We start from the raw sequence: 98,733 nt of genomic DNA on the forward strand, positions 1-98,733 counted from the left end.
CGCGCGGCCAGGAGCGCCTGCGCGAGGCCGCCAAGCTGGGCTTCAAGCTGGCCATGATCCCCAAGGCCAACGCGCCCAAGCAGCCGATCGAGGGCATGACCATCATCGCCGTCGAGCGCATCGACGACGCCTTCAACAAGCTGCGCGAATACCAGTGAGGCGAAGCTAGAATCCGCGCCGGCAATGCGCTGCGCGTCAAAGCGCATTGCGCTGTAGAATAATAGACTATGCAGATTGCGGCGACACGCCGCGCCGAATTCTTTTATGTTGCTACCGTATCGGATTGAGAATTGTTAGTGGATCACAGATCAGCTGCGCGCAAGATCATGCGCTCGAAGGCCGTCGTAGTGATGGATGGCGCGCCGCCGGCGCAAGGGCGTACCCTGGACATCGGCGCCAGCGGCATGTCGATCACCTTCGACAGCAAGTTGGCGGTGGGCCAGATGGGCCAGGTGATGTTCGAGCTCTTCCTCGATGGCAAGGCGCAGATCATGACTTGCCGTTCGAAAGTCAGTTATTGCATCTTCAGCGGCGACCATTTCAAGATCGGCTACCAGTTCATGAACCTGGACCAGCCGACCTTGGCATCGATCACCAAGTTCCTGCGCTGAGTCCGTAGCGGGTGCCGACGGCGCGGGGCAGGGCGGCAAATCGCCCTCTGTTCGGGGTTTTAAAATTTCGGCAATCGTGGATAATAGGCAACTTGAAGAGCCGAGGCCGGCGCCCGCGCCGACTCCCTGTCACGCCCGGCTCGTGACGACACCGCGCCGCCGCGATCCGGCCGCGCCACCGAACTGGACGCGCACACCATGGTTACTACCTCCGCCCTCTCCGCCGGCAACTACGGCAGCACCGCCGCCACCTCCGATGTCTACGCCCGCGTCGAGCGGACCATGGCCTCGCAAAACAGTGGCGTCGCCAAACTCAACACCACGCTGACGCGCGACCAGGCCAAGTTGTCCGGCCTGGGCCAGCTGCAAAGCGCGCTGGCGAGCTTCAAGAACATCGCCGCCGGCCTGGCCGGCAACGGCCTGAGCACCAGCGCCTCGAGCAGCACCAAGGGCGTGCTGACGGCCAGCGCGAGCGGCAGCGCCAAAGCCGCCAGCTACGCCGTCGACGTCAAGCAACTGGCGCAGGGCCAGTTGTTGACCAGCGACATGCTGGTCAACAGCGCCGGCAAGATCGGCACCGGCGCCCCGGCCACCGTCAAGATCGAGTTCGGCAACGCCGACGAGAAGAGCTTCACCCCGGTCGGCGCCGGCAAGAGCATCACCATCGACAGCAAGAACAACACCCTCGACGGCATCGCCGCCGCCTTCCGCGAGGCCGGTGTCGACGCCAAGGTGGTCAAGAGTGGCAATGGTTTCGCCTTGTCGATCGCCGGCCAGAGCGGCGCCGAGCACAGCATGCGCATCAGCGTCAGCGGCGACGCCGCCGTCAAGGACCTGCTGGCCTACAATCCGGCCGGCAGCAAGAACATGAAGGAGGGCGCCGCCGCCCAGGACGCGCTGTTGACCGTCAACGGCAAGGAGGTCAAGAGCGCCAGCAACACGCTGGACAAGGCCATCGACGGCGTCTCGCTGACCCTGGCCGCGAAGGGCAAGACCGACGTGGTGATCGCCCAGGACCCGGCGCAGATCGGCAAGAACGTGCGCGCCTTCGTCACCGCCTATAACGAATTGAACGACAAGCTGCAGGCGCTGCAGAAGGGCGAGCTGAAGTCCGACCGGGCGCTGAGCCAGGCCAGCGGCCAGCTGTCGCAGCTGCTCAAGACGGGCGGCAACGGCGTCTCGGTGGCGGCGCTGGCCAACGCCGGCGTCTCGCTGGAGGCCAACGGCAGCCTCAAGCTGGACGAGAAGAAGCTCACCAGCGCGCTGGCGGCCGACGCCGGCACGGTGGGCAAGCTGTTCAGCAACGACGGCAAGGGCATCGCCGACCAGCTGGCCAGCAAGATCACCGCGCTGACCGGCAACGACAGCACCATCCGCAAGGAGGCCTTGTCGATCGGCAAGGAGATCACCAGCCTGAACGGCAAGAAGGCGCAGATGACCAAGGCGCTGACGGCGCAGGCCAACGCGCTGGTGGCGCTGTACACCCAGCAGGCGCAGACCGGCGCGGCCGGCGGCAGCGGCAAGCCGACCTCGCTGTTCGACATGCTGGCCTGATTCGGTTTTACCCCGCGCCCGCCGGCAAGCGCGCGGCTCTGCTTGCGCCACGCGCTTGCCAAGCTGGCTACAATGTCCGATCATCACGCCTTGTGTAGAATTTCCATTCTTCGGGAGGCGGGACCATGGCGGACAAGCGTAACAACAAGCGGGTGGCGGTACATCTGGCGGCGGCGGCCGCGTTGGCCGTTGCGGCGGCCCTGACGGCGGGCACGGCAGCGGCCCAGGCGCAGGAGGAGAAGGTCCTCAACATCTACAACTGGTCGGACTACATCGCCGACGACACGGTCAAGAACTTCGAAAAAGAAACGGGCATCAAGGTCCGTTATGATCTGTTCGACAACAACGAGATCCTCAACTCCAAGCTGGTCGCCGGCAAGTCCGGCTACGACGTCGTGGTGCCGACGGCGCCGTGGGCGCGCCTGCAGATCGACGCCAAGCTGCTGCGCAAGCTCGACAAGTCCAAGCTGAGCAACCTGGCCAACCTCGACCCGACCATCCAGGCCAAGCTGGCCAAGATCGACCCGAACAACGACTACCTGGTCGATTGGCTGTGGGGCTACACCACGGTCGGCATCAACGTCGCCAAGGTCAAGGCCGCGCTGGGCGAGCTGCCGATGCCGGACAACGCCTGGGACCTGATCTTCAATCCGAAATACGTCGCCAAGCTGAAGTCCTGCGGCGTCTCCTTCCTCGACTCGCCGTCCGAGGTGCTGCCGGCCGCGCTGATGTACCTGGGCAAGCCGGCCTACTCGAAGAGCGCCGCCGACTACACCGAGGCGGGCAAGCTGCTGCAGAGCGTGCGGCCCTACATCACACTGTTCAGCTCGTCGGGCTACATCAACGACATGGCCAACGGCGCCGTCTGCGTGGCGATGGGCTGGTCGGGCGACATCAACATCGCCCGCCAGCGCGCCATCGACGCCAAGAACGGCAACGTGATCGAGGTGCTGCTGCCGAAGACGGCCGCCGCGCTGATGTTCGACACCATGGCCATCCCGGCCGACGCGCCGCACCCGAACAACGCCCACCTGTGGATCAACTACATCCTGCGGCCCGAGGTGCACGCCAGCCTGACCAACAAGGTGTTCTACGCCAACCCGAACAAGGCCGGCGTCAAGTTCGTGCGCAAGGACATCGCCGAGAACAAGAAGGTGTTCCTGTCCGACGCCGACAAGCAGCGCATGGCCGCGCCGGAGGCGGTGCCGGCCGACGTGCGCCGTTCGATCACCCGCATCTACACCAAGTTCAAGACCGGCGTGTAAGACGGCGCGGCTCGGCGTGCAAGCTGCGGCCAGGGCTTGTTATAAAAACAAAAAGGCGGCAGCGCCGGCATCCGAAGGGATGCCGCCACTGCCGCCCTGGCTTCCAGGCGAAGCCGATGGCTATTCGTGATAGCGGTCGACGAGTTTGGTTTTACTCCCACGCAGCTCTTCGACGAGCTCGTAAATGACCAGCGCGATCATGCCGCCGAAAATGCCGATGGTGAGCAGGGTGAACATATTGATATCAGTCGCCTTACGGCGGCCGCTCCCTAGAGTTGGTACATTTTCACTCTAGCAGATGGTTACCGCTTTGCAAGCTCAACTCTGTTGAGGCAACGCTATTTGAACGCTACTTGACCACCAGGTCGGCCGACATCACCGCCTTGAGATACAGGCTGCGCGGGTCGCCCGGCTCGCGCTGGGCGAACCACCAGGCGCTGGCCTTGCGGATGTCCCAGTCCATTTCCTCGCCCGTCATCAACAGCGCCGCCACCTGGCCCAGCGTGGGTTGGTGGCCGATCACCAGCACCGATTCCTTGGCGCCCGGCCAGTTGGCGGCGCGCAGCACGTCCTCCGGGTCGGCGCCCGGCGCCAGGTCGGCGTGGATCTTGAACTTGCGGCCCAGCGGCTCGGCCGTCTGCAGGGTGCGCAGCGCCGGGCTGACCAGCACCTTGCAGCTGTCGGGCAGTTGCGAGGCCAGCCACTGGCCCATGCGCCGCGCCTGCTTATGGCCTTTGACGGTCAAGGCGCGCTCCAAGTCGGTTTCGCCGGCGGCCGCGTCCTCGGCCTCGGCGTGACGCCACAAGATGAGATCCATGCTTTTCTCCTGTTATCGAATTCAACGCAGCAAAAGATGATCCGGTGGATGGCGCGGCGCTATACTAGTCGCCGGCCTCGTTGCTGGGCGTGCCCAGCGCTTGCATCAGGTAGTGCTGAGCGCTGAAGGCGGGCAGCTTGGCGCGCGGCTTGCGCCGCAGGTAATGGCCGTCCGCTTCCAGTTCCCAGGAGTTGCTGTTGTCTTTCAAGTACGGGTTCAGGCCCTCGGCGATGACGCGCCGTTTCAGCGTGCGGTCCAGCACCGGGAAGGCCACCTCGATGCGGCGGAACAGGTTGCGGCTCATCCAGTCGGCGCTGGCCAGCATGACGTCGTGCGCCAGGTCGTTGCGGAAATAATAAATCCGGCTGTGCTCGAGGAAGCGGCCGATGATCGAGCGCACCCGGATGTTGTCGGACAGGCCGGGCACGCCGGGCCGCAGGGTGCAGGCGCCGCGCACGATCAGGTCGATCTTGACGCCGTCCTTCGACGCCGCGTACAGCGCGCGGATCACCGACTCGTCGACCAGTGCATTTATTTTAACAATAATCCGCCCCGGCCGGCCGGCGCGGGCGATGCGCGCCTCGTTGCGGATCGCCTTGATGATCTCGTTCTGCAGCGCGAACGGCGCCAGCCACAGGTGCTCGAGCTTGTGCGGCTTGGTCAGGCTGGTCAGGTGGATGAACACCTCGTTGACCTCGATCGCCAGGCCGGGGTGGCAGGTCAGCAGGCCGAAGTCGGTGTACAGCTTGGTGGTGGTCGGGTGGTAGTTGCCGGTGCCGAGGTGGGCGTAGAAGCGCAGCTCGCCTTCCTCGCGGCGGATCACCAGGGCCAGCTTGGCGTGCGTCTTCAAGCCGACCACGCCGTACACCACCTGGGCGCCGGCCTGTTCCAGCCGGTCGGCCCAGTTGATGTTGGCCTCCTCGTCGAAGCGCGCCTTGAGCTCGACGATGACGGTGACCTCCTTGCCCTGGCGCGCCGCCGTGATCAAGGAGTCCATCAGGTCCGAGTTCATGCCGGTGCGGTAGATGGTCTGCTTGATCGCCACCACCGCCGGGTCGTGCGCGGCGCTGCGGATGAAGTCGATCACCGTTTGGAACGACTGGTAGGGGTGGTGCAGCAGGATGTCCTGCTTCTTCAGCGCGCTGAAGATGTCCTGGTTCGGGTTCTTCGGCGCGAAGCCGGGGAAGAAGGGCTCGAAGCGCAGGCTGGGCTGGTTGACGTGGTCGATCAGCTCGGTCAGGCGCACCAGGTTGACCGGGCCGTTGACGGCGTACAGCCGGCTCTGGTCGAGGCCGAACTGGTCGAGCAGGAACTGCGACAGCTCCGGCGGGCAGTTCTTGGCCACCTCCAGCCGCACCGAGGTGCCGAACTGGCGGCCCTGCAACTCGCCCTTGAGGGCCTGGCGCAGGTTCTTGACCTCGTCCTCGTCGACCCACAGGTCGCTGTCGCGGGTGACGCGGAACTGCGAATAGGCGAGCACCTCGCGGCCGGCGAACAGGTCCGATATATGCGCGTGGATGATCGACGACAGCAGGCAGAACGAGACGCCGCCGCTTTTCGACAGGTGGTCGGGCAGGCGGATCACCCGCGGCAGCACGCGCGGCGCCTTGACGATGGCGATCGCCGTGCCGCGGCCGAAGGCGTCCTTGCCGGACAGCGCGACGATGAAGTTCAGACTCTTGTTGACCACCTGCGGGAAGGGGTGGGCCGGGTCGAGGCCGATCGGCGTCAGCAGCGGACGCACCTCGCGCTCGAAGTATTCCTTGACCCAGGCGCGCTGCGCCTCGTTGCGTTCGTTGTGGCGCACCAAGTGCACGCCCTTGGCCTGCAATTGCGGCAGCACTTCCTGGTTGAGGATCTCGTACTGGTGCGCGACCAGGTCGTGGCACTCGTTGCTGATGCGGCTCAGGGTGGCCACCAGGGCGGGGTGCTCGGAGAGGGCGCCGTCGACGCTGGCGGCGGCCAGCAGGCTGGCCACGCGCACCTCGAAGAATTCGTCGAGGTTGCTGCTGGCGATGCACAGGTAGCGCAGGCGCTCGAGCAGCGGGATGGCCTTGTCCTCGGCTTGCGCCAGCACGCGCCGGTTGAACATCAGCTGGGACAGTTCGCGGTCGAGAAAAATGCTGTTTTTGGTCACGTCCACACGCAGATCAGGCTTCATGGTGTATTTAATCACTTTAACAGATAGCTAATTCTAGCCTGAATACACAATACATATTGATAACTTCATAGTGTAGATGTCAAATATGACGAGTTCGTGACATAGTCTGTCATAAATGTCGGAAAAGTGGGTTCAATTGTGACAAACGCAGAGTGAAAAGCGGCGCAAAATACTCTTTTCGACATAATTTCAGCATGTCATAAACCTGTCATATTTGGCCGGTAGACTGCGCAGCATCCCAACCCCGGATAATCAAATCAAAAGGACTTGATATGCGTATGAAACAGTTGTTCTCTTCCCTGGTAGTTGGCGCCGCCGCAGTGATGGCATTCTCGTCCGCTTCCGCCGCCGACATGACCGGCGCTGGCGCTACCTTCCCATACCCGATCTACGCCAAATGGGCGGAGTCGTACAAAGCGGCAACCGGCAACGGCCTGAACTATCAGTCCGTCGGCTCCGGCGCCGGCATCAAACAAATCAAAGCCAAGACCGTCGATTTCGGCGCCTCGGACATGCCGCTCAAAGCGGAAGACCTGGACTCCGAAGGCCTGATGCAGTTCCCGGCCATCATGGGCGGCGTGGTCACCGTGGTCAACCTGGACGGCATCACCCCGGGCCAGCTGAAGCTGACCGGCCCGGTCATCGCCGACATCTACCTGGGCAAGATCACCCACTGGAACGCGCCTGAGATCGCCGCCCTGAACGCCGGCGCCAAGCTGCCCGCCACCGAAATCACCGTGGTGCACCGCGCCGACGGTTCGGGCACCTCCTTCCTGTTCACCGACTTCCTGTCGAAAACCAGCCCCGACTTCAAAACCAAGGTTGGCGCCGGCACCGCCGTCAAGTGGGTGGTGGGCGTGGGCGGCAAGGGCAACGAGGGCGTCGCCGCCAACGTGCAGCGCATCAAGGGTTCGATCGGCTACGTCGAGTGGGCCTACGCCAAGAAGAACAAGATGCTGCACACCCAGCTGAAAAACAAGGACGGCAACTTCCTGCAGCCTGACGACGACTTCTTCAAAGCCGCCGCCGCCAGCGCCGAGTGGACCAAGACCCCAGGCTTCGGCGTGGTGCTGACCGACCAGGCCGGCAAGAACTCCTGGCCGATCACCGGCGTGTCCTTCATCCTGATGCACAAAGCTCAGGCTGACGCCGCCAAAGGCAAAGAAGTGCTGAAGTTCTTCGACTGGGCCTTCAAGAACGGTGGCACCTCCGCCGTCGAACTGGACTACGTGCCGCTGCCGGCTTCGGTCGTCAAGCTGGTGCAGGACTCCTGGAAAGCCAACCTGAAAGACAGCTCGGGCAAGGCCATCTACTAATCCGGATCTCCCCTTCGGCCCGGCCCCGGCCGGCCGAGGGGGTTAGCCTGCTCTTCTCGCCCGGGAGGAGCAGGCTAGCCGACATCCACGAGACAACATAATATGAGCGCAGACATCACTTCCCCGCCGTTTTCCCTGTCCGAGTCCACCATGAGCGAAGCCGAGCACGCCGTCATGCACAACACCATGCGCAAGCAGCGTATCCAGGACTTCATCTTCCACAAGGTGACGATGAGCTTCGCGCTGTCGGTGCTGCTGGTGCTGATCGGCATCATCGCGCTGCTGGTCAAGGGCGCCTGGCCGGCCTTCCACGAGTTCGGCCCGGCCTTCATCACCACCGTCGAATGGGACCCGGTCAACGACAAGTATGGCGCGCTGATCGCCATCGTCGGCACCCTGACCACCTCCGGCATCGCCCTGTTGATCGCCTTCCCGGTCAGCTTCGGCATCGCCCTGTTCCTCACCGAGATCTGCCCGACCTGGCTGCGCCGCCCGATGGGCACCGCCGTCGAGCTGCTGGCCGGCGTGCCGTCCATCATCTACGGCATGTGGGGCCTGTTCGTCTTCGCGCCGCTGTTCGCCGACCACGTCCAGCCGCTGCTGAAGAACAGCATCGGCCACCTGCCCGTCGTCGGCCAGCTGTTCAACGGCCCGACCATGGGCATCGGCATCCTCACCGCCGGCCTGATCCTGGCGGTGATGATCATCCCCTTCATCTCCTCGGTGATGCGCGACGTGTTCGAGATCGTGCCGGCCGTGCTGAAGGAATCGGCCTACGGCCTCGGTTGCACCAAGTGGGAGGTGGTGCGCAAGATCGTGCTGCCCTACACCAAGACCGGCGTGGTCGGCGGTGTCATGCTGGGCCTCGGCCGCGCCCTCGGCGAGACGATGGCGGTGACTTTCGTCATCGGCAACGCCAACAAGCTGTCGTGGTCGCTGTTCGCCGCCGGCAACAGCATCGCCTCCACCCTGGCCAACGAGTTCGCCGAGGCCGAGTCGACGCTGCACGTGTCCTCGCTGTTCGCGCTGGCGCTGATCCTGTTCGTCATCACCTTTATCGTTTTATCGGCCGCCAAGATCATGCTGGCCGGCATGTCCCGCAAGGAAGGCGTCAAATAATGAGCCAAGCTAACGTTAGCGCAGTCGATGCGCAGTCCCAGACCAGCGCGCAGTTCAACCCGCAGCTGAACCCGGTCTACCGCAAGCGCCTGTTCGTCCACCGCGTCGGCATCGCGCTGTCGGTGGCGGCCATGTCGCTCGGCCTGATCTTCCTGGTGTGGATTCTCGCCACCCTGCTGTTCAAGGGCTTCGGCGCGCTCAGCGTGGCGATGTTCACGCAGACCACGCCGGCCCCCGGCAGCGAGGGCGGCGGTCTGCTCAACGCCATCGTCGGCAGCCTGATGCTGGTCGGCCTGGCCACCGCCATCAGCACGCCGATCGGCATCCTGTCGGGCATCTACCTGGCCGAGTACGGCGAAGAGAACAAGATCGCCCACCTGACCCGCTTCGTCACCGACATCATGCTGTCGGCGCCGTCGATCGTCATCGGCCTGTTCGTCTACGCCATCTACGTCGCCAACGTCAAGCACTTCTCCGGCTACGCCGGCACGTTGGCGCTGGCCCTGATCGCCGTGCCGGTGGTGGTGCGCACCACCGACAACATGTTGCGCCTGGTGCCCAACAGCCTGCTCGAAGCCGCCTTCGCCCTCGGCGCGCCGCGCTGGAAGGTGGCCCTGATGGTGCGCCTGCGCGCCGTCAAGGCCGGCGTGGTGACCGGCGTGCTGCTGGCGCTGGCGCGCATCTCCGGCGAAACCGCGCCGCTGCTGTTCACCGCGCTCAACAACCAGTTCTTCAGCGCCGACATGAACCGGCCGCTGGCCAACCTGCCGGTGGTGATCTACCAGTACGCCATGAGCCCCTACGACAACTGGCGCGAGCTGGCCTGGGGCGGCGCGCTGTTGGTGACCTTTAGTGTGCTGGTGCTGAACATCCTGTCGCGCACCCTGTTCAGCCAAAAAATCCCGAATTGAACGATACTGAACGACTCTGATAAAGCGATCAATAATGAATACGCAACTGACCCCTGAGAACACCGCCGCCATGACCGCCAAGCGCAAGACCATCGAAATTTCGGGTTTGAACTTCTTCTACGGCAAAACCCAGAGCCTGACCAACGTCAACCTGGACATCCACGAGAAGCAGGTGACGGCCTTCATCGGCCCCTCCGGCTGCGGCAAGTCGACCCTGCTGCGCACCCTCAACCGCATGTACGACCTGTACCCCGGCCAGCGCGCCGAGGGCCAGATCATCTACCGCGGCCGCAACATCCTCGAACCGGGCCAGGACGTCAACATGCTGCGCGCCAAGGTCGGCATGGTGTTCCAGAAGCCGACCCCGTTCCCGATGTCGGTCTACGACAACATCGCCTTCGGCGTGCGCCTGTACGAGGACCTGTCGAAGGGCGAGATGGACGAGCGCGTCGAATGGGCGCTGAAGAAGGCCGCGCTGTGGGGCGAGGTCAAGGACAAGCTGAGCAAGAGCGGCCTGAGCCTGTCGGGCGGCCAGCAGCAGCGCCTGTGCATCGCCCGCGGCGTCGCCGTCAAGCCCGACGTGCTGCTGCTCGACGAGCCGACCTCGGCGCTGGACCCGATCTCGACCTCCAAGGTGGAGGAGCTGATCAGCGAACTCAAGCAGGACTACACCATCGCCATCGTCACCCACAACATGCAGCAGGCCGCCCGTTGCTCCGACTACACCGCCTATATGTACCTGGGCGAGCTGGTCGAGTTCGGCGAGACCGACCAGATCTTCATGAATCCGGCGCGCAAGGAAACCCAGGACTACATCACCGGCCGTTTCGGCTAAGCCGGCACCCCCCAAGTCGGGCCCGGTCTTTTACAATATAGAACGCATCGAAACGGAGAGACAGCATGTTAGGCGAGCATTCATCCAAGCAGTACGACAACGAATTAGAAGCAATCCGCTCCAAGGTGTTGCTGATGGGCGGCATCGTCGAGACCCAGTTCCTCGACGCCATGACCTGCTTCCGCATCGGCAACCCCGAGCGCGCCGACCGCGTCATGCGCGAGGACGACGCCGTCAACCAGCTCGAAGTGTCGCTGGACGATGCCTGCAGCCACCTGATCGTGCGCCGCCAGCCGGCCGCCAACGACCTGCGCACCATCATGGCGACCATCAAGGTGATCACCGACCTCGAGCGCATCGGCGACGAGGCCACCAAGATCGCCCGCGTCGCCAAGAGCCTGCACGGCCGTGGCACCGTCACCGTCAACCACTACGAGATGGTGCGCGGCATCGCCAACAGCGCCAGCGACATGCTGCACGACGCGCTCGACGCCTTCGCCCGCAACGACGGCAGCCAGGCATTGCAACTGATCGCCCAGGACGCCGTGATCGACCACGAGTTCCGTTCCATCATGCGCAACCTGATCACCTTCATGATGGAAGATCCGCGTACCATCTCGGCCGCGCTGGACACCCTGTGGGTGGCCAAGGCGATCGAGCGCATCGGCGACCACGCCAAGAACATCGCCGAGTATGTGATCTATGTGGTCGAGGGCAAGGACATCCGCCACACCAAGACCGCGCCCCTGCCGGACGAGCTTTCGAAATAAGAGTTATGGCATCTGACAAAACCACGGTATTGATTGTTGAGGACGAACCGGCGATCGTCGAGCTGGTCACCTTTTCGCTGCGCGAGGCCGGCTGGAACTGCTGTGCCGTCGCCAGCGTGGCGGAGGCCTGGGAGTTCATCCAGACCCGCACGCCGCAGCTGATTTTGCTCGACTGGATGCTGCCCGACCAGACCGGTTTGCGCCTGCTGGCGCGCATCCGCGCCGACCGCCAGTTCGGCACCATCCCGGTCATCATGTTGACCGCCAAGAGCATGGAGGAGGACAAGCTGGCCGGCCTCAACAGTGGCGCCGACGACTACGTCACCAAGCCGTTCTCGCCGCGCGAGCTGCTGGCCCGCGCCAAGGCGCTGCTGCGCCGCAAGAGCCCGGAGCACGCCCAGTCCACCATGCGCGCCGGCAACGTCATGCTCGACCCGGTCAGCTGCACGGTGTCGATGGACCAGCAAAAGATCGACATCGGCCACGCCGAGTACAAGCTGCTCAAGTTCCTGCTGGCCCACCCGGAGCGGGTGTTTTCGCGCAGCCAGCTGCTCGACAAGGTGTGGGGCGACCATGTGGTGATCGAGGAGCGCACCGTCGACGTCCACGTGCTGCGCCTGCGCAAGGCCTTGAAGGAGGCCGAGCACCTGATCAAGACGGTGCGCAGCGTCGGCTACATGTTGTCGGAAAAATAGGCGACAATCACCGCTTCGCCCACCACCGCCTCAATTCTTGCGACACTCTCCTCTATGAATCCTAAACTGCTGTTCTGGGTGCCCGCCGCGCTGCGCATGGGCATTATTCTGGCCGGCGTGGGTGTGCTCGGTTTCCTCTTCGGCGCCATGCCGGCGCTGATCGTCGCCTGCATCGCCATGGCCCTGCTGGTGTTCGTCCAGCTCGGCTATTTGTACCAGCTCAGCGACTGGCTCGACCATCCGCACAGCGCCAAGCTGCCCGACGGCTGGGGCGCCTGGACCAACATCTTCTCGCGCCTGTACCGCCTGCGCCGCGACGACGAGAAGAACCAGGCCGAGCTGACCGAGTGGCTGGCCCGCTTCCGCCAGGCCATGCATCTGTTGCCCGACGGCGTGGTCATCATGGACGACGTGCTGTTCCTCGAATGGTGCAACCCGGCCGCCGAGCAGCACCTGGGCCTGACCCACGAGCGCGACAAGGGCATGCGCGTGACCAACCTGGTGCGCAGCCCGGACTTCATGGACTACATCATCCTCGGCCGCTACGAGCAGCCGTTGACGCTCAGCTTCCGCGAGCGCAAGCTGATCGTCCACATCATCCCCTTCGAGAACCGGCGGCAGATTTTGGTGACGCACGACGCCACCGAGACCGAGCGCACCGAGATGATGCGGCGCGACTTCATCGCCAACGCCTCGCACGAGCTGCGCACGCCGCTGACGGTGATCGTCGGCTTCCTCGAGATCGCCGCCTCCGAACAGCTCGACCAGGCCACCCGCATGGCCCACCTGAAGCTGATGACGGAGCAGGGCCACCGCATGCAACATTTGATCGAGGACATGCTGACCTTGTCGCGGCTGGAGTCGGTCGACTACCCGATGCGGCCCGAGCGGGTCGACGTGCTCAAGTTGATGGGCCAGATCCAGCGCGACGCCCGCGCCCTGTCGGCCGGCAAGCACGAGATCAGCATGGACGTCGACGGCCCCGACGTGATGGGCAGTTACGACGAGCTCTACAGCGCCTTCGGCAACCTGGCCTCCAACGCGGTGCGCTACACGCCGGCCGGCGGCACCATCCACCTGGAGTGGAAGGAGGGGCCGTCCTGGGCCAAGTTCAGCGTGGTCGACACCGGCATCGGCATCAGCCCCGAGCACATTTCGCGGCTGACCGAGCGCTTCTACCGCGTCGACAAGAGCCGCTCGCGCGAAACCCAGGGCACCGGCCTGGGCCTGGCCATCGTCAAGCACGTGCTGCTGCGCCACGGCGCCACGCTGCAGATCAAGTCGGAGGCGGGCAAGGGCAGCAGCTTCGTGGTGTGCATGCCGAAGGCGGCCATCGCGCCGCGCCAGCCCGAGTTGCTGCTGAACTGAGGCGGCATCGCCCGGCCGCGCCACATGGAAGGGTCAGACCCTAGGGTCTGACCCTGGGGTGCTGTCGTTGGGCTTGTGCCGCACGGCTGGCGCCTGGATGCCGCATTAAAAATGCCTTAAACCACGCCGCCGGGCCGGCCCCGGCGGTGGCGGGTGCATCAATTACGTTACAATCTGCTGCGCCAATCACAGCAGACCAGAACACCACATGCATCCAAGACGTACCGCCCTCATCGCTCTCGCCGCCCTGGCGCTGAGCGCCTGCAAGACCGTGCCCACCGCGCCCGAGGCGCCGGCCCAGGCCGCCCCCGTGGCCCCGCGCAAGATCAAGATCGGCCTGGCGCTGGGCGGCGGCGCGGCGCGCGGCTTCGCCCACATCGGCGTCATCAAGGCGCTCGAATCGCAGGGCATCTACCCGGACATCGTGGTCGGCACCAGCGCCGGCAGCGTGGTCGGCGCCCTCTACGCCGCCGGCAACACCGGCTTCCAGCTGCAAAAGATCGCCTTCGACATGGACGAGGCCGCCATTTCCGACTGGGCGCTGCCGCTGTTCGGAAAAAGCTCCGGCGTGCTCAAGGGCGAGGCCCTGCAAAGCTATGTCAACAAGACGGTCAACAACGCGCCGATGGAGAAGCTCAAGCTGCCCTTCGGCGCCGTGGCCTCCGACCTGAAGAGCGGCCAGCCGATCCTTTTCCAGCGCGGCAACACCGGCATGGCCGTGCGCGCCTCGTCGGCCGTGCCGGGCGTGTTCCAGCCGGTGGTCATCGGCGGCCACAGCTATGTCGACGGCGGCCTGGTGGCGCCGGTGCCGGTGCGCTTCGCGCGCGACATGGGGGCCGACTTCGTCATCGCCGTCAACATCTCGACCCAGGCCGACGTGCAGGCCACGGTCAGCTCGCTCGACGTCATCATGCAGACCTTCAGCATCATGGGCCAGCGCATCAACCAGTTCGAGCTGAAGGACGCCGACGTGGTGATCCTGCCGGCGCTGGGCAAGATGGCCGGCAACGACTTCAACGGCCGCAACCAGGCCATTTTGGCCGGCGAGCAGGCCGCCTTCGCGGTGATGCCGCAACTCAAGGCCCGGCTGGAAGCCAAGCGCAAGCCATAATCTTGGCGCCGGCGCAACAAACTATCGCAGCAAAAGTCGTACAATTCGGCTTCATTTTTGAGGGAAACAACATGCAAACCAAACCAGTATTGACGCTAGCAGACGTCAAAAAGATCGCCGCCGCCGCCGAAGCCGAAGCCGTGGCCAACAATTGGGCGGTGGTGATCGCCATCGTCGACGACGGCGGCCATCTGCTGTGGCTGCAACGCCAGGACGGCGCCGCGCCGCTGTCGGCCCACATCGCCCCGGCCAAGGCCAAGACCGCCGCGCTGGGTCGTCGCGAGTCGCGCATCTATGAAGAAATGATCAACGGCGGCCGCGTTTCCTTCCTCAGCGCGCCGGAGATCGAAGGCATGCTCGAAGGCGGCGTGCCCATCGTCGTCGACGGCCACTATGTCGGCGCGGTCGGCGTGTCCGGCGTCAAATCGGCGGAAGACGCGCAGATCGCCAAGGCCGGCATCGCCGCCCTGAACTAAATTCCAGTAGGGCAGGGCGGCCGCCGCGCCCTTTGTCCAATTGGCAAAAAATGCCGCCCCAGCTCGCTGGGCGGCATTTTTTATGTGCCGCTGCTCATTGCCAAACAGGGGGGAATTGGTTATAATTCAAAGGTTTAGCCAATCACACACATACCGTAGCGACTACCACACATCCCTTCATTCATATGACCTGCAAACCCTGGGCACAACGGCTCGGGGTCCATGGCGGTCGGTCTGACGTGGCGCAGCTACGGTAACTTTATCAGGAGTTGCCCTTGCCGCCATTTTTTTCTGGCCCTTCCGTCCCAGCCATCCTCGCGCTCGCTGACGGAACCATTTTCAAAGGTTTTTCCATCGGTGCCGCCGGCCATACGACCGGCGAGGTGGTGTTCAACACCTCCATGACCGGTTACCAGGAAATCCTTACCGACCCGAGCTATTGCCGCCAGATCGTCACGCTGACGTATCCGCACATCGGCAACACCGGCATCAACGCCGAGGACGTCGAGTCCTCCAAGGTCCACGCCGCCGGCCTGATCATCCGTGATCTGCCGCTGATGGCCTCGAATTTCCGCTCCACCCAGTCGCTGGCCGACTACCTGAAGGCCGAGAACATCGTCGCCATCGCCGGTATCGACACCCGCAAGCTGACCCGCATCCTGCGTGAAAAAGGTGCGCAGGGCGGCGCCATCCTGGTCGGCACCCAGGGCAACGAGCCGTCCACCGCGCAAGCGCTGGAACTGGCCCGCTCCTTCCCCGGCCTGGCCGGCATGGACCTGGCCAAGGTGGTCTCGACCAAGACCGCCTACGAGTGGACCGAGTCGGAGTGGGCGCTGGGCGAAGGCTACGGCAAGCAAGTTGAGCCTAAATTCCACGTGGTCGCCTTCGACTTCGGCGTCAAGCGCAACATCCTGCGCATGCTGGCCCAGCGCGGCTGCAAAGTGACGGTGCTGCCGGCCCAGTCGTCGGCCGCCGACGCGCTGGCGCTGAACCCGGACGGTGTCTTCCTGTCGAACGGCCCCGGCGACCCGGAACCGTGCGACTACGCCATCGCGGCGACCAAGGAGTTGATCGAGAAGGGTATTCCCGTCTTCGGCATCTGCCTGGGTCACCAGATCATGGCGCTGGCCTCCGGCGCGAAGACCTTGAAAATGAAGTTCGGCCACCACGGCGCCAACCACCCGGTGCAGGACCTGGACAGCAAGAAAGTGATGATCACCTCGCAGAACCACGGTTTCGCCGTGGACGCCGCGACCCTGCCGGCCAACTGCCGCGTCACCCACAGCTCGTTGTTCGACGGTTCCCTGCAGGGCTTCGCCCGCACCGACAAACCGGCGTTCTGCTTCCAGGGCCACCCTGAAGCCTCGCCGGGCCCGACTGACGTCGCTTACCTGTTTGACCGCTTCATCGGCCTGATGGAAGCTACGGAGAAGAAATAAGATGCCAAAACGTACAGACCTTAAAAGTATTTTGATTATTGGTGCTGGCCCGATCATTATCGGCCAGGCCTGCGAGTTCGACTATTCCGGCGCCCAAGCCTGCAAAGCCCTGCGCGAAGAGGGTTACAAAGTCATCCTGGTCAACAGCAACCCTGCGACCATCATGACCGACCCGGAAATGGCCGACGTCACCTACATCGAGCCGATCACCTGGCAGGTGGTGGAACGCATCATCGCCAAGGAACGCCCTGACGCGATCCTGCCGACCATGGGCGGCCAGACCGCGCTGAACTGCGCGCTCGACCTGTTCAACAACGGCGTGCTGGAAAAGTACAAGGTCGAACTGATCGGCGCTTCCCCGGAAGCGATCGACAAGGCCGAGGACCGCTCCAAGTTCAAGGACGCGATGACCAAGATCGGCCTGGGTTCGGCCAAGTCGGGCGTCGCGCACACCATGGACGAGTCGTGGGCGGTGCAACGCACGCTGGGCTTCCCGGTCATCATCCGTCCTTCGTTCACCATGGGTGGCACCGGCGGCGGTATCGCCTACAACGAGGAAGAGTTCGAGACCATCTGCAAACGCGGCCTGGAAGCCTCGCCGACCTCGGAACTGCTGATCGAAGAATCGCTGATCGGCTGGAAAGAGTACGAGATGGAAGTGGTGCGCGACAAGGCGGACAACTGCATCATCATCTGCTCGATCGAAAACCTGGATCCGATGGGCGTGCACACCGGCGACTCGATCACCGTGGCGCCGGCGCAAACGCTGACCGACAAGGAATACCAGATCATGCGCAACGCCTCGCTGGCGGTGCTGCGTGAGATCGGCGTCGACACCGGCGGCTCCAACGTGCAGTTCTCCATCAACCCGGAAGACGGCCGCATGATCGTCATCGAGATGAACCCGCGCGTGTCGCGTTCCTCGGCGCTGGCCTCGAAGGCCACCGGCTTCCCGATCGCTAAAGTCGCGGCCAAGCTGGCCGTCGGCTTCACGCTCGACGAGCTGCGCAACGAGATCACCGGCGGCGCGACCCCGGCCTCGTTCGAACCGTCGATCGACTACGTGGTCACCAAGATCCCCCGTTTCACGTTCGAAAAATTCCCTACCGCCGACCACCATCTGACCACCCAGATGAAATCGGTGGGCGAGGTGATGGCGATCGGCCGCACCTTCCAAGAATCGTTCCAGAAGGCCCTGCGCGGCCTGGAAGTCGGCGTCGACGGCCTGAACGAAAAAACCAAGGACCGCGAGAAGATCGAAGAGGAACTGGGCGAGCCAGGTCCCGAGCGCATCTGGTACGTGGGCGACGCCTTCGCCCAGGGCTTCACGCTGGAAGAAGTGCACCAGCTGACCCATATCGACCCTTGGTTCCTGGTGCAGATCAAAGAGATCGTCGACCTGGAACTGTGGCTCGACACGCAGAAGCTGGAGCAGCTGGACAAGACCACGCTGTACAAGCTCAAGCAAAAAGGCTTCTCGGACCGCCGTCTGGGCTTCCTGCTGCAGACCACCGACACCGCCGTGCGCCTGCAACGCCACGCCATGAACATCCGTCCGGTCTACAAGCGCGTCGACACCTGCGCCGCCGAGTTCTCGACCGACACGGCCTACATGTACTCGACCTACGACGAGGAATGCGAGTCGAATCCTAGCGACAAGAAAAAGATCATGGTGCTGGGCGGTGGCCCGAACCGTATCGGCCAGGGTATCGAGTTCGACTACTGCTGCGTCCACGCCGCCCTGGCGATGCGCGAAGACGGCTACGAGACCATCATGGTCAACTGCAACCCGGAGACCGTGTCGACCGACTACGACACCTCGGACCGCCTGTACTTCGAATCGCTGACCCTGGAAGACGTGCTGGAAATCGTCGCCATCGAAAAACCGGTCGGCGTCATCGTCCAGTACGGCGGCCAGACCCCCTTGAAGCTGGCGCTGGACCTGGAAGCCAACGGCGTGCCGATCATCGGCACCTCGCCGGACATGATCGACGCCGCCGAAGACCGCGAACGCTTCCAGCAACTGCTGCACAAGCTGAACCTGCGCCAGCCGCCCAACCGCACCGCCCGCACCGAAGAGGACGCGCTGCGTCTGGCGCAGGAGATCGGTTATCCGCTGGTGGTGCGTCCGTCCTACGTGCTGGGCGGCCGGGCGATGGAAATCGTCCACGAGCAACGCGACCTGGAGCGCTACATGCGCGAAGCGGTCAAGGTCTCGCACGACTCGCCGGTGCTGCTGGACCGCTTCCTGAACGACGCCATCGAGTGCGACGTCGACTGCATCTCCGACGGCGAAACCACCTTCATCGGCGGCGTCATGGAGCACATCGAACAAGCCGGCGTCCACTCGGGCGACTCGGCCTGCTCGCTGCCGCCGTACTCGCTGTCGCAGGAGACCATCGACGAGCTGAAGCGCCAAACCGCGCTGATGGCCAAGGGCCTGAACGTGGTCGGCCTGATGAACGTGCAGTTCGCCATCCAGAAGCAAGAAGTCGACGGCGTGTTGAAGGATGTCGTCTTCGTGCTGGAAGTCAACCCGCGCGCCTCGCGCACCGTGCCTTTCGTCTCCAAGGCCACCGGTCTGCAACTGGCCAAGATCGCCGCCCGCTGCATGGTCGGCCAGACCCTGGCCTCGCAGGGCATCACCACCGAAGTGGTGCCGCCTTACTTCAGCGTCAAGGAAGCGGTGTTCCCGTTCGTCAAGTTCCCCGGCGTCGACACCATCCTCGGCCCCGAGATGAAGTCGACCGGCGAAGTGATGGGCGTCGGCACCACCTTCGGCGAAGCCTTCGTCAAGTCGCAGCTGGGCGCCGGCGTCAAGCTGCCGAAGTCGGGCAAGGTCTTCCTCAGCGTCAAGGCGTCGGACAAGCCGCGCGCCGTGCAGGTGGCGCGCGACCTGGTGCAGGCCGGCTTCACGCTGGTGGCGACCAAGGGCACCGCCGCGGTGATCTCCGCCGCCGGCATCCCGGTCACCCCGGTCAACAAGATGGTCGAAGGCCGTCCGCACGTGGTCGACATGATCAAAAACCATGAAATCGTGCTGGTCATCAACACCGTGGAAGAGAAACGCAGCGCCATCACCGACTCGCGGGCCATCCGCACCTCGTCGCTGGCGGCCCGCGTGACCACCTACACGACCATCGCCGGCGCCGAAGCGGCGGTCGAGGGCATCCGTCATTTGGACGAGTTGCGTGTGTATGATTTACAAGGTCTGCATAAAACCTTACACTAAGCTTCTTTGCAGTACCCCTTAACCACAGAGCCCGCGCTGTAGGATGGCGCGGCCTCTGTGGTTTTCCATTGTAACAACACAGTAAATAGCAGATAAAACATGACTTCAGTCCCACTTACCATGTTCGGCGCGGCGCTCTTGAAAGAAGAGCTGCATCAGTTGAAGACCAAAGAGCGTCGCATTGTCATTGACGCGATTGCTGAAGCGCGTTCGCATGGCGACCTGTCCGAGAACGCCGAGTACGACGCCGCCAAGGAGCGCCAAGCCTTCGTCGAAGGCCGCATCGCCGAGCTGGAAGGTAAGCTGAGCGCCGCCCAGATCATCGATCCGACCACCCTGGACGCCGAAGGCCGCGTGGTGTTCGCCGCCACCGTCGACCTGGAAGACCTGGACTCGGGCGCCAAGGTGACCTACCAGATCGTCGGTCTGGACGAGGCCGACCTGAAGCTGAGCAAGGTGTCGGTGACCTCGCCGATCGCCCGCGCGCTGATCGGCAAGTCGGCCGGCGACGTGGTCGAGGTGCAGGCGCCGTCCGGCCCGCGCGAATACGAGATTTTGGAAGTGCGCTACATCTGATGCTGCTCGCCCGCGCCCGGCTGCTGGTGGCCACCCTGTGGGCCGGCAGCCTGTGGACGGTCGGCTATCTGGCCGCGCCCACGCTGTTCGCCACCCTGAGCGACCGCGTGCTGGCCGGCACGATCGCCGCCAGCCTGTTCCGCATCGAGGCGATGCTGTCGCTGGCCTGCGGCGCGGCGCTGTTGCTGCTGTTGTGGCTGGGGAAAGATTTCTCGGTCGCGCGGCAACGCACCCTGTTGCTGGTCATCGTCGCGATGCTGGCCTGCACCGTGGCCTCGCACTTCGGCCTGCAACCGCTGATGGCGGAGTTGCGCGCGGCGGCGGGGCCGGCCGGGGTGATGGAGTCGGCCGCGAAGAGCCGCTTCGGCATGCTGCACGGCATTTCCAGCAGCATCTTCCTGGTGCAGAGCCTGCTGGCCGGCTGGTTAGTTATTAAGCAACAATAATCGTCCAGACGTAAAAAAGGGCCGGATCCGAAGATCCGGCCCCTACATGGCGATTCCTGGCGACACCGCGTGGTGTCGCCAAAAAACAACCGGCGCGGGCTTACTTGCTGCCCAGTGCGCTTTTCTTGGCCGAGGTCTGACGCGGCTTGGCACGGCGGATGTTGCCGCCGGCGGTGACCCGCTCGTTACCCTTGATCATGACCTTGGTCACCGATGGCCGCTTGGTGCCGCTCGGGCTAGGCTTGACGATGGTGACTTCGCGCATACCCTTGCCGGAGCGGGTCTTGCTCTCTTTCACCACTTCTTTTTTCGGACGGTACAGAACCAGCAGTTTGCCAATATGTTGTACCGGTGCTGCATCCAGTTGCGTGCAAATCGTGTCGTACATCGCGACGCGTGCCTCGCGGTCGTCGCCAAACACGCGGACTTTGATCAGTCCGTGCGAGTCGAGACCGAGGTCGATTTCCTTGATGACGGCAGGTGTCAAGCCCGCTTCGCCAATGATGACGATAGGCTTCAGCGCGTGTGCTTCAGCGCGCAAGGCGCTGCGCTCAACGGGTGTAAGTTTTAGCATAATAATTTTTAGTGTTTCCCTTAAAAGCAGTATTCTACGCGAATGGCAAAGAACAAATTAAACAAAAACTGGTTACACGACCACATTAACGATCCTTACGTGAAGTTGGCGCAGAAAGAGGGCTACCGCGCCCGGGCTGCGTTCAAGCTGAAGGAAATCGATGAGGACGAGAAACTGATCAAACCGGGCCAGGTCATCGTCGACCTCGGTTGCACCCCCGGCAGCTGGGGCCAGTACGCCCGTCGCAAGATGGCCGGCAAGGAGGGCGGCGGCATCAACGGCACCCTGATCGGCCTGGACATGCTGCCGATGGAGCCGATCGCCGACTTCCACTTCATCCAGGGCGACTTCCGCGAGGCGCGCATCCTGCGCCAATTGGAGGTGGTGCTGGCCGGCCGCAAGGTCGACGTGGTGCTGTCGGACATGGCGCCCAACCTGTCGGGCATCGCCACGGCCGATTCGGCGCGCATGGAGCACCTGATCGACCTGGCCGTCGAGTTTTCCCAGTTGCACCTGAAACCCTCGGGCGCGCTGCTGGTGAAATGCTTCAACGGCATGGGCTACAGCCAGATCGTGGAGAAGTTCCGCGCCGAGTTCAAGATCGTCGTGCAGAAAAAGCCGAAGGCGAGCCGGGACAAATCGTCGGAAATCTTCCTGCTCGGCCGTGGTCTCAAGCATCCGATTGAAAATAAGGCGCAAAATAGCCCGGCGGAAGACGATTCCGCCCTTGATATCTAGGGCAACAGCCGCACATCCATGCAGGGGAGGGCGGTTGGCCGCCATCTTGCTTCGCGCAAGATGGATAAAACGGCAAAATACCGCCTTTTCCGCTGCGCGCCGTGCTAATTTTGGCCGCGCGCAAGGGTGGGCTTCTGGCACCGCCTGCTTATTGCGAGTAAAATCGGGTTTCTAGCTATCGGTACAAGATGCGCCCCCGCATCCAAGGAGTTTTCGTGAATAACATGTTTTCCAAATCTGCCATTTGGGTAGTTGTTGCCCTGCTTTTATTCATGCTGTTCAAGCAATTTGACAGCCATGGCATCGCGGGTGGCACCAAGGCCATCGCTTATTCCGACTTGTTGGATGAGGTCAAAGCCAAGCGCGTCAAAGAAGTGCTGATCGAGGGCGGCAACATCACCGCCACCCGCATCGACGACACCAAGGTGCGCACCACCGCCACCTTCCTCGACCGCGGCCTGATCGGCGACCTGCGCGACAGCGGCGTGCGTTTCGACGTCAAACCGCCGGAAGAGCCATCGTTCCTGCAGCAAGTCTTCGTCTCCTGGTTCCCGATGCTGTTGCTGATCGGCGTGTGGATCTTCTTCATGCGTCAGATGCAGGGCGGCGGCAAGGGCGGCGCGTTCTCCTTCGGCAAGTCGAAGGCGCGCATGATGGACGAGAGCAACAACACCGTCACCTTCGCCGACGTCGCCGGTTGCGACGAGGCCAAGGAAGAAGTCAACGAAGTGGTCGACTTCCTCAAAGACCCCACCAAATTCCAAAAGCTGGGCGGCCGTATTCCGCGCGGCGTGCTGATGGTCGGCCCACCGGGCACCGGTAAGACCCTGCTGGCGCGCGCCATCGCCGGCGAAGCCAAGGTGCCGTTCTTCTCGATCTCCGGTTCCGACTTCGTCGAGATGTTCGTCGGCGTCGGCGCCTCCCGCGTGCGCGACATGTTCGAGAACGCCAAGAAGCATTCGCCTTGCATCATCTTCATCGACGAGATCGACGCCGTCGGCCGCCACCGTGGCGCCGGCATGGGCGGCGGCAACGACGAACGCGAACAGACCTTGAACCAGTTGCTGGTCGAGATGGACGGCTTCGAGGCCAACTCCGGCGTCATCGTCGTCGCCGCCACCAACCGCGCCGACGTGCTCGACAAGGCGCTGCTGCGTCCGGGCCGCTTCGACCGCCAGGTCTCCGTCGGCCTGCCGGACATCCGCGGCCGCGAACAGATCCTCAACGTGCACATGCGCAAAGTGCCGATCGGCACCGACGTCAAGGCCGACATCTTGGCCCGCGGCACCCCCGGCTTCTCCGGCGCCGACCTGGCCAACCTGGTCAACGAGGCCGCCCTGTTCGCCGCCCGCCGCAGCAAGCGCCTGGTCGACATGATCGACTTCGAGGACGCCAAGGACAAGATCTTCATGGGTCCCGAGCGCAAGTCGATGATCATCCGCGAGGAAGAGCGCCGCAACACCGCCTACCACGAGTCCGGCCACGCCGTCGTCGCCAAGCTGTTGCCGAAGGCCGATCCGGTGCACAAGGTCACCATCATGCCGCGCGGCTGGGCCTTGGGCCTGACCTGGCAGTTGCCGGAGCACGACAACCTGTCCGGCTACAAGGACAAGATGCTCGAAGAGATCTCCATCCTGTTCGGCGGCCGCATCGCCGAGGAAATCTTCGTCGGCCAGATGTCGACCGGCGCCTCGAACGACTTCTCGCGCGCCACCAAGCTGGCCCGCTCGATGGTGACCCGCTTCGGCATGTCCGACAGCATGGGCGTGATGGTCTACGAGGACAGCCAGAACGACGGCTTCTTCGGCGGCGCCTCGAAAACCATCTCCGAGGCGACCCAGCAAAAGGTCGACGCCGAGATCCGCAACATCCTCGACACCCAGTACGCGCTGTCGCGCAAACTGCTCGAAGAGAACCGCGACAAGGTCGAAATGATGACCAAGGCGCTGATGGAGTGGGAAACCATCGATGCCGACCAGATCAACGACATCATGGCCGGCCAGGAGCCGCGTCCGCCCAAGGCCGGTGTGGTGATCCGCAAGCATCCCAGCGACGGCGGCCCGGGCGTGACGCCCAGCGTGACGGCCCCGGCCTGATCGTTCCGCCCGCATGGCGCAGTCAAGGGCGAGGAGAGATCCTCGCCCTTTTTCATTGGGCGCCGGCTTTTCATTTCCACGTATCAAGTTACGTTCTTTTAAATCACCTTCAATGCCAGCACAATTCCAGTTCGGCCGCTTCAATTTCCCGCTGCAAGGCGAGGGCGCCCGCGCCCGCGTCATGGGCATCCTCAACGTCACACCCGACTCCTTCTCCGACGGCGGTCGCCACGGCGAGCTCGAGTTCGCCATTTCCCACGCCGAGCAGATGCTGCTCGAGGGCGCCGACATCATCGACGTCGGCGGCGAGTCGAGCCGGCCCGGCGCGCCGCCGGTGGCGCTGGACGAGGAGCTGCGCCGCGTCATGCCGGTGTTGTACGCGCTGCGCGACTGCGGCAAGCCGATCTCGCTCGACACCTACAAGCCGCAGCTGATGCGCGAGGCGGTCATCGCCGGCGTCGACATGATCAACGACATCAACGCCTTCCGCGCGCCCGGCGCGATCGAGGCGGTGCGCGACAGCGACTGCGCGCTGTGCATCATGCACATGCAGAGCGCGCCGCAGACCATGCAGCTGCAGCCGGCCTACGCCGACGTGGTGGCCGAGGTGCTGGCCTTCCTGCGCCAGCGCGTCGAGGCGTTGACGGCGGCCGGCATCGAGCGGCGCCGCCTGTGCGTCGATCCGGGTTTTGGTTTTGGCAAGACCGTGGAGCATAATTACGCTTTGCTCAAGGCCGGCCGGCAACTTGTCGACGAGCTCGGCCTGCCGCTGCTGGCCGGCCTGTCGCGCAAGTCGATGATAGGCGCGGTGACCGGCAAGCCGGTCGAGCAGCGCCTGGCCGGCAGCTTGGCTGGCGCCCTCGCTGCGGTAGCGCATGGCGCCTCCATCGTGCGGGTGCATGATGTAGCCGAGACGGTCGACGCGCTCAAGGTCTGGCGCGCGGCCCACTAATTTTTGTACAGCAGTTCATTTCAGTCACTTCTCTAGAGAGTTTAAACATGGCACGTAAATATTTTGGTACCGATGGTGTGCGCGGCCTGGTCGGCGTGGCGCCGATCACGCCCGACTTCGTGATGCGTTTGGGCTACGCCGCCGGCAAGGTGCTGGCCAAGGTGCGCGCCGGCGCGGCGCGCCCGACGGTGCTGATCGGCAAGGACACGCGCATCTCCGGCTACATGTTGGAGGCGGCGCTGGAGGCCGGCTTCTCCGCCGCCGGCGTCGACGTGATGCTGGCCGGCCCGATGCCGACCCCGGCCATCGCCTACCTGACGCGGGCGCTGCGCCTGTCGGCCGGCGTGGTGATCTCGGCCTCGCACAACCCCTTCCAGGACAACGGCATCAAGTTCTTCTCCGACCAGGGCACCAAGCTGCCCGACGCCGTCGAGCTGGAGATCGAGGCGGCGCTGGACCAGCCGATGGACTGCGTGCCGTCGGAGAAACTGGGCCGCGCCAAGCGCCTGGACGACGCCCAAGGCCGCTACATCGAGTTCTGCAAGAGCAGCTTCCCCAACGAGCTCGACCTGCGCGGCCTGAAGATCGTGGTCGACTGCGCCCACGGCGCCGCCTACAACATCGCGCCGCACGTGTTCCATGAGCTGGGCGCCGAGGTCATCGCCATCGGCAACAAGCCGGACGGCTTCAACATCAACGCCGGCTTCGGCGCCACCGCGCCGGCCGCCATGTCGGCCGCCGTGCTGGCCCACGGCGCCGACCTCGGCATCGCCCTCGACGGCGACGCCGACCGCCTGATCATGTGCGACGCCAACGGCCGCCTGTACAACGGCGACGAGCTGCTGTACGTGATGGTGATGGACCGCCTGGCCACCGGCCCGGTGCCCGGCGCCGTCGGCACCCTGATGACCAACATGGCGCTGGAAGTGGCCTTCAAGGAGCGCAACATCGGCTTCGCCCGCGCCAAGGTGGGCGACCGCTACGTGCTCGAGGTGATGCAGGAACGCGGCTGGATCCTCGGCGGCGAGGGCTCCGGCCACCTGCTGTGCCTGGACAAGCACACCACCGGCGACGGCATTGTCTCGTCGCTGCAGGTGTTGTCGGCGCTCAAGCGCAGCGGCAAGTCGCTCGAGCAGTGCGCCGCCGAGCTGGTGCTGTTCCCGCAGACCTTGATCAATGTGCGCGTCGCGCCCGGTTTCGACTGGACCAAAAACGCCGCCATGGTCAGCGAGAAGGAGCTGGTCGAGCGCGAGCTGGGCGACAGCGGCCGCGTGCTGATCCGCGCCTCCGGCACCGAGCCCTTGATCCGCGTGATGGTCGAGGCGCGCAACGCCGCCGACGCCGAATCGATGGCGCGCCGCATCGCCGACAAGGTGGAAACCCAGCTGGCCGCGTAATATTTAGTACATTTGTAGTGGGATCCTTGACGAAAGTCGCTACGGCGGCTATGATGTTGTCTTCGGAGTGTGGCGCAGCCCGGTAGCGCACCTGGTTTGGGACCAGGGGGTCCAAGGTTCGAATCCTTGTACTCCGACCAAGAACTTTTAAAACGGGTTGTCTCTGACAGCCCGTTTTTCATTTCCGCAGCACATTCGTGCCGCGACATTTTCTCACTGCCCGTAGCTCAGTTGGATAGAGCATCAGCCTTCTAAGCTGAGGGCCACAGGTTCGATTCCTGTCGGGCAGGCCAATAAAATCAAGGACTTGGGCGTAGCGCCGGGTCCTTTTTTCTTGCCTGTCAATTTCATGTGTATAGCGACCTAGCAAGCGTGCCATAGCGGCCATATGCGAAGGCCCCAAGTTTTCATCCGCAAACAAAAAATCTCAATTTCAGCATCAGGCGGTGCGCCGTATCACAGCGAGGTATCGCAAATTGCGATATGCTTGAATCATGCGAGTTATTTCAAATAAGGCGCTGGTCGATTTTTCGATAGCTCATCCGCCCGCTCATGCGCCGATGCAAGCATGGAGGAAGATCCTCGAATCTCGTCCCTTTGCAAACTTTGCCGATATCAAGCGCGTGTTCAACGCCACGGACAAGGCCGGGGACAACTACATTTTCAATATTGGTGGCAATAAGTATCGGATCGTCGCCGGGATCAGCTTTCAGTATCAGCGCCTTTACATCCGGTATGTTTTTACCCATGAGGAGTACAACAAATGGAAACCCTAGTGGACCGAGACCTGGTTGCGGAGATCACTTCGCGTTATCAAGCCCTGTCGTCACTTGTTCCATTGCATACCATTCGCAACGAGGAAGACTACAAAGGTGCCGTGCTCGCGTTGAACCAACTGCTGGATGCCGGAGCGGCGAATGACGGGCATCCGCTTGCCGACTTGGTTAATGCGCTGGGTAATCTCGTCAGCGATTATGACGAGCGGCACTATCCGCTTGAGCAAGTGACACCAGTTGCGATGATCTGTTTCTTGATGGAACAACATCAGCTCTCTCAGTCCGATTTACCTGAAATCGGTGCTCAGAGCGTGGTTTCTGAGGTGCTGAATGGCAAACGGGAGCTGAACGTTCGGCAGATTAAAAGGTTGTCGGAGCGTTTCAATGTACCGGCAGGCGTCTTCCTGTAGCGTAGGTTTGGTCGGCGACTAAGCTCATCAGGAGCATTTATGGCCACGGTTAGCATTCATGAGGCCAAGACCAGCTTTCCCAAATTGGTCGACGCCGCCGCCAAAGGCGAGGAAATCATCATCGCCAAAGCTGGCAAGCCAGCCGCGCGTCTGGTGTCGCTGGAGACGCTACCGGCGGTACGTCACTTCGGCGCACTGAAGGGCAAGATACGGATCGCCGACGATTTCGATGCCCCCTTGCCGGACGAGCTCCTGCGGGCGTTTGAGGGCAGTTAATCAAGGTGACGCTAAAAACGCTTCCACCATCTCCGCCGTGATGACGCCCGAGCGCGCCTTGCTGTCGCCGCGTCCGTTGAACCAATAACTGCGCGGCATTTCGCCGTGCCAGCCCTTGTCCACCGCGTAGCGCAGCCGTTCCGCCGGCTCGGCGCCGTAGGCCCAGGCGTTTTTGCTCAGGCCCAGTTGGGCCAGGCGCTTTTTCATCATGCCGGCCAGCGCCGGGTCGCTCAGCGAGTCGGTGCCCAGCGTGACCACGTTCAACTGGCGCTGCTTGCGCTTGATCGCCGACAGGGTGCGCAGGCTGGCCTGGCAAAATTCGCAGTCCAGCGACCACACCACCAGCACGAAAGGCCGCCCCTGTTGGCTGGCCAGCACTGTGGGCAGACTGTCCGAGGTGAATTCCCGCACGGCCTGGGCGGCGCAGGTCTGGCTCAGGGCCAGCAGCAGGCCGGCGAGCAGGGCAAGGAGGCGCTTCATGGCAGGGTTCCGGTGGCTGAGGTGGCGGGGATGGCAGGCAGGATGCGCACGCCCTCGTCTTGCGTGCGCCACAGCAGGAAGGCGCCGGCCGGCGTCGCCAGCAAGTGGGGCTGGTCGGAATTGCCCCGGCTGCTAGCCAGCACGCCGCTGGTCCAGTTGAGGCCGTTGTCGGTGGAGCGGCGGCCCCAGATGGCGGTGGCCTTGCCGTCGAACTGCTTCCACACCAGCGTGATCGTTTTGCCGTCGACCAGCACGTCGGCATGTTCGGCCTGGGCGCTGCCGAGCTGCTGGACCTGGCCCAGCTTGCCGTCGGCGTCGGCGACGCCGTAGAACACGCCGCCGGCCTCGCCGCGCACGCCGAACCAGGTTTGGTGGCGCTTGCCGTCGGCGCCGAAGGCCAGCGCCGGGCCGTGGTGCGGGCAGGCGTCGATATGCCAGTCGTCGAAGCTGGCGCGTTGCAGGGGCGGCGGGGCGCCGTCCGGCGTCAATTCGCGCAGCGCGTGGTCGCGCACGTTGGGCTCGAACACATGGCGCCACATGGCCACGGCCTTGCCTTGCGGCGTCAGCGCCATGGCGATGCGGCAGCATTCGCAGGAATGGTCGGCCGCCTTGTAGTCGCCCTTGAAGCTGGCGCCGGCGTCGTCGGAGACGGCGTAGTAGATCGCCGCGCCGCGATAGGCCTGCTTGCGCGCCTTGGCCAGCTCGATGTCGCGCTTGTCGATCCAGGCGATGTGGATGCGGCCTTCGCGGTCGACGATCATCGATTCGAAGCGGTGGGTGATTTCGTCGCGGTTGCGGTGCACGGTGACGGGGGCGGAGAAGGTTTGGCCGCCGTCGAGCGAGCGGACGAAGCGGATCTCGCCAGTGTAGGGCTTGCCCAGCGGCTTGGTGTAGGCGATGTAGATCTGGCCCTGGCTACCGAAGGCCAGCTTGGGGCGGCTTTCGCCGTCGGCGGCGACGGCTTCGGGCTCTTGCTGGATGCGGCGCGGCGCCGACCAGCTCGCGCCCATGTCGGGCGACGATTGCAGCACCACGTACTGGGCCGGGCTGCCGGCCGCCTGCTCCTTGCTGGCGATCCACAGCCGGCCCTGCGGATCGAGCGCGGCGGCGGTGCCCAGCTCGGCCTTGGCCGCCATGCGTTTGCCGTGGTCCATTTGCGCGTGGGCGCCGGAGGCCAGCGCGGCCAACAGCAGCAGGCTGCCCAACTTGATTGCGGTAGTGAGCTTCATCATGGTTCTCAGTAATCGAATTTGACGCTGGTGAAGAAGGTCCGTTGCGGATACGGATTCGGATTCACATAGTATTTGAAGGCGCCGACGTTGTTGACGCCGAGCGAGGCCGTCCATTGCCGGTTCAGCTTGTAGAGCAGCTTGGCGTCGAGCACGCTGTAATGGCTGACCGCGCCGTACACGTTCGGATTGACGTCGTTGTAGCGATTGTTCTTCGGGTCGAACAGGGTGTTGTGCTGGCGGCCGCTGTAACGGTAGCTCAGGCTGTAGGACAGGCGCTCGCTGGCGCGGTAGGTGGCCGACAGGGTGAGCCGCCAGTCGGGGATCCTCGGCTGGTCGGTGCCGGCCAGGGCGGGGTTGCGGCGGTCTTCGACGATGGTCGATTTGGTGTAGGTGGCGCTGCCGCCCAGGTCCAGTCCGCGCAGCCAGATGTCGCGCAGGTCGGCCACCATTTCCAGACCGTAGGTGCGCACCTTGTCGACGTTTTGTATGCTCGAGATGGTGGGCGTGACGGTGGTGTCGGTCTGCGAAATCAGGGCGTCGCGCTTGTCTTCCCAAAACAGGGAGGCGCGCGCCATGCCGGCGTCGAAGCTGCGCTCGGCCATCAGTTCCGCCGAGTTGAGTTTCTCCGCTTTCAGGTTGGGATCGTTTTGCTTGACGTTGTCGGGCAAACTGATCACCTGGAAGATTTCCGCCACGGTCGGGTAGCGCACGGCGTGGGCCAGCGAGGCCCGCCAGGCCCAGTCGCTGTCGCCACGGTAGGACAGCGAGGCCTTGGGCGAGAAGTCGGTGCTGGAGCGCTCGGCGTAGTTGAGCTGCCTGTACTTCGCCACGTTGGCGAGGTTGAAATTGCTGCCGTCGTAGGCGCGCCAGTGTTCCAGCCGTCCGCCGAACAGCAGTTTCAGCGCCGGTTGCAGCTGCACCACGTCTTGCAGATAGACGGCCTGGGTGGCCGTCTTGCCATAGGAGTTGGACGAGGCGCCTGCCGTGGCGGGGCCGTCGATCCAGTCGCCGGCGATGGCCGAGGTGACGGACTTGAGCACGTAGCGGTCGGCGTGGTAGCCGAAGCTCAGCCGGTGCTGGCGCCCGCCGTCGGCCGCCGGGCGCCATTCGCCGCGCAGGTCGAGGTTTTGCCAGCCGGTGCCGTCGCCCACGGTGAGCGTGCCGCCGGGGCGCACGCCGGCGTTGCCCGAATCGTAGAGGCCGCCGGTATTGGCGGCGCTGCGCGAGAGCTCCTTGTTTTGCGCGTAGACGCTGGCGACGACTTCCCAGTCCCAGGCGCCGCGCGTGTCCGATTTGAGCGCCACGCCATGCATGACGTGCATGCTTTCGCCGCTGCCGGGCGAGACGCCGGCCAGCGTGTAGTAGTTGGCGTCGCCGGCGAATTTCACATAGGCGCCGGCGCCCTTGCCGCCGGTGTTGTAGACCGGTGCGCCGGCCGCGTCGCGCAGATAGCTGGCCACTTCGCTGCTGGAGCTGTTTTGCCACAGGCCCAGCGTGTAGGTGGCGCGCAGCGTCGGCGACACCTGGTAGGCCAGCTTGAACTTGCCGTTGTCCTGGATGGTGTGGTCGGCGCCGATCGCGCTGCCGATGATCCTCGGGTTGCCGCTGGTGTCGATGTCGCGGCTGGCGCCGTAGACGTTGGTCCAGGCCGGCGTGTCCTTCGGCGTGTCCTTCAGCGCCGCCTTGGTCGCTGCGCCGAAGGTTTGCGGCTGGCTGTGGTTGTCCAGATGGTCGGCCGTCAGCCAGAACGACCAGGCGCCGGATTTGTTGCCCAGCGAGACGGACTGGTGTTGGCCGCCGAAGTGTTGGTCGGTGCCGTACAGTTTGAAGCGCTGGCCGAACAGGTCGGCCTTGACGTGGGCCTCGAACTGGTCGGGCATATGCGTGCTCATCTGCACCACGCCGCCGGCCGAATTGCCCGGATAGAGGGGCGAGAACGGCCCGTACATGACCTCGATGCGCTCGATTTCCTCCGGCGCCACCATGCCCCAGCGCGGCGCCGTGCTGTAGCTGTTGTTGAGGAAGTTCGACAGCAGCAGATTGTCGGCATACACGGTGGTCTGCGCGCTGGCGATCGAACTGTTGACGCGCATGACGAGAATGCCGTTGCGGTCGCCGATGTAGCGCTCGCGCACGTGCGTGCTGGGCAGGTAGTTGAGGGCCTCGGCCGAGGTCACCGCGTTGATGCGTTCGGCGATTTCCTTGGCCGTGATGCTCTCCACGGTGGCCGGCGAGTTGACTGGAACGGCCGACTTTCTACTCTTGACGACGATTTCCGGAATGCTGTCGTCAGGCGCGAGGGCGTCGGCCCAGGCCGGAGCGGCGGTGCAGAAGGCGGCGATCAGGGCCAGGGTGAGTTGGCTGGGCGTGCAGGCGAATTGGTACATATCAAACCTTGGGAAGCGGGTGCCTCGGGCACCGAAGAGATTGCGGGCAATAAGGCGGCGCCATGCCGGCCGACATGACAGACAGTCGGCAGCAGCGGGAACCGGGTACTGGCCAGGCGAAGTCCTGAACGACTGGCGCTGCTCGGGCAGCGCTCAGCCACGGTCAGGCGGCGATCAGGCGGTGATCAGCTGAGGGGTGGGCGGGGCGCGCGATTGCGCGGGTGCCCAGATGAACAGCGGGCCGGGGGATTGGTAGAACAGCGTTGCTTGCAGAGTCAGCGCGCCGACGGGCGCCAGCGTCAGCGGGACGCCGGGCGGCAAGGCGGTGGCGTCGGCCTGGGCATAGCAGTATTGGCAGTGCTCGCCATGCATCCGCTTGTCCGCCGGTGCGGCGGGAGCGGCGCCCTTGTCGACGGCGGCGGCGAGCATGGCGCCGCCGCTGGAGCAAATGTCCGCCATCGCGGTGGTCGAGGCCGCCGCAGTCGGCAGCAAATGCGTCATCGCCGGGACAAGCATGGCCGCGAGGATTGCAAAGCATGCAATCCAGGCGGCAAACAGGCGCGTGACACGGTCGATTTTCATGTCGCCATTCTAACATCGTGCCTTGCGGCAACCGCAGACTTCTTTGGTACTAGTCACTTTGGATCGGGCCGCCGCCGCTTGGACCGTTGGCGGGCGGCGCGAATCCGCCAGGATCTTGCTCAGCCCTTGCGGCGGCGTGCCACGGCACCCAGCAGCAGCAGACCGGCGCCGAACATGGCGTAGCTTTCCGGCTCGGGAACGGGGGCGGCCGCCTCCCAGGCTTGGGCATTGCCGCTGAGGTTCAGACTGTAGGATTTGTCGACCAGGCTGCTGTTTTTGATGGTCAGTTTCATGACTTGGCCGTCGATGATCGATTCGTACTCATCTGCTTGTCCAATCCACGAGCTGCTCCCCATCCCGCTCAGGCCCGTGTTGAACGAGCCTATCCGCAAGTCGGCATACACCGCGCTATACGAGCTTGCGTCGCCGTTCCAGTTGGCCGGTGCCGTCCACGGTCCCACGTAGCCAGGACCTGACAGGATGCTGTTGGCGGTGACGCTGAAGGTTGCCTGCGTACCGGCTGCCAGCGTGAAGTTTTGCCCGAACATCGCGCCGGACGATACGTTGTGGCCCACCGCCGCGTTGGCGTCCAGCTTCAGTTCCTCGAAGTTGAAGTCGGACATCTTCACTTGCTGCGTGCCATTGCCGTGTTGCGACACGGTGCTCAAGCCCGGCGTGGTCCAAGCCGATTGTTGTTGGCGGCTTTCGCTGCTCCAATCGATGTTCGCGAAACCGCTGTCCATCTTCCAGCCCAATTGGGACCGGTCCTCCGAATTGGTCGTCGCGTAGCCGCCACCCCAGCTTATCTCCGGGGCCTTGCCGTCGCCGGCGTTGAGGTCCTTCAACACGGTGCTGAAGTTGCTCAACGACAGAGTGGCGTGTGTGGTGGCCAGTGCCGGCAGGGCCAGGCCGGAGAGGAGGGCGGTGGTCAGGATCATGCTTGGTTTCATCGAATGCCTTTGCTATATGTGGCGCGTTGTCGGGATGTGGTGTTGATGAAATATCAAAAACGCACGAATTGACTATAAATTAATATGTGCGACTTATCAATATTAAATTTTCCTTTCGACAATATTTCCCCGACGCATGCGGTGTTGTTGCAACAAACGCCAGGCCGCCGGGATGACGAACAGCGACAGCAGCGGCGCCGTCACCATGCCGCCGACCATGGGCGCGGCGATGCGCTGCATCACCTCCGAGCCGGCGCCGCTGCCGAACATGATCGGCAGCAGGCCGGCCAGGATCACCGCCACCGTCATCGCCTTGGGCCGCACGCGCAGCACGGCGCCCTCGCGGATCGCTTCGACGATCAGCTCCTGCGTCAGCGGCCGGCCGGCGTCGAGCCGGCTTTGCAGCGCGTTGCGCAGGTAGACCAGCATCACCACGCCGAACTCCGCCGCCAAACCGGCCAACGCGATGAAGCCGACCGCCGTCGCCACCGAGACGGCGTGGCCCAGCATCCAGATGAACCAGAAGCCGCCGACCAGGGCGAACGGCACCGTCAACATCAGCAGCGCCGCCTCCGCCGTCGAGCGGAAGGCGAAATAAAGCAGCACGAAGATCAGCGCCAGCGTCAGCGGCACCACCGTCTTCAGCTTGGCCGAGGCGCGCTCCAGATACTCGAACTGGCCCGACCAGCCGATGGCGTAGGCCGGCGGCAGCACGACGCGCTGCGCCACGCGCGCCTGCATGGCGCGCACCACGCCGAGCAGGTCGGCGCCGCGCACGTCGACGTAGACCCAGCCGGACAGGCGGGCGTTCTCGCTGCGTATCATCGGCGGGCCGTCGTTGACGGCGAGGGCGGCGACGTCGCCGAGGCGGATCTGCGCGCCTTTTTCGGTCACGATCGGCAGCTCGCGCAGCGCCCGCAGCGAGTTGCGGTAGTCCTGCGGGTAGCGCACGTTGATGGGGAAGCGCTGGCGGCCGTCGACCACCTCGCCGACGTTGGCGCCGCCGATGGCGGCCGCCACCACCGACTGCACGTCGGCCACCGCCAGGCCGTAGCGGGCGGCGCGGGCGCGGTCGATGTCGACGTCGATGTAGCGCCCGCCGCTGAGCCGTTCGGCCAGCGCCGAGCTGACCCCGGGCACGTCGCGCACCGCCGCCTCGATCTGCGTGGCGATGGCGTCGATCTGCTTCAGGTCGGCGCCGGACACCTTGATGCCGACCGGCGTCTTGATGCCGGTCGAGAGCATGTCGATCCGGTTGCGGATCGGCGGCACCCAGACGTTGGACAGGCCGGGCACCTTGACAACGCGGTCGAGTTCATCGACCAGCTTGGCCGGCGTCATGCCGGCGCGCCATTGCTCGCGCGGCTTGAACTGGATGGTGGTCTCGAACATCTCCATCGGCGCCGGGTCGGTGGCCGACTCGGCGCGGCCGGCCTTGCCGAACACGCTGGCCACCTCGGGCACGGTCTTGATCAGGCGGTCGGTCTGCTGCAGCAGCTCGCCGGCCTTGGCGGCGGACAGGCCGGGCAGCGCCGACGGCATGTACAGCAGGTCGCCCTCGTCGAGCGGCGGCAGGAACTCGCCGCCCAGGCGCATGACGGGAATGGCGGTCAGCGCCAGCGCGACGACGGCGATGCCGATGGTCGCCAGCGGATGCTTCAGGCTGGCGTCGAGCAGCGGCCGGTAGGCGCGCATCAGCAGGCGGTTGAGCGGGTTGGCCGCCTCGCTGGGAATGCGGCCGCAAATCAGGTAGCCCATCAGCACGGGGATGAGCGTGATCGCCAGCGCGGCGGCGGCGGCCAGCGTGTAGGTCTTGGTGTAGGCCAGCGGTGCGAACAGCTTGCCCTCCTGCGCCTCCAGGCCGAACACGGGGATGAACGACAGCGTGACGATCAGCAGCGAGAAGAACAGCGCCGGCCCGACTTCGATCGAGGCCTCGGTGATGATGTCCCAGCGCTGCTTGGCGTTGATGGTGTCGCCGGGATGGGCGTGGCCCCAGGCCTCCAGGTGCTTGTGGGCGTTCTCGATCAGCACCAGCGCGGCGTCGGTGGCGGCGCCGACGGCGATGGCGATGCCGCCCAGCGACATGATGTTGGCGTTGACGCCCTGGTAGCGCATGACGATGAAGGCGCCCAGCACGGCCAGCGGCAGCGTGACGATGGCCACCAGTGCGCTGCGCAGGTGGAACAGGAACAGCGCGCAGACCAGCGCGACGACGATGAACTCCTCGACCAGCTTGTCGCTCAGGTTGGCCACGGAGGCCTTGATCAGCGTCGAGCGGTCGTAGGTGGTCACCACCTCGACGCCCTTGGGCAGCGAGGCCTTCAGCATCTCCAGCTTGCGTTTGACGGCGGCGATGGTGTCGAGCGCGTTTTTACCGGAGCGCATAATCACCACGCCGCCGGCCACCTCGCCCTGGCCGTTGAGTTCGGCTATGCCGCGCCGCATCTCGGGGCCGAGGCGGATGGTGGCGACGTCGCGCAGCAGCACCGGCGTGCCGCTCTCGCTGGCGGACAGCGGGATGTTGGCGAAGTCGTCGAGCGTGCGCAGGTAGCCGCGCGCGCGCACCATGTACTCGGTTTCGGCCAGCTCGAGCACCGAGCCGCCGGTCTCCTGGTTGGCCTTGGCGAGCGCCTCCAGCACCTTGGCCTGCGACATGCCGAAGGCGCGCAGCTTGTTCGGGTCCAGCACGATCTGGTACTGCTTGACCATGCCGCCGATGCTGGCCACCTCGGCCACGTCCGGCACGGTCTTCAGTTCGAACTTGAGGAACCAGTCGTTCAGCGCGCGCAGTTGGCTCAGGTCGTGCTTGCCGCTGCGGTCGACCAGCGCGTATTCGTAGACCCAGCCGACGCCGGTGCCGTCCGGTCCCAGCTCGGCGCGCACGCCGGCCGGCAGCCGGCTCTGCACCTGGTTCAGGTACTCGGTGACGCGGGCGCGCGCCCAGTACAGGTCGGTAGCGTCGTCGAACAGCACGTAGACGAAGGCGTCGCCGAAGAAGGAGTAGCCGCGCACCGTTTTCGCGCCGGGCACCGAGAGCAGGGCGGTGGTGAGCGGATAGGTCACCTGGTCCTCGACCAGCTGCGGCGCCTGGCCCGGATATTGGGCGCGGATGATGACCTGGGTGTCGGACAGGTCGGGCAGCGCGTCGAGCGAGGTTTTTTGCAGCGACAGCAGGCCCCAGCCGGCCAGGATGGCCGCCGCGATCAACACCCAGACGCGGTTGGCGATGGAGGCGCGGATGACACGGGCGATCATTGTTTGCCTCCGTGGGCTGAGTGATTGGTAGGGACCGCGTGGTCCGCGTGGCTGGCTGTGGCCGCTGGCGAACTAGCCGCAGCCGAAGCCGATGCCGACGTGGCCGAAGCCGTTGCCGCCGGCGTCATCGGCGCCGCGCTGGCCTCCGCAAACTTGGGCAGGATGCCCTTCAGGTTGGCTTCCGAATCGATCAGGAACTGGCCGGAGGCGACCACCTTCTGGCCCTCTTCCAACCCGCTGACGATCTCGATATCGTCGCCGCGTTCGCGGCCCAGGCCGACCGTGACCGGGCGGATGCTGTTGCCGTCGCCGGCCACCAGCACCACCGAGCGCTTGCCCGAGCTGATCACCGCCTCGGCTGGCACCAGCAGGCGCGATGCCGTCTGCTTGCCCTCCAGCCGCACCTGCATCAGCATGCCGGGCGTGAGCGAGCCGTCGCGGTTGTCCAGCTCCAGCCGGGCCTGCGCGGTGCGCGTGGCCGTGCCGACGCCGGGCAGCATCTCGCGCACATGGCCCGTGTAGCTGCGCTGCGGCGCGCCGGCGAAGCTGGCCGTGACGGCCATGCCGACGTGGGCGGCGCCGAGCAGCGCCTCCGGCACCTCGGCCAGCAGCCACACCGTGCCGAGGCCGGAGATTTTGGCGATGGTCACGCCGGGGCCGACCATGGCGCCGTCGCGCACGGCCAGCTCGGTGATGACGCCGTCGGCCGGCGCGTTCAGCGTCAGCCGTGTTTGCGCCTTGCCGCTGCGTTCCGCCTCGGCCACCAGCGCGTCGGGAATGGACAGGGCGCGCATGCGCAGCCGGGCGGCCGCCGCCAGCGCCGTATCGCCGCCGCGGTTGAGGGCCAGATACTCCTCCTGCGGCGCGATCCATTCCGGCACGAACAGCGTGGCGATCGGCTGGCCGCGCGTAACGCGCTGCTGCGGCGCGCGCGCGTGCAGCCGCTCGACGTAGCCGGTGACGCGGCTTTGTACCACCTCGGCGCGGCTCTCGTCGAACTGCGTCGTGCCGACCAGCTCCAGCGTGTCCTTGACGTCGGCGCGGCGCACCGTGGCCATGCGAATGCCCAGGTTCTGCCGCAGCGCCGGGCTGACCTGGACGCCGCTGTCGGCGCCGGCCTCGTCGGCGTAGACGGGCACCAGGTCCATGTCCATGAAGGGGCTCTTGCCGGGCTTGTCGAATTTTTGCGTCGGCGCCATCGGGTCGTGCCAGTACAGCACCTTGCGCGCGGACGCGGCTTCTGCCTCCGGCGTGGCGGCCGTGGTGGCGGCGTGTTGGCGCGCGCCGGCCCAGTAGCCGGCGTAGACCAGTCCCGCCGCGAGCAGCGCCAGGACGATGTGTTTTGGGGTGAATGCGTGTTTCATTGTGCTGTCCTCGGCTGGTTCGTCATGTCGTGTGGGATCACGTGTAGTTCCAGCCTGGCCCAGGTGAGCGCGGCCTGCTTGTCCAGTTCATTGATCTGCAGCTGCTTCTCCAGCAGCGTGCGGCGTGCCTTGAACACGGCCGACAGCGTGCCGGCGCCGGAGCGGTAGGCGGCCATGGCCAGTTCCACCTGCTGCTGCGCGGCCGGCAGCAGGGTGGCGCCGAGTTGCGCGGCGCGCTCGCGCAGGCTGCCCAGCTCCAGCGACATCTGCTCGATCTGCGCGCGCATCTCCAGCAGCACGTCCTCGTACTGCAGGCGGGCCTTGGTGCCCAGCGCCGACTTCTCGGCGACGTCGCGGTCCTGGCGCTGGCCGCGGTTGACCGTCAGCGGGATGCTGACGCCGAAGGACAGCATGTTGCCGTACTGGCTGCCGCGCTGGCTGAACACCGCCTCGAAGCTCCAGTCGGGACGGCGTTCGCGCAGCGCCACGGTGGTCTCGGCGTCGGCCAGGTCGATGGCGCGGCGCGCGTTGAGCACGCCGGCGTGGTACTGCTCCAAGTCCGCCGTCGGCACCGTCGACAGGTGTGCGCGCATCGCCGGCGGCGTGTCGGCGACGGTGTCGACCGGCGTTTGCACCCAGCGCGCCAGGACGATGCGCGCGCTGGCCACTTCCTGCGCGGCGCGGCGGCTGTCGTCCTGGCCCAGGGCCAGCTCCATTTGCGCTTGCAGCACGTCGGCCGCCGTGGCCTTGGCGCCGCGATGGGCCGCCTGCGCGGCGCCCAGGTCGTCGGCCATGGCCTTCTCCAGTTGGCCGTAGAGTTGGCGGGCGCGCTGCGCGTACAGCAGCGTCAGCCAGGCCTTGCCGGCCTCCTCGCGCACCTTGCCGAGGTTTTCCAGGTAGGCGCCTTCCTCCATGGCGACGGCGCGTTTGGCGCGCTCCTGGCGCGCCTGCCGCTTGTCCGCCGAGACCCACTGCTGCTCGAAGCCGTAGCGGCGCATGGTCATCGAGTCGCCGGTGGTGCTGTATTTGTCGGCGCCGCTGAGCGGCAGGTTGTCGACACCCAGTTTGAGCATCGGGTCGGGTAGTTGGTCGGCGCGGGCGGCGGCCATGCCGCTGGCCTCGACGGCGGCTTGCGCGGCCTTGTTGCTGGACGAGGCTTGTGTGGCCAGGCGCAGCGCCTGCTCCAGCGTGAGCGTGGTGGTTTGTGCGCCGGCCAGCGTGGCGCAAAGCGACAGGGCGGCGGCGAGCGCGAGGCGCAACGGCAGCGCGCGCTCGCGGTGAAGCGTCGCGTTTGGGCGCGATGGTGACAGTGAAGACATGATTTCCCCTCGGTGATAGACGAACACCGCCAGCGGCCAGGGCCGGGCGGCGCAACCAAATCGGGGACGGGTCAGATTCTCAGGCGCAGCGTTTGCAGGTAGGGCGGGTCGCTGCCGTCGGCCGGAGCGGACGCGGCCCAGGGCGCGTCGATCACGGCCGGCACCAGCGGCTGGAAGGTCGGAATGATGAAGGCGAAGGAGATTGGCGCCAGCGTCGGCGCGGCGGCCAGGTAGTCAGGCGTGCCCTTGGCGCCGGCCTTGAACTCGGCGCACTGGACGGGTTTTTCCAGGTCCATGCCGATGCAGGGCGCGTTGTCCATCAGCCGCACCTGGGGCTGGCCGGCGCTGAGCTGCGGGCAGACATAGGCGGCCATCGCCACCCCCGCGTTCATGACCGTCAGGGCCAGGAACAGGGCAAGCAGGCGGAACAGGGACGGGAAGGCTAGCCGCATGATCGTTGTGTGGTGGTGAGCGCCCAGTGTCGGCGGATTGGATTAGTCCAAGCTCAAGCACTGTGCCCGAATGTGGCCATGATAGGGAACAATCCGACCGAATTTGTTGATGCAGGTCAAAAATGAGCCACTGCGGCGGCGCTTTGCCCTGCGCGCAGCGCTTGACAGCGGCGCGGCGTCACTTGGCCGCTTTGCGCGACGACCAGTGCAGGTGGGTGATCTGCCAGCCGTCGCCTTGCTTGGCCAACAGCGCAGTCTCGGTGCCGAACAGGTGCACCTTGGCGCCCTTGTACTGGCCGCTTGTTTCGGTTTCGCGCATCACCACGGCCAGGTTGCCGTCGACGCGCTCGCTTTGGCGCAGCACGGTGTTGCTGGTGGACTTGGCGAAGGCCATGTCGGCCGGCAGGTGGTGGCCGGCGTACTCGTCGCGCGAGCGTTCGACATGGCCGGACTCGTAGATCTGAATCTCCGGCGCCAGCAGGGCCTGCGCCTCGGCGCCTTTGCCGCTGGACATGGCCTGGTGGAAGGCGGCCAGGGTTTCCGTCGGCGTGGCGGCGTGCAGCGGCAGGCAGAGGGCGGCAAGGGCGAGCGGAAGGACGGTGCTGAGGATGCGGCGCATGGGATGGGGTCTCCAGGAAGGGGCGGAGCGGCAATTTAAACAGCGCCGGCGCGGCCCGGCAAGCGGAAAAGAAATATTGTTGTGTGGGCCAGTTTACGCTTGACCTTCCTCCTGTGGGAAGGTCTATAGTGAACGATCTTGTCATGCGCCGCGCCTTTGCGCTACTATTTGCCGCTTATGCAAACCCTAGTCCGTTACCTGCTGTGGATGTTGATCGCCGCGCTGCCGCTGCAGGGCACGGCCGCCGCATTCATGTCCGGCGCCGGCATGGACAGGGACAGCGCCGCGCGCGCCGGCGCGGAAATGGTGGCGGCTGTGATGGCGGCCACGATGCCGGCCACGGCGTCGGCCGCCCAGACCGGCATGGCGGACGAGCTCGTCGCCATGCACGCCGCCCATTGCGGCGAGGCTATGCCCGAGCACGGCAAGGCCACGCACGGCAAGTGCAGCAGCTGCGCCAGTTGCTGCGTGGGCGTCTGCGCGCCGCCGCAGGCGGTCGTGCTCTTTTTTGCCCTTCCTTTGGCGCGCTGCGCGGTGCTGGTCGCCGAGCCGGCGATGACCGCCTTCATTCCTGCCACCCTCGAACGACCACCACGCCTGATCTCCTGACGATTGCTGTTGTCGCGAAGCTCGCTTCGCGCCGCCCTGAATCTCCGGTTTGGGTGCCAGTGTTATTTCTAAGGAAAATCATGAAACGTTTACGCTTCCTACTGTTCGCGGTGGCCGGTGTGCCGCTGCTTGCCTCCGCGCAAGCGGCGCGTGTCGACGCGGCCACGCCGCAGGCTGGCGCGTCGGCAGCCTTGCCGTACCAGTCCGCTTTCGCCGGCTATCTGCCGGCGCCGCAATCCGACGTCACGCCCGACAAGGCCTGGCTGCAAGCCAATAGCGAGCTGGCCGCCGCCGGCGGCCATGCCGGCCACGGCATGATGCACATGCATCAGGACAAGGCCCCGGCGGCCGGCCAGGCCACCCCACAACAAGCGCAACAAGCCCGTCAGGGCCACGCGGCGGCGCAAGCAGCGCCGGCTGCGGCTGCGGCCGCTTCGCACCAAGGCCACCACGCTGCGCCGTCGTCGGCGCGCCCGTCGTCCGACCCGCACCAAGGCCATGCGGCGCCACGGCCCGCCTCGCCGGCAGCCGATCCGCACCAGGGTCACCACATGCAAATGAAAGGCCAATAACATGACACGTTTCCCTTTACGACCCGGCGTAGCGATGCTGGGACGGGCGGCGGCGGGCTTGTCCGTCGCGCTGCTGGCCGGTTGCGCCAGCCTGTCTCCGGACGGCGGCCTGGACGATGTGTCGCGCTTGACCAGCGAACGCGTCGGCCAGCCGGCCAGCTTCCGCCAGGACGCCGCCGACGGCAAGACGGCAGGAGCCGACCGCGACAGCCAGCTGCAAACCCTGCTGGCGCAGCCTTTGAGCGCCGACGCGGCGGTGCGCGTCGCCCTGCTGAACAGTCCGGCGCTGAAGTCCGCGCTGGCCGAGCTGGGCGTGTCCGAGGCCGAGATGGTGCAGGCCGGCCGCATGCGCAATCCCAGCCTGAGCTTCGGCCGCATCCACGGCGGCGGTGAAAGCGAGATCGACCGTGGCGTGATGTTCGACCTGGCCGGTCTGCTGACCCTGCCGATGCGCAGCCGCATCGAGCAGGGCCGCTTCGAGCAGGCCAAGCTGCGCGCCGCCGGCCAGGCCGTGCAACTGGCGGCCGACACGCGGCGCGCCTACTTCACGGCCGTGGCCGCCGCCCAGTCGGCGCAGTTCGCCGAGCAGGTGCGCGGCGCCGCCGAGGCCTCGGCCGAGCTGGCCGAGCGGATGAGCAAGGTGGGCAACTGGAGCAAGCTGGACCAGGCCCGCGAGCGCGCCTTCTACGCCGACGCCGTCACCCAGCTGGCGCGCGCGCGCCACGAGGCCCTGTCCAGCCGCGAACAGCTGCTACGCCTGCTCGGCCTGCGCGAGCAGGGCTTCAGCCTGCCCGAGCGCCTGCCCGAGCTGCCGGCCGCGCCGCGCGAGATCCGCCAGGCCGAGGCGCAGGCGCTGGAGCAGCGCCTCGACGTGCTGGCCGCCCGCCGCGACACCGAGGCCACCGCCAGCGCGCTGGGCCTGAACCGCGCCACGCGCTTCGTCAACGTGCTCGACGCCGGCTATGTCAACAAGAGCAGCAGCGGCGCGCCGCGCGAGAACGGCTACGAGGTCTCGCTGGAGCTGCCGCTGTTCGACTGGGGCGGCGCCCGCGTGGCGCGCGCCGAGGCGCAGTACATGCAGGCGGTGCACCGCACCGCCGACGTGGCGCTGCGCGCCCGCTCCGAGGTGCGCGAGGCCTATTCCGGCTACCGCAGCGCCTACGACATCGCGCGCCACTACCGCGACGAGGTGGTGCCGCTGCGCCGCAAGATCTCCGACGAGGTGCTGCTGCGCTACAACGGCATGCTGGCCAGCGTGTTCGAGCTGCTGGCCGACTCGCGCGAACAGCTCGCCAGCGTCAACGGCGCCATCGAAAGCCAGCGCGATTTTTGGATCGCCGAGACACGCCTGCAGTCCGCCCTGAATGGCGCCGGCAACAACGAAGCAAGGACCAACCCATGATTTCACGTAGAAACTTCTTCAAGGGCGCCGGCGCGGCCGCCGTCGGCGTCGCCGCCATCAGCAAGGCCGGCGCGGCCGGCCTGCCCGAGGCGATGATCATGAACAACGCCAACACCCACGTGCCGCCGTTGCCCGCCAACGGCCGTCCGTTCAACCCGGTGGTGACCCTGAACGGCTGGTCGCTGCCCTGGCGCATGAACAACGGCGTCAAGGAGTTCCACCTGGTGGCCGAGGCCGTGGTGCGCGAGCTGGCGCCCGGCATGAAGGCCAATCTGTGGGGCTACAACGGCCAGTCGCCGGGGCCGACCATCGAGGTGGTGGAGGGCGACCGCGTGCGCGTCTTCGTCACCAACAAGCTGCCCGAGCACACCAGCGTGCACTGGCACGGCCAGCGCCTGCCCAACGGCATGGACGGCGTGACCGGCCTGACCCAGCCCGGCATCGCGCCGGGCAAGACCTTCGTCTACGAGTTCGTCGCGCAGCGGCCCGGCACCTTCATGTACCACCCGCACGCCGACGAGATGCTGCAGATGGCGATGGGCATGATGGGCTTCTGGGTCACGCACCCGAAGGACCCGGCGCTGCACGCGGTGGACCGCGATTTCGTCTTCCTGCTCAACGCCTACGACGTCGAGCCGGGCAGCTACACGCCGAAGACCAACACCATGCTCGACTTCAACCTGTGGACCTTCAACAGCCGCGTCTTCCCCGGCATCGACTCGTTCAACGTGCGCCAGGGCGACCGCGTGCGCGTGCGCGTCGGCAATTTGACGATGACCAACCACCCCATCCACATGCACGGCCACGAGTTCGTCGTCACCGGCACCGACGGCGGCTGGACGCCGCCGGCCTCGCGCTGGCCGGAGGTGACCACCGACGTGGCGGTGGGGCAGATGCGGGCGATCGAGTTCGTCGCCGACGCGCCGGGCGACTGGGCCTTCCACTGCCACAAGTCGCACCACACCATGAACGCCATGGGCCACAACGTGCCGACCATGATCGGGGTCGACCATCGCGGCGTGGCCGAGAAGATCAACAAGATCGTGCCTGACTATATGGTGATGGGCGACAAGGGCGGCTCCATGGGCGGCATGGACATGCCGCTGCCGGAGAACACGCTGCCGATGATGTCCGGCGAGGGGCCGTTCGGCGGCGTCGAGATGGGCGGCATGTTCACCGTGCTCAAGGTGCGCAAGGAGCAGAAGCGGGGCGACTACAGCGACCCCGGCTGGTACAAGCATCCGCCCGGCACGCTGGCCTACGAGTGGACCGGCGCCTTGCCGGAACCCAAGCGCAGCGCCAGCGCCGGCGGCCAGTCCATGCCGGTGAGGAACAAGCCCGACGTCGAGGTGACGGTGCGCAAGCCGTCCGGCCATAGCGGCCATTGATGAAATCTATTTAAGTTGAAGGGAAATGAGATGAAAAAAATGAATGCACTGGTTCTCGCCGCGCTGCTCGGCATGTTCTCCCTTGCCGCGCCGCTGGCCCAGGCCCAGGCGCAGCAAGCCGCCGTGGCGCAGGACGCCATGAGCGAGGGGGAAATCAAGAAGGTGGACAAGGAGGCGGGCAAGCTGACCATCAAGCACGGCGAGCTGAAAAACCTGCAAATGCCGGGCATGACGATGAACTTCCGAGTCGCCGATCCGGCCATGCTGGACAAGGTCAAGGCCGGCGACAAGGTGCGCTTCAAGGCCGAGCACATGGGCGCCGCGCTGGCCGTCACCGCGCTGGAAGTGGTCCGCTAAGCGGCCCGGGGAGACGACGAGATGAAAACACTACACGCATTGGTAGTTGCCACCACCTTGGCGGCGGGAGCGCTGTTCAGCTCGCAGGCTTTGGCGCACGCCAGCTTGACGGCGTCCGAACCGGCCGCCGGCGCCACCGTGGCGCCGGCGCCGAAGGAGATCGCGCTGAGCTTCAACGAGAAGGTCGAGGCGGCCTTCAGCAGCATCACGCTGGCCGATGCCGGCGGCAAGCCGGTGGCGGTCGGCAAGGCCAAGGTGGACGGGGCCAATCCCGCCGTCCTGCGGCTGAGCTTGCCGGCGCTGGCGCCCGGCGCCTACACGGTGGGCTGGGCGGCGGCCGGCCGCGACGGCCATCGCCGCAAGGGCGAGTTCACGTTCACGGTGAAATAGGTGGACGCGGTCGCGCTGTTGCAGGTCGGCTCGGCGCTGCTGCTCAATCTCGGCTTCGCCTGGTTGGTCGGCTCGGCGTTTGTGCGCTGGTGCTGGCGGGCGGAGCGGGCGCGGACTGGGGCGGCTAGTGTTGACACTGTTGGTGCCGCTGCCTTGGCTGCCACGGCCGGTGCCGGTGCCGGTGGCGCCGGTTCGTCGGCGGCCTTTGCTGACACTGTTTCCTCGGCTGTCTGCATCGGCGCCGCTGCTGCCACGGGTTCCACCGGCGCGGCTGTGTCGCGCTGGCCGGACTCGGCTGCCTTGCGGCGGCTGGACATGGCCGCCGCCACCTTGGCGCTGCTGGCCAGCGTGGCGGCGCTGTGGGCCTCGACCGCCGTGATGAGCGGCCTGCCGCTGGCCGAGGCGTCGGACATGTTCTGGATGATGCTCACCACCACCGACCACGGCCACGCCGGCTGCGTCACCATCGTCGCCATGCTGGTGTTGCTGGTGCTGCGCGGCATAGGCGGCGCGGGGCTGGCCAGCGAGGCGGCGGTGTTGCTGTCGCTGGCCGTGTTCGCCTACACCCGCGCCACGATGGGGCATGCCGGCGAGCTTGGCTTTTGGAGCTTGCCGCTGGCGGCGGAGACGTTGCATCTGGCGGCGATCTCCGTGTGGACCGGCGTGGTCGTGCTGTCCGGCTGCTTCGTCTTCAACGGCGCGCGGCTGGCCGGCGCGGCGGTGGACGGCGCGGGCACGGGGCGGTATCTGGAGCGCATGTCGCAGGCGGCGGTGCTGGCGCTGGCGGTCATCGCCGCCACCGGCGTCTATAGCGGCTGGCATCGGGTGGGGACGGGCGGCAATCTGCTGCACACCGCCTACGGTTTGACGCTGCTGGCCAAGGTCGGCCTGGTCGGGCTGGCGGTGGCGCTGGGCGGCTACAACAAACTCGTCGGGCTGCCCGCCGCCGCGCGCTCGGAGCGAGGCTTGTGGCTGGTGCGCACGGTGTTGCGGATGGAGGCCCTGCTGCTGCTGGCGGTGCTGTTCGCCGCCGCGCTGTTGACCTCGCAGCAGCCGCCAACCGCGCTGTAGACTTCGGTTTCCGGTCGGGATGCTGGGCAGCGCTTCCCGACCGGGCTTGAGCGCGCTACCCGGTACGGAAATTGGACAGCGTGGATATCAGTTTCGCCCCGCAACTGGTTTTGTCACCGTCGAAGGCGATCAAGACACCGCCGAGGTGATGTTTGCTTGAACCGCTAACGATGGTGCATCCGCTGTGACCGGGCAGCGGACAAAAGCAGAGATCGCCAACGCAGGCAACGGGAACGCCGCCAACCTTGAAGTTGGTGTTAGACGTGCTGACCACCTTGCCTCCGTGCGTGGTGGGAGCGCCCAAGCGGATGACGTTTTTCATTTCGGAACCTCTATTGATGTGGTTGCGCGACTCTGGCCGCGTGGAACTACTTGGTTGGTGGTGCATAGTTGGCGGGATCGATGTCCGGAGAGTTTCTGGGTTTGAAGATGTCTCCCCGCGATTGTTGTTGCGCCTGCCGCTTTTCTTCCGATGGCGGGCTGATCAGGACGATGCTGGCCTCGTGGGGATCGCGCAGGTTGATCGCCGCGCTGACGCCGCCGGCCCGGTAGCTGCCCATCACCCCGATGCCCATCTGCACGAACCAGGTCGCTGCGCCGGTGTTGCCGAGCCGCCGGTCGGTGTTGGTGAACTGGTCTAGCTTGCCGGAGTCGATGCTGGGTCCGCCCAGCTCGGCGTAGTCGTGCAACATGCCTTCCAGTGCAAGCAGCTGTTCCACATTGTTGTTGGTGCCGGCGATGACGCGGGCAGGGGCGGTGGCGCGCTCGGCTTCCGGCAGGGTGAGCAGTGCCTCCTGCAGGCCGGCAAGCAGCGCCTTCTGGCGCTGGTCGCGCTTCGCCAACGGCTTGCCATGTTCGTCGCTGGTGTTGACGAACACGGGACGGTGGATGAAGCCCATGGTTGGCAGGCCGTCGAAGGCGTCTAGGCGAAGTTTATCCCACGGCACCGGGAACCATGGGGTGGGTTTCCAGTCGTATGGAACCCGGTGCTCGGGATGGAATACAAGGTCGCGGTAGCTGCCCGGCTTGTTGCCGCGTAGTTCGGGCCGCGCGGCGAACTTGGCCGCCGCCGCTAGCCATTCGCTGGTGGTGGGCTGACGAGCTGCCGTGTTCTCGGGGTCTACCCTTGGGAGCGACTTCATAAGGTTAAGGTAGGCAAGAAACAGCCGCCGTGAAATGCTTTCACTATTTAGATATTCGACGCTTTTCTCGTTGCTGACGTCCTCGAAGACGAATGGCCTGATGGCATCTACTCGCTCGCGCCGGGCGAGCAAAAAGAGCACCGACGCATCGGGCATGGGGGGAATGTAGTAACCGTCCTCGCGTGGTTTTTCTATGGTGGCAAACATGTTGCGAACTGTGCTGCTGTCGTCTGAGTTGAGCACAACGTAGGGAATGTCGGGGTTCTTGTCGAAAAAATCGAAGACGTCGTCAAGTAGCCTATCAGGCCTCTCCTCCAACTTTGCAAGCCCGGCAACAAAGAGGTGGGATACCATCCCATTCGATTCGGCGGCGGTTGTGAGGCCTAACGTCGGCGACAGTGGGGAGTCGGCCAACGCCGGATTGTGAATAGGGGGTTGAGCGTTAAACACTGGCACGCCCCAACTGTCCGGAGACTGCCATGCGCCATTTTCCAAGGTGTCTCCTTCGCGCCCACCGGTCGTTTGATCCTTTTCAATACCTGACCACGGGTATTTGCGGGGATCTTTTTCGCGTATTTCGGAATATGGTGTGCCCTTTTGTAGGATGTCCCACAGCTTGCCCTGCCTGTATTTTTCGACCGTCACGCCGAGTCCAATTACTTCTAAGACATACTCGCGGCGCCCTTTTTTGGTACGCGCTTCGGCAAGTCTCTGTTGCGCCAGTTCGTGCTGAACCTTTGCCTGGGCCTGCCTCGTCTGAAACTGCCTTGACGCGCTGAACCAGTGACTGGAAAGCAGCGCTGAAACTGCGAGCGCCGGGACAACGATCCACCATATTTTTCTCACGGGTGCCTCCATATGATTGTTTTCCGTTTCCCCTAAAATTGAGCACGCTGGTTTTGGAAGAAAATCTACTTCGACGGTGGTGCGTAGTTGGCGGGATCGATGTCCGGCGAGTTTCTGGGTTTGAAGATGTCTCCCCGCGATTGCTGTTGCGCTTGGCGCTTTTCTTCCGAGGGCGGACTGATGAGGACGATGCTGGCCTCGTGGGGATCGCGCAGGTTGATCGCCGCGCTGACGCCGCCGGCCCGGTAGCTGCCCATCACCCCGATGCCCATCTGCACGAACCAGGTCGCCGCGCCGGTGTTGCCGAGCCGCCGGTCGGTGTTGGTGAACTGGTCTAGCTTGCCGGAGTCGATGCTGGGTCCGCCCAGTTCGGCGTAGTCGTGCAACATGCCTTCCAGCGCCAACAACTGTTCCACGTTGTTGTTGGTGCCGGCGATGACGCGGGCTGGGGCGGCGGTGCGTTCGGCCTCCGGCAGGGTGAGCAGCGCCTCCTGCAGGCCGGCAAGCAGCGCCTTCTTGCGCTGGTCGCGCTTCGCCAACGGCTTGCCATGCTCGTCGCTGGTGTTGACGAACACTGGACGGTGGATGAAGCCCATGGTCGGCAGGCCGTCGAAGGCGTCTAGGCGAAGCTTGTCCCACGGGACCGGGAACCATGGGGTGGGTTTCCAGTCGTACGGAACCCGGTGCTCGTGATGGAATACAAGGTCTCGGTAGCTGCCAGGCATGTTGCCGCGTAACTCGGGCCGCGCGCTGAACTTGGCCGCCGCCGCTAGCCATTCGCCGATGGTGGGCTGGCGAGCTGCCGTGTTCTCGGGGTCTCGCCTTGGGAGCGATTTCATAAGGTCAAGGTAGGCAAGAAACAGCCGTCGTGAAATGCTTTCACTATTCAGATATTCGACGCTTTTCTCGTTGCTGACGTCCTCGAAGACGAATGGTCGAATTGCATCGGCGCGCTCGCGACGGGCGAGCAAAAAGAGCACCGACGCATCGGGCATGGCGGGAATGTAGTAACCATCCTCGCGTGGTTTTTCAATTGTTGCAAACATGTTGCGCGTTGTGCTGCTGTCGTCGGAGTTAAGTACGACATAGGGTACGTCAGGATTGGCGTCGAAGAAGGCGAACACCTCCTCAATCAATCGGTCGGGCCGCTCACCGTAGCGTCGCGGGCCGACTACGAAAAGATGCGATACCATTCCGTTCGATTCGGCGCCGGCAACCAAACCCGGCGACGGCGACAGCGGACCATCAACGCGAGCCTTGTTGTGAATTTCCGGCTGGGCATTGAACACGGGAACGCCCCAACAGTCGGGCGATGCCCAAGCGCCGTTTTCTAGTGTGTCGCCCACCCTGCTACCGGTTGTCTGATCCTTGTCGATACCAGTCCATGGGTACTTGTGGGGATCTTTTTCGCGTATTTCGGAATATGGTGTGCCCTTTTGTAGAACATCCCACAACTTGCCCTGCCTATATTTTTCCACCGTCACGCCAAGTCCAATTACTTCCAGAACGTACTCGCGACGACCTTTTTCGGTACGTGTTTCGGCAAGCCTCCGCTGTGCTAGTTCGTACTGAACCTTGGCCTGGGCCTGCCTCGTCTGAAACTGTCTTGACGCGCTAACCCAGTGACTGGAAAGCACTACTACAATTGCGAATGCCGGGACAGCGATCCACCATAGTTTTCTCATTTCCATCTCCGATTGACCTCTTATTAAAGCTCGGAACTCGTCCGTTTCGATAGCAGCGTATGCGGCAAGGAGTATGAGAAAGAGCACGACCGCGCCCTGCAGGTACTTCCAAGTGTCCGGCCGCTCGATTGGGGGCTGTGGAACGTTGCTCATTTCCCCTGGCCTTTCCCGACAATGCGATTTTGATTCAGTGTTTCGGACACAACGGCAACAGGCCGTCCTTTCGGCAACAGCGGCAAGGAGGCCGGCAAAGCACCTGACGAGTAATAGACGGCGTTGCCCTTGATTAGATCTTTACGCCAAGGCGGCTCGGCTTTCCAATAGACTGAGAACGTATTTTCGAATTTCCCCCATTCAAGTACGCCTTTGCGAAGATATTCATTTGCGTTGAGAATTTTAAGTCGCCAATCCGCCACCGCGCACAAGTAGGCATAGAAAAGCGGGTGGGTCGGCGCGTTGCCGCCGCCGATGGCCACGTCGTATGCGGTGACCTGCCGGTGGTTTTCCCTGCCGCCGTAGATGGCGCCGTGGAACGAGCGGGGAGCGGCTGCGTGTTGCCAGCGTCGGCGGGCCTCGATGCCGGTCTCGCTGCGCAGGATCAACAGCTTAATAGGGCGGATGGGACGCCGGGACGCGGCGCCTTCCATGCACAGATATACTTTGAAGATTTCGCAATGCTGGTCGGCTGGTTTGTTTCGGTTTAGTTCCTCCATCACCGTGTGTTCGTAGCCCATGGCCTGCGCCACGTATCCCTTGTAGAGCTGGGGACACTGGCTGAGAGCCGTCTCATCTCGCTGGCTAAAGTCCGCTTTGTGGGTCGGGTCGGCGATGCAATCCCATACCTGATTGACGCCATATTTGCTGGTGGACGCAATGGCGGCGTCGATGGGGTCGACCTGCTCGCGGGCGCCTGGGCGACCTTGGTCGTCGGCTTGGGCGCCTTCGACCATGCTGGCGAGTACCGGTTTTGGCAGGGCTTCGCCGTTGATGCGGCGTAGATTGAAGCGTGCTTTTTCGTCCGGCGACGCCGCGCTAGAGGCATCGCTCGGTATGGGCAGGCGACCCCGGATGACATTCTTGCTAGCCCAGCTGTCGCTTTCGGCCGTATGCGCCTGGTCGTCCTCGCCCTGGCCGCGTAGCGCGAAGTCGTTCGGCGCGTTTTTCTGCCCAATGAGTACGGGAGCGCCGTTGTGGAAGTCCGGGCGCTTTTTCATGGTGAAGACCCGTTGAAAGAACGACTTTCCCAGCTCGCTCATTGGCTTGCGAACGATGTCCTCCGAGGTCTCGTACATCAGGCCGGTATCCGTCCACTCGCCTTCGTCGTTTTTCCCCTCCAATGGCTTGGTGGTAATTCTCGAGCCGCGTTGATAGTCCGGAACGCCCTGCCAGCCGATGCCTTGCACGTTGGACAGGGCCACGGTCATGTCTTCCGGGGAAAAATAGAGGTAGACTTTGCCGCGGTTGTCGCGGTCCCTGCCGGCCTCCCACTTGCCACCCACGACGCCGAAGTGTTTTTCCGTGTTGGGGAGTTCGGCCAGTGTTGGCGTGGCGTGTTTGTGTCGTTCCACTCCTTTGACGATGTTGACCAAGGTGGTCAGCCGCGCGTTCAGTGTTTGCACTCCGTCGATGTCGGCATAGTGGCCGTGCATCGCAGCGTCTTCCCCGGAGAGATAGTCGACCGCGTTCGTCAGCTTTGGAATCTTGTCTAGCAGGCTGTAAGGTGGATTACACAACACCAAGGTGTCGGCCGGCCGCGCGTTCGCCTGCTTGGCGAGGAAGGCCGGGTCGAGCAGGAATGCCTGCGCCAGGAGACTGAGCATGCAACCCTGGCTGTGGGCGACAATGGAAACGGTTTCGTCGGCGTCGTAGTCGCGGATCATGGTGATCAGGGCGGCCAGCCGCCGCGCCGCCAGGATCATGTACAGGCGCCCGGGGTTGTCCATGATCGGATGGGTCGCATCCTTCTGGGCTTTGTCTAGTCCCCCCTTTAAACCGGATTTTCCGCGATTCCACATGTCGGGTAGGGTGCTGGTGGCGTTGGCGAATGGCCCGCCTCCCTTGGAATAGTCCTTGTCGAGACGGTTGCCATTTCGATCCAGCGCCTGGCCGTGTTTGGTAGTCCATCCAGGCTTGACGGAGTTCTGCTCCTCTCGAAATCCCCAGTAGAAGGGAATGACCGGACTGTGCGTTGCCTCGGTCACCTTACGTTTGAAGAAGACCGCGTCGGGATCGTCCTCCACTTTGTCCTTGTCGGCCACGGTCGGATTCGAATACTTCGCCGGGGTCAGCTGGCCGCACAGGCGTTCGGCCAACCCCGCGCACAGGCCGGATTCGACGGCCTCGTAGCTGGTGCCGACGTCGTTGACACCATGCACCAGAATGATCGAGCCGGGCAGGTTGTGGCGGACCTCAACGATCTTGTCCTTGAGCGGCTTCGCCACCTGGATGGCGGTTCCATTGCCGCGCGTGTAGGAGACTTTTTCATAGATACTCTTCGAGTTGGCCATGCTTCGCTCCTCCTACTTCTTAGGTTCTTGGTCCAGTATCTCGATGGCCACTATATGCATGGCGTCGCTTTTCAGCAGTTCGCTGCCGCCTTTGCTGTCGTTGCGGCCGTTCTTGTCGGCACCGTCGCTCAGTTTGATTTTGTGCGGCAAACCCGGCGCGGGCAGGCCGCCGTCGATGCCAGCGTAGTATCTGGCGGCGAACTTGAGCTCGGTGTCGCCGGCGTCGAATTTAGGTAGCTCGGCGGCCATCGTGGTCGGGCCTTCGAAGACGAAGTCGGGCGCGTGGAACTTCAGCCCGCTGCTGCTGCCGAGGGTGATGCCGCCCGCGCCGATCTTGATGAACGAGCCGTCCTCGGCGATCAGTTCGATCACCTTGGCCATGGCGCTGAGCTTGCCCTCGGTGGCGGTCAGCTTGAGCGTCTTGGCGGAATTGAGTTCGGTGTCGTCGTGCTGGCTTTGGATTAGGAACTTGCCGTAGTGGGCAATGGCCTTGACGCCGTCGTGGTGCGAGAACAGCGAAATGCCCTTGCCGGCGTTGAGGTTGACGCGCTGGCCGGCCGTCATCTGCAGGTGCTGCTGCGCCACGGTGTCGATGTTGCTGGCGGCATAGCTGACGATGGCTTTGGCGCTGGCGAAGCTGACGCCGGCCGGCGCGGTGAGCGCGATGACCGGCGCGCCGCCGTCGCTGCCCTTGGGCGCGGTGTTGCTGCCGTTCTCCCATTTGTCGAACAAGGATTGCAGCTCTTCCTGCTCCTTGCCGTCCTGTGTCATGGCTTGATGCTTCGCAGCGTATTTCCCCAGCGCGCTGAACAGGCTGCCGCAGTCGCGCATCAAGGCGGAATACTCGTCGCGGGCCAGTTGCTTGCCGCTCGTCCCGCCGGCCTTCTCTAGGTGTTTCCAGGTGCTCAGCAACAGGCCCTTGGCCGCGCGTAGGGCGATGTACTCGTCGCTGCGCAATTCGGCGCCTTCGCCCCGGGGCGCGCCGGCGCCGTTGGCGCGCGGTGCGCTGCACCAGCCGAGGTTCAGTTCGCTATGGCCGTGGTCGCTGGCCAACTGTGCGCTGATCTGGCCCGGCGAGTCGTCCAGACACAGCTGGTTGCCGCGCGCGCCACGGATTTCGCGGCTGCGCAGGCCGGACAGGAAGCGCTCGCCGGGCAGACCGCCGTTCCTGCTCAGCGCGGGCGGCGTGGACCGCTTGTTGTACAACTGGCCGACGATGATCGGCTTGTCCGGATCGTTGTTGACGAAGGCGATCAACACCTCCGTGTCGACGCGGGGCAGCCACTGCCCGCCGAACTGGCGCACACTGCCCGGCCCGCCGCCGGCCCAATGCGTCGCCACCCGCACGTTGGCGGAGTCGGCGTCGGTGTCGGAGGCGCCGCTGCCTTGGGCGTGCTCGTGGTCCTCCGGGCGCATGCCGGGAAAGCGCACCTTGACCCGGCCGTACTGGTCGCAAAAGACCTCCTCGTCGCTCGGCCCGACGACCATGGCGCTTTGCATGCGGGCGAACGGCACGTCGACGCGCGGATCGAAGGCTGGCACGATCTTGATGCCGCGCCTGACGCAGGTGAATTGATTGCGATACGGCGTCGGTTCTGCGGCCGCCGCGTCGGTGTCGGCCGCCGCCCAGCCGCTCAGGGCGAACAGCCGGTTGATGCGGGCGTCGAACCGCTTCGGCAGGTTGTTGCGCGCTGTGACGTGCAACGCGGTGACGACGAACTTGCGCTCCTCGTCGCTGTGCCGGTCCAGTTCCGGGTGTCCCTCGATGCTGTTCCATTCGGCGATGCGCAGGTCGCGGATGTTGCTCTCGCCCCGGTAGTGTTTGGCTTCGTAGTCGTGGCGCGCCATGCGGGTGCGGCCCATCGCGGCGTGGTCGCTGTTATCGTCGCCGATGTGGGGTGTTTCGATGCGGTAGTCGTTGAGGAATTCAGCCACCCGGTTGCCACGGGTGCCCTGGTCGACCGTGCCGCGCGCGCCGGTGCGCATGAACTCGGTCGCCATCGGGTCGCCATAGTCCCAGCTGAAACCCTCGACGCTGCCGGGGCGTAGTGAACGCGAGGCGCACCAAGCGGTGATGGCGTCGCGCTTTTCGGTCGCGTCGAGGCGGTGGTAGCGCACGTTGCCGGCCCGGTTCTCCTTCAACTGGTTTTGGTCGCTGAACATGACGAGGGTGTGCATGGGCGGCGTCTCCCGGCCGTCGTCGTCGTCGCTTGTCGCCGGCCTGGCCGGGCCGGCGCGGAAGTACCAGGCGATGCCACGGCGCTTCAACAGCCGCCGCAAGAAAGCGGCGTCCGTCTCCTGGTATTGCATGGTGAATTCCCGCTTGGGATAGGCCTGCTGCCCGAGTTCGAACGCGAGCTCGAAGTCGAAGGCGGCGGCGAGGGTGGGGTTGCCTTGGCGCCATTCGTTGAGCAGAACCTCGATGATGTCGAGCTCGTTCTTGTTCAGGAAGACGCGGGTGTTGGTGCGCAAATCCATCACGCTGAGCGCATCGCTCAGCAACAGTTGATAGGTGGCCAGGCCGCCATCGCTCTGTCCGGCGCTGGCCTCGGTGACGACGCCGCAGACGCTGTGGAGCTCGCCCCGGTCTGTGACGATCTGCAATTCGGCGCCCAGGCCGATGAAGGTCTTGAGCGGGATGCAGGCGTCGCTGGCGACGCACAGAATGCGGTACTCGATGCCGCCACACAGCTGCTCGGCGCCGGAGATGCGCTGTGGCAGCAGGACGTTGTCGGAAATGCCGTCCGCAAACGCCAGGCGCAGACGCAGAGCGCGGTTGCCGGTGTTCAAGCCGTCGCCGGCGGTAATCAAGTCGCCCAGATCGTTGTCGTTTTCCATTTCATCTCCTAGGTTGGGTCATGGCGACGCGCGCGGGCGCGGCGGGTGGACGTCGGCAGCGCCGGCGTGTTGGATACGCGAAAAACTGCAAATTTCCAAGTTGTCGGAAATTGAGCTACCGGCAGAAGCTCTATTTGGATGGTGGGGCGTAGTTGGCGGGATCGATGTCCGGTGAATTCCTGGGCTTGAAGATGTCCCCGCGCGCTTGCTGTTGCGCTTGCCGCTTTTCTTCCGATGGCGGGCTGATGAGGACAATGCTGGCCTCGTGCTGATCGCGCAGGTTGATCGCGGCGCTGACGCCGCCGGCCCGGTAGCTGCCCATCACCCCGATGCCCATCTGCACGAACCAGGTCGCCGCGCCGGTGTTGCCTAGGCGCCGGTCGGTGTTGGTGAACTGGTCGAGTTTTCCGGTGTCGATGCTGGGGCCGCCCAGTTCGGCGAAGTCGTGCAGCATGCCTTCGAGCGCCAGCAACTGATCCACGTTGTTGTTGGTGCCGGCGATGATGCGGGCCGGCGCGGCTGCGCGTTCGGCTTCCGGCAGGGTGAGCAGCGCCTCCTGAAGGCCGGCGAGCAGCGCCTTCCTGCGCTGGTCGAGCTTCGCCAGCGGCTTGCCATGTTCGTCGCTGGTGTTGACGAACACGGGGCGGTGGATGAAGCCCATGGTCGGCAGGCTGTCGAAGGTGGCTAGCTGGAACGTTTCCCACGGCACAGGGAACCAGGGTGTGGGTTTCCAGTCGTATGGAACCCGGTGCTTGATATGGAATGCAAGGTCGCGGTAGCTGCCCGGCTTGTTGCCGCGTAGTTCGGGCCGCGCGGCGAACTTGGCCGCCGCCGTTAGCCATTCGCTGATCGTGGGCTTACGAGCGGCCGTGTTCTCCGGGTCTACCCTTGGGAGCGAATTCTTAAGATCAAGGTAGGCAACAAACAGCCGTCGTGAAATGCCTTCACTATTCTGATACTCGACGCTTTTCTCGTTGCTGACGTCCTCGAACACGAATGGGCGGATTGCATCGACGCGCTCGCGACGGGCGAGCAAAAAGAGCACCGAGGCATCGGGCATGGAGGGAATGAAGTAGCCGTCGTCGGTATTTTTTCTTTTGTAAGCAAACATGTTGCGAACTGTGCTGCTGTCATCTGAGTTGAGCACAACGTAGGGAATGTCGGGGTTTTTGTCAAAAAAATCGAAGACGTCGTCAAGTAGTCTATCGGGTCTTTCCTTCAATTTTACAGACCCGACAACAAAGAGGTGGGATGCCATACCATTCGATTCGGCGCCGGTTGTTAGGCCTGGCGTCGGCGAAAGTGGGGAGTCGGCCAACGCCGGATTTTGAATGGGGGGCTGCGCGTTAAACACGGGGACACCCCAGCAGTCCGGAGACCTCCACGCGCCATTGTCCAAAGTGTCCCCCTCGCGCCCGCCGGTTGTTTGCTCCTTTTCAAGACCTGACCAGGGATACTTGTGGGGATCTTTTTCGCGTATTTCGGAATATGGTGTGCCCTTTTGCAAGACATCCCACAGCTTGCCCTGCCTGTATTTTTCGACCGTCACGCCGAGTCCAATTACTTCTAAGACATACTCGCGGCGCCCTTTTTCGGTACGCGCTTCGGCAAGTCTCTGTTGCGCCAGTTCGTGCTGAACCTTTGCCTGGGCCTGCCGCGTCTGAAATTGCCTTGACGCGCTAACCCAGTGACTGGAGAGCACCACTACAATTGCGAGTGCCGGGACAGCGATCCACCATAGTTTTCTCATTTCCATCTCCGATTGACCTCTTATTAAAGCTCGGAACTCGTCCGTTTCGATAGCAGCGTATGCGGCAAGGAGTATGAGAAAGAGCACGACCGCGCCCTGCAGGTACTTCCAAATGTCCGGCCGCTCGATGGGGGGCTGTGGAACGTTGCTCATTTCCCCTGGCCTTTCCCGACAATGCGGTTTTGATTCAGTGTTTCAGACACAACGGCAACCGGCAGTCCCTTCGGCAACAGCGGCAAGGAAGCCGGCAAAGCACCTGACGAGTAATAGACGGAGTTGCCTTTGATTAGATCTTTACGCCAAGCCGGCTCTGCTTTCCAATAGACTGAGAAGGTGTTCTCGAATTTCTCCCATTCAAGTATGCCTTGGCGTTTTTTCTCGTTTTTTTCAGGCTTTTTTAGTCGCCAGTCCGCCACCGCGCACAAGTAGGCATAGAACAGTGGGTGGGTCGGCGCGTTGCCGCCGCCGATGGCCACGTCGTATGCGGTGACTTGCCGATGGTTTTCCCTGCCGCCGTAGATGGCGCCGTGAAACGAGCGGGGAACGGCTGCGTGTTGCCAGCGTCGGCGGGCCTCGATGCCTGTCTCGCTGCGCAGGATCAACAGCTTGATAGGGCGGATGGGACGCCGGGACATGGCGCCTTCCATGCACAGGTACACTTTGAAGACTTCGCAATGCTGGTCGGCTGGTTTGTTTCGGTTTAGTTCTTCCATCACCGTGTGTTCGTAGCCCATGGCCTGCGCCACGTATCCCTTGTAGAGCTGGGGACACTGGCTGGAAGCCGCCTCATCTCGTTGGCTGAAGTCCGCTTTGTGGGTCGGGTCGGCGATGCAATCCCATACCTGATTGACGCCATACTTGCTGGTGGATGCAATGGCGGCGTCGATGGGGTCGACCTGCTCGCGGGCGCCTGGGCGACCTTGGTCGTCGGCTTGGGCGCCTTCGACCATGCTGGCGAGTACCGGTTTTGGCAGGGCTTCGCCGTTGATGCGGCGTAGATTGAAGCGTGCTTTTTCGTCCGGCGACGCCGCGCTAGAGGCATCGCTCGGTATGGGCAGGCGACCCCGGATGACATTCTTGCTAGCCCAGCTGTCGCTTTCGGCCGTATGCGCCTGGTCGTCCTCGCCCTGGCCGCGTAGCGCGAAGTCGTTCGGCGCGTTTTTCTGCCCAATGAGTACGCGAGCGCCGTTGTGGAAGTCCGGGCGCCTTTTCATGGTGAAGACCCGTTGAAGGAAGGACTTTCCCAGCTCGCTTATGGGCTTGCGAACAATCTCCTCCGAAGTCTCGTACATCAGGCCGGTATCCATCCACTCGCCGTCGTCGTTTCTCCCCATTAATGGCTTGGTGGTAATTCTCGAGCCGCGTTGATAGTCCGGAACGCCCTGCCAGCCGATGCCTTGCACGTTGGACAGGGCCACGGTCATGTCTTCCGGGGAAAAATAGAGGTAGACTTTGCCGCGGTTGTCGCGGTCCCTGCCGGCCTCCCACTTGCCACCCACGACGCCGAAGTGTTTTTCCGTGTCGGGGAGTTCGGCCAGTGTTGGCGTGGCGTGTTTGTGCCGTTCCACTCCCTTGACGATGTTGACCAAGGTGGTCAGCCGCGCGTTCAGTGTTTGCACTCCGTCGATGTCGGCATAGTGGCCGTGCATCGCCGCGTCTTCCCCGGAGAGATAGTCGACCGCGTTTGTCAGCTTTGGAATCTTGTCTAGCAGGCTGTACGGTGGATTGCACAACACCAGGGTGTCGGCCGGCCGCGCGTTCGCCTGCTTGGCGAGGAAGGCCGGGTCGAGCAGGAATGCCTGCGCCAGGAGACTGAGCATGCAACCCTGGCTGTGGGCGACAATGGAAACGGTTTCGTCGGCGTCGTAGTCGCGGATCATGGTGATCAGGGCGGCCAGCCGCCGCGCCGCCAGGATCATGTACAGGCGCCCGGGGTTGTCCATGATCGGATGGGTTGCATCCTTCTGGGCTTTGTCTAGCCCCCCCTTTAAGCCAGATTTTCCGCGATTCCACATGTCGGGTAGGGTGCTGGTGGCGTTGGCGAATGGCCCGCCTCCCTTGGAATAGTCCTTGTCGAGACGGTTGCCATTTCGATCCAGCGCCTGGCCGTGTTTGGTTCTCGAGCCATGCACGGCATTGTTCGTGACTTCGCGAAAGCCCCAGTAGAAGGGAATGACCGGACTGTGCGTTGCCTCGGTCACCTTACGTTTGAAGAAGACCGCGTCGGGGTCGTCCTCCACCTTCTCCCTGTCCGCGACGGTCGGATTCGAATACTTCGCCGGGGTGAGCTGGCCGCACAGGCGTTCGGCCAGCCCCGCGCACAGGCCGGATTCGACGGCTTCGTAGCTGGTGCCGACGTCGTTGACACCATGTACCAGAATGATCGAGCCGGGCAGGTTGTGGCGGACCTCAACGATCTTGTCCTTGAGCGGCTTCGCCACGTGGATGCCGGTTCCATTGCCGCGCGCGAAGGGGATTTTTTCATAGATGCTCTTCGAGTTCGCCATGTTCCGCTCCTTCAATTTTTGGGTCCATTGTCGTCGGCCGCGCCCACGCTGCGGCTTAGACATCCAGCTTGAAGACAATGTCGTCGCGATCCTTGGTGGACGGTTGCGTCACCAGGAAGGCGCCCAAGCCCAGCCTTGAGTTGCACTGGTCTCCCAGGGCGACCGGCAGAACGTCGGCGGCGCGCAACACCAGGCACATGTCGAATTCGACGGAGGGAAGGGGGAACAAGGCCAGCAGCTTTTCGACCGTCCGACGGTTCTCGCCGCCCGGCAGGAACCGGTCGAAGTCGGCCCTGGATAGCGGGCCGACGCGCAGGCGGACGCGGAACTGGCGGTCCCAGCGTCGCGTGCCGAGTATGACGCCTTCCCCGAGGACGTGGTTTTGGACGCCGAGCTTGAAAATGTCCTTGTCGGCCAAATTGTCCCAGCAGCCGACGAACTGTTCGACCTGTATCGGCAGGGCGAAGTACTCGCTCAGCACGCCCGCGATGACGCGGGGCGACACCGGCCGGTGCCGCAGCACGGCCGCGTAGTGGGCGATGAACTCATCCTCGATAATGCTGTCGTCCCGCGCCGCCTCTTCCTCTGCCGCCGGCAGCTTTGACGGGCGGCGAACACCCGCCAGCGCCAGTTGCATCGGCAGCAGTACGTCCCGGCCTTGCGCGTCGAGGCGATAGTGGATGCGGTACTTGGCCCAGGCTTGATAGTGCAGATTGAGAAGCCGGTTGGAGAAGATGTCGAAGAAGGCGCGCGCGCCCTCGAATTTTTTGATGAGGATTTGGCTGGCGATGCCGTCCGTGTAGTGGTTGGGCATGACGCCGTTGACGCCGAAGAAGCCGAGGTAGGCGGGCGTGATGGACAGCTGGTAAAGCTGCCCGCCGGCCAACGCCGATTGCAGATCCTGGTCCGTGTCGATGTCGATCTCGCCGACCGCCGACAGGCTTTCGATCTGGCTGGCGGGGAAGTTCATCGACACGCTGTTGCGGAAGCGCACATGGCGGGGCAGGGCCGCTTCGTGGGCGATGCCGTTTCGTCGCAGCCATAGATCGAGCATGCGCAACGATTGAATGAGGTCAAAACGGTGGGGCTGGTCCAGCAGGCGCTGGATTACGCTATGGTGCTGTCGCCGCTGCGGGGATTGCATCGTGCTATCTCCTTTCCTGTCGCCGTCGAGAAGACGATTAGTTGGGTAAAGCTGTTCAGGTCGGCATACAGCCCTAGAAAGCGGTCCATTACTTGGATGAAGGAATGGAGGCCGCTGCCGACGAAGGCGTCCTCGTCGATGGTGAGGTGGACTTCGATGCCGCTCACCCGCCCGCCGCCGTGCGCGTCCTTCAGCCAGACGCGCGTGCGCCGGTACGCCAGACCGACGATGCCTTTGATCTGGTGCTGTTGAACGGCCGACTGGGGCAGGTTGTGCAAGGTCAGCATCTCGGTGAATGCGTCCAAATCCTGTTGCACGAGCGAGTGGTGGTTGAGCGCCAGAAGCGAGATCAGCCGCCAATGGGCTTCCGCCGGGAAGCGATAGGTGGGCGTTGGTTTGCGCAGCAGGCGGATCGGGTAGTTGGCCGGGGCGCGTTCAAGTTTCAAGTCGCCGTTTGCCTGCCCCACCCGCAGCGAGTTGGGCAAATCCCGGTTGGTGCAAGTGAGCTCGGCGGAAATGGTCGCCGTCTCTAGGGCCAAGGGATTGAGGTCGATGTCGGTCAGGGCGATATGCGTTTCATACCCGGGGCTGGTCTGGGCGATGATGCTGTCGCGGCGAGTATGCCAATAGTGCCCCTTGCGGTCGCCCGCCAGGCCGTGGCGCATCGAGTAATAGGGATAAAACTGCGTGACCGTGCTGCCTTTCGGCGTGTCGCGCACGACATGGACCGCGTCGACGCTATGGATCTCGAAGGCTGCGGCCTGCTCCGCGCTGGCAATCAAGGGGTATTCGGCTTTCGTCTGCGTCAGGTCGATTGGCGACGCCGCCCGTTTGAACAGGTTGACGACGGGCGTGCAGGACAGCAGGAGATTCTTGTTCGATAGTGGCTTGAGGACGCGGGCGATGTCCGAATCGGCGCCGATACCGACGATTGCCAGGTGCAGTGTCAATTGTTGACTGTCGGGCGGGAGTTCCTTCCGGATGGATGCTAGATCGATGTCGATGAAGTTGAATTTTGCCGGATAGGTAAAGTACTCGCTAATGAGGCGATAGGCGGGGTGCGATGTTGCCTTGAAGGGGATGAGGGCCTCGTCGTCCGCGTAGCCAGCACTCGCAAGAGGGCTGCCTTTCAATGGATGCCACTGGCCGTCGTCGTTCGCTTCAACATAGGCGCGCACGGCCCGCATCATCAAGGTGTCCTGCAGCGTTGCGCGCAGGGACGGATCGCCATCGATGAAGACCCGCAGTGATGGCAGGGCGAGCCGATCCAGCGGGAGCGTGGCGCAAGTGCCTTCGATCACGATGTCGATCAAGGTGCTTGCCTCGACGGGCAGGCGAAGCGCCGGTGGCGCCCGGAAGTGCGTGAAAAATTCCGCCCTTGATATGATCATCGGCGCTATCGTTACCGGATACGTCGTGCGGAACTGGCAGATGACGTTCTTGTGTTCGAGCGAGTTCAGGAGTGCGCCGCGCGGAATCGTCGTTACGGTACTCATGGTCTTGGTATCGGCGCCGTCGTAGTCGACGCGGGCGATCGAGGTCGATGGAAACGGCCGCGTGTAGTGCGGATAATTCACATTCAGCAGAGTATCTGTGAATTGAGGGTAGCTATCCTCGAGTTGTTGCAGGATGCGCGCGCCCATCATCACGAGCGCTTCGATAATACGCAGTACGCTGGGGTCTTCGCAGACGCCGTCGATGATGCCAAGCACAGAAGCCAGTTGGGGATACTGCTCGGCAAACTCGCGAATCAAGAGCGCGACGTTGCTGTGTTCGCGCTCGTAGAAAGGTAGAATGTCCTTGCTCATGGCCGCTCCAATCGCTTGGCTGTACCGCGAACATCGGGTTTGACGGAGTAACGAAGGGATGAGGGCTGGAGCATCGCGTTGAATTCAATGCGGTCGAAAGGACGCGCTTTCAGTTTTCCGGAAATCACGAAATCGATGCGGTTGGTCGAGCTTTGTTCGATGAATATGTCGACCTGCACGTGCGTCAAGCGGGGTTCGAAGCGGGCGATGGCGGTGTTTACATGACGGCAAATAGCCTTCCTGTCCTCGGCGCTGGTGGTGCAAAACGCGGCGAAGTCGATCAGACCGTAGTTGAAAATGGACTTGCGACATCTGGGGTAGAAGGCGAGCCTGTCGGTGGGGATGGCTACGCGGGTGTTGAGCAAGTCTTCTAGATCGTGCGCAACCGAGGCTTTGAGTTGTTCAAAACTCTGCTGAATGATGGGGATATGTTGAGATTCGGACTCGCCAGCCGCCATCAGGCGATGCCATAGGCTGGGCAAAAAAACTTCTTCCTTTGCCATATTGTTTCTCCGTTGGATTTACTGACGAGAAAGCAAGCTGGCAAGCCGTGACGGGCTGGTGTGGACGCCGCTTGAACGCCCATTATTCGGTAAGCGCCAAGCGGCATATTGCGGTTACACAATGAGCTTCAGATACGGCCGATCCTAGTCTGCCCTGGCGCGGCGCACATCAAGTTTCAGACCTGCGACGGCCAGAATCGCCAATAGCATTTTGACCGTTGGGTTGCCGTGGGGGCATACTCCTAAGCGGCCGGATACAGCCCCCGTCCGCGCGCGAACAAACGCGCCAGGCCGAACAGCGCGTCGATGTTGGGCGTGGCCACGCCGACGCGCTGGCCGATCTCGCGCACGGCGCCGACGATGCTGTCGAGCTCGATGGCGCGGCCGGCTTCGACGTCCTGCAGCATCGAGGTCTTGAAGCCGCCCAGCTTGCGCGTGACCAGGTGGCGCTCCTCCGGCGTTTGCAGCACGGCGCAGCCGATGCGCTCGCCGACGACGGCCGCCTCGCGCATGGCGGCGGAGCAGAAGTTGCGCACCAGCTCGTCGTCCTGCAGGCGGTCGGTGGTGGCGCCGGTCATGGCCGAGACGGGGTTGATGGTCATGTTGCCCCACAACTTGTACCAGATGTCGTAGCGCACCCGGGGCGACAGCGTGACGTCGAAGCCGGCGTGGCGGAACAGCTCGCACACGGCCTGCGCGCGCGCCGACTCGCCGCCGGCCGGCTCGCCGATGATCAGGCCCTGGCCCATCTTGTGCGCCACCACGCCCGGTTCGGTGGTGGCGGTGCTGGCGTGCACCACGCAGCCGAGCACGGCGGCGAGGGGGATCGCCGCCGCCGCGCGGCCGCCGGGGTCGACGCTGTCCAAAGGCGCATCGCCGAGCGCCGCGACGCCGCTGCCGAACCACCAGGGCACGCCGTTCATGGCCGGCAGCACGATGGTCTGCGGGCCGAGCAGGGGAGCGATGTCGGCGACGACGGAGGCCAGCGCCGGGCCCTTGACGGCGATCACCACCAGATCCTGCGGACCGAGTTCGGCGGCGCGCTCGGCGGCGCGCGCCGGCACTTGCAGCAGGGCGCCGTTTTGCTGCAGACGCCAGCCGTGCTCGCGCAGGGCGGCCAAGGTGGCGCCGCGCGCCAAGGTGCTGAGCTCGCAGGCGCCGGCCGCCGCCAGCCGCGCGCCGAGAAATCCGCCGATGGCGCCGGCGCCGATGATGCATACCTTCATGTTGAAACTCCGCAGCTGCTTAGGAGCCGCGATATTGCCTGCGAAGCGGCGCCGATTCAAGTGTCTTGAGTGACAAATCGTCAACTTCGGGCAAATGGGCCGCAAGTGCGTCGATTCGCCGAACGGTCGAGGCGGCGTCACCATCGCGCCGGCGCCGGCCTGGTCGCCCATGTAATTTTTCGTAAGGATATCTTGCGTAGTGTTGCTGGTCGGGGCAGGCGGCGTGGCGGCCGACGGGCCGCAAAGCCCGTCGTGGCGCGGGCCATACCACTTGCGCGTAAAGAATTGTAAGCCGCCAGCTTGTGGTAAAGAAATCTAGCGAATCTGCCAAGATTCGGTGTTACGATTCAAAAACACGCCGAGCTCAGGCGATGCTTCCGACAGAGAAGCGATTCCGCGTTTCGATACAAGGAGACAAGCAATGAAGCTGCACAGGACCCTAGGCCATGCACTGCTGTTGACGTTGTTGTCCGCCGGCGCCGCCCGCGCCGGCAATCTGCTCATCGAAAGTTGGCGGGTCGACGACAAGGCCCTGTGGGAGACGGTGCTGATTCCCGCCTTCGAAAAAACGCATCCCGGCATCAAGGTCAAGTTCTCGCCGACCGCGCCGACCGAATACGATTCCTCCTTGGCGGCCCGGCTGGCCGGCGGCACCGCCGGCGACCTGATGGCCTGCCGTCCCTTCGACGTCTCGCTGGCGCTGTACAAGAAGGGCCATCTGGACAAGCTCGACGGCAAGCCGGGTATGCAGAACTTCCCCAACATCGCCTTGCTGGCCTGGCAGACCGACGACGCCAAGGACACCTTCTGCATGCCGATCGCCTCGGTGATCCACGGCTTCCTCTACAACAAAAAAATCTTCAAGCAGCTGAACCTGCAGCCGCCCAAGACCGAGGCGGAGTTCTTCAGCGTGCTCGACGCGATCAAGAAGACCGGCAACATCGCGCCGCTGGCGCTGGGCACGGCCGACCAGTGGGAGTCCAGCCAGATCGTCTTCACCAGCATCGGGCCGAACTACTGGCACGGCGAGGACGGCCGCATGTCGCTGATCGCCGGCAAGGCCAAGTTCACCGATCCGGCCTTCGTCGGCGCGCTGGAGTACGAGGCCAAGCTGGGCACCTATCTGGCCAAGGGCGCCAGCGCACAGACCTACGGCGACAGCCAGAACCAGTTCGCGCTGGGGCGGGCGGCGATTTATCCGGCCGGCTCCTGGGACATCTCCTACTTCAACCAGACTTCCGGCCTGGAGCTGGGCGCCTTTCCGCCGCCGGTCAAGCGCGCCACGGACAAGTGCTACATCTCCGACCACATGGACATCGGCATGGGCGTCAACACGCGCTCGAAGAACAAGGCCGACGCCTACACCTTCCTGAGCTGGGTCGGCTCGGCCGAGTTCGCCGACATCTACACCAACCGCGTCACCGGTTTCTTCTCGCTGTCCAAGCATCCGGTCAAGGTGCGCGATCCGCTGGCCAAGCAGATGGTCGACTGGCGCGCCAGCTGCGCCTCGACCATCCGGGTCAATTCGCAGGTGCTCAACCGGGGCCAGCCGAGCATGGAGAACGAGCTGTGGAACATCAACGCCCAGGTGTTGAACGGCAAGCTGGCGCCGAAGGACGCGGCGGCCAAGCTGCAAAACGGATTTGCCAAGTGGTATAAGCCACCGCAATAAAGAAAACGCCTCCTCCTCCTCGGCGTTTGTTGTGCCGGCGTCGCCCAGGCGCCGGCATTTTTTTACCCCACCCCACCCCGATCCGCCACGGTCGGGGTCTGACCCCGCGGGGTCAGACCCCTGGCTTGCGGGGGAAGGGCCGGCATCACGCCGGTCGTTGCAAGACCGCGTTTTTTTGGAGATTCCTGTGCAACCTGCCGACCGCAACATCGGCCGCTGGCAACTGGCGGCTTTCCTGGCGCCGGCCTTGCTGATCTATGCGCTGTTCAGCGCGCTGCCGTTGGTCGATACCTTGCGCCAGGGCTTCTTCAGCAGCGACGACGCCGGCCGCCAGACCTTCGCCGGCCTGGCCAACTTCCGCACCGTGCTGTTCGACGCCGATTGGTCGATGGCGTTCTGGAACGCGATGCGCAACAACCTGCTGTTCTTCGCCATCCACATGTTGCTGCAAAATCCCATCGGCCTGCTGCTGGCCACCTTGTTCAGCTTGAAGGGCCTGCGCGGCGCGCGCACCTACCGCACCTTAATTTTTCTGCCGACCTTGTTGTCGGTGGTGATCATCGGCTTCATCTGGCAGCTGATCCTGTCGCCGCTGTGGGGCGTCGGCGAGCGCCTGCTGGGCACGGTGGGCGCGGCCGGCCTGTTCCAACCGTGGCTGGGGCAGGAGGGCACGGCGCTGGCGACGCTGGCGCTGATTTCGGTGTGGCAGTACATCGGCATTCCGACCATGCTGATCTACGCGGCGCTGCTGGCGGTGCCGGAGGAGATCGTCGAGGCGGCCCACGTCGAGGGCGCCGGCGCGCTGCGCATCTTTTGGGACATCAAGCTGCCGCTGATTTATCCAACCTTGGGGCTGGTGACCATCCTGACCTTCGTCGCCAACTTCAACGCCTTCGACCTGATCTATTCCGTCAAGGGCGCGCTGGCCGGCCCCAACTACGCCTCCGACATCCTCGGCACCTTGTTCTATCGCACCTTCTTCGGCTACCAGGCCCAGGTCGGCAACGCCAACATGGGCGCGGCGGTGGCCACGCTGATGTTCCTGGTGATACTGCTCGGTGTCGGCGCGTATTTTGTTGGTGTGCAGCGGCGGCTGAGCCGCTACGCGCTGTGAGGAGGGCGGCATGACACCTTCGTCCGAGTCCGCGCTGCTGCGGCCCGATCTGGGCCGGCTGGCGGTGCATATCGTGCTGCTGGCCTACACCGCGCTGGCGCTGTTCCCCATTGCGCTGATCCTGATCAATTCGCTCAAGTCGCGCGCCGCCATCTTCGACGATCCGCTGGCGCTGCCCAGCGCCGCCACGCTGTCGCTGGTGGGCTTTCAGAAGGTGCTGTCGGCGACCAACTTCCTTCTGTTCTACGGCAACAGCCTGGTGGTCACGCTGGGTTCGCTGTTGTTGATCGTGCTGTTCGGCGCGATGGCGGCCTGGGCCTTGTCGGAATACTCCTTCCGTGGCAACCGCCTGCTGGCGCTGTTCCTAGCGCTGGGCATCATGATTCCCATTCGGCTGGGCACGGTGTCCATTCTGGAACTGATGGTCGCGCTGAACTTGACCAATACCTTGCTGGCGCTGGTGCTGGTGTACACGGCACAGGGCTTGCCGCTGGCGGTGATGATACTCACCGAGTTCATGCGCCAGGTGCCGGGCGAATTGAAGGACGCGGCGCGCTGCGACGGCGTCGGCGAGTTCAAGATCTTCTTCCAGGTGATCCTGCCGCTGGTCCGCCCGGCCATCGCCACCGTCGCCGTGTTCACCATGATCCCGGCCTGGAACGATCTGTGGTTCCCGCTGATCCTGGCGCCGTCCGAGCACACGCAGACCGTCACCTTGGGCGTGCAGCAGTTCATCGGCCAGTACGCGACGGACTGGAGTTCGGTGCTGGCAGCCTTGTCGTTGGCGGTGTTGCCGATGCTGTTGATGTACGCGATCTTTTCGCGCCAGCTGATCCGTGGCCTGACGGCCGGCGCGGTCAAGTAATCCAAGGGCAAGTGCAAAACAAAGGAAGGCAAGATGGCTAGTGTGAGTCTGAGGCAATTGCGTAAATCGTATGACGGCAAGACCGACGTGCTGGCCGGCATCGACCTGGACATCGGCCACGGCGAGTTCGTCGTGCTGGTCGGGCCTTCGGGCTGCGGCAAGTCGACCCTGTTGCGCATGCTGTGCGGCCTGGAGCGGATCAGCGGCGGCAGCATGTTGATCGACGGCCGCGAGGTCAACCATCTGCCGCCGGCCGAGCGCGGCATCGCCATGGTGTTCCAGAGCTACGCGCTGTATCCGCACATGACGGTGTTCAAGAACATGGCCTTCGGCCTGAAGGTGGCGGGCGAGGGCAAGGCCGCCATCGCGGCGCGGGTGGGCAAGGCGGCGGAGATTTTGAAAATTGGCCATTTGCTGGAGCGGCTGCCGCGCGAGCTGTCCGGCGGCCAGCGGCAGCGCGTGGCGATCGGCCGCGCCATCGTGCGCGAGCCGCAGTTGTTTTTGTTCGATGAGCCGCTGTCGAACCTGGACGCGGCGCTGCGGGTGCAGACCCGGTTGGAGATCGCCAAGCTGCAACGCCAGTTGGGCGCCACCACCGTTTATGTGACCCACGATCAGGTCGAGGCGATGACCTTGGGCGACAAGATCGTCGTCATGCACGAGGGCAGGGTGCAGCAGGCCGGCTCGCCGCTGGAGTTGTACCAGCAGCCGGCCAACCGTTTCGTGGCCGGCTTCATCGGCGCGCCGACGATGAATTTTTTCGCCGGCAAGGTGGTCGAGGCGGCGGCGGACGGCGTGTTGGTGGCGCTGGAGCAGGGCGGCCAGGTGCGCGCGCTGGTCGACGGCAGCGGCCTGCGCGCCGGCGACGCGGTCAGCCTGGGCCTGCGCGCCGAGCATGCCGTGCCGGACGGCCAGGCGTCGCAGCGCTTCGCCGGCACGGTCAGCGTGGTCGAGCATTTGGGCGAGACCAACTACGTCTACCTGAGCATGGCCGACGGGCAGGACGTGGTGATACGCAGCGACGCCAATCTGGCGCTGCGGCTGGGCCAGCCGCTGGCCTTCGCCGCCGACAGCCAGGCCTTCCACCTGTTCGACGCGGACGGCCGCGCCGCCCGCCGCCTGCGTCCCGGCAACATGGTGGCGACCAGCCGCGAGGGCTAAGCCCTGCTTACAGCATCGGCAGGCGCAGCATGTCGACGATCTTGCGGATCAGCAGGTTGCGGTTCTTCGTGTAGGGCGGGAAGAACAGCTTGATCAGCATCAGCGGCGAGGCGCGCAGCACGCCGCGCTCGTGCGAGAAGGTCTTGAAGCCATATTCGCCGTGGGCGTTGCCGATGCCCGAATTGTTGACGCCGCCGAAGGGGAGGTTGCCGTGGGCGAAGTGGGCGACGCAGTGGTTGACGCAGGCGCCACCCGAGCTGGTCTGTTGCAGCACCTGGTCGATATGCGCCTGGCGCTTGCTCCACACGTACAGCGCCAACGGCTTGGGCCCGGCGTTGATGGTGGCGATGACCTCGTCCAAGGACTCGTAGGCGATGATCGGCAACAGCGGGCCGAAAATCTCCTCCTGCATGATCGCCGCGCCGGTCGGGATCTGGTCGAGCAGGGTGGGGGCGATGTAGCATTGCTGCAGGTCCACCTCGCCGCCGCAGCGCAGCACGGCGCCCTGCGCCAAGGCGTCGCTGAGCAGCCCGGCGACGCGCTGGGTGTGGCGGCCGTTGACGATGCGGGTCAGGTCGGGGCTGCGCTTCTGCTCGGCCGCGCTGGCGCCGTAGCGCGCCGCCAGCACGCTGTTGCAGGCGGCGACAAAGGCCTCCTTGACCGAGGCGTGGACGTAGACGTGGTCGGGCGCCACGCAGGTCTGGCCGTTGTTGAGGAACTTGCCCCACATGATGGTTTCCGCCGCCAGGCCCAGGTTGGCGCTCTGCTCGACGATGGTCGGCGACTTGCCGCCCAGCTCCAAGGTCACGCTGGTCAAATGGCGCGCGGCGGCGGCCATCACCAGCTTGCCGACGTTGGGCGAGCCGGTGAAGAAGATGTGGTCGAAGGGCAGCTCGAGCAGGGCCTGCGAGGTCGGCTGGCTGCCTTGGAACAAGGCCACCTCGTCCGGCGGGAAGACGGCGGCGATGATCTCGGCCAGCACGGCCGACACCGCCGGCGTCATTTCCGACGGTTTGATGATGACCGTGTTGCCGGCCGCCAGGGCCGACACCAGCGGGCCGAAGCACAGGCTCAGCGGATAGTTCCACGGCGCGACGATCAGCACGCGGCCGCGCGGCTGGTATTGCACCGAGGCGTAGGTGCCCAGCATGGTGGTGGTCGGCCAGTGGCGGCGCGGCTTCATCCAGCGCTTCAGCGCGCCCAGCACCTGGCGGATCTCCTCCATCACCGGCAACAGCTCGGTGGCCTCGACCTCGGCCGGCGGCTTGTGGTAGTCCTGGGCGAAGGCGGTGTAAAGCGCCTCGCGCCGCGCCATCATGGCGTCGCGCAGACGCTTGATGCGGGCGATGCGCTCGGCCGCGCTGGAGCCGCGCCAGCGCAGCGCGGTGGCGCGCTGGGCGGCGAAGGCTTGCTGGATCAGGCGCGGATCGGCCTCGCCGTCGCTATGCGGATGCAAGGCCGTCACTGGCTGTTGTTGTTCGTTCATAAAGCTCGTCCCCCGTATTGGATCAGCTAGCCTAGCACGAGTGCCCGTGCTATTTTTACATGATTGCTCTAATTTGCACGGCGCCGCCCGTCCGGCGCCAATGGCTATTGACATAGTCGTCGCGATGGCCGCTGCGGTGGCGTTTGTGCTGGCGCAATGCCGGCCGGCTCAACGGTTGAGTAGGCGGACTGGTCTGTTTTAATGAGCGGTGGGTCGTATCAATCGGACAAGGAGACGCACATGAAATTCGCAAAAACCGCCCTGGGGGTTGCCGTCGCAACGCTGGTCGCGCTGGCGCCGGCGCTGGTGCGCACGCAGGAGGCGCCGGCCGCCAAGCCGGGCAAGCCGTCGAGCTACAGCCCGGTGGTGATCCGCGAGGACTTCGCCGTCACACTGGCGCGTATGAAGGCGGCGCGCGCCGGCCTGATGCGGCGCCAGCAGGAGTTGCTGGCCGAGCGCTACGACCTGGCCGACCGGCCCAGCGGCGCGACCATGTTCCGTGGCAAGCCGGTGCAGGGCGGCGTGCGCGTGCGCCTGCCGCGCGGCGTGACGTGGGAGCAGCTGGCGGCGCTGACGCCCGAGCAGGTGCGCGAGCGCGACCTGTTTCCCGGCGGTTTGCTGCCGTTGCCGCATCCGCACCAGGCCGAGGGTGGCATGCTGTTCCCCCACTTCGAGATCGAGGAGATCAAGCGGCAGGAGGGCCGCGATTTGACCCGCTTCGATTTGGACTTCGACCTGCCCGACCATTTCCTGCCGGAGTTCCCGGCGCCGATCTTCCTGACCACGCGGCCCGACCTGGGCGACGTGTCGAAGGGCAAGCTGCTGAGCATCGACAACTATTACGAGATGTTCAACGGCGTGCTCAACCCCAAGCAGATCGAGGGCCTGCGTCTGCTGCTGACGCCGTTCCCGCAGCAGCAGTTCAACCAGACCGAGGACAGGCGCAGCGAGCGGCCCAGCCGTGGCGTGGCCTGCTTCGACTGCCACGCCAACGGCCACAGCAACGGCGCCACCCACCTGGTGGGCGACATCCGGCCGCAGGAGTTCCGCCACCGCATCGAGACGCCGAGCCTGCGCGGCGTCAACATCCAGCGCCTGTTCGGCTCGCAAAGGGCGCTCAAGTCGGTCGAGGACTTCACCGAGTTCGAGCAGCGCGCCGCCTACTTCGACGGCGATCCGGTGATCGCCACCAAGAAGGGCGTCAACATCTTGGAACGCGGCAGCCAGGTGCATTTCATGGCCGAGGTGCAGGAGATTTTAGACTTTCCGCCGGCGCCCAAGCTGACGGTGATGGGCAAGCTCGACCCGAAGAAGGCCAGCGAGAGCGAGCTGCGCGGCCAGACCGTGTTCTTCGGCAAGGGCCAGTGCTTCACCTGCCACGCGCCGCCCTACTACACGGACAACCTGATGCACAACCTGAAGGCGGAGCGTTTCTACAAGCCGCGCCTGATCAACGGCATCATGGCCTCGGCCGACGGGCCGATCAAGACCTTCCCGCTGCGCGGCATCAAGGAGTCGCCGCCGTATCTGCACGACGGCCGCCTGTTGACGCTGGAGGACACGGTGGAGTTTTTCAACCTGATCCTGGAAACCAAGTTGAGCGACAAAGAAAAAGGCGACCTGGTCGCCTTCATGCGCACGCTGTAGCGTGACTTTGTCGACGGCGGCGCGCAATGCTGCGTGCCGCCGTCGCCGATCGCGCGATCAGTAGGTGTAGAACATGCGCTGGATTTCCTTGCTGTTGCCGGTCTTGGTCAGCGCCAGCATCAGCAGGATGCGGGCCTTCTGCGGGTTCAGCGTGTCGGCGGCGACGAAGTCGAGTTCGTCGTCGTTGGCTTCGCCGTTGCGCGCCACGATGCCCTGGCCGACGCGGCTGGCGCGGACGATCACGGTGCCCTGTTTGCGCGCCGCGCTCAGCGACGGCACGACCTTGTGGGCCAGGCTGCCGTCGCCGACGCCGGCGTGGATGATGCCCTTGGCGCCAGCGGCGATGAAGGCGTTCAGCGCGGCGGGACCCATGTTGGCGTAGCCGTAGACGATATCGACTTGCGGCAGGGATTGCAGGTTGCTGATATCGAATTCGGTGTCGGTGGTGTGCTTGCGGCTGGACACGTGGTAGAAGTAGGGCTTGTTGCCCTGGATGTAGCCGAGCATGCCCAGTTCGGTGGTCTTGAAGCTGTCCGGGGTCGAGGTGTTGGTTTTCGACACGTCGCGGGCGGCGTGGATCTGGTCGTTCATGGCGACCAGCACGCCCTTGCCGACGGCGTCGGCGCTGGCGGCCAGCAGCACGGCGTTGTACAGGTTCAGCGGGCCGTCGGCCGACAGCGCGGTCGATGGGCGCATGGCGCCGACCAGCACGACCGGCTTCTTGCTCTTGACCACCAGGTCGAGGAAGTAGGCGGTCTCTTCCAGCGTGTCGGTGCCGTGGGTGATGACGATGCCGTCGACGTTGCTCTGCGCCAGCAGGACGTTGACGCGCTTGGCCAGGGTCAGCCAATGCTCGTTGCTCATGTTCTCGCTGGCGATCTGGAACACTTGCTCACCCGTCACATTGGCCACCTTGGCCAGTTCCGGCACGGCCTGGATCAAGCGCTCGACGCCCACCGTGGCGGCGGTGTAGCCGATGGTGGTGGTGCTGCTGGCACCGGTGCCGGCGATGGTGCCGCCGGTGGCCAGGATGGTGACGTTGCCCAGCTTGGGCGCGGCGGCCTCGGCGCGGACGTTGCTCGTGAACAGCACGAACATGGTGGCCACGACCGTGAAGAATTGTGCGGGTTTATGGTGCAGCATGCGATCTCCTTGTTAAACTTTGGGTAAGGATGGTAACAAATCTACGCCGGGGCCGGGCTGCCGGCGCGAAAAAAGCACGATGTGTGCACATTTTTTGTGGCTTTTGCGGCACCCCCGGCTCAGTTGCGTGCGCCGCCGCGCCGCCGCGCGTGGAACGAGTAAAATATTGCGTGATAGGCTACAATTGCATTTGAGTATCATAATGGTCGCCAAGGCAATATTGCCGGGCGGCGCACCGGGCCGGACGGCTCCCCGGTTCACTTTTTTTTGAAAGATTGTATGAACAAAGGAATTGCGTTGCTGCTGGCGGCGGTCATTTCCTGTGGCGTGGTGGGCTGCGGCAAGTCGGCGGCGGAACAACAGCGCGACGAGGCGGCCACCCTGACCGGTCTGGGCGAGAAGTATGTGAAGGAAAAAGTGCTGGAACCGGCCTCGGCCCAGTTCCGCAACCAGTTCATCGGCAAGAAGGGCGCGCCCTGCGGCGAGGTCAACGCCAAGGACGCCTTCGGCGCCTACATCGGTTTCCAGCGCTACATCTCGGTGGCGCGCGAGCTGACCCTGCTGGCGCAGGACGTGGCGCCGGCCGAGTTCGAGGCGTCCTGGGCACAGCTGTGCCGCTGAACGCCGCTGGCGCCCATGCCTAATCGCTGACCTCGAAGGTGGCCGGGTCGAGCGCGTCCAGCGTGGTGGGCTTGGCGCCGGCGGCTCGGCCGGCGCCGCCGGCCTGCGCCTCCAGCCGGGCGCGCACCTGGGCCAGGTAGTCGGCGCGGCAGCGGCGCAGCACGAAGTCGCGGAAGTTGCTCTGCTCGATGTCGCGCCAGGCCTGGCTGCGGCCGGCGTCGGAGCGCAGCAGGGCCTCGCCGTGGTGGCTGTCGGTCACGCTGGCGTCGGCCGCCGTCATCAAGGTGTAGCCGTAGCGCTGCATATCGTCGCGCGTCAGCGTTTCGATGACGCGGATCTCCTCGCCGGACAATTGCTGCTTGAACTTGTCGGCGTGGGCGGCGATCGGCGCAAAGCAGTTCGACGACCACAGCGCCGACAACTGGGCGATCTGCTGCGCCTCGACCGAGCTGCCGACGTCGAGCATCTGCGGCAGGAAGTCGATCCCCATGAAGTCGCACAGGGTGCGCAGCGTGGCCTCCTGGTTGGACAGGAAGTCCTCGTAGCGGATGGTCAGCACGCGGCGCGGATAATGGCGCATCACGGCGTCGGCGGCGCGGTGGGCGGCCAGCCAGGTGCGGGTGTTGAGCAGGGTGTCGAAGTCGTGGATGATGGCGCGGTTCATCGACGCCACCTGGGCGCGCGGGTCGCGCACCACGTTGACGAACAGCATGTCCGGCAGCAGGCGCATCAGCTCGTCGGCGTAGTGCACGCTGTCGAGCGACTTGTCCATCACCACGCGGGCGCCCTGGCGCTCGCCGGCGCGCAACAGCAGCTCCCACACCACCCGGTGCACGCTGCGCCGCTGGTGGCGGATGGCCTCGAAGATCTCGACCGGGTCGAACACCACCTGCTGCCACTTGACCATGCTGACCGCCTGCAGGCCGACCACGTCGACCACCAGGCGGAAGTAGGCGCGGTCGTCCTGCAGGTCGCCGTACAGCGGCAGCATCGGCATCAGGTCGACGATGTGCAGCGGGTAGGGCGAGTAGAACTGCGGCGACAAGTTCAGCCGCAGGCGCAGGGCGTGGCTGCCGCAGCGGCGCAGCGGAATCATCATTACCGGATGCGGCCGCTGGTGGTTGGCGGGGGCTGGGTGCTCGGTGTTGCTCATCATGGTCTCCTGGTCGTACCTGTCACAAAAAAAATCGTCGGTTCAACATCTACAACGCCAGCCAGCCGAGCAGGGCGGCGGCGGCCACCACCCAGGCGGCGTCGACGCGCCAGCGCAGCAGGGCCAGCAGGGCGGCGCCGCCCAGCGCCAGCGACAGCCAGCTGGGCGCGGCCATGCGGCCGATGGTGACGGCGGCGCCGAACACCATGCCGGCCAGGGCGGCGCGCACGCCGGCCAGCGCGGCCTGCGCCGGCGCCGAGCGGCGCAGCCGCTCGACCATGCCGCTGGCTGCCAGCATCAGCGCCGCGCTGGGGATGAACATGCCGGCGCTGGCGGCGGCCGCGCCGGCCAGGCCGGCCACCTTCAGGCCGACGAAGGCGGAGCTGATCATCACCGGGCCGGGGCTGAGCTGGGTCAGGGCGAGGCCGTCGACGAACTCGCGCTGGCTGAGCCAGCCGTAGCCGTCGACCACGGTGTGTTGCAGCAGCGGGATGAAGACGTAGCCGCCGCCGAAGGTCAGCAGGCTCATGCCGGCGAAGGCGCACAGCAAGGTGAACAGGACGGCGCTGTGGGCCGCCAGCAGGGCCAGCGCCGCCGCCGGCAGGCCCAGCGCGGCCAGCGCGGTGGCGGCGCGTCGGCGCGGCCGGGGTGTGGGCGCGGCAGCGTCGTCGCCGCCTTGCTGCTGCCGGTGCGCCGGGGCCGCCGGCGCCGCGTTGGCGTCGGTGGCCGGGGCGGGCGCGCCCGCCGCCAGGGCCGGACGCGGATACTTCCAGCCGGTCCAGGCCGCCGCCGCCAGCACCAGCAGCGTGCTCGGCAGGCCGGGCAGCGCCGTCAGCAGTAGCGCCGCGCCGAGCGCCAGCGCGCCTTGGCGCCAGTCGCGCACGGCACCGCGCCAGAGCCGCCAGGCCGAGGCCAGCACCACGGCGGTGATCGCCGGGGTGACGCCGAGGAAAACGGTGCGCACGGCGTCCATGTTGCCGTAGCGGAAGTACAGCGTGCCCAGCGCGCAGATCCAGACGAAGGCCGGCAGCACCGCGCCGAGCATGCAAACCACGGCGCCGGCCACGCCGCGCAGGCGGTAGCCGACATAGGCGACGACGTTGATGGCGACCGGGCCGGGCATCAGCGAGGCCAGGGCCAGGCCGTCGAGCAGGTCCTCGGTGCTGAGCAGGCGGCGCTTGTCGACCACCATGTGCTGGGTCACGGCGACCATCGCCATGAAGCCGCCGACGCTGCTGCAGCCGATGCGCAGAAACAGCAGGGCCAGCGTGGCCAGCGAGACGGCCGGCACGGTGGGGCCGGGCGCGACCGGCGGCGCCAGGCGCAGCTCCTCGCTAATGCCCATGGTGTTGCTCGGGCAGGGCGAAGTAGCGGCGGAACTGTTCGATGAAGCGTTCCACCTCGGCGGCCGGCAGGTGGTTGATGCCGGCGGCGGCGCGGCGTCCGCCGCCGCCGGGGAACTGTTCGCACAGGCCGTGGGCGCTGCGCTCGGCCGGCGCGCCGGAGCGCACGCTGACGACGTAGTGGCCGTCGGCGTGGCAGCTGAGGATGGCGAAGGAGGCGGCGCCGCCGCCCGCCGCCAGTTGGTTGGCCAGCACGCCGCTGACCCGGCGCGCCCACGGCGCCGGCGGCAGCACGTACACGGCGCCGCCGGGCCGCTGCCAGTGCGGCCGCAGGCCGTGCAGGCGGGCGCAGTCGGCCTGGTAGCCGTCCAGCAGCAGGGCGTGGCAGGGGCTGTCGGCGATGAAGGCGAGCGGGTCGGCGTAGGCGCTGACGGCGCGGTACAGCTGCTCGGGGCAGATGTGCAGGTCGGCCACGCAGTCGCCGTAGGCGTTGTAGTTGAGCACCTGGCCGAGCTGTTCGAGCGCGGCGCTGGCGGCGCCGTCCAGGCCGGCGCGGGCGGCCAGCGCGCGCGCCGGCGCCGCCAGGTTGTCGCCGAAGGCGGCCGCCACCGCCCAGGGGCGGTAGCGGCCGTCAAGGTAGCGGTCGACCAGGATGCTGGTGCAGCAGTCCGGGCAGTCGTCCCAGAACAGGCGCAGGCCGGGGTGGGCGAAGGCCTGCGCGGCGGCGTGGTGGTCGAAGTAGTCGACGTTGGCGCCGGCCGCGAGCAGGCGGCGCAGCGGCGCGGCGTTGCTGTCGAGCGAGATGTCGAGCACCAGCAGCTCGGCGCCGGCGCAGTCGCGCTCGGCCAGGCGCGCCGCGACGCGCTCGAGCAGGGCGATGTCGCGCTTGACGCCGGTGACCAGCTCGGCGTCGGCCGGCGCGGCCAGGCGCAGCTGGTGCAGCGCGCAGATGCCGTCGGCGTCGCCGTTGAAGACGTCGATGCGGCGCGGCGGCGTCGGCCGGCCGCTGGAGGCGACGTCGCGGCCCATGGTCTAGTTGCGCCGCTGCGCCAGGTATTGGAACAGCTGGCGGCTGGCTTGTTGCAGCGTCAGGCAGTCGGTGTCGAGCACCAAGGCCGGGTAGAGCGGCACCTCGTAGGGCGCCGAGACGCCGGTGAACTCCGGGATCAGGCCGGCGCGGGCCTTGGCGTACAGGCCCTTGGGGTCGCGCTCCTCGCACACCTGGCAGGGCGTGCTGACGTAGGTCTCGATGAAGTTGTCCTCGCCGATGATGGCGCAGGCCATGGCGCGGTCCTGCCGCAGCGGCGAGATGAAGGCGGCGATGACGATCAGGCCGGCGTCGTTCATCAGCCGCGCCACCTCGGCGCTGCGGCGGATGTTCTCCTGGCGGTCCTGCGGCGAGAAGCCGAGGTCGCGGTTCAGGTGGTGGCGCAGGTTGTCGCCGTCGAGCACGTAGGCGGCGCGGCCGGCGTCGACCAGCATCTTCTCCAGTTCGCAGGCCAGGGTCGACTTGCCGGCCCCGCTCAGGCCGGTCAGCCAGACGGTGGCGCCGCGCTGGCCGTTCTGGCGGTTGCGCGCCGCCGCCGACACCTTGCCGGTGTGCCAGAAGATGTTCGGTGCGCTGGGCGCGACCGGCACTTCCTGGTCCGGCAATGCCGGGCTCGGCGGGTTCTGGGCCGGCGTCTCGCGGTACTTGAGCGTGCTCATGCTTCTCCCTTGCGGCGCCGTCGCGGCGCCGTTTGCTTGGTGGTGGTGGTGGTGGCGGGCGCGGCGGCCGGCTTAGAACTCTTCCCACTCGGCGTCGGACGGCGCCGTCGGACGCCGTGAGGCGCCTTCGCCGGACAGGGCCGGCTGGCGCCGCGCGGCGGGCGCGGCCACGGCCGGCCGGGCCGGCGCGCGCGCGGGGCGGGTTTCGGCGCGCGGCGCCGGGCGCGGCTGGGCCAGCGCCGCCGGCTGCGGCAGCAGCGCGCGGCCGGACTGGCTCTCGATGCGGAACACGCTGACCACCTCGGTCAGGCTGTTGGCCTGGTCCTGCAGCGCCTGGGCGGCGGCGGCGGCCTCCTCGACCAGGGCGGCGTTCTGCTGGGTCACCGTGTCCATCTGGGTGACGGCGATGTTGATCTGTTCGATGCCGGACGACTGCTCCTGGCTGGCCGACATGATCTCGGACATGATCTCGGTGACGCGGCGCACGCTGTCGACCACCTCGTGCATGGTCGAGCCGGCCTGTTCGACCAGCTTGTTGCCGGCCTCGACCTTGTCGACCGAGTCGCCGATCAGGGTCTTGATCTCCTTGGCGGCGGCGGCGCTGCGCTGGGCCAGGTTGCGCACCTCGGTGGCGACCACGGCGAAGCCGCGGCCCTGTTCGCCGGCGCGCGCCGCTTCGACGGCCGCGTTGAGCGCCAAAATGTTCGTCTGGAAGGCGATGCCGTCGATGACGCCGATGATGTCGACGATCTTGCGCGCCGAGACGTCGATGGCGGCCATGGTGTCGACCACCTGGGCCACCACGGCGCCGCCCTTGAGCGCCACGTCCGAGGCGGACACGGCCAGGCCGTTGGCCTGGCGCGCGCTGTCCGAGTTCAGCCGCACCGTCGAGGTCAGCTCCTCCATCGACGAGGCGGTCTGCTCGAGCGTGCTGGCCTGCTGCTCGGTGCGCGCCGACAGGTCCATGTTGCCGGAGGCGATCTGGCCGGCGGCGGTGGCGATGGTGTCGGTGCTGACGTGGACCTGGCTGACGATCGAGGACAGGCTGTCGCGCATCGAGGCCATGGCGAACAGCAGGCTGTGCTCGTCGCCCGGTTTGGTGTCGATGCGCGTGGCCAGGTTGCCGGCGGCGATCTGGCCGGCGATGGCGGCGGCCTCGCCGGGCTCGCAGCCCAGTTCGCGCACGATGCCGCGGGTGATCAGGGTGGCGGCGACGGCGCTGGCCAGCAGGGCCAGCGAGCCGATGATCAGCATCAGCGAGCGGGCGTTGGCGTAGGCCTCGGCGGCGGCGGCGGTGCCGTCGGCGTTCTGCTTGTCCTCGACCTCGCGCAGCTGGCGCAGCAGCTCCCACCATTTCTTCTGCACCGGGCGGAACTCGAAGCGCAGCACCTGGTAGGCCTCGTCCTGCTTGCCCTCGAGCGCCAGGGCGGCGGCGCGCGCGGTGAACGGCGCGGCCAGCAGGGCCTGCTGTTTGATCTGTTCGAGCAGGTTCTTCTCCTCCACCGAGGTGCCGGGCAGGCTGCCGAACATCTGGCCCAGCTGCTCCTGCGCGGCGTTGTATTTCTTCTCTTGATCGGCCAGGCGCTTGACCTCGATCTGCACCTCGTTGGCCTCCTTGAGCAGGATCAGGTTGCGCAGCGCCAGCGCGCGCTCGGTGACGGTCAGGTCCATCGTGCCGGCCAGCCGGGTTTCGACGTCGTTGACCTTGGTGATCTCGTCCATGCGGTCCTGGATCTGGCTCATGCTCGACAAGCCCAGGCCGATCACCACCATCAGCAGCAGGGCCACCAGACCGAAGCCGATGGCGAGCCGCGATGCGACACTCATGTTCTGCAGTTTCATACTTACCTCCGTGGGGCGCGATGGCCAGGGCGGCCTCGGCCGCCCCCGCCGCCCGGGAAGGGTCCGGGGCGGCGCCACTGCGCAGTTCAGATGAACAAAAACACTTCGCGAAAAGAAATGTCTGTTTGGATAGTAGTGGATTGAATGCGTCAGAATGTATTCAATAGTCACACCGGCGACGCTCGCCGCAGAGCCTGCTATGACGGCGTGTGACTTGCAGAATGACAGTGTTGCTGTGCGGCATCATCGAGCCGCGCCGGACGGCGCCGCAGGCGCCGCCGGCCAAGCCGGGGATGGTTTAACCGAGCTTGTTGTCGGCCTTGCCACGGGCGCACAGGCCGAGCAGGCCGAGGCCGATCGACAGCATCAGGAAGCCGGCCGGTTCGGGCACCGGCGCCGTCACCAGGTTCAGGTTGCCGGCGTAGGAGCCGCCACGGCCGGCCAGCGCGGTGGCGCCGCTGACGCTGAAGCCGTAGTTGCCGGCGACCAGGGGATCGGCCGGATAGAACTCGATCGCCGCGCCGCCGTTGAAGACCGACAGCAGGTTGGTGCGGCTGTTGTCCAGGTTGACGCGGAAGAAGGTGATGTCGCTGATGCCGTAGTTGGCCAGGCGGTTCGGATTGATCCAGGTCTTGCCGACGGCCGCCGTGCCGCTGGCCCAGCCCATCAGCTCGGGGTCGACGGCGAACAGGAACTCGTCGACGTAGCTGCCGGGGCCGGCGTGCAGGGCCGAGAAGGTGGCGTTGCCGGCCGCGTCGAAGACCAGCGGGTCGGCGTGGGCGGCGCCGGCCAGCAGGCCGCCGGCCAGCAGCAGGGCGGCCAGGGGGGAAAGGCGGAGGTGCTTCATGTTGTTGCTCCTTGTATGCGAGAAGATGGTTCAAGCGGAGGACGACGCCGGTCGGCGCACAACAGAAAGGGCGCGGGGCCCGCCGTCAGACGTTGCAAAAATGGATTTTTTGCAGCATTGCTAATGTATCATTTGCTGCAAAAAAAACAACCCGGCGCCGCCGCCGGGTTGTGCTGTCGCAACGCTAGCGTGGCGCTAGTCAGCTGTGGAGGGGGGCGCTGGCGAGTCGGCCGGCGGCGCTCACGCCGCCAGCGCGGCCTCGTCACCGTCGCCGGGGGCGCGCGGCCGGACCTCGACGAGGATCCTCTCCAGGCCGGCGCGGGTGGCCATTTTGAGGTCGTACGCCTGTTGTAGGTTGAGCCAGGACTGTGGCTCGCCGCCGAAGTAGCGCGCCAGGCGTAGCGCGGTGTCGGCGCTGACGCCGCGTTTTTCGTTGACGATGTCGTTGATGCGCGCCGGCGTCACATGCAACGCCTTGGACAGCGCATGCGGCGTCATCGCCAGCGGCGCCAGGAATTCCTCGCGCAGAATCTCGCCGGGATGGATCGGACGCATTTGGTTCTCTGCCATGGTGCTCTCCGTTCGGAAGACGCGGACAGCCACAGTGTATATCGCAAATCGATAAATGGAAGGCCGGAGCCGCCCGCTAGCGCAGCGCCTTGCTGTGGCGGGTGGCGTTGCGGATCGCCGCCGGCTGGCCGGGCGGGCGGCCGAAGGCCTCCATGCCGCGCTCGTAGCCGTAGAGCCACTGCTGCTCCATGGTGGCGACGAACTCGTCGTAGCTGTGCGGCATGTCGAGCTGGATGCGGTTGTGGCGCCACACCAGCTTCTTCTGCACCGGCTCGCCGGCCAGCGCGCGCGACACGTCGGAGGTGTCGATGCGCACCTCGGCGCGCTGGCCGTTGACGTAGCGCAGGCGCTGGTTGCCGTCCAGGCCCAGCACGGCGCGCCAGGCCGGGATGGCGAAGGTCTGGTCGAAGGCCTCCTTGAACTCCATCATCACCTCGTCGGCCAAGTGGCGCGCCAGTTCGATGGGGAACAGGTCGAGCACGCCGCCGATGTAGTGGTGGCCGGCGTAGCGCTGGCAGCGGAAGTAGATCATGTCGGCGATCGAGACGCGCGCCGCCTCGCCCAGCGGCGCCGTGCTGTCGGTCAGCAGGGCGCGGGCGACGGCGTGCTGGCCCCAGCGCGGGTCGCTCAGCGGCGCCTCCAGGCCATGCAGCAGCGCGGCCGCGCGCGGCGGACAGAACACCGTCTCGGCGAACAGCTTGCGCCGTCCGCGCGGCCGGCCCACCTCGGCCGGCTCGAACAGCAGGCGGCCGGCGATCACGCCGACGTCGACCGCCGGCACCGCCGGCTCGGGCGGGAAGGGCAGCTGGCGCGGCATCTCGAACAGGTAGTCGCCGAACAGGTCGGGGATGGTCGGGGCGCGCCCGGGGTTGAGCTTGCGCTTGGCGGCGCGCAGCAGCGTGCCGACCAGGCCGGTGTGGCGGGCCGACTTGAGCCCGCTCCAGAAGCGGTACATTTGGGGCGAGCTGAGCCAGGCGCGCCGCTGCGCGTCGTCGGGCAGGTTGCGGATGATGGTGGCGGCGATGGCGCTGCCGCAGCTGGCCAGCAGGATGTCGGGGGCGCGGCCGGCCTGGCAGGCCGCCGCGTACATGCCCAGATAGATGCCGAAACGCGCGCCGCCGCCGGCCATCACCATGCAGCGCTGGTATTTGTGTGCTTGAGTCATCGCGACAACATACCACAGGCGGACCGGCGCGCCGGCCGATGTTGCCCGGACGCGCGGGTATTGGCTCTCGGGCAATGTTGTAACATTTCCCAATTCCAACATATCTACATGCTATTATTGGATTTTATGCAATCTAAGGATGGCCGGATGCGGGATCTATCGAGAAGGTGTGGCACGCTCTTGCTGTGCGTCGCCATGAGTGCTTGCACCACGATGCACGTGGTGGCCGACGGCGCGGACGCCGTCAAGGCGGTGGCGGCGCGGCCGGTCGACGGTCTGGTGGTCGGCGAGACCCTGCTGATCGTCGGCCGTGACGGCAAGAAGCTCGACTTCAAACTGGCCGCCATCGAGGCCGATGCGCTGCGCGGCACGGTCGACGGCCAGGAGCGGCGCATCGCCTTCGGCCAGATCGAGCGCATCGAACGCGGCCGGGTGGACGGCGTCAAGACCACCGGCATCGTCGTCGGCGCCCTGGTCTTGCTCGGCGTGGCGGCGGGGCGCGCCATTAGCAACGACGTCACCAGCAAGATCCCCAAATCCAAGTAGGCCAAGGCGGCGGCGATGCGCGATGCGGCATACAATGGGCCGGGGTAGCGCGCATCCCGCCGCCGCCGGACTTTGGATGGATTATGTATTACGGAGAACGTTTCAACAGCATCACCCACACGGTCGGGGCGGCGCTGGCGGCGGTCGGCGGCGTTTTGCTGATCGTGCTGGCGGCGCGCAGCGGCGACGTGTGGAAAATGGTCAGCTTCAGCATCTATGCCGCCACGCTGCTGGCGCTGTATCTGAGCTCGACGCTGTACCACAGCCTGCGCGGCCCGGCCAAGGAATTCTGGCGCACGCTGGACTACTGCGCGATCTATTTGCTGATCGCCGGCAGCTACACGCCGTTCACCCTGGTGAGCCTGCGCGGCCCCTGGGGCTGGTGGCTGTTCGGCGTGGTGTGGACGCTGGCGCTGGTCGGCATCGCGCAGGAAATCTGGTACGCCCGCGGCGCGCGCCTGCTGTCGCTATTGATCTACGTGATGATGGGTTGGCTGGCCGTGATCGGCGCCCGGCCCCTGATCGCGGCGCTGAGCTGGAACGGCTTCCTATGGTTGGCCGCCGGCGGCGTGTTGTACACGGGTGGCATCGTTTTTTATGCCACCGATCACAAATTGCGTCACGGCCACGGTGTGTGGCATTTGTTCGTGCTCGGAGGCAGCATCTGCCATTTCGGCGCGGTACTGTTGTATGTGGCCTGACGCTTACCGGCGCGCTTGCGCGCCCCCAGGACCATAGTGGATATTAATTCTGACGATCTGAAGATTTTTGTAACCGTCGTCGACAGCGGCACGCTCAGCGCCGCCTCGGTGCATCTGGGCCAGACCACCTCGGGCGTGAGCCGCGCCCTGTCGCGGCTGGAGGACAAGCTGGCCACCTCGCTGCTGACCCGCACCACCCGGCGCATGGAGCTGACCGAGGAGGGCGCACTGTTCCTGCAGCAGGCGCGCGCCATCCTCGGCGCCATGGAGCAGGCCGAGGAGGCCATCCGCATCCGCCGCCAGAAGCCGGCCGGCCGCCTGTGCGTCGACGCCGCCTCGCCCTTCATGCTGCATTGCGTGGTGCCGCACGTGGCCGAGTTCCGCGCCCTGTATCCGGACATCCGCCTCGAGTTGAGCAGCAACGACCAGATCGCCGACCTGATCGAGCACCGCACCGACATCGCCATCCGCATCGGCGCGCTGAGCGATTCGACCCTGCACGCCCGCGCGCTGAGCTCGAGTCCGCTGCACGTGCTGGCCAGCCCCGACTACCTGCGCCGCCACGGCACGCCGAAGATGCCGGAGCAGCTGGCCGGCCACGGCCTGCTCGGCTTCAGCCACTACGAGCAGGGCAACGCCTGGCCGCTGCGCCACGACGACGGCAACAGCCTGCAGGTGGCGCCGGCGCTGGCCGCCTCCAGCGGCGAGACGCTGCGCCAGCTGGCCCTGGCCGGCCAGGGCATCGTCTGCCTGGCCGACTTCATGACGCGCGAGGACATCAAGGCCGGCCGCCTGGTGCCGCTGCTGGCCAGCTTCAACAGCGGCTACCGCCAGCAGATCCACGCCGTCTACTATCGCAACACGCAGCTGTCGCAACGGATCAGCTGCTTCCTCGAGTTCCTGCAGCAGAAATTGTGAGGCGCCGCGCCACTGTGCGGCAGCGAACGGAATGCGCGGCGGCGCGGCGCTAACATGGCCCTGCGTGATCGAAGCGCGGCGCCCGCCACAACGGCGCCGCCCTGGATCGGCAGGTAAGCCGGTAGCCTCGAGTACCGGCACCAATTCGACGACGTCACCGTTGCGAGGTCATCATGGCACAGACCACCCACCCATCGAAGTACCTGGTACGCGCCTACCTCGAACGGCGCAACCACGACCCCAAGCCGCCGCCAACGCCGGAGGAGATCCGCCGCCAACTGGGTTGGGACCTGGTGTTGATGGACCAGCGCATCTGCGGCCTAGGCGGCCGCTGACGTCCACCAGTCCGCCCCGCGCGGGCTGTTTTTTTCCGCCCCCTCCGTTCGCCACCGCTCCCGCTCCCCGCGCCAAACCTGTCCGCCGCGGCGCCGTTGGCCGATCCACGCGCCATTCGCCGGCCGCCATCCGCCGTTCGCCGAAAAGCCCTTCCGTCCGCGCGGAGGGACGGGTATCGTCACGTCCATGCCATCGTCAACCAGGGGACCGAGATGAAAGACGCGACACGCCAGGACTGGCGCAAACAACTATTGTGGGGCATGCTGCTGATCGTGTTCGGCGCATTGGTGCTGCTCGACCGCGCCGAGCTGCTCGAACTCGACTTCGACCTGCGCCGGATCTGGCACTACTGGCCGTGGCTGCTGGTGGTGTTCGGCATCAGCGATATGCTGCCGCCGTCCTCGCCCCGGCTGTTCCTCAACGGCCTGTGGAAGGTCTTCTTCGCCGCCTGGTGGTACGTCTCCTACGAGCACGTGTGGGGCCTGAGCTTCCGCGACAGCTGGCCGGCGCTGCTGATCGCCTGGGGCCTCGGACTGGTGCTGCGGCCGCTGCTGAACGACTACTTCAATTCGAACAAGGAGCACTGATATGCGCATCGATCGCCAAGAAGCACGCCAACAAAGACGCCAACGCCAGCGTGGTCCGAACGGCCAGGTGGTGGTCGGCCTGATGGTCATCGCGCTGGGCGTGCTGTTCTTGCTCGACAACCTGGGCCTGCTCGACTTCCGCTACTCGATGCACTTCTGGCCGCTGGTGCTGGTCGTCATCGGCATCCTGAAGATCCTGCAAACCCGCACCGCCGGCGGCGCCATGGTCGGCGGCGCGTTGATCCTGTTCGGCGGCCTGATGACCCTCAAGGGACTGGGCCTGGTCTACGTCACTTGGCGCACCTTGTGGCCGATCCTGCTGATCGGCGCCGGCGTGGCGGTGGTGTACCGCTCCATCACCGGCCGCCGCGTGTTCGAGGTCGGCGTGGTCCGGCTGGACAAGGCCGACAACTGGCAGGACAAGACCGGCGAGAGTGGCGCGCAGGAGAACGCCGGGACGGCCGACAAGGCCGACAAGGCCGACGACTCCGTCATCAACGTCACGGCGGTGATGGGCAGCTACGCCAGCCGCGTCACCAGCCAGCACTTCCGTGGCGGCGAGGTGACCGCCGTGATGGGCGGCTGCGAAATCGACCTGCGCCAAAGCTCGCTCGACGGCGAGGCGGTGCTCGACGTGTTCGCCCTGTTCGGCGGCATCCAGATCAAGGTGCCGCCCGATTGGACCGTTGTCTTGATGGGCACGCCGGTGATGGGCGGCTTCGAAGAGAAGACCATCGTCCCGAAGGACGCCAGCAAGCGCTTGCTCATCAAGGGCTACGCCATCATGGGCGGCCTGGAAGTGCGCAACTAGGCGATGCAAGGCCTGTTCGCCAACCGTCGCGGCGTCGTCGTCTACCTGGCGGTGTGGCTGTTCCTCGGCCTGGCGTTGGCCGGCGTGATCACCCTGGTGGGCGCCGCCGCCGCGCCCAACGCGCTGCTGTTCGCCTTGCCGGTCAATCTGGTCTACGCCTTCGCCGCCGGCTACTCGGCCTACTACCTGTGCCGCTCGTATCCGCTGGGCGGCGCGCGGGCGCGGGCGATCCCGCTGGTGTTCTCGGCGGCGGCGCTGGTGGCCGGCGGGCTGTGGCTGGCCGTCGGCCAGGGTTGGAACAGCCTGTGCCTGCTGCTCGGTGTCGGCTGGGCCGGCATCGACTTGGGCCACCGGCTGGCCGCGCTGATGCTGGCCGAGGGCGTGCTGTTGTACGGCTTCGCGGCGGCGCTGCATTACCTGGTCATCGAATTCGTCCGCGCCACCGGCGCCGAGCAGAGCGCGCTTGAGGCGCGCCTGATGGCGCAGGAGGCCGAGCTGCGCATGCTGCGCACGCAGATCGATCCGCACTTCCTGTTCAACAGCCTCAACTCGATCAGCGCGCTGACCTCGCAGGACCCCAAGGGGGCGCGCCGCATGACGCTGGAGTTGGCCAGCTTCTTCCGCCACAGCCTTGGCCTGGAGGCGCACCGCAAGGTCACGCTGGGGCAGGAGATGGAGTTGGTCCGCCACTTCCTGGCGGTCGAACAGGTGCGCTTCGGCGCCCGCCTGCTGTTCGCGGAGGAGGTGAGCGCCGAGGCGGCGGCCTGCCTGCTGCCGCCGATGCTGATCCAGCCTCTGGTGGAGAACGCCGTCAAGCACGGCATCTGCCACCTGCCCGAGGGCGGCACCATCCGCCTGACGGCGCGCCGCGCCGGTTCGCTGCTGCACATCGGCATCGACAACCCGGTCGACCCGGACCCGCCGGCCAGCGGCGCCAAGGGCCAGGGCATCGGCTTGAGCAACGTGCGCCAGCGTTTGGCCGGCGCCTACCGGCACGAGGCCAGCATCCACTGGACGCGGCGGCAAAACCGATTCGGCGTGGAGATCAGCATGCCGGCCCAATTGAGCGAGGAGTGAGCATGCGTATCATCATTGTGGACGACGAGGCGCTGGCACGCGGCGTGGTGCGCGAGTACCTGGCCGAACACGCCGACGTCGACATCGTCGCCGAATGCGCCAACGGCTTCGAGGCGGTCAAGGCGATCAGCGAGCTGGCGCCCGACCTGGTCTTCCTCGACATCCAGATGCCCAAGCTGGACGGCTTCGAGGTGGCCGAGCTCAGCGCCGGCAAGGCGCGCTTCATCTTCGCCACCGCCTTCGACCAATACGCCATCAGGGCCTTCGAGTTCCACGCCCTCGACTATCTGCTCAAGCCGTTCAGCCAGCAGCGCTTCGACCAGGCGCTGGCGCACGCCCGCGCCAGCCTCGGCCAAGCCGACGCGCAGGCCGATCGGGCGCGGGCCGCCGTCGCCGCCGTGGCGCGCGAGGCGGCGGCGCGCAAGGCGCCGCTGGCGCGCGTGTTGATCCGCGACGGCGCCAAGGTCCACGTCGTCGCCTGCGACAGGATCGCCTACATCGAGGCGCAGGACGACTATGTGCGGATCCACAGCGAGGGCAAGTCCTACCTGAAGAACCAGAGCCTGTCCGAGCTGGAGGGGCAGCTGGAGGCGCAACGCTTCGTGCGCATCCACCGCTCGTACATCGTCAACATCGACTTCGTCGGCCGCATCGAGCAGGCCACGCGCGACAGCCATGTCGCGCTGCTGGCCGACGGCAGCCGGATTCCGATCAGCCGCAGCGGCTACCAGAAGATCCGGAGCGCGATGCAGTAGCGGCGGGCATTAGCCGCGTTCGGCCGGTTCCACGCGCCACCAGGCCGGCAGCAGGCGGGCGATCTCCGGCCGGCCGAAGCGGTCGTCGATCAGGTAGACGGTGCCCCGGTCGGTCTGCGTGCGGATCACCCGGCCGGCCGCCTGCACCACCTTCTGCATGCCGGGGAACAGATAGGCGTAGTCGTAGCCGGCGCCGAAGATGGCGTCCATGCGCTGGCGGATCTGCTCGTTGACCGGGTTCAGCTGCGGCAGGCCGAGGGTGGCGATGAAGGCGCCGATCAGGCGCGCGCCGGGCAGGTCGATGCCCTCGCCGAAGGAGCCGCCCAGCACGGCGAAGCCGACGCCGGCGCTGTCGTGCGAAAAGCGGGCCAGGAAGGCGGCGCGCGCCGCCTCGTCCATGCGGCGCTGCTGGCGCCACTGCGGCACCTGCGGGTGGCCTTGGGCGAATTGTTCGGCGGCCTGCTCCATGTAGTCGAAGCTGCTGAAGAAGGCCAGGTAGTTGCCCGGCTGGCGGGCGTACTGCGCGCCGATCAGCGCGGCGATCGGCGCCAGCGAACGGGCGCGGTGCTGGTAGCGGGTCGAGATGTGGCCGGCCACGCGCACCGCCAACTGCTCGGCGGCGAAGGGCGATTCGACGTCGACCCAGGCCGTGTCGGCCGGCATGCCGAGCGTGTCGCAAAAGTAGTTCCACGGGCTGAGCGTGGCCGAGAACAGCGCCGTCGTGTGGCTGGCCTCGAAGCGCGGCCGCAGGAAGGGCGCCGGCACGATGTTGCGGATGCACAGCAGCGAGTCGGGCCGGCTGGCCGTGCCGCCGCGCTTGCTGATGTCGAACAGCGAATGCTGGCCGAAGCTGTCGGCCAGGCGGTTGAACTGCAGCGCGGCGAAGTAGAACTCCAGCAGCGCCGGGTCGGACTGGGCCGGATGCTCGGCCTGGTGGGCGGCGATGGCGTTGGCGGCGTTCTGCAGCGCCGCCATGAATTTTTCCGGCAGCTCGGCGTAGGGCTGGTAGTCGGCCTGCTGCTCCTTCTCCAGCACGTTCCAGGCGCGCTGCACGCGGTCGAGCGGCTTTTTCAGCGCCTCCGGGGCGCTCTTGCGCAACATGCGCAGGCCGGCGTGCTCCAGTTCCGCCGAATACATCTTGCGGGCGCGGCTAACCATGTTGTGCGCCTCGTCGACCAGCACGGCGACCTTCCAGTCGTTGAGCAGGGTCAGGCTGTGCAGCATGGCGCCGCTGTCGAAGTAGTAGTTGTAGTCGCCGATGACGACGTCGCACCAGCGCGCCATTTCGCTGCACAGGTAGTAGGGGCAGACCTGGTGCGCCAGCGCCACCGTGCGCAGCGTGGCCTGGTCCAGCGTGCCGGCCCGCAGCGCGGCGGCGCGCGCGGCCGGCAGGCGGTCGTAGAAGCCGCGCGCCAGCGGACAGGAGTCGCCGTGGCAGGCCAGCTCGGGATGCTCGCAGGCGCTGCTGCGCGCCACCAGTTCGAGCACGCGCAGCGGCAGTGCCGGCGCTGCCATTGTCGCTGCCGGCGCCGCCGCCGTCGCGGCGCGAGCGATGATGGCCAGCGCGTCCAGCGCCATCTGCCGGCCGGAGGTTTTGGCGGCGAGGAAGAACACCTTGTCGAGCTTGTGCGCGGCGCTGGCCTTGAGCAGCGGGAACAGGCTGCCGACGGTCTTGCCGATGCCGGTGGGCGCCTGCGCCAACAGGCAGCAGCCGCGCGCGCTGGCCTTGTACATGGCCTCGGCCAGCTGGCGCTGGCCGGCGCGGAACTCGGCGTGCGGGAAGGACAGGGCGCTCAGCGCCGCGTCGCGCGCCGCGCGCTGCGCCATCTCCTGCTCGGCCCAGCACAGGAATAGCGCGCACTGCTGTTCGAAGTAGGTTTGCAGTTCGGCGGCGTCGTGCTCCTCGTGCAGCACGGTCTCCTGCTGGCTGCCGATGTCGAAGTAGACCAGCGCCAGGCGCAGGCGGGCCAGTCCCAGCTGGCGGCACAGCAGGTGGCCGTAGATCTTCAGCTGCGCCCAGTGCAGCCGGCGGTGGTTGTCCGGCATGCGCGCCAGCTCGCCGCGATAGGTCTTGATCTCCTCCAGTTGGCCCAGTTGCGGGTCGTAGCCGTCGGCACGGCCGCGCACGCGCAGCGGGCCGTAGTCGCCGCTCAGGCTGACTTCGCTCTGGTAATGCGGGCCGCGCCGCGCCGTCACCACGCCATGGCCGGCGATGCCCTCCTGCGCCGTGGGCGAGGGCGTGAAGCGCAGGTCCAGGTCGCCGGCCTTGGCGGTGAACTCGCACAGCGCGCGCACGGCGACGGTGTAGCCGGCCGGCGCCGGCGTCAATTCAACACCCATCGTCTCAGGCGCTCCACTGCAGGTAGCAGACCGACACCGGCATCTGGTGCTCGGCGCAGTAGGCGATCCAGCGCAGCTGGTTGTCCTGCAGGCGGTCGCCCGGTCCTTTCACCTCGATCATGCTGTAGCGCTTTTCCTCGGGCCAGAACTGGATCAGGTCGGGGAAGCCGCTGCGGTTGGCCTTGACGTCCTGCAGGATGCGCTCGAAGGCCAGGCGCAGGTGCCGCGGCGGGATGCAGGCCAGCGCCAGGTCGAGCAGCTCCGGTTCGAGCGCCTCCCAGTACAGGAAGGGCGACTGGATGCCGGCCTTGCGCGCGTAGTTGGCGCGCACCGTGTCGCGCCAGCCGTCGCCGTCGAGCTGGGCCAGGCAGGCGGCGAACTGCGGCGCGCGGCGGCGCTGGAAGTCGGCGCTGTGCAGGTCGGCCGGGCCGCGATGGAAGGGGTGGAAGAAGGCGCCGGGGATGGCGCAGAAGATGGCGTCCCAGCAGAGCAGGCCGAACAGCGAATTGATCAGCGCGTTCTCGACATAGAACACCGGCGCGTCCGCGCTGCTCAGGTGGTCGCGCACGACGAACTCGACATACGCGGGCTGGCTCGGCGCCGGCAGGCTCAGCTCGAGCTTGTGCACCGGCGCCGGCGCGGCCGGCGCCGGCCGCGCCTGGCCCAGCTTGCGCGCCAGGCGCGGCGCGATGCGCAGCAGCTGCTGGCGCTCGGCCTCGCTCTCCGGTTCGCGCTGGGCCGCCTGCAGCAGCGTGAAGGCGGCGGCGCTGCGGCCGTCCTTCTCCAGCACGCGGATGGCGCGCGCCCGCGCGCCGGGATAGCCGCAGCCGGCGTAGAGGGCGTGGGCGGCGCACCAGTCCTGCTGCTTTTCGAGCTGCTGGGCGAACTGGAACAGCAGCTTGTCGCGCCGGCTGCGTAGCCATTCGTTGTCGACGGCCGGCGGCGGCAGGCCGGCGAGCACCTCGTCGAGCGGCTCGCCGTTGGCGAAGCGCTCCTGGCAGTGCTGCAGGCGCAGGTAGTCGTCGATGTCGGCGCGGCTGCGGAAGCCGCGCGCGGCCGGCGCGAACTCGACCTTTTCGTATTGGTAGATGCCCAGGTCGGACAGCACGAACTCGGTCCAGTCCTGGTGGGCGTTGCCGAAGAAGATCAGGCGCAGGCGGTCGCACAAGGCCTGCGCGGCGATGCGGTAGGCCTGCTCGCCGGCGGCCGGATGCCAGGCCGAGAAGCGGCGCGCGCCGTCGTGGCGGCCGGCCAGCAGGGCCAGCTGCTCGGGCTTGCGCAGCTTGGCCTCGGCCGGCGCCAGTTGGAAGGCGGCGGCGATCTCCGGCTTTTGCAGCAGCTCGAACAGCTGCTCCAGCGTCAGCAGGGGGTCCGCTTCGACCAGGCCGAGCGCCGCCAGCGGCCGCGCCGCCTCCTCGGCGGCGCCGATCTCGGCATAGACCAGCTTGCTGGCGCGGAACAGCTCGCCCTTGCGCATCACCATGCGCACGAACAGCGCGCGCGAGGGCTGCGGCAGGCCGGCGAAGTCGCGGATGAAGCCGCTTTCCTGCTCGGTCAGCAGGTCGCCATAGCGGCCGGCGATCCAGTCCAGCACCTGGTGGAAGTTGTCCAGGTAGTACAGCGGGTTGTCCAGAACGTTGATCATTGCGGCGGAGAAAGGGGGGGCAGGGGAGGACGGCGGGAAATATTGGACTGGGTTTATGTACAGTGTATCGCGTCCGCCCCCGCTTGCCCAGCGAATTTGCGCGCATCGTCCAAGACGGGGCGCGCGCGCGCCGGCGGGCGCCGCAATGAAAACGGGCCGCTAAGGAGCGGCCCGCATGGTGCAGCGCTGCGCCGGGATCTACTTCTTGGCGGCCTTGGCGGCTTTTTCCGGCGCCTGGTCGACCAGCGCGGCGGCCTTGGCGATCTGCGCCTCGACCGCCTCGACGGCCTGCTTGGTGGCCTTGGTCACCTGCTCGTAGCCGTTGAAGGCGTTGTCGATGGCCGATTTGACGATCTGCACGGCGTTTTCCGAACCGGGACGCACGTTCTTGGTGACGTCGTAGATCAGCGCGCTCAGATTGCTCTTGGCCTCGGCGATGTGGGCGTCGGCGGCGCGGGTGAACTCCTCGCGGATGTCGGCGATGATGGTGCCCAGCTGCTGGTTGTAGGCGGCCGCGTTGGCCATGCCCGGTTTGGCCTGGGCCTGGGCGACGGCCAGCGCCGCCTTCGGATCGGACGCCTGGCTGATCTCCTTGCCGGCGGCCAGGCCGCCCTCGACGTTCGACTTGGCGGTGGCCATGTTCAGCGCCACCACCTGTTCCACGCCCTGCACGGCCTTGCTGGTCAGGGTGTTAAATGTTTCCAGTTGAAATTCGAATAAGGCTTTGGTGGCATTGGCAAACTGTTCGGGATTGGTGAACATAGAATCTCCTCGTGGTGATGGGATGAGCTAGTACTTCCTTCAAGTCGTGCAAGAGTGCGGCGAATTCGGCGGGCTGGTCCCTGTTGTCGTGGCCCCATTATTTAGCAAGTGATGGCTTTTCGCAATGGCTATCTCGGTAGGGGCCGGCAACGACCTCCCAGCCGGGGCCGAGCGGGGTCTGGTGGCAGACGCGCGCGCCGTCCACCTTGCTGCGCCAAATGTACCAGGGCGCCGGGCCGGCCAGCAGGCTGGCGCAGTACAAGCCCAGGCCCAGCGCGGCGGCCAGGCGGGCGGCGCGCCGGCCGGCGCCGGTGGCAGCGGTGGCGGCCGGGGGCGCGGCGGCGGGGAGGGCGGCGGGGAGGGCGGCGGTGCGGCGGGGCGGTCGAAGGTCGGGCATGCGGGTCCTCACGGCAGTTGCAGGGCGCGGACCTGGTTGCGGCCCGCCTTTTTGGCAGCGTACAGCAAATTGTCGGCGCTGGCGATGATGCCGTGGTGGGCCGCCGGGTTGGCCGAGCTGGCGAAGTCGGCGCTGGCCACGCCGAAGCTGGCGGTGACGCGTATCAGCGCCAGCTGGTGCGGGATGGCGCTGGCCGCCAGCGTGGCGCGCAGGCGCTCGGCCAGCAGCACGCCGCCGCGCAGGTCGGTTTCCGGCAGCACCAGCAGGAACTCCTCGCCGCCGTAGCGCACCACGCCGTCGACGCCCTCGCGCGTCATGGCGCGCAGCAGCTCGGCGAACTTGACCAGCACGGCGTCGCCGCCGTGGTGGCCGTGCTGGTCGTTGACCGCCTTGAAATGGTCGAGGTCGCACATCACCACCGTCAGGCTCAGCTTGTAGCGCTGGGCCCGCGCCAGCTCGTTCTCCAGCAGTTGCTCGTGCAGGTGGCGGCGGTTGTAGCAGCCGGTCAGGTGGTCGCGGATCGACTGGTCGCGCAGCACGCAGCGGGCGCTGTACTCGTCGCGCCACAGGCGCTGGTAGCGGCGCGCGGCGACGTAGCAGAACACGTTGGCCAGCAACAGCAGGGTGGCCATGGTGCCCAGTTCGGCGCCGCGCAGCGGCGCGCGCAGCCAGGCCAGCGCGACGAAGCCCAGCGTGGCCGCCAGCGCCAGCGCCAAGGCGTACAGCAGGCGGTTCGGGATGTAGATGTAGAGCACCACGACGAGGATGCTCATGCCGATGGCGTGCAGCAGGAACTCGTCCGGCCGCAGCGCGGCGATCAGCAGGAAGCCGGCGCTGCCGGCGCTGGTGGCGGCGCTGGCGGCGAGCCGGCTGACGCGGATCGAGCTTGGGTAGCGGCGCAGCAGCCACAGGCAGCCGAGCGCGCACAGCACCACCGCCGCGCGCGCCGCCAGCAGGGCGCCGGTGTGCTCGCCGGCGCCCTGCCGCGCCAGGTCGGTGACGGCGAAGCCGAGGTAGAAGAGCGAGCAGAACAACAGGGCGATGCGCAACTGGCCCTGGGTCATGGCCAGCTGGTGGGCGAGGAAGTCGCGCTCGGTGGCGGCATGGCGGAACTCGGCGCTCAGCGGCGCCAGTTGCCAGGACTCGGGACGGGCGGGGGACGGGCTCACGAAGCGGGCTCCTTGTGCGGCGGCGCGGCCGGGATCAACGACGGCGGCTTGTCGACGACAGCTTGTCGACGATTATACGGCCGCGCGGCACCACGCGGCCAAGGGGAAACGCGCGCCTCAGCGCGGCGCGTTGGCCGGCAGGTGCAGGGTGAAGCGGCTGCCCCGGCCGGGCGCGCTGTCGACCTCGATGCGCCCGCCCAGCACGCCGGTGACGATGTTGTGGGTGATGTACAGGCCCAGGCCCGAGCCGCCCGAGCCGAGCCGGGTGGTGAAGAAGGGGTCGTAGATGCGCGCCAGGTGCTCGGCGGCGATGCCGGCGCCGTTGTCGGCCAGCGACAGGGCGATCTCGCCGTCGGTCCCGGCGTGCGCGCGCAGCGTGATGAGGCCGTCGGCGCGCCCGGCCAGGCCGTGCAGCATGCTGTTCTCGAACAGGTTGCCGACGGCCTGCTCGAGCGGGCCGGGATAGCTGTCGAGCTCCAGGCCCGGCTCGATGTCGAGCTCCAGCCGCGGCGCGCCCGGATGGGCCGACCGGAGCTCCTGCAGCAGCTCGGGCAGCAGCTGGTCGAGGCGGAAGCGGCGGCGCTGCGAGCCGGCCGAGTCGACGGCGATGCGCTTGAAGCTGGCCACCAGGTCGGCGGCGCGGCGCAGGTTGCGCACCACCACCTCGTCGGCCTCGCTGGCCTGGGCCAGATAGCTCTCCAGCGCCGAGCGGCGCAGGCCGCCGGCCAGGCCGGCGCGCAGCACGCGGGTGCGCTCGCTGATCGTCGTGGCCATCATCAGGCTGTTGCCGATCGGCGTGTTGAGCTCGTGCGCGACGCCGGCCACCAGGGTGCCCAGCGCGGCCAGCTTGCCGCGCCGCACCAGCTCGTCGCGCGTGCTGCCCAGCTTGGCCAGCGCCGCGCTCAGCTCGGCGTTGGCGCGCTCGGCCTCGTCCTTGGCCTGGCGCAGCTCGGCGGTGCGCGCCGCCACCAGCTCCTCCAGGTGCTCGCGGTGGCGCAGCAGCTCCTGCTCGCGCCGCGTGCCGGCGATGGCGATGCCGGCCAGGTGGCTGGCGGCGTGGATCAGGCGGCGCTCCTCGGCGCTCGGGCTGCGCACCTCGCGGTAGTACATGGCGAAGGAGCCGAGCACCTGGTCCCGCTCGAACATGATCGGCGTCGACCAGCAGGCCCGCAAACCGTAGGGGGCGGCCACGGCGGCGTAGGGCGCCCACAGCGGGTCGTGCTCGATGTCGGCCACCACCACCGTGTGCTTGCAGTACATCGCCGTGCCGCAGGAGCCCACCGTCGGGCCGATCGCCAAGCCCTCGAAGGCGTGCAGATAGGCCGGCGGCAGGCTGGGGCCGGCGCCGGCGCGCATGCTGACGCCGTCCTCGTCGAGCAACAGCACCGAGCACAGCACCCCGTCCGATTGCGCCTCGATCAAGCGGATCAGCTTGTCGAGGGTGGCCGCCAGCGGCGCGCCCCGGGCGATCATTTCGAGCAGGGTGTTCTGCCCCAGGCGCAGCGCCTCGGCGCGCTTGCGGCTGGAGATGTCGATGATGCGCACGTGCATCAGTTGGTGCTCGGCCTTGTCCAGCGCCACCATGCGCATCTCGCAGTCGAGTCGGCGGCCGCTGCTGTGCAGGAAGCTGATCTCGAACATGCGGATGTCGCCGGCCTGCACCTGCGCCACCTGGGCCGCCAGCGCCGCCGCCGAGCCGCGCCCGTCCGGCTGCACCTGCGGGCACAGGTCGAGCAGGTTGCACTGCAGCAGCTCGGTTTCGTCGCGGCCGAACAGGCGGCAGGCGTTGCGGTTGAGGTCGATCAGGCGGTTCTGCTCCAGGTCGAACAGCAGCACGATGTCGGGCGAGCTGGCCAGCATGGCGTGGTAGTTCACCACCAGTTCGGCCAGGCGCGGATCGGGCGGCGGCGGGGTGTCGGCCAGCACGCCGAGTTGGTGCAGCACGCGGCGGGCCAGCTCGGCCGGGCGCAGCGGCAGGGCGACGTAGGCGCTGGCGCCGGCCGCCAGCGCGCGTTCGCCTTCCTCGTCGCTGGGCGCGGCCGACAACAGGAAGACCGGCAGCGCGCCGACGCTGGCCGCCGCCAGGCGCCGGCACAGCTCGAAACCGGCGCTGCCGGCCAGCGCCACGTCGAGCAGCACCAGGGCGATGCCGCCGGCCGCCACCGCCTGCAACGCGTTGTCGCCCTTGCTGACGGCCTGCACCTGGAAACTATAACGGGAAAGCAACTGCTGCAGGGCGGCCAGGTCGTAGGCCGAGCTGGTGGCGATCAGGATGGTGTGCGGCGGGCGGAAAGGCGGCGTCATGTCGGTAAAAGTTTCCGAAACAGAAGTTCAAGCCAGTGTAGTACAAGATTGCCCCGGCCGGTCCGCCGCCGGGCCGGCGGCGGGCAAATTAGGCGGCCGCTGTCTGTTTCCCGCCCGCAGAGTCCGCTTGTTGCCGCGCCGCCGCGATGCGCGGGTAGCTCTGCTCGATCCAGTCGACCAGCGCGGCCAGCCGTTCGGCCGCCTCGCGGCCCAGCGCCGTCAGGCGGTACTCGACGTGGGGTGGAATCGCCCGGTGGTCGAGGCGCAGCACGAAGCCGTCGCCGACCAGGCCGTCCAGGGTCTGCGCCAGCATCTTTTCGCTGACACCGCCGACGGCGCGGCGCAGTTGGCTGAAGCGCTGGCTGCCGTCGGCCAGCAGCACCACCATGATCAGCGTGCCCCAGCGGCTGGTCAAATGGCTGAGCACGGCGCGCGAGGGGCAGTTGGCCGCCGTCAGCCGGGCGGCGAAGTCGCCGATTTCGGCGTTGGCGGCGATGGCGGCGCGCAGGGTCTTGCCGGCTTGCGCAGCTAGCTGCTGCTGCTGCTGCTGCTGCTGCTGCTGCTGCTGCTGCTGCTGCCCTTGCTGCTGCTCTTGCTGGTCGCTTTGCTCGTGGTCCATGGGCTTCTCCATACTTACTAAAATGTGCGTACTTACAATTTGTTAGTGTCGGTCCTATTATACGTTTTTCCCTACCGAACGAAGAGGATACCCATGATCGTCATCACCGGCGCCACCGGCCAACTGGGCCAACTGGTCATCGCCGACCTGCTCAAAAAAGTTCCCGCAACACGGATCGTCGCCGCCGTGCGCGACGTCGCCAAGGCCGCCGAGCTGGCCGCGCTGGGTGTTCAGGTGCGCCACGCCGACTACGAGGCGCCGGCCACCCTCGACGCCGCCTTCCAGGGCGCCAGCAAGGTCTTGCTGATCTCGTCGAACGCGCTGGGCCGGCGGGTGGCGCAGCACCGCAACGCGATCGACGCCGCCGTCCGCGCCGGCGTCACGCTGCTAGCCTACACCAGCGTGCTGCACGCCGACACTTCCAAGCTGGGCCTGGCGGCCGAGCACCGCGAGACCGAGGCGGCGGTGCTCGCCTCCGGCCTGCCATACACCTTGCTGCGCAATGGCTGGTACATGGAAAACTACACCGCCGGCCTGGGCGGCGCGCTGCAACACGGCGTGTTGCTCGGTGGCGCGGGCGAGGGACGCATTGCGGCGGCGGCGCGGGCCGACTACGCGGCGGCGGCCGTGGCCGCGCTGCTGAGCGAGGCGCCGGCCCAGCCGATCCACGAACTGGCCGGCGACCGCGCCTTCACCTTGGCCGAACTGGCGGCTGAGCTGGCGCTGCAAGCCGGCAAGGCCGTGGCCTACAACAATCTGGACGAGGCGGCCTACCGCGAGGCCTTGCTTGGTTTTGGCTTGCCGGCCGGCTTGGCGGCGCTGATCGCCGATTCGGACGCCGCCGCCGCGCAGGGCGCGCTGTTCGACGACAGTCGCAGCTTGAGCAAGTTGATCGGCCGTCCGACCACCACCCTGGCCGCCGCCGTGCGCGCCGCGCTGTAGCTTGAAGGGGCAGGGCGCACCGCATATTTCTGGCGCGCCAATGAAAAAAGCCGCAGACTCGTGAAAGTCTGCGGCTTTTTTGCGTATTCGGTAGAGTGGTGCCCACGGAGGGACTCGAACCCCCACACCTTGCGGCACATGGACCTGAACCATGCGCGTCTACCAATTCCGCCACGTGG

Annotated in this window: 87 protein-coding genes and 2 tRNA genes (1 of these 89 only partly in view); 48 read left to right on the forward strand and 41 right to left on the reverse strand. The window is 65.8% G+C overall.

The features are described 5' to 3' along the window. The 4 genes from radA to BM252_RS15415 all read left to right on the forward strand — a co-directional run. Positions 1-158: the final stretch of a DNA repair protein RadA gene (gene radA, locus BM252_RS15400; RefSeq protein WP_093388559.1), read on the forward strand. Its footprint begins 1,225 nt before the window's first position; 158 of the gene's 1,383 nt are visible here — the last part of the coding sequence; its start codon lies off the left edge, out of view; it ends in the stop codon at positions 156-158. A gap of 138 nt (positions 159-296) precedes the next feature. Next, the gene (locus BM252_RS15405; protein ID WP_245774277.1) at positions 297-611 is read left to right on the forward strand and encodes a PilZ domain-containing protein; all 315 of its coding nucleotides are present in this window, start codon (positions 297-299) and stop codon (positions 609-611) included. A gap of 198 nt (positions 612-809) precedes the next feature. Continuing rightward, positions 810-2,165 (forward strand): flagellar filament capping protein FliD, encoded by a 1,356-nt coding sequence (fliD, locus tag BM252_RS15410; RefSeq protein WP_093388561.1) that lies wholly within the window; start codon positions 810-812, stop codon positions 2,163-2,165. 125 nt (positions 2,166-2,290) lie between these two features. After that, the gene (locus BM252_RS15415; protein ID WP_093388562.1) at positions 2,291-3,430 is read left to right on the forward strand and encodes a polyamine ABC transporter substrate-binding protein; all 1,140 of its coding nucleotides are present in this window, start codon (positions 2,291-2,293) and stop codon (positions 3,428-3,430) included. 349 nt (positions 3,431-3,779) lie between these two features. Here BM252_RS15415 and BM252_RS15420 read toward each other — a convergent pair whose 3' ends face one another. Together BM252_RS15420 and ppk1 are read right to left on the reverse strand one after the other, a co-directional pair. Further along, entirely contained in the window at positions 3,780-4,247 is a 468-nt protein-coding gene (locus BM252_RS15420) for a SixA phosphatase family protein (protein WP_093388563.1), read from the reverse strand. Between the two features lie 64 nt (positions 4,248-4,311). Continuing rightward, entirely contained in the window at positions 4,312-6,408 is a 2,097-nt protein-coding gene (gene ppk1 / locus BM252_RS15425) for a polyphosphate kinase 1 (RefSeq protein ID WP_093388564.1), read from the reverse strand. Positions 6,409-6,680: 272 nt separating this feature from the next. Here ppk1 and pstS point away from each other — a divergent pair, with 272 nt between their 5' ends. From pstS to BM252_RS15490, 13 genes are all read left to right on the forward strand, one after another. Further along, entirely contained in the window at positions 6,681-7,724 is a 1,044-nt protein-coding gene (gene pstS, locus BM252_RS15430) for a phosphate ABC transporter substrate-binding protein PstS (RefSeq protein ID WP_093388565.1), read from the forward strand. A 150-nt stretch (positions 7,725-7,874) separates the two neighbouring features. Beyond that, the gene (pstC, locus tag BM252_RS15435; protein ID WP_093388683.1) at positions 7,875-8,843 is read left to right on the forward strand and encodes a phosphate ABC transporter permease subunit PstC; all 969 of its coding nucleotides are present in this window, start codon (positions 7,875-7,877) and stop codon (positions 8,841-8,843) included. Continuing rightward, positions 8,843-9,754: a phosphate ABC transporter permease PstA gene (gene pstA / locus BM252_RS15440; protein ID WP_093388566.1), complete on the forward strand. Its 912-nt coding sequence runs from the start codon at positions 8,843-8,845 to the stop codon at positions 9,752-9,754. The genes pstC and pstA overlap by 1 nt, the downstream gene beginning before the upstream one ends. 34 nt (positions 9,755-9,788) lie before the next feature. Further along, positions 9,789-10,589, forward strand: coding sequence for a phosphate ABC transporter ATP-binding protein PstB (gene pstB, locus BM252_RS15445; RefSeq protein ID WP_093388567.1), 801 nt, complete (start codon positions 9,789-9,791; stop codon positions 10,587-10,589). A 65-nt stretch (positions 10,590-10,654) separates the two neighbouring features. Further along, positions 10,655-11,359 (forward strand): phosphate signaling complex protein PhoU, encoded by a 705-nt coding sequence (gene phoU / locus BM252_RS15450; protein WP_093388568.1) that lies wholly within the window; start codon positions 10,655-10,657, stop codon positions 11,357-11,359. Between the two features lie 5 nt (positions 11,360-11,364). Continuing rightward, complete coding sequence (locus BM252_RS15455) at positions 11,365-12,054, forward strand: response regulator (protein ID WP_093388569.1); 690 nt, start codon at positions 11,365-11,367, stop codon at positions 12,052-12,054. 54 nt (positions 12,055-12,108) lie between these two features. Further along, the gene (phoR, locus tag BM252_RS15460; RefSeq protein WP_093388570.1) at positions 12,109-13,422 is read left to right on the forward strand and encodes a phosphate regulon sensor histidine kinase PhoR; all 1,314 of its coding nucleotides are present in this window, start codon (positions 12,109-12,111) and stop codon (positions 13,420-13,422) included. 208 nt (positions 13,423-13,630) lie between these two features. Beyond that, positions 13,631-14,533: a patatin-like phospholipase family protein gene (locus BM252_RS15465; protein WP_093388571.1), complete on the forward strand. Its 903-nt coding sequence runs from the start codon at positions 13,631-13,633 to the stop codon at positions 14,531-14,533. A 71-nt stretch (positions 14,534-14,604) separates the two neighbouring features. Next, positions 14,605-15,009 (forward strand): GlcG/HbpS family heme-binding protein, encoded by a 405-nt coding sequence (locus BM252_RS15470; RefSeq protein ID WP_093388572.1) that lies wholly within the window; start codon positions 14,605-14,607, stop codon positions 15,007-15,009. 275 nt (positions 15,010-15,284) lie between these two features. After that, complete coding sequence (carA, locus tag BM252_RS15475; protein WP_093388573.1) at positions 15,285-16,448, forward strand: glutamine-hydrolyzing carbamoyl-phosphate synthase small subunit; 1,164 nt, start codon at positions 15,285-15,287, stop codon at positions 16,446-16,448. Between the two features lies 1 nt (position 16,449). Then, positions 16,450-19,680 (forward strand): carbamoyl-phosphate synthase large subunit, encoded by a 3,231-nt coding sequence (carB, locus tag BM252_RS15480; RefSeq protein ID WP_093388574.1) that lies wholly within the window; start codon positions 16,450-16,452, stop codon positions 19,678-19,680. Positions 19,681-19,779: 99 nt separating this feature from the next. Continuing rightward, positions 19,780-20,256, forward strand: a complete 477-nt coding sequence (gene greA / locus BM252_RS15485; protein ID WP_093388575.1) for a transcription elongation factor GreA — start codon at positions 19,780-19,782, stop codon at positions 20,254-20,256. Beyond that, positions 20,256-20,702, forward strand: coding sequence for a DUF4149 domain-containing protein (locus BM252_RS15490; protein WP_093388576.1), 447 nt, complete (start codon positions 20,256-20,258; stop codon positions 20,700-20,702). The genes greA and BM252_RS15490 overlap by 1 nt, the downstream gene beginning before the upstream one ends. Before the next feature lie 100 nt (positions 20,703-20,802). Here the strand turns inward: BM252_RS15490 and BM252_RS15495 are convergent, their stop codons facing one another. Continuing rightward, positions 20,803-21,276: a YhbY family RNA-binding protein gene (locus tag BM252_RS15495; RefSeq protein WP_093388577.1), complete on the reverse strand. Its 474-nt coding sequence runs from the start codon at positions 21,274-21,276 to the stop codon at positions 20,803-20,805. A 42-nt stretch (positions 21,277-21,318) separates the two neighbouring features. On the opposite strand from BM252_RS15495, the gene BM252_RS15500 reads away from it, so the two are divergent. The 9 genes from BM252_RS15500 to BM252_RS15540 all read left to right on the forward strand — a co-directional run bounded on the left by BM252_RS15500 (position 21,319) and on the right by BM252_RS15540 (position 27,921). Then, positions 21,319-22,014 carry an RlmE family RNA methyltransferase gene (locus BM252_RS15500; protein ID WP_093388578.1) on the forward strand — a complete coding sequence of 232 codons (696 nt, stop codon included), beginning with the start codon at positions 21,319-21,321 and terminating at the stop codon, positions 22,012-22,014. 215 nt (positions 22,015-22,229) lie between these two features. Continuing rightward, positions 22,230-24,110 carry an ATP-dependent zinc metalloprotease FtsH gene (gene ftsH, locus BM252_RS15505; RefSeq protein ID WP_093388579.1) on the forward strand — a complete coding sequence of 627 codons (1,881 nt, stop codon included), beginning with the start codon at positions 22,230-22,232 and terminating at the stop codon, positions 24,108-24,110. Positions 24,111-24,222: 112 nt separating this feature from the next. Beyond that, positions 24,223-25,062 carry a dihydropteroate synthase gene (folP, locus tag BM252_RS15510; protein WP_093388580.1) on the forward strand — a complete coding sequence of 280 codons (840 nt, stop codon included), beginning with the start codon at positions 24,223-24,225 and terminating at the stop codon, positions 25,060-25,062. 47 nt (positions 25,063-25,109) lie between these two features. After that, a complete protein-coding gene (glmM, locus tag BM252_RS15515; RefSeq protein WP_093388581.1) occupies positions 25,110-26,459 on the forward strand; it encodes a phosphoglucosamine mutase in 1,350 nt (449 codons plus the stop codon). 63 nt (positions 26,460-26,522) lie between these two features. Continuing rightward, positions 26,523-26,599, forward strand: a tRNA-Pro gene (locus BM252_RS15520). A 76-nt stretch (positions 26,600-26,675) separates the two neighbouring features. After that, positions 26,676-26,752: transfer RNA gene (locus BM252_RS15525), tRNA-Arg, on the forward strand. Positions 26,753-26,953: 201 nt separating this feature from the next. After that, positions 26,954-27,235, forward strand: coding sequence for a type II toxin-antitoxin system HigB family toxin (locus BM252_RS15530; protein WP_093388582.1), 282 nt, complete (start codon positions 26,954-26,956; stop codon positions 27,233-27,235). Beyond that, the gene (locus tag BM252_RS15535) at positions 27,223-27,645 is read left to right on the forward strand and encodes a helix-turn-helix domain-containing protein (protein WP_093388583.1); all 423 of its coding nucleotides are present in this window, start codon (positions 27,223-27,225) and stop codon (positions 27,643-27,645) included. Before BM252_RS15530 ends, BM252_RS15535 begins: the two co-directional genes overlap by 13 nt. Before the next feature lie 39 nt (positions 27,646-27,684). Further along, a complete protein-coding gene (locus BM252_RS15540; RefSeq protein ID WP_093388584.1) occupies positions 27,685-27,921 on the forward strand; it encodes a type II toxin-antitoxin system Phd/YefM family antitoxin in 237 nt (78 codons plus the stop codon). On the opposite strand, the gene BM252_RS15545 is transcribed toward BM252_RS15540, so the two are convergent. From BM252_RS15545 to BM252_RS15590, 10 genes are all read right to left on the reverse strand, one after another. Beyond that, positions 27,922-28,401 carry a TlpA family protein disulfide reductase gene (locus tag BM252_RS15545; RefSeq protein WP_093388585.1) on the reverse strand — a complete coding sequence of 160 codons (480 nt, stop codon included), beginning with the start codon at positions 28,399-28,401 and terminating at the stop codon, positions 27,922-27,924. Then, positions 28,398-29,633: a sialidase family protein gene (locus tag BM252_RS15550; RefSeq protein ID WP_093388586.1), complete on the reverse strand. Its 1,236-nt coding sequence runs from the start codon at positions 29,631-29,633 to the stop codon at positions 28,398-28,400. Before BM252_RS15550 ends, BM252_RS15545 begins: the two co-directional genes overlap by 4 nt. Before the next feature lie 5 nt (positions 29,634-29,638). Next, positions 29,639-32,020 carry a TonB-dependent receptor gene (locus BM252_RS15555; protein WP_093388587.1) on the reverse strand — a complete coding sequence of 794 codons (2,382 nt, stop codon included), beginning with the start codon at positions 32,018-32,020 and terminating at the stop codon, positions 29,639-29,641. Between the two features lie 174 nt (positions 32,021-32,194). Beyond that, complete coding sequence (locus BM252_RS15560; protein WP_093388588.1) at positions 32,195-32,602, reverse strand: DUF2946 domain-containing protein; 408 nt, start codon at positions 32,600-32,602, stop codon at positions 32,195-32,197. Positions 32,603-32,721: 119 nt separating this feature from the next. Next, positions 32,722-33,540 carry a PEP-CTERM sorting domain-containing protein gene (locus tag BM252_RS15565; RefSeq protein ID WP_174900545.1) on the reverse strand — a complete coding sequence of 273 codons (819 nt, stop codon included), beginning with the start codon at positions 33,538-33,540 and terminating at the stop codon, positions 32,722-32,724. 114 nt (positions 33,541-33,654) lie between these two features. Next, entirely contained in the window at positions 33,655-36,810 is a 3,156-nt protein-coding gene (locus tag BM252_RS15570; protein WP_093388590.1) for an efflux RND transporter permease subunit, read from the reverse strand. Then, positions 36,807-38,174: an efflux RND transporter periplasmic adaptor subunit gene (locus tag BM252_RS15575; RefSeq protein WP_093388591.1), complete on the reverse strand. Its 1,368-nt coding sequence runs from the start codon at positions 38,172-38,174 to the stop codon at positions 36,807-36,809. The genes BM252_RS15570 and BM252_RS15575 overlap by 4 nt, the downstream gene beginning before the upstream one ends. After that, complete coding sequence (locus tag BM252_RS15580; RefSeq protein WP_093388592.1) at positions 38,171-39,493, reverse strand: TolC family protein; 1,323 nt, start codon at positions 39,491-39,493, stop codon at positions 38,171-38,173. The genes BM252_RS15575 and BM252_RS15580 overlap by 4 nt, the downstream gene beginning before the upstream one ends. Positions 39,494-39,564: 71 nt before the next feature. Continuing rightward, positions 39,565-39,945, reverse strand: coding sequence for a hypothetical protein (locus tag BM252_RS15585; protein WP_093388593.1), 381 nt, complete (start codon positions 39,943-39,945; stop codon positions 39,565-39,567). Positions 39,946-40,123: 178 nt separating this feature from the next. After that, positions 40,124-40,564, reverse strand: coding sequence for a YybH family protein (locus BM252_RS15590; protein ID WP_093388594.1), 441 nt, complete (start codon positions 40,562-40,564; stop codon positions 40,124-40,126). A gap of 177 nt (positions 40,565-40,741) precedes the next feature. Between BM252_RS15590 and BM252_RS15595 the strand changes: the two genes are divergently transcribed. The 7 genes from BM252_RS15595 (at position 40,742) to BM252_RS15625 (ending at position 46,353) form a co-directional block, all read left to right on the forward strand. After that, the gene (locus BM252_RS15595) at positions 40,742-41,173 is read left to right on the forward strand and encodes a hypothetical protein (RefSeq protein ID WP_139236521.1); all 432 of its coding nucleotides are present in this window, start codon (positions 40,742-40,744) and stop codon (positions 41,171-41,173) included. 80 nt (positions 41,174-41,253) lie between these two features. Next, positions 41,254-41,745: a hypothetical protein gene (locus BM252_RS15600; protein WP_093388596.1), complete on the forward strand. Its 492-nt coding sequence runs from the start codon at positions 41,254-41,256 to the stop codon at positions 41,743-41,745. Between the two features lies 1 nt (position 41,746). Further along, on the forward strand, positions 41,747-43,147 hold the full coding sequence (locus tag BM252_RS15605; RefSeq protein ID WP_409567667.1) for a TolC family protein: 1,401 nt from the start codon (positions 41,747-41,749) through the stop codon (positions 43,145-43,147). Next, a complete protein-coding gene (locus BM252_RS15610) occupies positions 43,144-44,535 on the forward strand; it encodes a multicopper oxidase family protein (protein ID WP_093388598.1) in 1,392 nt (463 codons plus the stop codon). Before BM252_RS15605 ends, BM252_RS15610 begins: the two co-directional genes overlap by 4 nt. Positions 44,536-44,574: 39 nt before the next feature. After that, a complete protein-coding gene (locus tag BM252_RS15615) occupies positions 44,575-44,892 on the forward strand; it encodes a copper-binding protein (protein ID WP_342742518.1) in 318 nt (105 codons plus the stop codon). A gap of 21 nt (positions 44,893-44,913) precedes the next feature. Then, positions 44,914-45,282 carry a copper homeostasis periplasmic binding protein CopC gene (gene copC / locus BM252_RS15620; protein WP_093388600.1) on the forward strand — a complete coding sequence of 123 codons (369 nt, stop codon included), beginning with the start codon at positions 44,914-44,916 and terminating at the stop codon, positions 45,280-45,282. A 315-nt stretch (positions 45,283-45,597) separates the two neighbouring features. Continuing rightward, the gene (locus BM252_RS15625) at positions 45,598-46,353 is read left to right on the forward strand and encodes a copper resistance D family protein (protein WP_139236523.1); all 756 of its coding nucleotides are present in this window, start codon (positions 45,598-45,600) and stop codon (positions 46,351-46,353) included. Between the two features lie 55 nt (positions 46,354-46,408). On the opposite strand, the gene BM252_RS15630 is transcribed toward BM252_RS15625, so the two are convergent. From BM252_RS15630 to BM252_RS15680, 11 genes are all read right to left on the reverse strand, one after another. Continuing rightward, on the reverse strand, positions 46,409-46,675 hold the full coding sequence (locus BM252_RS15630; protein ID WP_093388602.1) for a PAAR domain-containing protein: 267 nt from the start codon (positions 46,673-46,675) through the stop codon (positions 46,409-46,411). A 46-nt stretch (positions 46,676-46,721) separates the two neighbouring features. Continuing rightward, positions 46,722-48,341 (reverse strand): type VI lipase adapter Tla3 domain-containing protein, encoded by a 1,620-nt coding sequence (locus BM252_RS15635; RefSeq protein WP_174900546.1) that lies wholly within the window; start codon positions 48,339-48,341, stop codon positions 46,722-46,724. Between the two features lie 65 nt (positions 48,342-48,406). After that, complete coding sequence (locus BM252_RS15640; RefSeq protein ID WP_093388604.1) at positions 48,407-50,179, reverse strand: type VI lipase adapter Tla3 domain-containing protein; 1,773 nt, start codon at positions 50,177-50,179, stop codon at positions 48,407-48,409. Beyond that, positions 50,176-52,533: a T6SS effector phospholipase Tle3 domain-containing protein gene (locus tag BM252_RS15645; RefSeq protein WP_093388605.1), complete on the reverse strand. Its 2,358-nt coding sequence runs from the start codon at positions 52,531-52,533 to the stop codon at positions 50,176-50,178. The genes BM252_RS15640 and BM252_RS15645 overlap by 4 nt, the downstream gene beginning before the upstream one ends. Positions 52,534-52,545: 12 nt before the next feature. Then, positions 52,546-55,371: a type VI secretion system Vgr family protein gene (locus BM252_RS15650; protein WP_093388606.1), complete on the reverse strand. Its 2,826-nt coding sequence runs from the start codon at positions 55,369-55,371 to the stop codon at positions 52,546-52,548. A 130-nt stretch (positions 55,372-55,501) separates the two neighbouring features. Then, entirely contained in the window at positions 55,502-57,274 is a 1,773-nt protein-coding gene (locus BM252_RS15655; protein ID WP_093388607.1) for a type VI lipase adapter Tla3 domain-containing protein, read from the reverse strand. Beyond that, positions 57,271-59,628 carry a T6SS effector phospholipase Tle3 domain-containing protein gene (locus tag BM252_RS15660; protein ID WP_174900547.1) on the reverse strand — a complete coding sequence of 786 codons (2,358 nt, stop codon included), beginning with the start codon at positions 59,626-59,628 and terminating at the stop codon, positions 57,271-57,273. The genes BM252_RS15655 and BM252_RS15660 overlap by 4 nt, the downstream gene beginning before the upstream one ends. 55 nt (positions 59,629-59,683) lie before the next feature. Further along, a complete protein-coding gene (tssG, locus tag BM252_RS15665; protein ID WP_093388609.1) occupies positions 59,684-60,772 on the reverse strand; it encodes a type VI secretion system baseplate subunit TssG in 1,089 nt (362 codons plus the stop codon). Then, entirely contained in the window at positions 60,736-62,580 is a 1,845-nt protein-coding gene (tssF, locus tag BM252_RS15670; RefSeq protein ID WP_093388610.1) for a type VI secretion system baseplate subunit TssF, read from the reverse strand. Before tssF ends, tssG begins: the two co-directional genes overlap by 37 nt. Continuing rightward, the gene (tssE, locus tag BM252_RS15675) at positions 62,577-63,083 is read right to left on the reverse strand and encodes a type VI secretion system baseplate subunit TssE (RefSeq protein ID WP_093388611.1); all 507 of its coding nucleotides are present in this window, start codon (positions 63,081-63,083) and stop codon (positions 62,577-62,579) included. Before tssE ends, tssF begins: the two co-directional genes overlap by 4 nt. Before the next feature lie 242 nt (positions 63,084-63,325). Continuing rightward, entirely contained in the window at positions 63,326-64,309 is a 984-nt protein-coding gene (locus BM252_RS15680) for a 2-dehydropantoate 2-reductase (protein WP_093388612.1), read from the reverse strand. A gap of 421 nt (positions 64,310-64,730) precedes the next feature. Between BM252_RS15680 and BM252_RS15685 the strand changes: the two genes are divergently transcribed. From BM252_RS15685 to BM252_RS15700, 4 genes are all read left to right on the forward strand, one after another. Further along, positions 64,731-65,981, forward strand: coding sequence for an ABC transporter substrate-binding protein (locus BM252_RS15685; protein WP_093388613.1), 1,251 nt, complete (start codon positions 64,731-64,733; stop codon positions 65,979-65,981). 187 nt (positions 65,982-66,168) lie between these two features. Continuing rightward, a complete protein-coding gene (locus tag BM252_RS15690; RefSeq protein WP_245774278.1) occupies positions 66,169-67,095 on the forward strand; it encodes a carbohydrate ABC transporter permease in 927 nt (308 codons plus the stop codon). 10 nt (positions 67,096-67,105) lie between these two features. Further along, positions 67,106-67,960 carry a carbohydrate ABC transporter permease gene (locus BM252_RS15695; protein WP_093388614.1) on the forward strand — a complete coding sequence of 285 codons (855 nt, stop codon included), beginning with the start codon at positions 67,106-67,108 and terminating at the stop codon, positions 67,958-67,960. A gap of 33 nt (positions 67,961-67,993) precedes the next feature. Continuing rightward, positions 67,994-69,121, forward strand: coding sequence for an ABC transporter ATP-binding protein (locus BM252_RS15700; RefSeq protein WP_093388615.1), 1,128 nt, complete (start codon positions 67,994-67,996; stop codon positions 69,119-69,121). Positions 69,122-69,128: 7 nt separating this feature from the next. Here the strand turns inward: BM252_RS15700 and BM252_RS15705 are convergent, their stop codons facing one another. Further along, on the reverse strand, positions 69,129-70,607 hold the full coding sequence (locus tag BM252_RS15705) for an aldehyde dehydrogenase family protein (protein ID WP_093388616.1): 1,479 nt from the start codon (positions 70,605-70,607) through the stop codon (positions 69,129-69,131). 240 nt (positions 70,608-70,847) lie between these two features. Here BM252_RS15705 and BM252_RS15710 point away from each other — a divergent pair, with 240 nt between their 5' ends. After that, positions 70,848-72,254 carry a cytochrome B6 gene (locus BM252_RS15710; protein WP_093388617.1) on the forward strand — a complete coding sequence of 469 codons (1,407 nt, stop codon included), beginning with the start codon at positions 70,848-70,850 and terminating at the stop codon, positions 72,252-72,254. A gap of 57 nt (positions 72,255-72,311) precedes the next feature. Here BM252_RS15710 and BM252_RS15715 read toward each other — a convergent pair whose 3' ends face one another. Next, complete coding sequence (locus tag BM252_RS15715) at positions 72,312-73,352, reverse strand: type II asparaginase (RefSeq protein WP_245774286.1); 1,041 nt, start codon at positions 73,350-73,352, stop codon at positions 72,312-72,314. Positions 73,353-73,676: 324 nt separating this feature from the next. Here BM252_RS15715 and BM252_RS15720 point away from each other — a divergent pair, with 324 nt between their 5' ends. After that, positions 73,677-74,018, forward strand: a complete 342-nt coding sequence (locus BM252_RS15720; RefSeq protein WP_245774279.1) for a hypothetical protein — start codon at positions 73,677-73,679, stop codon at positions 74,016-74,018. Positions 74,019-74,037: 19 nt separating this feature from the next. Here BM252_RS15720 and BM252_RS15725 read toward each other — a convergent pair whose 3' ends face one another. The 8 genes from BM252_RS15725 to BM252_RS15760 all read right to left on the reverse strand — a co-directional run bounded on the left by BM252_RS15725 (position 74,038) and on the right by BM252_RS15760 (position 82,645). Beyond that, positions 74,038-75,174: a sulfotransferase family protein gene (locus BM252_RS15725; protein WP_174900548.1), complete on the reverse strand. Its 1,137-nt coding sequence runs from the start codon at positions 75,172-75,174 to the stop codon at positions 74,038-74,040. Positions 75,175-75,220: 46 nt separating this feature from the next. Then, entirely contained in the window at positions 75,221-76,516 is a 1,296-nt protein-coding gene (chrA, locus tag BM252_RS15730) for a chromate efflux transporter (RefSeq protein ID WP_093388620.1), read from the reverse strand. Next, positions 76,506-77,543: a hypothetical protein gene (locus tag BM252_RS15735; protein ID WP_093388621.1), complete on the reverse strand. Its 1,038-nt coding sequence runs from the start codon at positions 77,541-77,543 to the stop codon at positions 76,506-76,508. The genes chrA and BM252_RS15735 overlap by 11 nt, the downstream gene beginning before the upstream one ends. A 3-nt stretch (positions 77,544-77,546) precedes the next feature. After that, positions 77,547-78,221, reverse strand: a complete 675-nt coding sequence (gene cysC, locus BM252_RS15740; RefSeq protein WP_093388622.1) for an adenylyl-sulfate kinase — start codon at positions 78,219-78,221, stop codon at positions 77,547-77,549. 72 nt (positions 78,222-78,293) lie between these two features. Beyond that, complete coding sequence (locus BM252_RS15745; RefSeq protein WP_093388623.1) at positions 78,294-80,063, reverse strand: methyl-accepting chemotaxis protein; 1,770 nt, start codon at positions 80,061-80,063, stop codon at positions 78,294-78,296. A 298-nt stretch (positions 80,064-80,361) separates the two neighbouring features. Further along, positions 80,362-80,910 (reverse strand): FxDxF family PEP-CTERM protein, encoded by a 549-nt coding sequence (locus BM252_RS15750; protein WP_093388624.1) that lies wholly within the window; start codon positions 80,908-80,910, stop codon positions 80,362-80,364. Positions 80,911-81,150: 240 nt separating this feature from the next. Continuing rightward, on the reverse strand, positions 81,151-81,480 hold the full coding sequence (locus BM252_RS15755; RefSeq protein WP_093388625.1) for a HigA family addiction module antitoxin: 330 nt from the start codon (positions 81,478-81,480) through the stop codon (positions 81,151-81,153). Positions 81,481-81,556: 76 nt separating this feature from the next. After that, positions 81,557-82,645, reverse strand: a complete 1,089-nt coding sequence (locus BM252_RS15760) for a patatin-like phospholipase family protein (RefSeq protein WP_245774280.1) — start codon at positions 82,643-82,645, stop codon at positions 81,557-81,559. 195 nt (positions 82,646-82,840) lie between these two features. Here BM252_RS15760 and BM252_RS15765 point away from each other — a divergent pair, with 195 nt between their 5' ends. The 8 genes from BM252_RS15765 (at position 82,841) to BM252_RS15795 (ending at position 88,376) form a co-directional block, all read left to right on the forward strand. After that, positions 82,841-83,191, forward strand: coding sequence for a hypothetical protein (locus BM252_RS15765; protein WP_139236525.1), 351 nt, complete (start codon positions 82,841-82,843; stop codon positions 83,189-83,191). Between the two features lie 83 nt (positions 83,192-83,274). Continuing rightward, positions 83,275-83,892 carry a PAQR family membrane homeostasis protein TrhA gene (gene trhA / locus BM252_RS15770; protein ID WP_093388628.1) on the forward strand — a complete coding sequence of 206 codons (618 nt, stop codon included), beginning with the start codon at positions 83,275-83,277 and terminating at the stop codon, positions 83,890-83,892. Positions 83,893-83,928: 36 nt separating this feature from the next. Further along, positions 83,929-84,810: a LysR family transcriptional regulator gene (locus BM252_RS15775; protein WP_093388629.1), complete on the forward strand. Its 882-nt coding sequence runs from the start codon at positions 83,929-83,931 to the stop codon at positions 84,808-84,810. Between the two features lie 173 nt (positions 84,811-84,983). Further along, complete coding sequence (locus BM252_RS31060; RefSeq protein ID WP_174900549.1) at positions 84,984-85,145, forward strand: hypothetical protein; 162 nt, start codon at positions 84,984-84,986, stop codon at positions 85,143-85,145. Positions 85,146-85,358: 213 nt separating this feature from the next. Beyond that, the gene (locus tag BM252_RS15780) at positions 85,359-85,733 is read left to right on the forward strand and encodes a LiaF transmembrane domain-containing protein (RefSeq protein ID WP_093388630.1); all 375 of its coding nucleotides are present in this window, start codon (positions 85,359-85,361) and stop codon (positions 85,731-85,733) included. A gap of 1 nt (position 85,734) precedes the next feature. Then, entirely contained in the window at positions 85,735-86,544 is an 810-nt protein-coding gene (locus tag BM252_RS15785; RefSeq protein WP_174900550.1) for a LiaI-LiaF-like domain-containing protein, read from the forward strand. Positions 86,545-86,547: 3 nt separating this feature from the next. Further along, on the forward strand, positions 86,548-87,621 hold the full coding sequence (locus BM252_RS15790; protein ID WP_093388631.1) for a sensor histidine kinase: 1,074 nt from the start codon (positions 86,548-86,550) through the stop codon (positions 87,619-87,621). A gap of 2 nt (positions 87,622-87,623) precedes the next feature. After that, on the forward strand, positions 87,624-88,376 hold the full coding sequence (locus BM252_RS15795; protein WP_093388632.1) for a LytR/AlgR family response regulator transcription factor: 753 nt from the start codon (positions 87,624-87,626) through the stop codon (positions 88,374-88,376). Between the two features lie 9 nt (positions 88,377-88,385). Here BM252_RS15795 and BM252_RS15800 read toward each other — a convergent pair whose 3' ends face one another. The 7 genes from BM252_RS15800 to BM252_RS32125 all read right to left on the reverse strand — a co-directional run bounded on the left by BM252_RS15800 (position 88,386) and on the right by BM252_RS32125 (position 97,612). Beyond that, positions 88,386-90,716 carry an ATP-dependent DNA helicase gene (locus BM252_RS15800; RefSeq protein WP_093388633.1) on the reverse strand — a complete coding sequence of 777 codons (2,331 nt, stop codon included), beginning with the start codon at positions 90,714-90,716 and terminating at the stop codon, positions 88,386-88,388. Between the two features lie 4 nt (positions 90,717-90,720). Next, positions 90,721-92,361: a VRR-NUC domain-containing protein gene (locus BM252_RS15805; protein ID WP_093388634.1), complete on the reverse strand. Its 1,641-nt coding sequence runs from the start codon at positions 92,359-92,361 to the stop codon at positions 90,721-90,723. 198 nt (positions 92,362-92,559) lie between these two features. Continuing rightward, positions 92,560-93,123 (reverse strand): phasin family protein, encoded by a 564-nt coding sequence (locus BM252_RS15810; protein WP_093388635.1) that lies wholly within the window; start codon positions 93,121-93,123, stop codon positions 92,560-92,562. A 97-nt stretch (positions 93,124-93,220) separates the two neighbouring features. Continuing rightward, complete coding sequence (locus tag BM252_RS32120) at positions 93,221-93,520, reverse strand: hypothetical protein (protein WP_342742519.1); 300 nt, start codon at positions 93,518-93,520, stop codon at positions 93,221-93,223. Between the two features lie 8 nt (positions 93,521-93,528). Further along, positions 93,529-94,689 carry a GGDEF domain-containing protein gene (locus BM252_RS15820; RefSeq protein ID WP_245774281.1) on the reverse strand — a complete coding sequence of 387 codons (1,161 nt, stop codon included), beginning with the start codon at positions 94,687-94,689 and terminating at the stop codon, positions 93,529-93,531. Positions 94,690-94,806: 117 nt separating this feature from the next. Further along, on the reverse strand, positions 94,807-96,993 hold the full coding sequence (locus BM252_RS15825; protein WP_093388636.1) for an ATP-binding protein: 2,187 nt from the start codon (positions 96,991-96,993) through the stop codon (positions 94,807-94,809). Positions 96,994-97,081: 88 nt separating this feature from the next. Continuing rightward, positions 97,082-97,612, reverse strand: coding sequence for a winged helix-turn-helix transcriptional regulator (locus tag BM252_RS32125; RefSeq protein ID WP_093388637.1), 531 nt, complete (start codon positions 97,610-97,612; stop codon positions 97,082-97,084). A gap of 93 nt (positions 97,613-97,705) precedes the next feature. On the opposite strand from BM252_RS32125, the gene BM252_RS15835 reads away from it, so the two are divergent. Next, positions 97,706-98,554, forward strand: coding sequence for an NmrA family NAD(P)-binding protein (locus BM252_RS15835; protein WP_093388638.1), 849 nt, complete (start codon positions 97,706-97,708; stop codon positions 98,552-98,554). The last annotated feature ends 179 nt before the right edge of the window (positions 98,555-98,733 follow it).

The sequence above is a fragment of the Rugamonas rubra genome (genome assembly GCF_900114705.1).
GTDB classification, from domain to species: Bacteria; Pseudomonadota; Gammaproteobacteria; order Burkholderiales; family Burkholderiaceae_D; genus Rugamonas; species Rugamonas rubra.

Excerpts from the sequence above, each read along its gene's own strand:
- BM252_RS15580 (WP_093388592.1), bottom strand. The coding sequence starts at position 39,493 with ATGTCTTCACTGTCACCATCGCGCCCAAACGCGACGCTTCACCGCGAG.
- BM252_RS15420 (WP_093388563.1), bottom strand. The coding sequence starts at position 4,247 with ATGGATCTCATCTTGTGGCGTCACGCCGAGGCCGAGGACGCGGCCGCC.
- BM252_RS15765 (WP_139236525.1), top strand. The coding sequence starts at position 82,841 with ATGAGTGCTTGCACCACGATGCACGTGGTGGCCGACGGCGCGGACGCC.
- ppk1 (WP_093388564.1), bottom strand. The coding sequence starts at position 6,408 with ATGAAGCCTGATCTGCGTGTGGACGTGACCAAAAACAGCATTTTTCTC.
- tssG (WP_093388609.1), bottom strand. The coding sequence starts at position 60,772 with ATGCAATCCCCGCAGCGGCGACAGCACCATAGCGTAATCCAGCGCCTG.
- BM252_RS15605 (WP_409567667.1), top strand. The coding sequence starts at position 41,747 with ATGACACGTTTCCCTTTACGACCCGGCGTAGCGATGCTGGGACGGGCG.
- chrA (WP_093388620.1), bottom strand. The coding sequence starts at position 76,516 with ATGGGCATTAGCGAGGAGCTGCGCCTGGCGCCGCCGGTCGCGCCCGGC.
- BM252_RS15685 (WP_093388613.1), top strand. The coding sequence starts at position 64,731 with ATGAAGCTGCACAGGACCCTAGGCCATGCACTGCTGTTGACGTTGTTG.
- BM252_RS15540 (WP_093388584.1), top strand. The coding sequence starts at position 27,685 with ATGGCCACGGTTAGCATTCATGAGGCCAAGACCAGCTTTCCCAAATTG.
- BM252_RS15640 (WP_093388604.1), bottom strand. The coding sequence starts at position 50,179 with ATGAGCAACGTTCCACAGCCCCCAATCGAGCGGCCGGACACTTGGAAG.
- BM252_RS15790 (WP_093388631.1), top strand. The coding sequence starts at position 86,548 with ATGCAAGGCCTGTTCGCCAACCGTCGCGGCGTCGTCGTCTACCTGGCG.
- BM252_RS15500 (WP_093388578.1), top strand. The coding sequence starts at position 21,319 with ATGGCAAAGAACAAATTAAACAAAAACTGGTTACACGACCACATTAAC.
- BM252_RS15625 (WP_139236523.1), top strand. The coding sequence starts at position 45,598 with ATGGCCGCCGCCACCTTGGCGCTGCTGGCCAGCGTGGCGGCGCTGTGG.
- BM252_RS15715 (WP_245774286.1), bottom strand. The coding sequence starts at position 73,352 with ATGTTCGTGCTGTTCACGAGCAACGTCCGCGCCGAGGCCGCCGCGCCC.
- BM252_RS15805 (WP_093388634.1), bottom strand. The coding sequence starts at position 92,361 with ATGATCAACGTTCTGGACAACCCGCTGTACTACCTGGACAACTTCCAC.
- BM252_RS15530 (WP_093388582.1), top strand. The coding sequence starts at position 26,954 with ATGCGAGTTATTTCAAATAAGGCGCTGGTCGATTTTTCGATAGCTCAT.
- BM252_RS15745 (WP_093388623.1), bottom strand. The coding sequence starts at position 80,063 with ATGAAACTGCAGAACATGAGTGTCGCATCGCGGCTCGCCATCGGCTTC.
- BM252_RS15565 (WP_174900545.1), bottom strand. The coding sequence starts at position 33,540 with ATGATCCTGACCACCGCCCTCCTCTCCGGCCTGGCCCTGCCGGCACTG.
- BM252_RS15800 (WP_093388633.1), bottom strand. The coding sequence starts at position 90,716 with ATGGGTGTTGAATTGACGCCGGCGCCGGCCGGCTACACCGTCGCCGTG.
- carB (WP_093388574.1), top strand. The coding sequence starts at position 16,450 with ATGCCAAAACGTACAGACCTTAAAAGTATTTTGATTATTGGTGCTGGC.
- BM252_RS15560 (WP_093388588.1), bottom strand. The coding sequence starts at position 32,602 with ATGAAAATCGACCGTGTCACGCGCCTGTTTGCCGCCTGGATTGCATGC.
- BM252_RS15825 (WP_093388636.1), bottom strand. The coding sequence starts at position 96,993 with ATGACGCCGCCTTTCCGCCCGCCGCACACCATCCTGATCGCCACCAGC.
- BM252_RS15465 (WP_093388571.1), top strand. The coding sequence starts at position 13,631 with ATGCATCCAAGACGTACCGCCCTCATCGCTCTCGCCGCCCTGGCGCTG.
- BM252_RS15495 (WP_093388577.1), bottom strand. The coding sequence starts at position 21,276 with ATGCTAAAACTTACACCCGTTGAGCGCAGCGCCTTGCGCGCTGAAGCA.
- folP (WP_093388580.1), top strand. The coding sequence starts at position 24,223 with ATGCCAGCACAATTCCAGTTCGGCCGCTTCAATTTCCCGCTGCAAGGC.
- BM252_RS15755 (WP_093388625.1), bottom strand. The coding sequence starts at position 81,480 with ATGGCAGAGAACCAAATGCGTCCGATCCATCCCGGCGAGATTCTGCGC.
- pstA (WP_093388566.1), top strand. The coding sequence starts at position 8,843 with ATGAGCCAAGCTAACGTTAGCGCAGTCGATGCGCAGTCCCAGACCAGC.
- BM252_RS15415 (WP_093388562.1), top strand. The coding sequence starts at position 2,291 with ATGGCGGACAAGCGTAACAACAAGCGGGTGGCGGTACATCTGGCGGCG.
- BM252_RS15455 (WP_093388569.1), top strand. The coding sequence starts at position 11,365 with ATGGCATCTGACAAAACCACGGTATTGATTGTTGAGGACGAACCGGCG.
- BM252_RS15590 (WP_093388594.1), bottom strand. The coding sequence starts at position 40,564 with ATGCGCCGCATCCTCAGCACCGTCCTTCCGCTCGCCCTTGCCGCCCTC.
- BM252_RS15720 (WP_245774279.1), top strand. The coding sequence starts at position 73,677 with ATGAACAAAGGAATTGCGTTGCTGCTGGCGGCGGTCATTTCCTGTGGC.
- BM252_RS15615 (WP_342742518.1), top strand. The coding sequence starts at position 44,575 with ATGAATGCACTGGTTCTCGCCGCGCTGCTCGGCATGTTCTCCCTTGCC.
- BM252_RS15710 (WP_093388617.1), top strand. The coding sequence starts at position 70,848 with ATGAAATTCGCAAAAACCGCCCTGGGGGTTGCCGTCGCAACGCTGGTC.
- BM252_RS15660 (WP_174900547.1), bottom strand. The coding sequence starts at position 59,628 with ATGGCGAACTCGAAGAGCATCTATGAAAAAATCCCCTTCGCGCGCGGC.
- BM252_RS15700 (WP_093388615.1), top strand. The coding sequence starts at position 67,994 with ATGGCTAGTGTGAGTCTGAGGCAATTGCGTAAATCGTATGACGGCAAG.
- tssF (WP_093388610.1), bottom strand. The coding sequence starts at position 62,580 with ATGAGCAAGGACATTCTACCTTTCTACGAGCGCGAACACAGCAACGTC.
- BM252_RS15750 (WP_093388624.1), bottom strand. The coding sequence starts at position 80,910 with ATGAAGCACCTCCGCCTTTCCCCCCTGGCCGCCCTGCTGCTGGCCGGC.
- BM252_RS32120 (WP_342742519.1), bottom strand. The coding sequence starts at position 93,520 with ATGCCCGACCTTCGACCGCCCCGCCGCACCGCCGCCCTCCCCGCCGCC.
- BM252_RS15585 (WP_093388593.1), bottom strand. The coding sequence starts at position 39,945 with ATGCGGCTAGCCTTCCCGTCCCTGTTCCGCCTGCTTGCCCTGTTCCTG.
- trhA (WP_093388628.1), top strand. The coding sequence starts at position 83,275 with ATGTATTACGGAGAACGTTTCAACAGCATCACCCACACGGTCGGGGCG.
- greA (WP_093388575.1), top strand. The coding sequence starts at position 19,780 with ATGACTTCAGTCCCACTTACCATGTTCGGCGCGGCGCTCTTGAAAGAA.
- glmM (WP_093388581.1), top strand. The coding sequence starts at position 25,110 with ATGGCACGTAAATATTTTGGTACCGATGGTGTGCGCGGCCTGGTCGGC.
- BM252_RS15780 (WP_093388630.1), top strand. The coding sequence starts at position 85,359 with ATGAAAGACGCGACACGCCAGGACTGGCGCAAACAACTATTGTGGGGC.
- BM252_RS15555 (WP_093388587.1), bottom strand. The coding sequence starts at position 32,020 with ATGTACCAATTCGCCTGCACGCCCAGCCAACTCACCCTGGCCCTGATC.
- BM252_RS15795 (WP_093388632.1), top strand. The coding sequence starts at position 87,624 with ATGCGTATCATCATTGTGGACGACGAGGCGCTGGCACGCGGCGTGGTG.
- BM252_RS15575 (WP_093388591.1), bottom strand. The coding sequence starts at position 38,174 with ATGAAACACGCATTCACCCCAAAACACATCGTCCTGGCGCTGCTCGCG.
- BM252_RS15630 (WP_093388602.1), bottom strand. The coding sequence starts at position 46,675 with ATGAAAAACGTCATCCGCTTGGGCGCTCCCACCACGCACGGAGGCAAG.
- BM252_RS15610 (WP_093388598.1), top strand. The coding sequence starts at position 43,144 with ATGATTTCACGTAGAAACTTCTTCAAGGGCGCCGGCGCGGCCGCCGTC.
- fliD (WP_093388561.1), top strand. The coding sequence starts at position 810 with ATGGTTACTACCTCCGCCCTCTCCGCCGGCAACTACGGCAGCACCGCC.
- BM252_RS15725 (WP_174900548.1), bottom strand. The coding sequence starts at position 75,174 with ATGATGAGCAACACCGAGCACCCAGCCCCCGCCAACCACCAGCGGCCG.
- BM252_RS15600 (WP_093388596.1), top strand. The coding sequence starts at position 41,254 with ATGAAACGTTTACGCTTCCTACTGTTCGCGGTGGCCGGTGTGCCGCTG.
- BM252_RS15645 (WP_093388605.1), bottom strand. The coding sequence starts at position 52,533 with ATGGCCAACTCGAAGAGTATCTATGAAAAAGTCTCCTACACGCGCGGC.
- copC (WP_093388600.1), top strand. The coding sequence starts at position 44,914 with ATGAAAACACTACACGCATTGGTAGTTGCCACCACCTTGGCGGCGGGA.
- phoU (WP_093388568.1), top strand. The coding sequence starts at position 10,655 with ATGTTAGGCGAGCATTCATCCAAGCAGTACGACAACGAATTAGAAGCA.
- BM252_RS15550 (WP_093388586.1), bottom strand. The coding sequence starts at position 29,633 with ATGATGAAGCTCACTACCGCAATCAAGTTGGGCAGCCTGCTGCTGTTG.
- BM252_RS15490 (WP_093388576.1), top strand. The coding sequence starts at position 20,256 with ATGCTGCTCGCCCGCGCCCGGCTGCTGGTGGCCACCCTGTGGGCCGGC.
- pstC (WP_093388683.1), top strand. The coding sequence starts at position 7,875 with ATGAGCGAAGCCGAGCACGCCGTCATGCACAACACCATGCGCAAGCAG.
- BM252_RS15570 (WP_093388590.1), bottom strand. The coding sequence starts at position 36,810 with ATGATCGCCCGTGTCATCCGCGCCTCCATCGCCAACCGCGTCTGGGTG.
- BM252_RS15535 (WP_093388583.1), top strand. The coding sequence starts at position 27,223 with ATGGAAACCCTAGTGGACCGAGACCTGGTTGCGGAGATCACTTCGCGT.
- BM252_RS15785 (WP_174900550.1), top strand. The coding sequence starts at position 85,735 with ATGCGCATCGATCGCCAAGAAGCACGCCAACAAAGACGCCAACGCCAG.
- BM252_RS15595 (WP_139236521.1), top strand. The coding sequence starts at position 40,742 with ATGCAAACCCTAGTCCGTTACCTGCTGTGGATGTTGATCGCCGCGCTG.
- BM252_RS15545 (WP_093388585.1), bottom strand. The coding sequence starts at position 28,401 with ATGAAGCGCCTCCTTGCCCTGCTCGCCGGCCTGCTGCTGGCCCTGAGC.
- BM252_RS31060 (WP_174900549.1), top strand. The coding sequence starts at position 84,984 with ATGGCACAGACCACCCACCCATCGAAGTACCTGGTACGCGCCTACCTC.
- phoR (WP_093388570.1), top strand. The coding sequence starts at position 12,109 with ATGAATCCTAAACTGCTGTTCTGGGTGCCCGCCGCGCTGCGCATGGGC.
- BM252_RS15810 (WP_093388635.1), bottom strand. The coding sequence starts at position 93,123 with ATGTTCACCAATCCCGAACAGTTTGCCAATGCCACCAAAGCCTTATTC.
- BM252_RS32125 (WP_093388637.1), bottom strand. The coding sequence starts at position 97,612 with ATGGACCACGAGCAAAGCGACCAGCAAGAGCAGCAGCAAGGGCAGCAG.
- cysC (WP_093388622.1), bottom strand. The coding sequence starts at position 78,221 with ATGAGCACGCTCAAGTACCGCGAGACGCCGGCCCAGAACCCGCCGAGC.
- pstB (WP_093388567.1), top strand. The coding sequence starts at position 9,789 with ATGAATACGCAACTGACCCCTGAGAACACCGCCGCCATGACCGCCAAG.
- BM252_RS15760 (WP_245774280.1), bottom strand. The coding sequence starts at position 82,645 with ATGACTCAAGCACACAAATACCAGCGCTGCATGGTGATGGCCGGCGGC.
- BM252_RS15655 (WP_093388607.1), bottom strand. The coding sequence starts at position 57,274 with ATGAGCAACGTTCCACAGCCCCCCATCGAGCGGCCGGACATTTGGAAG.
- pstS (WP_093388565.1), top strand. The coding sequence starts at position 6,681 with ATGCGTATGAAACAGTTGTTCTCTTCCCTGGTAGTTGGCGCCGCCGCA.
- BM252_RS15705 (WP_093388616.1), bottom strand. The coding sequence starts at position 70,607 with ATGAACGAACAACAACAGCCAGTGACGGCCTTGCATCCGCATAGCGAC.
- BM252_RS15470 (WP_093388572.1), top strand. The coding sequence starts at position 14,605 with ATGCAAACCAAACCAGTATTGACGCTAGCAGACGTCAAAAAGATCGCC.
- tssE (WP_093388611.1), bottom strand. The coding sequence starts at position 63,083 with ATGGCAAAGGAAGAAGTTTTTTTGCCCAGCCTATGGCATCGCCTGATG.
- BM252_RS15695 (WP_093388614.1), top strand. The coding sequence starts at position 67,106 with ATGACACCTTCGTCCGAGTCCGCGCTGCTGCGGCCCGATCTGGGCCGG.
- BM252_RS15650 (WP_093388606.1), bottom strand. The coding sequence starts at position 55,371 with ATGGAAAACGACAACGATCTGGGCGACTTGATTACCGCCGGCGACGGC.
- BM252_RS15680 (WP_093388612.1), bottom strand. The coding sequence starts at position 64,309 with ATGAAGGTATGCATCATCGGCGCCGGCGCCATCGGCGGATTTCTCGGC.
- BM252_RS15835 (WP_093388638.1), top strand. The coding sequence starts at position 97,706 with ATGATCGTCATCACCGGCGCCACCGGCCAACTGGGCCAACTGGTCATC.
- BM252_RS15735 (WP_093388621.1), bottom strand. The coding sequence starts at position 77,543 with ATGGGCCGCGACGTCGCCTCCAGCGGCCGGCCGACGCCGCCGCGCCGC.